The sequence below is a fragment of the Pseudomonas umsongensis genome (assembly GCF_002236105.1).
GTDB classification, from domain to species: Bacteria; Pseudomonadota; Gammaproteobacteria; order Pseudomonadales; family Pseudomonadaceae; genus Aquipseudomonas; species Aquipseudomonas umsongensis.
Window position 1 is genome coordinate 1,205,992 of record NZ_NIWU01000001.1, and the last position, 115,343, is coordinate 1,321,334.

Annotated in this window: 99 protein-coding genes and 2 pseudogenes (2 of these 101 only partly in view); 58 read left to right on the forward strand and 43 right to left on the reverse strand. The window is 59.6% G+C overall.

The features are described 5' to 3' along the window. The 3 genes from PSUM_RS05340 to PSUM_RS05350 all read left to right on the forward strand — a co-directional run. On the forward strand, positions 1 to 324 hold the end of the coding sequence (locus PSUM_RS05340; protein ID WP_033044554.1) for an SDR family oxidoreductase. It extends 534 nt beyond the left edge of the window; the window shows 324 of its 858 coding nt (coding positions 535–858); its start codon lies off the left edge, out of view; the stop codon is at positions 322 to 324. Between the two features lie 127 nt (positions 325 to 451). Beyond that, positions 452 to 1,801 carry a cation:proton antiporter gene (locus PSUM_RS05345; RefSeq protein ID WP_083349148.1) on the forward strand — a complete coding sequence of 450 codons (1,350 nt, stop codon included), beginning with the start codon at positions 452 to 454 and terminating at the stop codon, positions 1,799 to 1,801. Between the two features lie 205 nt (positions 1,802 to 2,006). Next, complete coding sequence (locus PSUM_RS05350; RefSeq protein ID WP_020800112.1) at positions 2,007 to 2,483, forward strand: PA2171 family ribosome-binding persister protein; 477 nt, start codon at positions 2,007 to 2,009, stop codon at positions 2,481 to 2,483. Positions 2,484 to 2,630: 147 nt separating this feature from the next. Here PSUM_RS05350 and PSUM_RS05360 read toward each other — a convergent pair whose 3' ends face one another. Genes PSUM_RS05360 through PSUM_RS05370 form a run of 3 tightly spaced genes read right to left on the reverse strand, consistent with a single transcriptional unit; the run spans position 2,631 to position 8,507 of the window. Further along, positions 2,631 to 4,538, reverse strand: coding sequence for a hybrid sensor histidine kinase/response regulator (locus PSUM_RS05360; RefSeq protein ID WP_033043597.1), 1,908 nt, complete (start codon positions 4,536 to 4,538; stop codon positions 2,631 to 2,633). A gap of 7 nt (positions 4,539 to 4,545) precedes the next feature. Beyond that, positions 4,546 to 6,858, reverse strand: a complete 2,313-nt coding sequence (locus PSUM_RS05365; protein WP_033043598.1) for an ATP-dependent DNA helicase — start codon at positions 6,856 to 6,858, stop codon at positions 4,546 to 4,548. Continuing rightward, positions 6,855 to 8,507 (reverse strand): VRR-NUC domain-containing protein, encoded by a 1,653-nt coding sequence (locus tag PSUM_RS05370; RefSeq protein ID WP_033043599.1) that lies wholly within the window; start codon positions 8,505 to 8,507, stop codon positions 6,855 to 6,857. Before PSUM_RS05370 ends, PSUM_RS05365 begins: the two co-directional genes overlap by 4 nt. Positions 8,508 to 8,717: 210 nt before the next feature. Here PSUM_RS05370 and PSUM_RS05375 point away from each other — a divergent pair, with 210 nt between their 5' ends. Together PSUM_RS05375 and PSUM_RS05380 are read left to right on the forward strand one after the other, a co-directional pair. Continuing rightward, positions 8,718 to 8,942: a YgdI/YgdR family lipoprotein gene (locus tag PSUM_RS05375; protein WP_020800116.1), complete on the forward strand. Its 225-nt coding sequence runs from the start codon at positions 8,718 to 8,720 to the stop codon at positions 8,940 to 8,942. A gap of 96 nt (positions 8,943 to 9,038) precedes the next feature. Beyond that, positions 9,039 to 9,698 (forward strand): MliC family protein, encoded by a 660-nt coding sequence (locus tag PSUM_RS05380; protein WP_020800117.1) that lies wholly within the window; start codon positions 9,039 to 9,041, stop codon positions 9,696 to 9,698. A gap of 26 nt (positions 9,699 to 9,724) precedes the next feature. Here PSUM_RS05380 and PSUM_RS05385 read toward each other — a convergent pair whose 3' ends face one another. Both PSUM_RS05385 and PSUM_RS05390 read right to left on the reverse strand, forming a co-directional pair. Next, positions 9,725 to 11,131, reverse strand: coding sequence for an NAD(P)/FAD-dependent oxidoreductase (locus tag PSUM_RS05385; protein WP_033043600.1), 1,407 nt, complete (start codon positions 11,129 to 11,131; stop codon positions 9,725 to 9,727). Between the two features lie 50 nt (positions 11,132 to 11,181). After that, positions 11,182 to 11,997 carry an AraC family transcriptional regulator gene (locus PSUM_RS05390; protein ID WP_020800119.1) on the reverse strand — a complete coding sequence of 272 codons (816 nt, stop codon included), beginning with the start codon at positions 11,995 to 11,997 and terminating at the stop codon, positions 11,182 to 11,184. A gap of 260 nt (positions 11,998 to 12,257) precedes the next feature. Here PSUM_RS05390 and PSUM_RS05395 point away from each other — a divergent pair, with 260 nt between their 5' ends. Then, positions 12,258 to 12,530, forward strand: coding sequence for a DUF1652 domain-containing protein (locus tag PSUM_RS05395; RefSeq protein WP_033043601.1), 273 nt, complete (start codon positions 12,258 to 12,260; stop codon positions 12,528 to 12,530). Between the two features lie 1,295 nt (positions 12,531 to 13,825). Here PSUM_RS05395 and PSUM_RS05405 read toward each other — a convergent pair. After that, the gene (locus PSUM_RS05405) at positions 13,826 to 16,300 is read right to left on the reverse strand and encodes a UvrD-helicase domain-containing protein (RefSeq protein WP_083349149.1); all 2,475 of its coding nucleotides are present in this window, start codon (positions 16,298 to 16,300) and stop codon (positions 13,826 to 13,828) included. Positions 16,301 to 16,577: 277 nt separating this feature from the next. Between PSUM_RS05405 and PSUM_RS05410 the strand changes: the two genes are divergently transcribed. After that, a complete protein-coding gene (locus tag PSUM_RS05410; protein WP_020797104.1) occupies positions 16,578 to 17,273 on the forward strand; it encodes a pirin family protein in 696 nt (231 codons plus the stop codon). A 176-nt stretch (positions 17,274 to 17,449) separates the two neighbouring features. Here PSUM_RS05410 and pgm read toward each other — a convergent pair whose 3' ends face one another. The 4 genes from pgm to PSUM_RS05430 all read right to left on the reverse strand — a co-directional run bounded on the left by pgm (position 17,450) and on the right by PSUM_RS05430 (position 23,758). Further along, entirely contained in the window at positions 17,450 to 19,096 is a 1,647-nt protein-coding gene (gene pgm, locus PSUM_RS05415; RefSeq protein ID WP_033043563.1) for a phosphoglucomutase (alpha-D-glucose-1,6-bisphosphate-dependent), read from the reverse strand. A 121-nt stretch (positions 19,097 to 19,217) separates the two neighbouring features. After that, entirely contained in the window at positions 19,218 to 20,618 is a 1,401-nt protein-coding gene (locus PSUM_RS05420) for an aminotransferase-like domain-containing protein (protein ID WP_020797106.1), read from the reverse strand. Positions 20,619 to 20,685: 67 nt separating this feature from the next. Next, positions 20,686 to 22,167, reverse strand: coding sequence for a hypothetical protein (locus tag PSUM_RS05425; RefSeq protein ID WP_033043565.1), 1,482 nt, complete (start codon positions 22,165 to 22,167; stop codon positions 20,686 to 20,688). A gap of 568 nt (positions 22,168 to 22,735) precedes the next feature. Beyond that, positions 22,736 to 23,758, reverse strand: coding sequence for a zinc-dependent alcohol dehydrogenase family protein (locus PSUM_RS05430; RefSeq protein ID WP_020797108.1), 1,023 nt, complete (start codon positions 23,756 to 23,758; stop codon positions 22,736 to 22,738). A gap of 269 nt (positions 23,759 to 24,027) precedes the next feature. Here PSUM_RS05430 and PSUM_RS05435 point away from each other — a divergent pair, with 269 nt between their 5' ends. The 4 genes from PSUM_RS05435 to PSUM_RS05450 all read left to right on the forward strand — a co-directional run bounded on the left by PSUM_RS05435 (position 24,028) and on the right by PSUM_RS05450 (position 31,162). Then, positions 24,028 to 24,945 carry a LysR family transcriptional regulator gene (locus tag PSUM_RS05435; protein WP_020797109.1) on the forward strand — a complete coding sequence of 306 codons (918 nt, stop codon included), beginning with the start codon at positions 24,028 to 24,030 and terminating at the stop codon, positions 24,943 to 24,945. 311 nt (positions 24,946 to 25,256) lie between these two features. Beyond that, complete coding sequence (gene mexE / locus PSUM_RS05440; RefSeq protein ID WP_020797110.1) at positions 25,257 to 26,510, forward strand: multidrug efflux RND transporter periplasmic adaptor subunit MexE; 1,254 nt, start codon at positions 25,257 to 25,259, stop codon at positions 26,508 to 26,510. Between the two features lie 15 nt (positions 26,511 to 26,525). Next, a complete protein-coding gene (locus tag PSUM_RS05445) occupies positions 26,526 to 29,702 on the forward strand; it encodes an efflux RND transporter permease subunit (protein WP_020797111.1) in 3,177 nt (1,058 codons plus the stop codon). Further along, complete coding sequence (locus PSUM_RS05450) at positions 29,702 to 31,162, forward strand: efflux transporter outer membrane subunit (RefSeq protein WP_083349150.1); 1,461 nt, start codon at positions 29,702 to 29,704, stop codon at positions 31,160 to 31,162. Before PSUM_RS05445 ends, PSUM_RS05450 begins: the two co-directional genes overlap by 1 nt. A 218-nt stretch (positions 31,163 to 31,380) precedes the next feature. On the opposite strand, the gene PSUM_RS05455 is transcribed toward PSUM_RS05450, so the two are convergent. Genes PSUM_RS05455 through PSUM_RS05465 form a run of 3 tightly spaced genes read right to left on the reverse strand, consistent with a single transcriptional unit; the run spans position 31,381 to position 34,676 of the window. Beyond that, positions 31,381 to 32,346: an HlyD family secretion protein gene (locus tag PSUM_RS05455; RefSeq protein WP_083349151.1), complete on the reverse strand. Its 966-nt coding sequence runs from the start codon at positions 32,344 to 32,346 to the stop codon at positions 31,381 to 31,383. Positions 32,347 to 32,350: 4 nt separating this feature from the next. Then, complete coding sequence (locus tag PSUM_RS05460) at positions 32,351 to 32,551, reverse strand: DUF1656 domain-containing protein (protein WP_008061285.1); 201 nt, start codon at positions 32,549 to 32,551, stop codon at positions 32,351 to 32,353. Next, entirely contained in the window at positions 32,541 to 34,676 is a 2,136-nt protein-coding gene (locus PSUM_RS05465; protein ID WP_083349152.1) for an FUSC family protein, read from the reverse strand. The genes PSUM_RS05460 and PSUM_RS05465 overlap by 11 nt, the downstream gene beginning before the upstream one ends. 147 nt (positions 34,677 to 34,823) lie before the next feature. Between PSUM_RS05465 and PSUM_RS05470 the strand changes: the two genes are divergently transcribed. The 3 genes from PSUM_RS05470 to PSUM_RS05480 all read left to right on the forward strand — a co-directional run bounded on the left by PSUM_RS05470 (position 34,824) and on the right by PSUM_RS05480 (position 39,274). After that, positions 34,824 to 35,879, forward strand: a complete 1,056-nt coding sequence (locus PSUM_RS05470) for a tetratricopeptide repeat protein (protein WP_083349153.1) — start codon at positions 34,824 to 34,826, stop codon at positions 35,877 to 35,879. Between the two features lie 225 nt (positions 35,880 to 36,104). Continuing rightward, positions 36,105 to 37,607, forward strand: a complete 1,503-nt coding sequence (locus tag PSUM_RS05475) for an ATPase domain-containing protein (RefSeq protein ID WP_083349154.1) — start codon at positions 36,105 to 36,107, stop codon at positions 37,605 to 37,607. Continuing rightward, entirely contained in the window at positions 37,604 to 39,274 is a 1,671-nt protein-coding gene (locus tag PSUM_RS05480; protein WP_020797117.1) for an ATP-binding protein, read from the forward strand. Before PSUM_RS05475 ends, PSUM_RS05480 begins: the two co-directional genes overlap by 4 nt. Before the next feature lie 119 nt (positions 39,275 to 39,393). Here PSUM_RS05480 and PSUM_RS05485 read toward each other — a convergent pair whose 3' ends face one another. The 5 genes from PSUM_RS05485 to PSUM_RS05505 form a co-directional block, all read right to left on the reverse strand. Continuing rightward, positions 39,394 to 39,771, reverse strand: coding sequence for a response regulator (locus tag PSUM_RS05485; RefSeq protein WP_020797118.1), 378 nt, complete (start codon positions 39,769 to 39,771; stop codon positions 39,394 to 39,396). A gap of 77 nt (positions 39,772 to 39,848) precedes the next feature. Beyond that, positions 39,849 to 41,030: a hybrid sensor histidine kinase/response regulator gene (locus PSUM_RS05490; protein ID WP_083349155.1), complete on the reverse strand. Its 1,182-nt coding sequence runs from the start codon at positions 41,028 to 41,030 to the stop codon at positions 39,849 to 39,851. Continuing rightward, positions 41,024 to 41,617 (reverse strand): chemotaxis protein CheB, encoded by a 594-nt coding sequence (locus tag PSUM_RS05495; protein WP_083349156.1) that lies wholly within the window; start codon positions 41,615 to 41,617, stop codon positions 41,024 to 41,026. Before PSUM_RS05495 ends, PSUM_RS05490 begins: the two co-directional genes overlap by 7 nt. Continuing rightward, positions 41,614 to 42,447 carry a CheR family methyltransferase gene (locus PSUM_RS05500; RefSeq protein WP_083349157.1) on the reverse strand — a complete coding sequence of 278 codons (834 nt, stop codon included), beginning with the start codon at positions 42,445 to 42,447 and terminating at the stop codon, positions 41,614 to 41,616. Before PSUM_RS05500 ends, PSUM_RS05495 begins: the two co-directional genes overlap by 4 nt. Then, complete coding sequence (locus PSUM_RS05505) at positions 42,448 to 45,936, reverse strand: response regulator (RefSeq protein ID WP_083349158.1); 3,489 nt, start codon at positions 45,934 to 45,936, stop codon at positions 42,448 to 42,450. Positions 45,937 to 46,199: 263 nt separating this feature from the next. Here PSUM_RS05505 and PSUM_RS05510 point away from each other — a divergent pair, with 263 nt between their 5' ends. The 5 genes and pseudogenes from PSUM_RS05510 to PSUM_RS05525 all read left to right on the forward strand — a co-directional run bounded on the left by PSUM_RS05510 (position 46,200) and on the right by PSUM_RS05525 (position 49,353). Further along, positions 46,200 to 46,565 carry a response regulator gene (locus PSUM_RS05510; RefSeq protein ID WP_033043335.1) on the forward strand — a complete coding sequence of 122 codons (366 nt, stop codon included), beginning with the start codon at positions 46,200 to 46,202 and terminating at the stop codon, positions 46,563 to 46,565. Between the two features lie 72 nt (positions 46,566 to 46,637). Then, entirely contained in the window at positions 46,638 to 47,945 is a 1,308-nt protein-coding gene (locus PSUM_RS05515) for a glycosyltransferase (protein ID WP_083349159.1), read from the forward strand. After that, a pseudogene (locus PSUM_RS30995) lies at positions 47,942 to 48,064 on the forward strand (AraC family transcriptional regulator); the annotation flags it as partial. The gene PSUM_RS05515 and the pseudogene PSUM_RS30995, both read left to right, overlap by 4 nt. Beyond that, positions 48,060 to 48,329, forward strand: a pseudogene (locus PSUM_RS05520) (xylulokinase); the annotation flags it as partial. The pseudogenes PSUM_RS30995 and PSUM_RS05520, both read left to right, overlap by 5 nt. A gap of 85 nt (positions 48,330 to 48,414) precedes the next feature. Further along, positions 48,415 to 49,353: a carbohydrate kinase family protein gene (locus tag PSUM_RS05525; protein ID WP_083349160.1), complete on the forward strand. Its 939-nt coding sequence runs from the start codon at positions 48,415 to 48,417 to the stop codon at positions 49,351 to 49,353. Positions 49,354 to 49,446: 93 nt separating this feature from the next. Here the strand turns inward: PSUM_RS05525 and PSUM_RS05530 are convergent, their stop codons facing one another. Further along, positions 49,447 to 50,748, reverse strand: coding sequence for an OprD family porin (locus PSUM_RS05530; RefSeq protein WP_020797129.1), 1,302 nt, complete (start codon positions 50,746 to 50,748; stop codon positions 49,447 to 49,449). A gap of 358 nt (positions 50,749 to 51,106) precedes the next feature. Here PSUM_RS05530 and PSUM_RS05535 point away from each other — a divergent pair, with 358 nt between their 5' ends. Beyond that, the gene (locus PSUM_RS05535; protein WP_020797130.1) at positions 51,107 to 51,379 is read left to right on the forward strand and encodes a DUF2790 domain-containing protein; all 273 of its coding nucleotides are present in this window, start codon (positions 51,107 to 51,109) and stop codon (positions 51,377 to 51,379) included. 99 nt (positions 51,380 to 51,478) lie between these two features. On the opposite strand, the gene PSUM_RS05540 is transcribed toward PSUM_RS05535, so the two are convergent. Further along, positions 51,479 to 51,751: a DUF1652 domain-containing protein gene (locus PSUM_RS05540; RefSeq protein ID WP_020797131.1), complete on the reverse strand. Its 273-nt coding sequence runs from the start codon at positions 51,749 to 51,751 to the stop codon at positions 51,479 to 51,481. Between the two features lie 302 nt (positions 51,752 to 52,053). Here PSUM_RS05540 and eco point away from each other — a divergent pair, with 302 nt between their 5' ends. Beyond that, positions 52,054 to 52,536, forward strand: coding sequence for a serine protease inhibitor ecotin (eco, locus tag PSUM_RS05545; protein ID WP_083349161.1), 483 nt, complete (start codon positions 52,054 to 52,056; stop codon positions 52,534 to 52,536). 60 nt (positions 52,537 to 52,596) lie between these two features. Here eco and PSUM_RS05550 read toward each other — a convergent pair whose 3' ends face one another. Both PSUM_RS05550 and PSUM_RS05555 read right to left on the reverse strand, forming a co-directional pair. After that, complete coding sequence (locus PSUM_RS05550; protein WP_083349162.1) at positions 52,597 to 53,748, reverse strand: PQQ-dependent sugar dehydrogenase; 1,152 nt, start codon at positions 53,746 to 53,748, stop codon at positions 52,597 to 52,599. A gap of 51 nt (positions 53,749 to 53,799) precedes the next feature. Continuing rightward, complete coding sequence (locus PSUM_RS05555) at positions 53,800 to 54,144, reverse strand: hypothetical protein (protein ID WP_033044477.1); 345 nt, start codon at positions 54,142 to 54,144, stop codon at positions 53,800 to 53,802. Positions 54,145 to 54,336: 192 nt separating this feature from the next. Between PSUM_RS05555 and ku the strand changes: the two genes are divergently transcribed. Next, entirely contained in the window at positions 54,337 to 55,197 is an 861-nt protein-coding gene (ku, locus tag PSUM_RS05560; protein WP_083349163.1) for a non-homologous end joining protein Ku, read from the forward strand. 117 nt (positions 55,198 to 55,314) lie between these two features. Here ku and lpxO read toward each other — a convergent pair whose 3' ends face one another. Further along, the gene (gene lpxO / locus PSUM_RS05565) at positions 55,315 to 56,214 is read right to left on the reverse strand and encodes a lipid A hydroxylase LpxO (RefSeq protein ID WP_033044479.1); all 900 of its coding nucleotides are present in this window, start codon (positions 56,212 to 56,214) and stop codon (positions 55,315 to 55,317) included. A 490-nt stretch (positions 56,215 to 56,704) separates the two neighbouring features. Here lpxO and PSUM_RS05570 point away from each other — a divergent pair, with 490 nt between their 5' ends. The 3 genes from PSUM_RS05570 (at position 56,705) to PSUM_RS05580 (ending at position 60,379) form a co-directional block, all read left to right on the forward strand. After that, positions 56,705 to 58,291, forward strand: a complete 1,587-nt coding sequence (locus PSUM_RS05570) for an ABC-F family ATPase (RefSeq protein WP_033044478.1) — start codon at positions 56,705 to 56,707, stop codon at positions 58,289 to 58,291. A gap of 291 nt (positions 58,292 to 58,582) precedes the next feature. Then, the gene (locus tag PSUM_RS05575) at positions 58,583 to 59,779 is read left to right on the forward strand and encodes an MFS transporter (protein WP_083349164.1); all 1,197 of its coding nucleotides are present in this window, start codon (positions 58,583 to 58,585) and stop codon (positions 59,777 to 59,779) included. Positions 59,780 to 59,938: 159 nt separating this feature from the next. Further along, a complete protein-coding gene (locus PSUM_RS05580; RefSeq protein WP_080725356.1) occupies positions 59,939 to 60,379 on the forward strand; it encodes a tail fiber domain-containing protein in 441 nt (146 codons plus the stop codon). 27 nt (positions 60,380 to 60,406) lie between these two features. Here the strand turns inward: PSUM_RS05580 and PSUM_RS05585 are convergent, their stop codons facing one another. Both PSUM_RS05585 and PSUM_RS05590 read right to left on the reverse strand, forming a co-directional pair. Then, the gene (locus tag PSUM_RS05585) at positions 60,407 to 61,444 is read right to left on the reverse strand and encodes an alpha/beta hydrolase family protein (protein ID WP_020797140.1); all 1,038 of its coding nucleotides are present in this window, start codon (positions 61,442 to 61,444) and stop codon (positions 60,407 to 60,409) included. Between the two features lie 183 nt (positions 61,445 to 61,627). Then, positions 61,628 to 62,239 carry an FMN-dependent NADH-azoreductase gene (locus PSUM_RS05590; RefSeq protein ID WP_083349165.1) on the reverse strand — a complete coding sequence of 204 codons (612 nt, stop codon included), beginning with the start codon at positions 62,237 to 62,239 and terminating at the stop codon, positions 61,628 to 61,630. A gap of 132 nt (positions 62,240 to 62,371) precedes the next feature. Between PSUM_RS05590 and PSUM_RS05595 the strand changes: the two genes are divergently transcribed. Then, positions 62,372 to 63,280, forward strand: a complete 909-nt coding sequence (locus PSUM_RS05595) for a LysR substrate-binding domain-containing protein (RefSeq protein ID WP_083349166.1) — start codon at positions 62,372 to 62,374, stop codon at positions 63,278 to 63,280. Beyond that, positions 63,277 to 63,636 (forward strand): MmcQ/YjbR family DNA-binding protein, encoded by a 360-nt coding sequence (locus PSUM_RS05600; protein ID WP_083349167.1) that lies wholly within the window; start codon positions 63,277 to 63,279, stop codon positions 63,634 to 63,636. Before PSUM_RS05595 ends, PSUM_RS05600 begins: the two co-directional genes overlap by 4 nt. A gap of 11 nt (positions 63,637 to 63,647) precedes the next feature. Here PSUM_RS05600 and PSUM_RS05605 read toward each other — a convergent pair whose 3' ends face one another. After that, complete coding sequence (locus tag PSUM_RS05605; RefSeq protein ID WP_020797144.1) at positions 63,648 to 64,058, reverse strand: DUF1294 domain-containing protein; 411 nt, start codon at positions 64,056 to 64,058, stop codon at positions 63,648 to 63,650. Then, entirely contained in the window at positions 64,055 to 64,885 is an 831-nt protein-coding gene (locus PSUM_RS05610) for an undecaprenyl-diphosphate phosphatase (RefSeq protein ID WP_033043490.1), read from the reverse strand. Before PSUM_RS05610 ends, PSUM_RS05605 begins: the two co-directional genes overlap by 4 nt. Before the next feature lie 285 nt (positions 64,886 to 65,170). Between PSUM_RS05610 and pnuC the strand changes: the two genes are divergently transcribed. The 8 genes from pnuC to PSUM_RS05650 all read left to right on the forward strand — a co-directional run bounded on the left by pnuC (position 65,171) and on the right by PSUM_RS05650 (position 72,024). Further along, positions 65,171 to 65,734 carry a nicotinamide riboside transporter PnuC gene (pnuC, locus tag PSUM_RS05615; RefSeq protein WP_020797146.1) on the forward strand — a complete coding sequence of 188 codons (564 nt, stop codon included), beginning with the start codon at positions 65,171 to 65,173 and terminating at the stop codon, positions 65,732 to 65,734. After that, positions 65,731 to 66,255 (forward strand): AAA family ATPase, encoded by a 525-nt coding sequence (locus PSUM_RS05620; protein ID WP_083349168.1) that lies wholly within the window; start codon positions 65,731 to 65,733, stop codon positions 66,253 to 66,255. The genes pnuC and PSUM_RS05620 overlap by 4 nt, the downstream gene beginning before the upstream one ends. A 393-nt stretch (positions 66,256 to 66,648) precedes the next feature. Further along, positions 66,649 to 67,026, forward strand: coding sequence for a hypothetical protein (locus PSUM_RS05625; RefSeq protein ID WP_020797148.1), 378 nt, complete (start codon positions 66,649 to 66,651; stop codon positions 67,024 to 67,026). 1 nt (position 67,027) lies between these two features. After that, the gene (locus PSUM_RS05630; RefSeq protein ID WP_020797149.1) at positions 67,028 to 67,606 is read left to right on the forward strand and encodes a hypothetical protein; all 579 of its coding nucleotides are present in this window, start codon (positions 67,028 to 67,030) and stop codon (positions 67,604 to 67,606) included. Between the two features lie 51 nt (positions 67,607 to 67,657). Then, positions 67,658 to 69,175, forward strand: a complete 1,518-nt coding sequence (locus tag PSUM_RS05635; protein ID WP_020797150.1) for a hypothetical protein — start codon at positions 67,658 to 67,660, stop codon at positions 69,173 to 69,175. A 61-nt stretch (positions 69,176 to 69,236) separates the two neighbouring features. Then, positions 69,237 to 69,917 (forward strand): C39 family peptidase, encoded by a 681-nt coding sequence (locus PSUM_RS05640; protein ID WP_020797151.1) that lies wholly within the window; start codon positions 69,237 to 69,239, stop codon positions 69,915 to 69,917. Positions 69,918 to 69,950: 33 nt separating this feature from the next. Then, positions 69,951 to 70,697, forward strand: coding sequence for a hypothetical protein (locus PSUM_RS05645; RefSeq protein ID WP_083349169.1), 747 nt, complete (start codon positions 69,951 to 69,953; stop codon positions 70,695 to 70,697). Positions 70,698 to 70,743: 46 nt separating this feature from the next. Beyond that, positions 70,744 to 72,024, forward strand: a complete 1,281-nt coding sequence (locus tag PSUM_RS05650; RefSeq protein WP_083349170.1) for a coiled-coil domain-containing protein — start codon at positions 70,744 to 70,746, stop codon at positions 72,022 to 72,024. 160 nt (positions 72,025 to 72,184) lie between these two features. On the opposite strand, the gene PSUM_RS05655 is transcribed toward PSUM_RS05650, so the two are convergent. Next, positions 72,185 to 73,510 (reverse strand): sigma-54 dependent transcriptional regulator, encoded by a 1,326-nt coding sequence (locus PSUM_RS05655; RefSeq protein WP_020797154.1) that lies wholly within the window; start codon positions 73,508 to 73,510, stop codon positions 72,185 to 72,187. A gap of 343 nt (positions 73,511 to 73,853) precedes the next feature. Here PSUM_RS05655 and PSUM_RS05660 point away from each other — a divergent pair, with 343 nt between their 5' ends. The 3 genes from PSUM_RS05660 to nhaB all read left to right on the forward strand — a co-directional run bounded on the left by PSUM_RS05660 (position 73,854) and on the right by nhaB (position 77,274). Continuing rightward, positions 73,854 to 74,120 (forward strand): hypothetical protein, encoded by a 267-nt coding sequence (locus tag PSUM_RS05660; protein WP_033041741.1) that lies wholly within the window; start codon positions 73,854 to 73,856, stop codon positions 74,118 to 74,120. Between the two features lie 283 nt (positions 74,121 to 74,403). Further along, the gene (locus tag PSUM_RS05665) at positions 74,404 to 75,693 is read left to right on the forward strand and encodes a hypothetical protein (protein ID WP_083349171.1); all 1,290 of its coding nucleotides are present in this window, start codon (positions 74,404 to 74,406) and stop codon (positions 75,691 to 75,693) included. 78 nt (positions 75,694 to 75,771) lie between these two features. Continuing rightward, positions 75,772 to 77,274 (forward strand): sodium/proton antiporter NhaB, encoded by a 1,503-nt coding sequence (nhaB, locus tag PSUM_RS05670; protein WP_083349172.1) that lies wholly within the window; start codon positions 75,772 to 75,774, stop codon positions 77,272 to 77,274. Between the two features lie 115 nt (positions 77,275 to 77,389). Here nhaB and PSUM_RS05675 read toward each other — a convergent pair whose 3' ends face one another. The 3 genes from PSUM_RS05675 to gnd are packed head-to-tail and all read right to left on the reverse strand — an operon-like array spanning position 77,390 to position 80,708. Next, positions 77,390 to 78,211, reverse strand: a complete 822-nt coding sequence (locus PSUM_RS05675) for a Cof-type HAD-IIB family hydrolase (protein ID WP_083349173.1) — start codon at positions 78,209 to 78,211, stop codon at positions 77,390 to 77,392. Then, positions 78,208 to 79,731, reverse strand: a complete 1,524-nt coding sequence (gene zwf / locus PSUM_RS05680; RefSeq protein ID WP_020797159.1) for a glucose-6-phosphate dehydrogenase — start codon at positions 79,729 to 79,731, stop codon at positions 78,208 to 78,210. Before zwf ends, PSUM_RS05675 begins: the two co-directional genes overlap by 4 nt. Next, on the reverse strand, positions 79,728 to 80,708 hold the full coding sequence (gene gnd, locus PSUM_RS05685; protein ID WP_020797160.1) for a phosphogluconate dehydrogenase (NAD(+)-dependent, decarboxylating): 981 nt from the start codon (positions 80,706 to 80,708) through the stop codon (positions 79,728 to 79,730). The genes zwf and gnd overlap by 4 nt, the downstream gene beginning before the upstream one ends. Positions 80,709 to 80,981: 273 nt before the next feature. On the opposite strand from gnd, the gene PSUM_RS31785 reads away from it, so the two are divergent. The 4 genes from PSUM_RS31785 to PSUM_RS05700 all read left to right on the forward strand — a co-directional run bounded on the left by PSUM_RS31785 (position 80,982) and on the right by PSUM_RS05700 (position 85,903). Then, positions 80,982 to 81,158, forward strand: a complete 177-nt coding sequence (locus PSUM_RS31785; RefSeq protein ID WP_020797161.1) for a DUF6026 family protein — start codon at positions 80,982 to 80,984, stop codon at positions 81,156 to 81,158. Positions 81,159 to 81,355: 197 nt separating this feature from the next. After that, the gene (locus tag PSUM_RS05690; protein ID WP_033044627.1) at positions 81,356 to 83,101 is read left to right on the forward strand and encodes a phosphoethanolamine transferase CptA; all 1,746 of its coding nucleotides are present in this window, start codon (positions 81,356 to 81,358) and stop codon (positions 83,099 to 83,101) included. Between the two features lie 236 nt (positions 83,102 to 83,337). After that, on the forward strand, positions 83,338 to 85,578 hold the full coding sequence (locus PSUM_RS05695; protein ID WP_020797164.1) for a TonB-dependent siderophore receptor: 2,241 nt from the start codon (positions 83,338 to 83,340) through the stop codon (positions 85,576 to 85,578). Positions 85,579 to 85,687: 109 nt separating this feature from the next. Then, positions 85,688 to 85,903: a hypothetical protein gene (locus PSUM_RS05700; RefSeq protein WP_020797165.1), complete on the forward strand. Its 216-nt coding sequence runs from the start codon at positions 85,688 to 85,690 to the stop codon at positions 85,901 to 85,903. A 132-nt stretch (positions 85,904 to 86,035) separates the two neighbouring features. Here PSUM_RS05700 and PSUM_RS05705 read toward each other — a convergent pair whose 3' ends face one another. The 3 genes from PSUM_RS05705 to zapE form a co-directional block, all read right to left on the reverse strand. Continuing rightward, entirely contained in the window at positions 86,036 to 86,527 is a 492-nt protein-coding gene (locus tag PSUM_RS05705; RefSeq protein WP_020797166.1) for a GNAT family N-acetyltransferase, read from the reverse strand. Positions 86,528 to 86,665: 138 nt separating this feature from the next. Continuing rightward, positions 86,666 to 87,247: a DinB family protein gene (locus PSUM_RS05710; RefSeq protein ID WP_020797167.1), complete on the reverse strand. Its 582-nt coding sequence runs from the start codon at positions 87,245 to 87,247 to the stop codon at positions 86,666 to 86,668. A gap of 18 nt (positions 87,248 to 87,265) precedes the next feature. Next, positions 87,266 to 88,384, reverse strand: a complete 1,119-nt coding sequence (gene zapE, locus PSUM_RS05715; RefSeq protein ID WP_033042471.1) for a cell division protein ZapE — start codon at positions 88,382 to 88,384, stop codon at positions 87,266 to 87,268. 168 nt (positions 88,385 to 88,552) lie between these two features. Here zapE and PSUM_RS05720 point away from each other — a divergent pair, with 168 nt between their 5' ends. Continuing rightward, positions 88,553 to 89,605: an aldo/keto reductase gene (locus PSUM_RS05720; protein WP_083349174.1), complete on the forward strand. Its 1,053-nt coding sequence runs from the start codon at positions 88,553 to 88,555 to the stop codon at positions 89,603 to 89,605. Between the two features lie 24 nt (positions 89,606 to 89,629). On the opposite strand, the gene speB is transcribed toward PSUM_RS05720, so the two are convergent. Together speB and PSUM_RS05730 are read right to left on the reverse strand one after the other, a co-directional pair. Further along, complete coding sequence (gene speB / locus PSUM_RS05725) at positions 89,630 to 90,589, reverse strand: agmatinase (protein WP_083349175.1); 960 nt, start codon at positions 90,587 to 90,589, stop codon at positions 89,630 to 89,632. A gap of 13 nt (positions 90,590 to 90,602) precedes the next feature. After that, positions 90,603 to 91,694: a polyamine ABC transporter substrate-binding protein gene (locus tag PSUM_RS05730; protein ID WP_083349176.1), complete on the reverse strand. Its 1,092-nt coding sequence runs from the start codon at positions 91,692 to 91,694 to the stop codon at positions 90,603 to 90,605. A gap of 101 nt (positions 91,695 to 91,795) precedes the next feature. On the opposite strand from PSUM_RS05730, the gene PSUM_RS05735 reads away from it, so the two are divergent. Together PSUM_RS05735 and PSUM_RS05740 are read left to right on the forward strand one after the other, a co-directional pair. Beyond that, entirely contained in the window at positions 91,796 to 92,689 is an 894-nt protein-coding gene (locus PSUM_RS05735) for a LysR family transcriptional regulator (protein ID WP_042955335.1), read from the forward strand. Between the two features lie 189 nt (positions 92,690 to 92,878). Then, on the forward strand, positions 92,879 to 94,306 hold the full coding sequence (locus PSUM_RS05740; RefSeq protein ID WP_083349177.1) for a nucleobase:cation symporter-2 family protein: 1,428 nt from the start codon (positions 92,879 to 92,881) through the stop codon (positions 94,304 to 94,306). Here the strand turns inward: PSUM_RS05740 and PSUM_RS05745 are convergent. Then, on the reverse strand, positions 94,296 to 95,219 hold the full coding sequence (locus PSUM_RS05745; protein ID WP_083349178.1) for a carbon-nitrogen hydrolase family protein: 924 nt from the start codon (positions 95,217 to 95,219) through the stop codon (positions 94,296 to 94,298). The genes PSUM_RS05740 and PSUM_RS05745 overlap by 11 nt on opposite strands. Before the next feature lie 84 nt (positions 95,220 to 95,303). Between PSUM_RS05745 and PSUM_RS05750 the strand changes: the two genes are divergently transcribed. After that, positions 95,304 to 96,212, forward strand: a complete 909-nt coding sequence (locus tag PSUM_RS05750) for a LysR family transcriptional regulator (protein WP_083349179.1) — start codon at positions 95,304 to 95,306, stop codon at positions 96,210 to 96,212. A gap of 120 nt (positions 96,213 to 96,332) precedes the next feature. Here the strand turns inward: PSUM_RS05750 and PSUM_RS05755 are convergent, their stop codons facing one another. Then, positions 96,333 to 96,584 (reverse strand): hypothetical protein, encoded by a 252-nt coding sequence (locus PSUM_RS05755; protein WP_083349180.1) that lies wholly within the window; start codon positions 96,582 to 96,584, stop codon positions 96,333 to 96,335. 164 nt (positions 96,585 to 96,748) lie between these two features. Between PSUM_RS05755 and PSUM_RS05760 the strand changes: the two genes are divergently transcribed. Continuing rightward, positions 96,749 to 97,066 (forward strand): ElaB/YgaM/YqjD family protein, encoded by a 318-nt coding sequence (locus PSUM_RS05760; protein ID WP_020797178.1) that lies wholly within the window; start codon positions 96,749 to 96,751, stop codon positions 97,064 to 97,066. Positions 97,067 to 97,150: 84 nt separating this feature from the next. Here PSUM_RS05760 and PSUM_RS05765 read toward each other — a convergent pair whose 3' ends face one another. Further along, entirely contained in the window at positions 97,151 to 98,191 is a 1,041-nt protein-coding gene (locus PSUM_RS05765) for an Ldh family oxidoreductase (RefSeq protein WP_083349181.1), read from the reverse strand. A gap of 183 nt (positions 98,192 to 98,374) precedes the next feature. On the opposite strand from PSUM_RS05765, the gene PSUM_RS05770 reads away from it, so the two are divergent. Together PSUM_RS05770 and PSUM_RS05775 are read left to right on the forward strand one after the other, a co-directional pair. Next, positions 98,375 to 103,225: a dermonecrotic toxin domain-containing protein gene (locus tag PSUM_RS05770; protein WP_083349182.1), complete on the forward strand. Its 4,851-nt coding sequence runs from the start codon at positions 98,375 to 98,377 to the stop codon at positions 103,223 to 103,225. 96 nt (positions 103,226 to 103,321) lie between these two features. Next, the gene (locus tag PSUM_RS05775) at positions 103,322 to 104,320 is read left to right on the forward strand and encodes a FecR family protein (protein WP_083349183.1); all 999 of its coding nucleotides are present in this window, start codon (positions 103,322 to 103,324) and stop codon (positions 104,318 to 104,320) included. Between the two features lie 54 nt (positions 104,321 to 104,374). Here PSUM_RS05775 and pvdQ read toward each other — a convergent pair whose 3' ends face one another. Continuing rightward, on the reverse strand, positions 104,375 to 106,711 hold the full coding sequence (gene pvdQ / locus PSUM_RS05780; RefSeq protein ID WP_083349184.1) for a bifunctional acylase PvdQ: 2,337 nt from the start codon (positions 106,709 to 106,711) through the stop codon (positions 104,375 to 104,377). Positions 106,712 to 106,966: 255 nt separating this feature from the next. On the opposite strand from pvdQ, the gene PSUM_RS05785 reads away from it, so the two are divergent. After that, complete coding sequence (locus tag PSUM_RS05785; protein WP_020797183.1) at positions 106,967 to 107,338, forward strand: hypothetical protein; 372 nt, start codon at positions 106,967 to 106,969, stop codon at positions 107,336 to 107,338. Between the two features lie 23 nt (positions 107,339 to 107,361). Here PSUM_RS05785 and PSUM_RS05790 read toward each other — a convergent pair whose 3' ends face one another. Then, a complete protein-coding gene (locus PSUM_RS05790; RefSeq protein ID WP_020797184.1) occupies positions 107,362 to 107,550 on the reverse strand; it encodes a hypothetical protein in 189 nt (62 codons plus the stop codon). Between the two features lie 380 nt (positions 107,551 to 107,930). On the opposite strand from PSUM_RS05790, the gene PSUM_RS05800 reads away from it, so the two are divergent. The 7 genes from PSUM_RS05800 (at position 107,931) to PSUM_RS05830 (ending at position 112,866) form a co-directional block, all read left to right on the forward strand. Further along, positions 107,931 to 108,377: a DUF411 domain-containing protein gene (locus PSUM_RS05800; RefSeq protein WP_083349185.1), complete on the forward strand. Its 447-nt coding sequence runs from the start codon at positions 107,931 to 107,933 to the stop codon at positions 108,375 to 108,377. Then, entirely contained in the window at positions 108,377 to 108,811 is a 435-nt protein-coding gene (locus PSUM_RS05805) for a YqaA family protein (RefSeq protein WP_033040427.1), read from the forward strand. Before PSUM_RS05800 ends, PSUM_RS05805 begins: the two co-directional genes overlap by 1 nt. A gap of 83 nt (positions 108,812 to 108,894) precedes the next feature. After that, positions 108,895 to 109,917, forward strand: coding sequence for an alpha/beta fold hydrolase (locus PSUM_RS05810; RefSeq protein ID WP_083349186.1), 1,023 nt, complete (start codon positions 108,895 to 108,897; stop codon positions 109,915 to 109,917). 13 nt (positions 109,918 to 109,930) lie between these two features. Beyond that, positions 109,931 to 110,884, forward strand: a complete 954-nt coding sequence (locus PSUM_RS05815) for a D-2-hydroxyacid dehydrogenase family protein (protein ID WP_033040422.1) — start codon at positions 109,931 to 109,933, stop codon at positions 110,882 to 110,884. Positions 110,885 to 111,022: 138 nt separating this feature from the next. Beyond that, positions 111,023 to 111,556 (forward strand): tetratricopeptide repeat protein, encoded by a 534-nt coding sequence (locus PSUM_RS05820; protein ID WP_020797189.1) that lies wholly within the window; start codon positions 111,023 to 111,025, stop codon positions 111,554 to 111,556. Positions 111,557 to 111,622: 66 nt separating this feature from the next. Continuing rightward, complete coding sequence (locus PSUM_RS05825; RefSeq protein ID WP_020797190.1) at positions 111,623 to 112,108, forward strand: sigma-70 family RNA polymerase sigma factor; 486 nt, start codon at positions 111,623 to 111,625, stop codon at positions 112,106 to 112,108. Further along, positions 112,105 to 112,866 carry an anti-sigma factor family protein gene (locus PSUM_RS05830; protein WP_083349187.1) on the forward strand — a complete coding sequence of 254 codons (762 nt, stop codon included), beginning with the start codon at positions 112,105 to 112,107 and terminating at the stop codon, positions 112,864 to 112,866. The genes PSUM_RS05825 and PSUM_RS05830 overlap by 4 nt, the downstream gene beginning before the upstream one ends. A gap of 104 nt (positions 112,867 to 112,970) precedes the next feature. Here PSUM_RS05830 and PSUM_RS05835 read toward each other — a convergent pair whose 3' ends face one another. Then, complete coding sequence (locus tag PSUM_RS05835) at positions 112,971 to 114,269, reverse strand: ATP-binding protein (RefSeq protein WP_083349188.1); 1,299 nt, start codon at positions 114,267 to 114,269, stop codon at positions 112,971 to 112,973. A 4-nt stretch (positions 114,270 to 114,273) separates the two neighbouring features. Next, the gene (locus PSUM_RS05840; protein ID WP_020797194.1) at positions 114,274 to 114,975 is read right to left on the reverse strand and encodes a response regulator; all 702 of its coding nucleotides are present in this window, start codon (positions 114,973 to 114,975) and stop codon (positions 114,274 to 114,276) included. Between the two features lie 264 nt (positions 114,976 to 115,239). Between PSUM_RS05840 and PSUM_RS05845 the strand changes: the two genes are divergently transcribed. Then, positions 115,240 to 115,343 carry the 5' end (the start) of an efflux RND transporter periplasmic adaptor subunit gene (locus PSUM_RS05845; RefSeq protein ID WP_020797195.1) on the forward strand. The gene runs 1,054 nt beyond the window's last position, so 104 of the gene's 1,158 nt are visible here — the first part of the coding sequence; it begins with the start codon at positions 115,240 to 115,242; its stop codon lies beyond the right edge, outside the window.

Here is a 115,343-nt window from a genome sequence, read left to right on the forward strand (position 1 = left end):
GTCAACTCCGACATGCCCAACCCCACCCTGCTGGCGTATGCCACGACCAAGGGCGCGATCGCCAACTTCACCGCCGGCCTGGCGCAAATGCTCGGACCGAAGAATATCCGGGTCAACAGCGTGGCGCCGGGACCGATCTGGACGCCGCTGATCGTCTCGACCATGCCAGAGGAAACGGTACAGAACTTCGGCGCCAACACCCCGCTTGGCCGTCCGGGCCAGCCGGTGGAAGTGGCGCCGATCTATGTGCTACTGGCCTCGGACGAAGGCAGCTACATCACCGGCCAGCGTTTTGGGGTGACCGGGGGCAAGCCGATCCTGTGATAACGCGATGCCCCTGAAAAATGGAACCGGGCCACTGTTTCAATGCTCAACAGTTCACGGGCCCTGGGTGACGGGCCTTTCCATATCTGGAGGTCGTCATGTCCGCACCTTTCGTCAAACACGGGCCATGAGTTTCATTGCCTGGGTTGCGGTGCTGGGTGCCGTGCTGCTGACGCTGGCACTGACCTCGTCCTATCTGCGCTGGATGCCGGTGACCACCTCGGCCGTGTGCCTGGCGTTGGGGGTGGTCATCGGGCCGGCGGGGCTGGGCTGGCTGAGGCTGGACATCAAGGACGCGGCGTTCTGGATGGAGCACCTGACGGAAGTCGCGGTGCTCTTTTCGTTGTTCGTCTGTGGCCTCAAGCTGCGCCTGCCCCTGAGGGACCGAAGGTGGCGTGTAGCTTTCGGGCTGGCCGGGCCAGTCATGGTCCTGACCATTATCGGTGTTTGCCTGTTGCTGCATTATGCCTTCGCCTTGCCATGGGGACCGTCGCTGCTGATCGGCGCGATCCTGGCGCCCACCGACCCGGTACTGGCCTCGCTGGTACAGGTCAACGATGCCAAGGACGTCGACGCGGTGCGCTTCGGCCTGTCCGGTGAGGCCGGCCTCAACGATGGCATTGCATTTCCCTTCGTGATCCTGGGCTTGCTGTTTATCGAGCAAGGCAGCGGCGCATCCACCGCCTGGCTCGATGACTGGGCGCTCAAGCGCCTGCTATGGGCGGTGCCTGCGGGCTTGCTGGTCGGCTATTGCATGGGGCGCGTGATCGGGCGCCTCACATTGTCCATGCGCATCAGAAATGCAGACAGCACTCTGTCCCCCAACGACTACCTGACCTTTGCCCTTATCGCCCTGGCGTACGTCGCGGCAGAGTCGGTCCATGGCTACGGTTTCCTGTCGGTGTTCGCGGCGGGCCTGGGGTTGCGTCGGGCCGAGGTCAAGTCGATGGGGCACTCCCAGACGCCCGCCGAGCATCTGGTGCAGCCGGTGGTCGGTCATCAGAACGTCGAGCCCGATGCCGCCGTGCATGGCGATGTGGCGAACCTGGAGGAAGCGCAGGTGGCGGCCGGGATCATGATCGGCGACATGCTGTCCTTTGGCAGCCTGGTCGAACGGGCCATGGAGGTGTTCCTGGTGACGTTGCTCGGGGTCGTGCTGGTGGGTCACTGGGACTGGCGCGCGCTGGCGGTTGCGTTGGTACTGTTCTGCGTGATCCGGCCGCTGATTGTCGCGCTGGTGCCTTGGGGAACGTTGCTTGACGGCAAGCAACGGCTGTTGATCGGCTGGTTCGGGATTCGCGGCATCGGTAGTTTTTACTACCTGTTCTACGCCTTGAATCACAACCTCGCACCGACGATGGCCACCTTGTGCACCGACCTCACGCTCTCGGTGGTCGCACTGAGCATTCTGATTCACGGCATCAGCACCCAGCCGCTTCTCGCCCACTATGAGCGGCAAAAGCCCCCATCTGCTTGATCGCTCACGGCTGTGGCGAAGTGCATGAGCCAAATCCCGGCTTCATGCAGCCTGCATGACCCCTAATGGCCATTAGCGCTTGTAACCCATTGAATTTCAGGCGTTTACCTGAGACATCAAAAAGCGGCACGACAAATGCTCCACAACGATGAGTGTCCTGCGGAATTAACCGTGCGAGCTGCCCTCAATCTGGAGAAACCCGACCATGAATGCCATAGACCTGTTGAAAGCCGACCATGAACGCGTAAAAGGCATCCTCAGCCAACTGAGTGAGTCCACCGAGCGCGGCCTGAAAAAACGCGCCGATCTGCTTGCAAAGCTGGAAATGGAAATTTCGATTCATACCCGTCTTGAAGAAGACGTCCTGTACCCGGCGTACAAGGAAGCCGGTGGCAAGGAGCAGGACATCATGTATTACGAAGCCAAGGAAGAACACCGTACGGTGGATTCCCTGGTGCTGCCGGACCTGAAAGTCACCGACCCATCCACGCCCGAGTTCGCCGGTCGCGTCAAGGTGGTCAAGGAACTGCTCGAACACCACATTGAAGAGGAAGAGACCACGATGTTTCCCCAAGCCAGGAAGCTGCTGGGTAAAGCGACGCTGGATGAACTGGGGGCAAAAATGGAGACCCTCAAGGCCCGCCTGAAAAAGGAACTCGACGCCTCGCATATGGCGGCCTGAGATCCAGGTGCACAATAACGACGGCGAGTGAAAAACCTGTAGGAGCGAGCATGCACGCGATGAACTTGAGAGCTCCGAGGGGTGTCAGGTGACCAGCGTCATCGTTGACGACCATCGCGACGGTGCGACGATTCGACATGCTCGCTCCTACATGGCTGAGGCGATAATTTCCACCAGGTTCAACTGGGTAAACGGCTTGGACAAGCGCGGCAACCTGGCTGCAAACCCTTCCAGGCGCTCGGCATATCCAGTGGCCAGGATGATCGGCATGTCGGGGTTGCGCTCGCGGATGGCTTGCGCCAATTGCGCGCCACTCATCTGAGGCATCGCCATATCGGTAATGACGAGATCGATGCCCATATTGTTTTCGAACACCTCCAGTCCCTGAGCGCCCGACGTTGCGGTGATCACCTGGTGACCGAGGTCTTCCAGCAACAGGCAAGTGCTGGTCAACACCAGGCTGTCGTCGTCCACCACCAGGATGCACAAGCGAGGGACTTCCGGCGTTGCCGGCTCCTCGGCAAGGGGGGCCGCTATCGAGTCTTCCGAGGCCACGGGCAACCACAGTTCTGCAGTCGTGCCCTGGTTTTTCTGACTCTTGAGAATGAATCGACCGCCCAGTTGTTCGATGAAGCCATGGACCATCGACAGCCCCAGTCCAGTCCCCTTGCCCAGCCCTTTGGTGGTGAAGAACGGATCCATTGCCGAGGCCAGCGTTGCTTCATCCATCCCGTCGCCGGTGTCGGTGATGCTCAGGCACACATAACGCCCCGCCCGTAACGGATCAGAGATAGTTTCAACGCGGGCGCTGATGACGATTTTTCCGCCGTCGGGCATAGCATCGCGGGCGTTGGTGGCCAGGTTCAGCATCGCCAATTCGAGCTGGTTGATATCGGCCAGGACCGGCTCGATCCGCTCTGGAAAACGGGTTTCCAGTGCCACCGACGGTCCCAGGGAACTGCGCAGCAGTCCGCTGATGCCCTGCACCAGGGCGGGAAGTTCCACAGGTTCGGATTTGAGCTCTTGCTTCCTGGCAAAAGCCAGCATGCGCTGGGTCAAGGACACGCCGCGCAATGCACCCTGGGTGGCGTTGTCGAGCAACCGGACGATTTTCGGGTCGTCCGCCAGGCGTTTGCGCACGATTTCCAGATTGCCAAGAATGACTGTGAGCAGATTATTGAAGTCGTGGGCAATCCCCCCACTAAGCTGGCCGATGGCTTGCATCTTTTGCGCCTGGAACAGCGCTTCGCGGGTTTGTTCAAGTGCCTGCTGCGCCTGGGTCGCTTCGGTGATGTCGCGGGTGATCTTGGCAAAGCCTAGCAACGTACCGGTGTCTCCCCAGATCGGGTCAACCACGACGTGAGCCAGGAACCTTGTGCCGTCCTTGCGCACTCGCCATCCCTTGTTCTCGAAGCGCCCCTCACGCGTGGCAATCTCCAATGCCCGGCCGGGTAAGCCGCTCGCCTTGTCTTCAGGGGTGTAGAACATCGAAAAGTGCTGGCCAATAACTTCTTCGGGCAAATAGCCCTTGATCCGTTGGGCTCCCAGGTTCCAGTTGGTCACGCGACCATCCGGGGCCAGCATGTAGATGGCGTAGTCCGTGACGCTTTGCACCAGTAAGCGAAACTGTTGCTCGCTTTGCTTGAGGGTCTCTTCGGCCATCTTGCGGTCGGTCAGGTCACGGGTAATCTTGGCAAATCCCAGCAGCGTGCCCGACGGGTCGTAAATCGGATCGATCACCACGTGGGACCAGAAATGCGTGCCGTCCTTGCGCACACGCCAGCCTTCACCTTCGAATCGGCCCTCGCGAATGGCCGTGTCCAGCGCCCGCTGAGGCAAGCCGGCACGACGATCTTCATCGGTGTAGAAGCGCGAAAAATGCTGGCCGAGAATCTCGGCTTCCTCATAGCCCTTGAACCGCCGGGCCCCTGCGTTCCAGCTGGTAATGATGCCATCGGGGTCAATCATGTAGATCGCGTAGTCAACCACCGCATCGATCAGCAGGCGCAAGCGCCTGTCCTCAATGACCCTGGCCTGGATTCGATCTTCGCTCATTGATCCCTCACATCGGGTGCTGTAACTCAGCAGTATGCGATAAACCGTCCATTTGAACAGCCGCCGAAGCAATTGACCACCAGCGCGGCAGCAGTTGCCTGACCTTGTTGTCGCCAAACCGGTCATCGATCAACATCACCACGCCTCGGTCCTGCTGTGTACGAATCACTCTGCCAGCGGCCTGCACCACTTTTTGCACGCCGGGATACAGGTAGGTGTAGTCGTAGCCCGCACCGAACATGGCCGCCATGCGCTGCTTGAGTTGCTCGTTGACCGGGTTGAGCTGCGCCAACCCCAGGGTGGCGATGAACGCGCCAATCAAGCGTGCACCCGGCAAATCGATGCCTTCGCCAAACGCCCCGCCCAACACCGCAAAGCCCACGCCCTGGCCTTCGGCGGTGAACCGGTCGAGGAACGCCTGGCGTTGCGCCTCCGCCATGCCCCGTGACTGTGACCATAGATTGATCCCGGGATAACGCTCGGCGAGCAACTGCGCCACTTGCTGCAGGTAATCGAAACTGCTGAAGAACGCCAGGTAATTGCCGGGGCGCCGCATGAACTGCCGGGCGATCAGTTCGACGATCGGCGCCAGGGATGCCTGGCGATGAACGAAACGCGTGGAGATCTGGTTGATGATCTGTACATGTAGCTGATCGGCATGAAAAGGCGACTCGACGTCGATGCACACGGTATTCGCCGGCGTACCCAGCAAGTCGGCGTAATAGTGGCGAGGGCTGAGGGTCGCCGAGAACAGGGCGGTGCTGCGGGCAGCGCTCAGGCGCGGCCCGATGAAGCCCGCGGGCACCACGTTGCGCAGACACAGTTGCGAGAGGTTGCGCTTGCGGTCGAGGTCGCGTTTGCTGATGTCGAACAGGTACTGCTGGTCAAAAAGTTCGGCCACCCGACAGAACTGCAGTACCTCGAAGTAAAAGCTTTGCAATGCACTGTCCAGTCCCTGCGGATGATCGTTAAGGTAATCGCCGATGCTGGCGCTGCACGACGACAAGGCCTGGAGCAGTTTTTCCGGTGGCTTGTCATAGGCCTGATAAGCAGCAGACTGCTGGTTATGCAAGGCGTTCCATTCGCGGTTGACTCGCTGCAGGCTTTTTTTCAACACCTCGGGAGCGGTTTTCCGAACGCCGTCGAGGGTCGATTGGTCGAGGCTCGCGCTGTACATCTGACGACCACGTTCCACCAGGTTGTGGGCTTCGTCGACCAGTACCGCGACTTTCCAGTTGTTGGCCTGGGCCAGGCCGAACAGCAGCGCACTGAAATCGAAGTAATAGTTGTAATCGGCAACGACCACATCGGCCCAGCGCGCCATTTCCTGGCTCAGGTAATACGGGCACACCTCATGCTCCAAAGCGACCTGGCGCAATGCGCTCTGGTTCAACAGGCCAAGCTCGCTGGCGGCCTGGCGTGCCGCCGGCAATCGATCGTAGAAGCCCTGGGCCAACGGACAGGATTCACCGTGACAGGCCTTGTCCGGGTGTTCACAGGCCTTGTCCCGGGCGATCATCTCCAGAATTCGCAAAGGCGGTGCATCGCTGCAGTCGAGGATCACCTGCGCGGCGTCCAGGGCCAGCTTGCGTCCCGGGGTTTTCGCCGTGAGAAAGTACAGCTTGTCCAGTTGCTGCGGCGCCAGGGCCTTGAGCAGCGGGAACAGGGTGCCGATGGTCTTGCCAATCCCCGTGGGTGCCTGGGCCATCAGGCAACACCCGGTGCTGACCGCCTTGAACACCGATTCGGCGAGGTGACGCTGCCCGGGGCGAAACTCGGCATGGGGAAACGCCAGCTGTCGTGCCGCAAGGTCACGCCTTTGGCGATGGGCCGTTTCCTGTTCGGCCCAGTGCAGGAACAGGCCGCAATGGTGTTCGAAGAACTGCCCGAGCTCGGCGGCGCTGAACGCCTCGAGCAGACAAGTTTCCCTTTCGCTGACGATATCGAAATACACCAGCGCCAGGTTGATCTGCGCCAGGTTGAGTTTGCGGCACATCAGCCAGCCATAGACCTTGGCCTGTGCCCAATGCAGTTGCCGGTGGTTGGCCGGTTGCTTGCTCAAGTCACCACGGTAGGTCTTGACCTCTTCGAGGCAATTTTGCGAGGGATCATAGCCATCCGCCCTGCCCTTGACCGTCAGGCCCTGATACGCACCTTCGAGGGCGACTTCACTCTGGTAGTCGTCACTGCGCCGTGACGCTACCGTACGGTGCCCGACGATGCCTTCCAGGGCGGTCGGCGAGGGAGTGAAGCGCAAGTCGAGGTCCCCGACCTTGGCGGTGAACTCACATAACGCACGCACCGCGATGCTGTAGCTCAAGCGCCTTGCTCCGCCCATTGCACATAACACACGGCAATCGGCATCCGGTGCTCATGACAGAACTCCAGCCAGCGCAGCTGGTTATCCTGCAGGCGATCCCCGGGCCCCTTGACTTCGATCATGCGGTAGGTTTTTTCCTGCGGCCAGAACTGGATCAGGTCGGGCATGCCCGCCCGATTGGCCTTGATGTCCAGTAACAACCGGTTGAACCAGTGCTTGAGGTGTTCGGCGGGCAAGCAGTCCAGCGCCTGCTCCAGCAACGGCTCGCTGAGTGCGCCCCAGAACACGAATGGCGACTGCACGCCCCACTTTTGGGCATAGCGCAGGCGGATGGTCTCAAGGTATCGACCGTCGTCGAGTTCATCGAGGCAGGCCTGGAACAACTCGGCCCGGCGGCTGTGGAAGTCTTCGCTCAGCAGGTCCACCGGACCGCGTTGGAACGGATGGAAAAACGCCCCCGGCAGCGGGGCGAATATCGCCGGCCAGCACAGCAACCCGAACAGCGAGTTGACCAAGCTGTTTTCGACGTAATGAACCGGCGCCGAGTCTTCGCCCAGGTGCGCCTGCACGTAGTCCTCCACTGACAACATCGGGTCGGTCCTGATCAGTTGCAGCTCCAGGCGTTCCATCTGTCGTGGGGCCGGACGCTTGACCGCCGGCCCGCCCAGCTTGCGACGCAACCTGGGCAGGACACGCAGCAGGTGTTGCTGTTCCGCGGCGTTTTGCGGTGCTTGTTCGGCCTGGCACGCCAGGTCAAGGGCCAGTGGGTACTCACCGCAGCGTTCCAGCACACGGATCATGCGCAAGCGCGCGCCGGGATACACGCAGTCCCGGTACAGGGTCAACGCGGCGCAGAAATCACCGGCGCGCTCGCACGCCTGGCCCATCTGGAATAAGAGCTTATCACGACGTCTCTGCAGCCAGGGATTGCCCAGTGCCAGGCCGTTGATCTGGGCGACAATCGCGGCCACCGGCTCACCGGCTTCGAAAAGCTGCTGGCACTGGTAAAGGAACAGGCAGGCATCGACGTCCTCGCGGCTGCGCAAGCCTCGGGAATCGGCGCAAAACTCTACTTTTTCATAGGTGAAGACCCCAAGGTCCGCCAAGACGAATTCAGACCAATCCTGGTAAAGATTGCCAAAAAACATCAAGCGCAGGCGATCGCACAGGCCCATGATGGTCAGGCTGAACAAGCGGTCACCCAGCGCCGGACACCAATCCTTAAAGGATTGCTCGTGAGGAAACTGCTCGCACAGAGCCGGTAGCCAGTCGGTCTTTTTACCCTTGGGTTGAGTAATGGCACTGCCCAGGCATTGAAGAATTTCCGCCTTGAGCAACACTTCAAATAACGCCTCGACCGACAACGGCTGGTGCTCGTCGAGCCAGCCCAATTCGAGCAACGGCCGGGCTGCGCTGGCGATATCGCCGATCTCGACGTAATGCAATTTGCTGGCGCGAAAATGCATGCCTTTGCGCATGACCAGCCTGACCAGTAGCGCCCGGGCCTCGCGGGGCAAACCATTGAAGTCATGAATAAAGCGGTGCTCTTCGACGCTCAACACGTCGGCATAACGTTGCTCAAGCCAATCAAGCACTTGCATGAAGTTGTTGAGGTAGTAGAACGGGTCGTCGAGAGGATTTGCAGTCACGGGAAAGGAGCCACGATTAACAAGCACTGGTTATGCATACAGATACCAGCAACGCCCTACCCCATGCAAATGGAAAAGGATAAGCGGAGGCGCTTTAAGGGATTTTTGCCTTGGGCATAGAACTTTCTGCTGTTGCATCGCACCAACCGCCAAGGAACGGCATTCGCTTGCGACAGCCACACTGGTTTTTTTTAACAATGAGAGGTGATTATGAACATCAAGACTCTGGCGTTTCCCATGGCGGTAGCGGCCTTCATCGCCCTGGCCGGCTGCTCGACGCCCACGGTGGTCACCCTGCAGAACGGCACCCAGTATCTGACCAAGGACATGCCAAAAACCAAGACCAAGGACGGTTTCTTCGAGTTCGAGGATATTTCCGGAGCCAAGGTCAAAGTCAAGGCCGATGACGTGGCCACGATTCGCCAGGAAGACTGAGCCCGCGAATCGTGTTGCCTGCGCCCCCTGTGTGGCAGGTTTCGAGCACTGCCTTACACTGCGTTAGACCCAGTGCGACCGAATGATGGTGTCGAAATGAAAATGGTCACGCCACTTCTGACTCCCCTCCTCGCGGTCGCCGCTTGGTTTTCAATGAGTCTTTGTGCAAATGCCGCGACACCTGCTCGATCCTTCAATACCAGCTTCGACTGCGCCGCGGCCCGGGGGGCCGTTGAAAAGCTTATCTGTCGCGACGCTCGACTGGCGCAGATGGATATCGAGCTGACGCGCCTGTATCGCCTGGCGCTCACCGATGAGCATTCGGTGCCGCGACCCGACAAAGTCGAGATCGACCAGCGCTTCTGGCTGCTCGCCCGCGATCAATGCGCGACCGAAGCCGATCCCAAGGCATGCACGGTGAGCCACTATGCCGAGCGTGCGCACCAACTGCGCCAAGGCTCGGCCATTGCCAGGACCAAGGACCCCAGCAGGCTCACTGAAGGCCCGCAGGCCTTTCGCTGCACCGGGCTTGGCGCGCTGGTGGCCGCCACGTTCTTCACTGTCGAACCGGCAGTGGTTTACCTGAAATGGGCCAATACCTCGACCACGCTGGAACAGGTGCCGAGTTCGTCCGGAGCCCTGTACCAGGGCAAGGACAACAGGGGCAGCCAAAGCTTCTGGCAAAACGGCAACGATGCCCTGTTGCGGATGCCGGGCGCAGGTGAAATGAGGTGCACGGTTGAACCTGTCAGTTGATCACGGATCATCGAAGGCAACACTGTTCAGTGCATCAAGCCTTCCATGAACCCCGCGACCCCGCTGGCGAGCCTGCGCCGCCATGGCGCGCTGGTCGGGTTGGCCAGGGTCTGGTCTTCGTGGACGAAGCTGCGAATGATCGCGTTGTAGCCGAGCCAGCGCCAAGGTTCGGGCTCCCAGGCCTTGAGCGCGTGCAGTCCGCCCAGGGCAATTACCCACGGTTGGCGAACCCGCTCGGTGTCGCGTTGCAGGATCAGGTCGGCAAGGGTCCTGCCACCCAGGTTGCTGGCACCGACCCCCTCCCCGCCATAACCGCCGGACAGGGCAATACCGCTGGCCTGGTCACAGAGCATATGGGGCTTGAAGTGCCGTGACATGCCCAGGTTGCCGCCCCAGCCATGGGTGATCTGCACATTGCGAAGCTGTGGAAACAGTTCGCCGAACAGATAGCGCCGCAACTCGATTTCGCTACGCGTCAGGTCAAAGTCATGGCGCAGCTTGCCGGCAAACTGATAGCCCCCGCGCGCGCCAAAGATCAGTCGGTTATCTGCCGTCCGTTGGCCATAGGTCACCTGGCGACTGTTTTCGCTGAAGGCCTGGCCATGACTCAGCCCAATCTCGTCCCAGGTGGCGGCCGACAGCGGTTCGGTAGCCACGATCAGGCTTTGCACCGGCAACTGATAACGTCCCAAGGGCGGCAAGGTCACCGAATAGCCTTCGACAGCCGGTACCACCCAGCGGCTGCGCACCGTCGCCTGGGCAGTGCGAAGGCTGCCGGACTGCCAATGATTCACCGGGCTGTTCTCGTAGATCCGCACGCCCATGCGCTCGACCGCGCGTGCCAGTCCCCGGACCAGCTTGGCCGGATGGAGGGTCGCGACATGTGGCGCATAAATAGCGCCATAAGGCTTGGCCAGGCAAATTTGCTGCGCCATCTGCTCCGGGCTCAGCCAGCGGTAGTCGTTTTCGTTGAGACCCTGGCCGTACAGTTTGTCCAGGTACTGGCGCAGTGTGGCCTCCTGCTCGGGGTAGCGAGCGGCACAATAGAGGGCGCCGCCTTTACGATAATCGCAATCGATGCCTTCACGTTCGATGACGCGTTTCACCTCATCAGGGATGTCGTGGAGCAAATCGTAAGAGGCACGACGTTGCTCGGGTGACAACGAAGCGAGCAGCCGGTCTTCGCCCAGCAGATTGCCCATCAACCACCCGCCGTTACGCCCCGAGGCACCGAAACCGGCTGTTTGCGCTTCTATGATGACAATATTCAGGCCAGGAGCCTGTCGCTTCAGGTAGTAGGCGGTCCAGAGCCCGGTGTACCCCGCGCCGATAATCGCGACATCGACATCCAGATCCTGTTCCAGCGCCGCACGCGCCAGCAAAGGCTCGTCGAGTTGGTCCATCCACAAACTGATAGTGCGCCACGCCGGCATTCAAGACTCCGCCACTCAGACTTCGATGGCGTTGATCCTAGTGCACGGGCTCAGGCGCTGTCTTGCGCGCGTGCACGCAAGGACATTTGCCTGACGTAGGCCTTGGGCGACAGGCCGGTGTGCTGGCGGAAACAGCTATAGAACGCCGACAGTGAATTGAACCCGGCGGCAAACGCCAAGGCGTCGATACGCACCGCGGGCATGGCACTGTCCAGCGCATTGAGCAGGTGCTGCAGGCGGGCCTGGTTGACGTAGCGATAGAAGCTCTGCCCCAGCACCTGGTTAAGAAGATAGGAAATCTGGTTGCGACTGTAGCCACACTCCTGTGCCACCCTTTGCAGGTCGAGCCGCGGGTCGAGATAAGGCTGCTGGCGTTGAAAGTACTGCTGCAGGTTGTCGGCCATGAAGCTCAACTGCCGCACCGACAGTCCCAGTCGACTGACCGCCGGGCGCTGGCTGCCGGTGTTTTCGCCGCAGGGCTGTTCATGGACCAGCGAAGCATATTCGTTGACCCGCCAGATCAGCCCGTCCTTCACGGTGATTGCTTCACTGGCGCGAAACGACACCAGCCCCTCACCACCACGCAAAGTGATGCGGTACTGGATGAAAGCAGTGTTGCCGTCCAAGCGGATGCGGTCCGAGTGCTCCAGCGCCTCATCCGGCTCACGGGGCATGCTGCTTTGCACATAGTCACGCAACTGGGCCAGCCCCATCACCCGGTTCTGGAAGAAATCACTGTATCGGACATCGGGGTGATACAACGCCATGACCCCGTCCAGATCGCGGTGTTTCCAGCGCAAGTGGTAAAGCATGACCGTCTCGCCCGTGGCCTGGGTTTGCAGCGGGCCATCATCCTCGGCGTACATGAAAGGTCTCGTCAAAAAGTGCGGAGCTTGCCCAAATTGGCCCGCGCCTTCAATTGCAAATGCGGGCGGGCCATTGCGCAAACGATCACGCACGTGACCTGCATCAAAAAAAGCGCAGCAATTGCCAAACGACCTGAAAAATACACATTTTTTTCACATGCAGCTGCTACTTTTAAAGTCTGTCAATGGTTGAGCCAATGAAGGCTCCTCCCACCTAACCTGAGCTAATGGAAGCGCTCGATGAAGAAGGCGGGCAACACATGAATAAAGGGTTCAGCAAGGTCACTTTTCCAAACGCCTGCCAGCTGATGCGCTGGCATTTCCATCCCATGGGTTTCGAGGCCAGCATGGACGCCCCGGGCAGCATGATCGCCCGTTTGTTTGATCGAGCCAGTGGCGAGACCATGATCGCCATCGCCGGTATCCCCTGCTCGACGGTGATGAACGCCGCCGACGTCGAACGAATAATCGAAGCCGTGGAGGATGAGCTCGAAGCGTTCATTCCTCCGGTGGCCCTCAGGAGTTATGCCTGACGGCCGGACTTCCATCCAAAAGCCCACGATATTGTGGGCTTTGTGTTTTTTACGGGATCAAGGATGTAGAGGGGACGCGTACACCTTGTAGCCAGCGGTGTGGCGATCCGACTTGCCGGCTGTACCTGATTGATCGTTCCCACGCTCTGCGTGGGAATGCATCCTGTGATGCTCCGCGTCACCATTGCGCACGGCTCATGTCATGCGTCGTCAGTGGAACGCGGAGCGTCCCTGGCGGCATTCCCACGCAGAGCATGGGAACGATCAATCGTCGGAACGCCGCCCGGAGCATGCTCGCTCCTACAGGGGATCGAGGTACACCCGTCGAAGTCAGGTCGGCTTTAAGGCCGCCTCGCTTTTGTTTTTGATCTGGGCGCCCCGTTAACCACGATGGCCGAACGCAGGCATTGCGCAGTGGGGAAACCGGCAGGACGCCGGTTTAGCCGCGCTGGGCCAGGGACGGCCCATCGCGGCGACCCACGGAGCAATGCCGGAGAGAGGGCATGCCGAGCCTAAGCGAGGCACCAAGTGGTGGGGCACAGCCTTTTGCTTCCTTTTTGGCGTTTGAAAAAGGGAGTCGCTGTAAAAGCGAAACCATAAGCCGCCGTTACCGCAGCAATGGATATGTACGCAGGCAACCAATTTCACACAGGGCTTCCTGTGACGCCCCGCATCACCGTCGCGCACGACTCAATTAATGCGTCGTCGGCGGAACGCAGAGCGTCCCTGGCGGCATTCCCACGCAGAGCATGGGAACGATCAATCGTCGGAACGCCGCCCGGAGCATGCTCGCTCCTACAGGGGATCGAGGTGCACCTGCAAAAGTCAGGTCGGCTTTAAGGCCGCCTCGCTTTTGTTTTTGATCTGGGCGCCCCACGGAGCAATGCCGGAGAGAGGGCATGCCGAGCCACAGCGAGGCACCGAGTGGTGGGGCAAAGCCTTTTGCTTCCTTTTTGCTGGGCCGGCACTCCGGCGTTTGAAAAAGGGAGTCGCCGTAAGGGCGAAACCATAGGAGGCCGTTACCGCGGCAATGGATATGCACGCAGGCAACCAGTTTCACACAGGGGCTTCCTGTGACGCCCCCGCATCAACGTTGCGCACGGCTCAATTAATACGTTGTCAGTGGAACGCGGAGCGTCCCTGGCGGCATTCCCACGCAGAGCATGGGAACGATCAGAACGCGGACAGATCTGCAATCACGTCCCTATAAGGCCGTCTCGCTTTGGCGTATTTGATCGTATGTAGAGAGGTAAATGTATACCTTGTAAGAGCCGCACCGCAGGCTCCTACATGGGTCATGCCGGCGTTTTGGCCCGCCGATGATCGGCGAAAAACGCCTTGCCCTTGCCGATCCGGTCCGACGCCTTGGGCATGTTCACCGCCTGGGTGTCCTGCGCATCGACATACCAATAGCAATGACTTACCGCCCGGGTAATGCCCACGTATGCAAGGCGCAGAATCTCGTCTTTCTGGGCATTGTCATAAGGCTCAGTGTCGCCAGCCTTGCCCAGGCCCGCCATACGGTACACCTGGTTTTTGTAGGGCGAACGGGTCAGGTGCTGGCAATCGCCGAGCAGGAATACCGCGTCAGCCTGTAGGCCCTTGGCGCTGTGATAGGTCAGTTGCTTGAGGCGTCGTGCTTCAAACGGCAAGCTAGAATCAACATTAAGTACAGGCTTAATATGTTGTTCTATCAATGACTTATCGCTACTTTTTCGATAAAGCATCAAGATTGAATCGCCTTTCCGATAGTGCTCCATCAAGCGCTCGGCCATCCCCTGATCGTCCCGGTCCAGCACATTGACCGGCAGCAAGGCCTTTGGCTCGCCACTGGCCTTGGCCTTCTTGCCCGCGATCGCAGGCGCGGCACGCACGATGTACTCGGCGGCGTCAATGATGTGCTGGTGGCTGCGATAATTGTCGCTGAGCATCACCTTGGTGGTGCTTGGCGACGAGAACGTCTTGTTGAACTCCATGAAATAGGTCGGCGAACTGCCACGCCAGCCGTAAATCGACTGCCAGTCATCGCCTACGCACAGCAATGAAGAATGCTGGGCGCCGCGCCCGACGTGCATCGCCGGCCCGCGACTGCGGATTTCGGCCAGGCTGGCACGGATCCACGAGACAATTTGCGGTGAAACGTCCTGGAACTCGTCGATCATCAAGTGCGACAGCGGCCGCAAGAGCTCGTCACTGAGCAGCTTGAGGTTTTCCGGGGAGTGTTCGCTAAACAGCGCGAACATGCGGTTGTAAGTCATGACCGGCGGTTTCTGGTCGAGCAAATGGTCTTCCAGGGCGCGCCAGTACAGACTCAAGGCCTCGAAGAAAAAGCGGTCCGGGTCATCCTTGGCAAAGCTCATCTGGCCCACAGCCGTCGGCACATCCAGGCCGAGGTTTTCAATGAACCCGGCGGCAGCGACAAAACAGTCCAGCAATGGCGCGGACGCCAGCTCTCCCTTGACCTTGTAATCGAAGCCAGGCCCGGCGCTGGCATCCCCCCCAAGGGACGCCAGCACACGCTTTGATGACTCGTAATTATCAAGCCATATCAATGGATTACGACAGAAAGCTTGAAACAACGTGCGCTTTACCGCGGTTTCCGCACGCAACGTAAGCTTGGCATTTGGCCGGGTCAGTTGCGGATTTTCACCAGGGTCGAATCCCAGCACCACCCAAGCGTCCAGCGAGGCAATGTAACCGTGGCAGTGAAAGGTGCTGCCATTGATATCGAAAGCCTGGCGCTTGGGCTCTATGCCTTTGATCGGCCAGGCGCCAGCGCGAAACCACAAGTCTTCCACCAGGTCGCAGAGCTCTTCATCGCGTTTGGCCGCCAGTTCGGTGACGGCCATACGCTTCTGTACATCGGGGTGGTCGCGCTCCAGCTCCTTGAGTTGCAAAGCGTGGCGGGACAATGGCTTGATCAGCTCGCGAAAACGCTCATCGCGAGTGTGCAACGCGTGATAACAGGCATTGAGTTGCTGACGCTGGGCGTCATTGATGCGTAGATCGAAGGGGTTGCTGTCCACTTCGTCATCCGCGCCTTGCGCTCGGTGACTGAGGTTTTCGAAGGCTTGCAGCCGCTCGAAGCCCGGCAGGCTGCGAACCATCGGCAATATGCGCGAATGGAAGGTGCGCACCAGGTCACGCGCCTCGCGCACACCCAGTGCATGCCCCCAGAGCGCAAACAGCTCAATTAGTTTATTGATGAAGTCCTTGCGCGACTCACGAGTGAACGTCACCACGGTCATCGAGCTCAGTTCGAACCCCAGGTAGTGACTGAGCAGCAGGATACGCAGAACCAGCGTCGTCGACTTGCCCGCTCCCGCACCGGCAATCACCGACGTCGATGGCGTATCACTGAAGATCATTTTCCACTGCGCAGCGCTGGGCTGGGCGTGTGCCGGCAGCAACCGGGCGACGTCGGCTTTCATGCGTTTCTTCAGTTCGGCGGTCAATGGCAGGCGCCAATCGTCGAAAAGATGGACATCGATATTGGGTGGCCGGTGCTCGGTGCAGCGTGAGTCGCGAATCAGCAAGACTTGCCGGCCCTCTTCCAGGCCCTCGAGCTTGCCTTCTTTGTATCCGTAGTCCACCCCGGCGCTATGACCGCTACGAAAACCGTCTGCCTGACCGTGCAACCAAGACGCGCGGTGTTGTGCGCGCAGGCGCGTCAGGCCATGACCAAAAAAGCGCGCGGCCAGGCGCTTGAGCAATGGCATCTCGGCCAGCGGGCGAAGTTCAGGCGGAAGATCGGGGGTGTGTTGCGGCACGCGGACGGACTCCAGGGTGTGAGGCTGTTGAGGGCTATGGTGTCTGTATTTGCTTTTTAGTTCTAGTGAAATGCTTATGACTCATCGACTTATGGGCGATATTGAAGGCTGGATGAGACGCTTTCGAGCGCACTTCCTATCTAATTTATCGATTATTATGCGGCATTTTTTACGCTTTTTATCGATTGTTGCCTGATGGATGATGCCGGTCATCAACAACCGGTCTCGATTCGTGGCCAGGCCTTGCGCCCCATGACGAACCTTTCAGGAGACGATCATGCTTGAACTCAGACCTTTCAACTCGCTTGGCGGCGCTCACCATGGCTGGTTGGATGCTCATCACCACTTTTCGTTCGCCGAATACCATGACCCCAAGCGCATGAACTGGGGCAACTTGCGGGTATGGAACGATGACGTGATTGCCCCGGGCACCGGTTTCCCGCAGCACCCGCACCGGGACATGGAAATCATCACCTATGTCCGTGAAGGCGCAATTACTCACCAGGACAACCTGGGCAACAAGGGTCGCACTGAAGCGGGTGACGTTCAGGTGATGAGCGCCGGCACCGGCATTGCCCACAGCGAATACAACCTGGAAGCTACGCCGACCAAGATCTTTCAGATCTGGATCATTCCCAATGAATCCGGCCTGGCACCTTCCTGGGGCGCAAAGCCATTTCCCAAGGGCCAGCGCGAAGGTTTCGTTACCCTGGCCAGCGGTAAGCCCGGGGACGATCAAAGCCTGCGAATCCGCGCCGATGCGCGCCTGGTGGCGGCAAACCTGAAGGCCGGCGAAACCGCTGAGTATCGCCTGGAGAACGGTCGTCGCGCGTACCTGGTGCCGGCCACGGGTGTCATTGAAGTCAATGGCTTGCGTGCACAAGCTCGAGACGGTGTTGCGGTTGCCCAAGAGCAGGTGTTGCGGGTGACGGCTATCGAGGACAGTGAGATCGTGTTGGTGGATCTGGCTTGATTCAGTAAATGCACCGACGAAAAAAGGGGCGACCATTATTGATCGCCCCTTTTTGCTTGAAACATATCGCTGTCCACGCTGCTGTCTTGACGAGCAAGTCGGATCGCCGCACCGCTCGCTCCTACAGGTTCTACGCAATCCTGTGGGAGCGAGCCTGCTCGCGAAGACGGCATCAATCATTTCGCAGATATAGCGCCATCTACAAGGGTCTGTGCCTCAGCGACCAACTGCTTGAGGTGGTCGTCGCTGACGAAGCTTTCCGCGTAGATCTTGTAGATATCCTCGGTCCCCGACGGACGCGCCGCGAACCAGCCATTTTCGGTCATGACCTTAAGGCCGCCAATGGCCTGGTCGTTACCCGGTGCATGGCTGAGAATGTTCTGGATCGGCTCACCCGCCAGTGTTGTCGAGGTGACCTGATCCGGTGACAGCTTGCTCAACAGGGCCTTTTGTTCCGGGTTGGCCTTGGCATCCACCCGTACCGAGAACGGCTCGCCCAGTTCATCGGTCAGCGCGCGGTAGGCCTGACTTGGGTCGCGACCGGTACGTGCAGTCATTTCAGCCGCCAGCAAGGCCGGGATCAGACCGTCCTTGTCCGTGCACCAGACGCTGCCGTCCTTGCGCAGGAACGAAGCCCCCGCGCTTTCTTCGCCACCAAAACCCAGGGAGCCGTCGAACAGGCCATCGGCAAACCACTTGAAGCCCACAGGCACTTCGTACAGGCGGCGTCCCAGGCGCTTGGCCACGCGGTCGATCAAGCCGCTGCTGACCACGGTTTTACCCACCGCGGCATCGGCTCGCCAGTGCGGGCGGTTCTGGAACAGATAATCGATCGACACGGCCAGGTAGTTGTTCGGCGCCAGCAGGCCGCCAGAGGGAGTCACGATGCCATGGCGGTCGTGATCCGGGTCGCAGGCGAAGGCCACGTCGAAGCGCTCTTTCAGGCCGATCAGCCCCTGCATCGCGTGGCTGGACGATGGGTCCATGCGAATCTGGCCATCCCAGTCGACGGTCATGAAACGGAAAGTCGAGTCGACCTGCCGGTTCACCACGTCCAGGTCCAGGCGATAATGCTCGGCAATCGCCGACCAGTAGCGCACGCCCGCACCACCCAGGGGGTCAACACCCAAGCGTAGCTTGGCATCACGAATGGCGTCGAAATCGATCACGTTGATCAGGTCGGCGACATAGGTGTTGAGGTAGTCGTGGCGATGGGTGGTGCTGGCCTTCAGCGCCTGCTCGTAGCTGATGCGCTTGACCCCGGCGAGCTTGTTCGCCAACAGTTCGTTGGCCTTGGCTTCGATCCACTTGGTGATGTGGGTATCGGCCGGGCCGCCATTGGTCGGGTTGTATTTGTAGCCCCCGCTTTGCGGCGGGTTGTGGGACGGGGTGATGACGATGCCATCCGCCAGGCCAGAGGTACGGCCGCGGTTGTAGCACAGGATCGCATGGGAAACCGCTGGGGTCGGCGTGTATTCGTCACCCTCGGCGATCATCACCGTCACGCCATTGGCCGCCAGCACTTCCAGGGCGCTGGCACCCGCCGGCGTGGACAATGCGTGGGTGTCGATGCCGACGAACAAAGGGCCATTGATGCCCTGGGCCTCGCGATACAGGCAAATGGCCTGGCTGATTGCCAGGACGTGCCATTCGTTGAAACTCAAGTCGAACGAGCTGCCTCGGTGCCCGGACGTACCGAAGGCCACCCGCTGGGTCGAAATGGCGGCGTCGGGTTGGCCGGTGTAATAGGCCGTGACCAGTCGCGGGATGTCTACCAACAATTCTGCCGGTGCCGGTTTGCCCGCAAAAGGACTGAGTGTCATGCAATACCTCTGGAATAGAGTTCAGGAGTAGAAGCGGAGTTTACTGGCAGTTTGACCATAGCGCGATGCAGTTTATCCAGCGCTCGAGGGAATCGTTCCATTGGCATCATTTTGCAAAGGGTCAATCAACGGCTTCAAGGCGCAAGGCGTCCCCCAGCAAGCCCAGCGCGGCGGCCAGTTCCTGGTCGCTGCCAACGCCATGGCTCAAGCGCAAGTGTTGCCCATGCAGCCCTTGCAGACTGAACAACTCGCCGGGCGCAACGACCACCTGCTGCCTGAGCAACCGCTGGAACACCCGGCTCATATCGACCTGGCGCAACGAGCGCAGCCAGATCGTCGCCCCGCCCTGGGGCTCGACGAACTGCAACGCGTCGCCCAGGCGCTCCTGGAGCATCCGGGCCATTTGCTCCTTGCCGTCCTTGAGGCGTCGGCGCAGTACCTGCAGGTGTTGATCGATGCGTCCGTTGCTGTACAAGCGGGCGATGGCTTTCTGGCGAATCGGCGACAAGCGAAAGGCGCGCAACAGGAATTGCCGTTGCAGCTCGCTGCTCATATGGCGCGAGAGCAGGTAGCCATAAGGGGCTTCCGGGCCGATGATCTTTTCGAACGTGGAAAACACCATCAAGCGCTCCGGGGCCAACAGATCGCGAAACCGCCGCTGATCGGGCTCAAACCCGAGTTCTCCATAACAATCGTTTTCCAGTACCCAACTGCCATACCGCTCCAGCAAGTTCGCGATCACCTGCCGGTTCTCATCGGGTGCCCTGCTGCCTCGGGGCATGTTCAGCCCGGACGACACCATCACCAGGCGTACCGGCTCGGCTTCCAGCAGGTCCCGAAGGCACTTGTCGTCCAGGCTACCGTCGCCCAGCAACGGCCATTCGATCACCTTCACACCGGCCGCCTGGAACAAGCGCAGTATCGCCCAGTCACAGGGCGACTCGACGACCACCGCGGCATCCTTGAGATCCAACACGACGATGAGGATTTCCAGCACGCCGCGCAGGTCAGCGCCAATGTAGACATCATCGGCATGCCAGCAGCGCACCGCAGAGGTGGTATAGCGCGCCGCCAATGCGGTACGCAGTTCCAGCTCGCCACAGGGCTGCGCAGACGGCTGTGGCTGGCGCGGGTATTGGCGCAGCAGTTCCCTTTCCAGCAGCAACAAGGGGCTGTCGAGCGGTTGCAGCAAGGCCGGCTCATCCGCGCTCAGGACCAGCATGGCGGGCAGGCGGGCGTTGACATACACACTCTCGAGCAAGTCGCTGCCATCGTAGAGCGTGCTGGTAGGGGCAACCGGCAACGCGTAGTAACCGGACTTGGCCACCGAATACACCCGCCCCTCCTTTTCCAGTAGCGCATAGGCATACTGGATGGTCGAGATCGAAACGCTCAGGCGCCCGGCCAGTTCACGCAAGGATGGTAGTCGTACCCGGCTGTCGCTGACGAGCTCGCTGATCAGGCAGGTCAAGTATCGGTAGACCGACTGATAGGCGAAATCGGTTTCACGTTGTCCTTTCATGGCAGGGGATCGCTTGCGTGGGGGTAGCGGTCACGCTCACTCGAAGAGGCCGGCAACATGCGCATGTTCAACGCCCTGCCGACCGTTCACCGGTCATCGACGCCTCGTCGCTTGCCTGCTCGGGTTCCGAGACAGGGCTGTGGGGCGGGCTCATCGACGTGGCCTCCTGCACCAACGGTTCCATGCGATACAACTTGCCGACCAGGCTGACAGGCAGGCCGCTGACATCGACTATCCACTGCAGGATCTGCTCCGCCACTGGATGCCCCTGCATGGCCCGATGCAACTCGGGCAAGGCCACGAGCATGCCCGGGTGACATTGGCGCAGGAAGCGCTCCAGTGACGCACCTTGCCCGATAAAAGGCGCAAACAGCAGGCACACCCATTGTGCCTCGTTCAGGCCAAGGCTCTGATAAGCCTCGTCGGCGATCAGTGCGCGCTGGCCGGCCAGCTTGTAGGGGTTGCCATATGCGCCGTCTGCCCGTTCACATAAGCGTTCCGATAGCTGGTTACGCCGCATCATCACCAAGGCGCGCTGCAGGTAGTGTGTAACACCTGCCAAGTACGTGCTGCCCTGGACGAAGCAGGATTGCAAACCCCGCAAGTGCGCCGAGACCGCCACACTGACATATTGATTTTCACCAAGATGAGCTGCCAGCTCATCGGGCTGATACCCGAGAAACTCGGTCAGTATCGGCCAACGCTCTTCAAGCTGGCTGACCAGCACGTCGTGGATATCGATGTAGGTCGTGCGGCGACAGGCCTCAAACTGTTCTGCCGGACGCCAGGCCTCCTGGCCGTAGCCTTCATAAAAGGCCTGATAACAGTCGCTGCCGAACTCATCAAGCAACATGAACAACCCGCCGTAATCCGCCGCCTCATGACGGTTCGACGATGCCAGACCAGCCTTGGCGGCCGCGCGCTTGAGCCCTTCGATGAACCGCTTCTGCTGGCGCGGTGAGTCGCCACTGACCAAGGCATCGACGCCATTGTTCCAGCGGGCGATCTGACCATGGAACTCGCCAGTGGCCAGGAAACTGTCGTCCCACAGCTCAAGCGGTCCGTCCACGACGCCACGATGGCCGATCAGTAGCAGGTTCATGCGGTTGGATTCACGTGCGGCGCGCGAGACCGGCGCGCGGTGATCGAACGCCAGCACTTCCCTGTTATCAACCATCAGCACATCGACCCGGGGATCGTCGTAGATGAACAAGGCGTTGTAGCTTCGATGGATGTTATCCAGTGCCAGCTGGCTCATGCCATTGAGCCGCAGGGTCGCCAAGCGCAGCTTGAATGTCGTGGGCGCGCGGGTGGCGATTGTCAACTGTGCGGCTCGCAGCAGTGCCAGGGTGTAGCAACTGTCCCGCGATCCGCACTGGACCACCAATACCTTGTAATTACCTATTCGATCCATTCCTCCGGCAGCCACGGCCAGGCGCTGGATCAACAACTGCAAAGCCGTGCGCTCGGCTCGTGAAAAAAAACTCAACAAGCGTTGCAGCACTTGTTGATAGACATTATTCATCGCCTGATCATGTATATGGCTCATTTCTATTTACCTGATATTCAAAAGTTCGACACAACGCAAACAACTTCACGCATAGCGCAAGGAATGCCCGAAGAGAGATTAATTACTGAACTTTATTACCAAATGCTAACAATAAAGTTTTTTGTCATCATTTGAAATAATTGATCACTGCAAGCCTGATAGGCCCGCAAGGACTGGCGCACAGTAGCTTGGCAGGGGTTTGTTGCGATTGCCTTCGGGATCCTAGGAAATTTCCGACAGCGTCCCACAGACATTTAATACAAAAAATGAGGAAAGTAGCTTCTCGTAATAATGTGCCGACCACGCAGAAAATCACTAGTTGTCGAACATGCGTCAACGACGCGCACTGAAAAGTGTCGGCAAGATACCTGGCCATGACTCATTCCTTGAGATGAAAGTAATCATGCAATTATCAGTACTTGGATGTTGATTAGAAGCTACAGATCGAGAGCAAAAACCGGTTCAGTTGCTGAACCGATCCACCTACAGGCCGGTGGAACGTCTCATGTGGGGAGGCAAAGCGCTAAAAACGCAAGAGTCCGTGCAGGCACGGACTCTTTTGCAGGGGTCAAGCAGGTTCGACTTGCAGCGCAACCCTTTCGCGGCATGGGCATTCGTCCATGTAGCGGTGCGCTTCGACAAACTCGGCGAATGGGAAAACCCGGGTCTTGAGCGGCAGCAACACGCGATCGGCGGTCAGTTGGTTAATGTCACGCAAGGCACGTTGCAGCGCGACCTGGTCCTGGATGATGCCCAGTTCCGGCTTGCCGGTGAAATTGCCGATGCAGTGCACGAAGAACTGAATGTTCTTCTGGAACGCCGCACACGCCGGGAATGGTGTCTGGTTACCGCCCTGCAGGCCGTACAGCACCAGGCTGCCGCGGGGTGCCAGGACATCACCGAGCAACGACATCTGCGGGCCACCCAAACCATCGAACACCACATCCACACCGCGGTTGTCGGTGATCTTGTTGATGCGCATCAACAGGTCTTCTTCCTCGGTGACGATGACTTTCTCGGCACCCAACGACAGCAGGTATTCACGCTCCTCCGCAGTTTTGGTCGCGGCGATCACTCGTACGCCCAAGGCTTTGCCCAGTTGCACGAACGAAGGGCCGGCGCAGTGGCTGGCGTCGGTGACCAGGGCGAATTGCCCCGGTTTGACCCGCGCCAGGTCGACATAGCCAAAATAGGCAATCAACAGCGGCGTGTAATGCACGCTGGCTTCAATCGGGCTGAGCACGTCCGGGTAACGCGTTACCGACGAACGCGGCAGAACGATCAGTTCGCCGTAGACCGGATAATCGTTGGGGCTTTGGGCCGGGAAACTGGCAACCTTGTCACCGACCTCCAGGTCATCGACACCCTCACCGACGGCTGTGACGACACCGGCCATTTCCTGGCCGATACCGGCAGGCAGACGGGCGTGGGATGACGCCAGGTTTTGGCGCCAGAGGGTGTCATACCAGCTGATGCCAATGGCTTCGACGCGCACCTGCACTTCGCCCGGAGCAGGCAGAGCCGCCGCATGCTCTTCGCATTTGAGCACCTCGGCTGGACCAAACTTGTGAAAACGGATCGTGCGGGACATCGCAAACCTCGCCAATTGAACCTCTAATGCCTTGAACTCTAGCTGGGCTTTTAACCCAACACTATCAGTGGCTATTAATAGTCGACATGCCTGTCATTGATTCCGCAGCTGCAGCAACCTCGTCAAATGTCGTAGGAAACCAGAGCAGCTGATGTGGGAAAATTGAATTACTCGGTGCAGAGTACCAGCCTTTCCCCGTAATATTCCTGCTGGCCATTGTTCCCATATGGCCGCTCACGTCAAGTTTGCTGACTCTGCCAGGACTCAAGATGAATCGTAATGACCTGCGTCGTGTCGACCTGAACCTGTTGATCGTGTTCGAAACCCTGATGCACGAACGCAGTGTGACCCGCGCCGCGGAGAAGCTGTTCCTCGGCCAGCCCGCCATCAGTGCGGCGCTCTCGCGCTTGCGCGGGCTGTTCGACGACCCGTTGTTCGTGCGCACCGGCCGCAGCATGGAGCCGTCCGCACGCGCGGTCGAGATCTTCGCCCTACTCTCCCCGGCTCTGGATTCGATTTCCACCGCCGTCAGCCGTGCCGCCGAATTCGACCCCGCCACCAGCACCGCAGTATTTCGCATCGGGCTGTCGGACGACGTCGAATTCGCCCTGCTGCCCATGCTGCTCAAGCGCCTGCGCGCCGAATCGCCGGGGATCGTGCTGGTGGTGCGACGGGTCAACTACATATTGATGCCCAATTTGCTGGCCTCCGGAGAAATCTCCATTGGCGTCAGCTACACCACTGACCTGCCAGCCAATGCCAAGCGCAAAGTATTGCGCCGCAGCTCGCCAAAACTGCTGCGCGCCGACACCGTGCCCGGGCCCTTGAGCCTGGACGACTTCTGCGCGCGACCCCATGCACTGGTGTCGTTCGCCGGTGACCTGAGCGGCTTTATCGATGAAGAACTGGAAAAGCTCGGGCGCAAACGTCATGTGGTGCTGGCAGTGCCGCAATTCAACGGGCTGGGCACACTGTTGAGCGGCACCGACATCGTGGCCACCGTGCCTGACTATACGGCCGATGCACTGACGGCAGCCGGTGGTGTACGGGCGGAAGATCCGCCGTTGCCGGTGCGTAGTTTTGAATTGCACATGGCGTGGCGTGGTTCCCAGGACAATGATCCGGGGGAGCGTTGGTTGAGATCGCGGATACAGATGTTTTTTGGAGATCCGGATAGTCTGGCCTGATCCGATTGATTTATCGAGGCTGATAGACTCTTCGCGAGCAGGCTCGCTCCCACGGCATTGCTTAAATCTAATGTGGGAGCGAGCCTGCTCGCGAATGGCCGCGACTCGATCCAAAGCAGACCATTGCCAATCTGGAAACACACAATTGCCATCAACCGGGTTGATCACCGCCTGACGCAAGGCGCAGGCTAGAGAGCTACCCGGGCTCTCCTATCATTCCGAATGATAGTTACCTTCGCCCCATTCGATTCGTGCGATACAACCCTGCCGAGCATCATTCGCCAATCTTAAATACATTGGCGGATGCATCCATGGAACAGTCACTCAAACATTTGCGCTTGCCGTTGGCCGTGTTGGCCGTTGTGGTGATGAGCGCTTGCGGCAAGACGCCAGAGACTGCCGCTACCCCTTCCGCGGCCAAGGTCAGCGTGGCCAAGGTGCTTGAGCAACCGGTCAACGAATGGGACGAATTCACCGGGCGCCTTGAGGCGCCGGAAACCGTAGAGATTCGTCCACGGGTATCGGGCCAGATCGATGAAGTGACGTTCACTGAAGGCGCCCTGGTCAAGAAAGGCGACCTGCTGTTCCAGATCGATCCGCGTCCGTTCCAGGCCGAGGTCCGTCGCCTCGAGGCCTTGGTGGCCCAGGCCCGCGCCAACGCCACCCGCAGCGAAAACGAAGCCCAGCGTGGCGAACGCCTGCGCACCAGCAATGCGATTTCCGCCGAGCTGGCCGATTCGCGCACCAGTGCTGCCCAAGAGGCTCGTGCCGCGGTCGGCGCCCTGCAAGCGCAGCTTGATCTGGCCAAATTGAACCTGAGTTTCACCCGCGTCACCGCCCCTATCAGCGGTCGCGTCAGCCGTGCGCAAATCACCGCCGGCAACCTGGTGACGGCGGACACCACCCCGCTGACCAGCGTGGTTTCCACCGACAAGGTCTACGCCTACTTCGATGCCGACGAGCGCGTGTTCCTCAAGTACACGCAGCTCGCCCGCCAGGGCAAACGCGGCGCCACCACCCCGGTGTACATGGGCCTGTCCAATGAAGACGGCAATCCGCACCTGGGCCAGATGAACTTCGTCGACAACCAGGTCAACCCGAAAACCGGCACCATCCGTGGTCGCGCCGTATTCGACAACAGCGACGGCAGTTACACCCCTGGCCTTTACGCTCGCCTGAAACTGGTGGGCAGCGGCACCTACAACGCCATGTTGATCAACGATGAGGCGGTGGGCACGGACCTGGGCAAGAAGTTTGTGCTGGTGATGGATGCTGACAACAACACGGCTTATCGCGCCGTGGAGCTGGGGCCCAAAATCGAAGGCTTGCGCATCGTGCGTAACGGCCTGAACACGGGCGACACCATCATCGTCAAGGGCTTGCAGCGGGTACGCCCGGGTTCGCCGGTCACCCCTGAAGTGATCCCGATGGCCAGCGAGCAAACCCTCGCTGCCCTGGCCCAACAACGACAAGCGCTGGAAGCCAGCAACCTGCCCCAAGTCGCCCCTGCCAGGGTTGCGCCGGGTGCGGTTGTGAAAGTGGCTGCTGCGACCCCACGCGGTTAAGGGATAACGACTCCGATGAATTTTTCCCAATTTTTCATTTCACGGCCGATCTTCGCCGCGGTGCTGTCGCTGCTAATCCTGATCGCCGGTGCCATCTCGCTGTTCCAGCTGCCGATCAGCGAATACCCGGAAGTGGTGCCACCGACCGTTGTGGTCCGTGCCAACTTCCCGGGTGCAAACCCCAAAGTCATCGGTGAAACCGTGGCCGCTCCCCTGGAGCAAGCGATCACCGGCGTCGAGAACATGCTGTACATGTCCTCGCAGTCGACTGCCGACGGCAAGATCACCCTGACTATCACCTTCGCCCTGGGCACGGACCTGGACAACGCCCAGGTGCAGGTGCAGAACCGCGTGACCCGCACCGAGCCGAAACTTCCCGAGGAAGTGACGCGCATCGGTATTACCGTGGACAAGGCATCGCCCGACCTGACGATGGTCGTGCACTTGACCTCGCCGGACAAACGCTACGACATGCTGTATCTGTCCAACTACGCGATCCTCAATATCAAGGATGAGCTGGCGCGCCTGGGCGGTGTCGGTGATGTGCAGCTGTTCGGTATGGGCGACTATTCGCTGCGCGTGTGGCTCGATCCGAACAAGACCGCTTCGCGCAACCTGACCGCCACCGACGTGGTAACCGCCATCCGTGAACAGAACCGCCAGGTGGCTGCCGGTGCCTTGGGTGCGCCGCCTGCGCCGAATGCGCAAAGCTTCCAGTTGTCGGTCAACACTCAGGGCCGCTTGGTCAATGAGGAAGAGTTCGAGAACATCATCATTCGCTCCGGCGACGATGGTGAAATCACTCGCCTCAAAGACATCGCTCGGGTTGAACTGGGCTCCAGCCAATACGCCCTGCGTTCGCTGCTGAACAACCAGCCGGCGGTGGCGATCCCGATCTTCCAGCGCCCGGGCTCCAATGCTATCGAGATCTCCAACGAAGTTCGGGCGAAAATGGCCGAGCTGAAGAAGAACTTCCCGGAAGGCATGGATTTCAGCATCGTCTATGACCCGACGATCTTCGTGCGCGGCTCCATCGAGGCGGTGGTCCACACCCTGTTCGAAGCGCTGATCCTCGTGGTGCTGGTGGTGATCCTGTTCCTGCAGACCTGGCGCGCCTCGATCATTCCGCTGGTGGCGGTGCCGGTCTCGCTGATCGGTACCTTTGCCGTGATGCATCTATTCGGCTTCTCGTTGAACGCGTTGTCGCTGTTTGGCCTGGTGTTGGCGATTGGTATCGTGGTGGACGATGCGATCGTGGTGGTGGAAAACGTCGAGCGTAATATCGAGCTCGGGCTGACCCCGGTCGAAGCCACCAAGCGCGCCATGCGTGAAGTGACCGGCCCCATCATTGCCACGGCGCTGGTGCTGTGTGCGGTGTTTGTTCCGGCAGCGTTCATCTCGGGCTTGACCGGCCAGTTCTACAAGCAGTTCGCCCTGACCATCGCGATTTCGACGGTGATCTCGGCCTTCAACTCCCTGACCCTGTCGCCAGCCCTGGCCGCTGTGTTGCTCAAGGGTCATGACGCGCCGAAAGACCGTTTCTCCAAGGTCCTGGACAAGCTGTTCGGTGGCTGGTTGTTCCGTCCGTTCAACCGTTTCTTTGAAAAAGCCAGCCATGGTTATGTCGGCACCGTTGCCCGCGTGATCCGTTCAAGCGGCATCGCCCTGCTGCTGTACGCCGGCCTGATGGTGCTGACGTTCTTCGGTTTTTCCAGTACCCCGACCGGTTTCGTACCCGGCCAGGACAAGCAGTACCTGGTGGCGTTCGCGCAATTGCCGGATGCGGCGAGCCTGGACCGCACCGAAGACGTGATCAAGCGCATGTCCGACCTGGCCCTGAAACAGCCTGGCGTGGAAAGCGCGGTGGCCTTCCCTGGCCTGTCGATCAACGGTTTCACCAACAGCCCGAACGCCGGCATCGTGTTCGTGACCCTCAAGCCGTTCGACGAGCGCAAAGACCCGAGCATGTCCGCCGGTGCGATTGCCGGTGCCTTGAACGGGCAGTTCGCCGGGATCCAGGAAGCCTACATGGCGATCTTCCCGCCGCCACCGGTACAAGGCCTGGGCACCATCGGCGGTTTCCGCCTGCAGATCGAAGACCGGGGCAACCTGGGCTACGAAGAGCTGTACAAGGAAACCATGAACATCATCGCCAAGAGCCACAACGTTCCGGAACTGGCCGGGTTGTTCACCAGCTACACGGTGAACGTGCCTCAGGTCGATGCCGCCATCGACCGGGAGAAAGCCAAGACCCACGGCGTGGCCGTCAGCGACATCTTCGACACCCTGCAGATCTACCTGGGTTCGCTGTATGCCAACGACTTCAACCGCTTTGGTCGCACCTATCAGGTCAACGTTCAGGCAGAACAACAGTTCCGCCTCGAATCCGACCAGATCGGCCAACTCAAGGTGCGCAACAACAGGGGCGAGATGATCCCGCTGGCGACCTTCATCAAGGTCAGTGACACCTCGGGCCCCGATCGTGTGATGCACTACAACGGCTTCATCACCGCTGAAATCAACGGTGCCGCAGCCCCCGGCTACAGCTCCGGCCAGGCGGAAAAAGCCATCGAGAAACTGCTCAAGGAAGAACTGCCCAACGGCATGACCTACGAATGGACTGACTTGACCTACCAGCAGATCCTGTCCGGCAACACCGCACTGTTCGTGTTCCCGCTCTGCGTGCTGCTGGCGTTCCTGGTGCTGGCGGCCCAATACGAAAGCTGGAGCCTGCCACTGGCGGTGATCCTGATCGTCCCGATGACCCTGCTGTCAGCCATTACCGGTGTGATTGCTTCGGGAGGCGACAACAACATCTTCACCCAGATCGGCTTGATCGTACTGGTGGGACTGGCCTGTAAGAACGCGATCCTGATCGTCGAGTTTGCCAAGGATAAACAGCTCGAAGGCATGAACCCGCTGGCGGCGGTACTGGAAGCGTGCCGCCTGCGTCTGCGGCCAATCCTGATGACCTCCTTTGCATTCATCATGGGTGTGGTACCCCTGGTGTTCTCCAGCGGTGCCGGTGCCGAGATGCGTCACGCCATGGGTGTAGCGGTGTTCTCCGGGATGCTCGGGGTGACCTTCTTCGGCCTGCTGCTGACGCCGGTGTTCTACGTATTGATTCGCAACTTTGTCGAGCGTGGTCAAGCGCGCAAAGCCGCCCGTGCCCTGAAGCTGGAGTCGCATTGATGAGTTTGAAAGCTTTCCTGCCAAGCCTGCTGGTACTGGCGCTGAGCGCCTGTGCCGTCGGCCCGGACTATAAAACCCAAGCCCTTGAACCGGCCAACATCACCACGGCCACGCAGGGCGCAGCCGGCCAGAAGAACTTCGACCGTTCGCGGTTCGAAGGCATCTGGTGGCAGCAGTTCGAAGACCCGACCCTCAACCAGTTGGTGAGCGAGTCCCTCAAGGGCAACCGTGACCTGCGTGTCGCCTTCGCTCGCTGGAAAGCGGCCCGGGCGATCCGCGATGACGTCAGCAATGACGCCATGCCGACGATCACCAGCCGGGTCAGCAGTGACTTGGGCAAAGGGCAGATTCCTGGCGAGACCACCGACCGTGTCAACAGCGAACGCTATGACCTGGGGCTGGACATGGCCTGGGAGATCGACCTGTTCGGCCGCATCCAGCGCAACCTGGAGTCGGCGGATGCCGAGCAACAGGCACTCGAGGCTGATTTGTACCAGCTGCAAGTGACCATGATCGCCGAACTGGTGGATGCCTATGGTCAGCTGCGCGGTGCACAACTGCGGGAAAAAATTGCCCTGGCCAACCTGAACAACCAACAGGAGTCGCGCAAGATCACCATCAGCCTGCGGGATGCCGGCGTCGGCGACCAGCTTGATGTGGAACGTGCCGATGCGCGCCTGGCTTCGGTCGAAGCCAGCGTGCCGCAGTTGCAGGCCGAGCAGGTGCGACAGAAAAACCGTATCGCCACCCTGCTGGGCCAGCGCCCGGACAAGTTGACCGTGGACCTGGGCCCGAAAGACTTGCCAGCGATTGCCAAGGCCTTGCCGATCGGTGATCCCGCCGAGTTGTTGCAACGCCGTCCGGACATCCTCAGCGCCGAGCGCAAACTGGCGTCGGCCACGGCGCGCATTGGCGTGGCGAAAGCCGACTTGTTTCCACGGGTGAGCCTCAGCGGCTTCCTCGGCTGGACCGCCGGACGTGGCTCGCAGATCGGTTCCTCGGCGGCCAACGCCTGGGCACTGGGCCCGAGCATCACCTGGGCGGCGTTTGACCTGGGCAGTGTAAAGGCCCGCATACGCGGCGCCGACGCCGATGCCGAAGGCGCCCTGGCGACTTACGAGCAGCAAGTGTTGCTGGCCCTGGAAGAGTCGGAAAACGCCTTTAGCGACTACGGCAAACGCCAGCAGCGACTGATTTCGCTGATTCGCCAGAGCGAATCGAGCCGTTCAGCCGCCGACCTCGCCGAAATCCGCTACCGCGAGGGCACCGCCGACTTCCTCGTGCTGCTCGATGCCCAGCGTGAACGCCTGGCGGCCGAAGACACCCAGGCCCAGGCCGAAGTCGACCTGTACCGCGGCATCGTGGCGATCTACAAGGCCCTCGGTGGCGGCTGGCAACCAGAGACGGTTGTAGGAGCGAGCATGCTCGCGAAAAACCCGAGGGCGCCGTTGGGCACCTGATTTAACGCATTGTCGTCGGAACGCCGCCCCGAGCAATACAGAGCTCCTTTGGTTGGCCGCAACCAACCAATTTTTTGCCCCGCGCCCCATTCGGTCGCGGGGCTTTTTTTACCCATCCAGCAGACAACACCCCACTGTAGGAGCTGCCGAAGGCTGCGATCTTTTGATCTTGCTTTTCAAAATCAAAAGATCGCAGCCTTCGGCAGCTCCTACAGGGGTCAGCGGTGATCTTGGGCGTTGTGGTTCTCCCGAACCGTCACGGTAGCCGTTGTACCGGCGCGCAATTTGTCTCTACGGGCATAGTCTTCGTCGATTTTGATCCGCACCGGCACCCGCTGCGCCAACTTGACCCAGGTGTAGCTGGGGTTGATGTTCGCCAGCAAGCGGCCGCCCGGCAGGTTTTCCCGGTCGGCAATGGCAAAGGCGATGCTTTGCACAGTGCCACCGAAACGTTCGCCGCTCATCAGCTCGATGTCGACCCGATCACCCTCTCCGATTCGCGGCAGTTTGGTTTCTTCGAAATAGCCGCTGACGTAAAACGAATCGCTGTCCACCAGGGCCACAAGCGGACCGCCAGCGGTGGCGTAGTCGCCCTGGCGGGTCAAAAGGTTGGTGACGTAGCCGCTGATCGGCGATACGACACGGGTGCGTTCCAGGTCGTGTTCGGCCTCGGCCAGTGCGGCGATCGCCAGTTGCACATTGGCCTGGGCAAACCCCAGGTTGGCCTGGTTGCGCAGCAAATCGGCCTGGGCCACCGAGACATCGGTGCTGGATTTTTCCCACTCTTCGCCAGAAATCGCCGAGCGCTCCTTGAGGGTCCGCCGGCGCCGCTCCTCGCTCTGGCGCTGCTTGAGCAGGGCCTGGCTGGCGACGATGGTTGCCTCGGACTGCCCCAGCGAGGCCTTCGCCACTTCCACCGAACGCTTGGCGTGCTCGACCGCCAGGGCGTAGCGTGAAGGATCTATTTCCAGCAGCAACTGGTCCTTCTGCACATGTTGGTTATCCTGCACGCTGAGGCTGACGATGCGTCCCGCGACATCGGCGGACAAGGTCACCACATCGGCACGCACTCGTGCGTCGCGGGTCCAGGGTGCGCGGGTGTAGTGCTCCCAGGCAAACCAGCCGAGCACGAAAGCCAGCACCACTACCGAGACCGTGGTGAGATGGGCAAGGATCTTCTTCACGGCATCAGGCTCCCATCACCAGGATCAACGTCGCGCACACGCAGACGTACAACGCGCCTTCGAACAAGGCTTCATGCCAGACGAACTGCAACACCCCGAGACGCCGCAGGATCCAGTCCAGCACCAGGAAAACCGGTACCCCCAGCAGCAACGCCTGGGCGATCGGTGGCAGGTAGACGCCGCCTATTTCCAGATCAATGGGCAAGCTCGGGTACTCCCTGCAAGGTGGCGGGTTCGAAGTGGCGACGGTGGCGTTCCAGGAACGACACCACGATCAACAACGCCACGCGCATGCGAAACACCGACCAGAGGTGTTCATGAACACTGGAATGCAGCGCGTCCAGGTCATCGCCCAAGGCGTGCAGGCTGTCGAGCACGTGGTCCACTCCAATGTCGGGCCGACCGGCCACCAGCCTCCCGGTTTCGCGCACCGTGGCGAATAATCGACGTTGCAACCCCGGGCTGAGCAATGCGTTGTTCTGCCCCTGTTGCCGCAGTTGGTTCAAGGCGATGCCCAGCGCCATGCAACCCAGGCTGACATCGAACAGGTCACGCGATGGCTTGTCCTCGATGGCGGGCAACAGTCCCAGCATCATGGTCAGGCGGTCGACCATACGACTCTCGAAGGCGAACTGGTTTTCATCGGTGGCGGGGGTTTTCAGCAAGGCGTAGACCTGCTCGCAGTTCTCCTTAAACAAGCGGCGAATCCGCAGCACAGGCCTGAAGGGGAAGATCAGGGCATAGACACTCAACGCCAGTGTCGCGGCGCACACATAAGCGCCCGCAAACTCGAACCACTGGATGGCGCTGTTTTGGCCTGTGCCGGTGTTTTGCGGGCCCAACAACAGGCACGTCATCAACCCCAGGCCAATCCCCGTGCCCGTCGTGGCCGGGCTGGACAACCCCACGGCGACCGCGTACAGCAAGGGCGCCAGCAGCAGCGCCAGGAGCTCGAAACTGCTGATCATCGGGACCAGCGCGAACTGCAGCACCGCCGACAGCACCAATGCCATCGCCAGCCCCCGGGCATAGCTCTGGGCAGCCAGCAGTGGCCGGGGAAACGTCGCCATCAGCGAACACAGAATCCCCACCACGACCATCCCGCCCCGCGCGCCGTCCCATCCCGTTTCGATCCAGATCAGCCCGGCCACCATCAGTGCGCAATAAGCGCGGATGGCATTCATCGTCGCCAGGGTGAAGTCCAGGTGCAGAGGGTTGGCCTGGCCACGAAAAACGCTACTGGCCTTGCGCCCGCTCTGGATCACATCGCTCAACTCCAAAATCATTTCAAGCTGCTGCAGCATGCGCGCCTGTTCCCAGCGTAAGGACCAGGACAGCGAGCGCAAGGTGGCCTTCAAGGGCTCGATCAATTGCTCCGAGCGGTACGCCAGTGCATCGAAACGCTGTTGCAACGCAGCAAACTGGCGCCGCTGCTCACCAGGTATCGCGCGCCCCTGCCGGGCCAGTTCGTCGAGCAAGACCAATTCTTCGGCGAGCAGTTGCTGTATTTCCCCGGGGAGCTCACCTTCCCAGCGTTCGAGCAACAGTTCGCGCTGGTGGCGCAAGGCGGTGAGTCTTGCCGTCAGCAGCACCAGTTGGTTGCCAAGCAATTGCACCAGGTCGTCGGCGCTGCGCAAGCGCGGCGCATCGTAATAGAGGTGCCGGCGCACACCCTCCAACGCGCTGATCTGCCCCAGCAACTGCATTTGCCGACGGTGGAAGTCTTCCTCGCTTTCCTCGGTACGAATAACGGCGCTGGCATGGGTTGCCAGCAGCTTGATCACCTGGTCGATCCTGTCGAAATACTCCTTGGCCACGGCTTCCGGGCGCGCGGTCAGCAGGCTCACGATGCAGACGCAGGCCACTGCCAGCAACGTCTCGGTCACGCGGGTCACGGCCAGCAGGAAGGTCCCGTCCTGATCGGGAACCGCCAACAGCCCCACGACCACCGCCGTGTAGCCGCTGAGGACAAACGCCTGGGAACTGGTATAGCGCAACAAGGTGCCACCGGCGGTGCACAACGCCAGCCACAGCGACAAGGTCATGATGAAAGGCAGCGGCGCCTGGGGGAATAGCGCCATGATTACCACGGCCACTGCCGCTCCCAGGGTGGTTCCGATGACCTGACCGAAACTGCGGGCCAGCACCATGCCGGCCAGGGGCTGGCTGATGATGACCACGGCCATGATCGACCACTTGGGCTGTTCGAGGTCGAATACGAACGCCAGATAGAGAGTCAACAGCCCGGCAGCGATGGTTCTCAAGGCGAACAGCAGCACCCCGCGCCCAGGGTTGAGCATCGCCTTGAAGTATTGCAGCAGCGCTTGCATGGGAATGCCTGTCCAATCCACTCCAGCAAGCGTAGTCATAGCCGCGAGGTCTGGACAGGTTTGAGTATCGCAGTCAGGGTTTGACTCCAGGCGCCGCCTGACCGAAGCTGACAGCTTTGCCAAAGCCTGTCAGCTTCCGGATTCTGCATGACCCAGTCCCGCCGCTATTTGCTCATCAGCCTCTGTGTCCTGTTTGCCATCGGCCTTGCCTGGATGTTCCTGCGCAGCAGCACCCCGGTAGTACCCGAAACCATCAAGCGCGGCTACAGCGAAGCACTGACGGCAGCCCGAAACGGCCAGCCGGGGGCCGCGCGGGTGCTCTACCAGCAACTGGCCCGCCCTGACATATCACCCAAGCGGCGCGTCTGGCTGCTGGCCGAACTGCCCAACTACCCCAGCTCCGTGGCGCTGAAACTGGCGGATGCAGACTTGCAGCATGAGGCGCCCGAGGTGCGTATCGCGGCGATCAAAAGCATCAGCGGGCTGGTGCCCAGCGGCCAGCGCAGCCTACTGCTGGGGCCCTTGCTCGATGACGGCGAACAGAGCGTGCGCCTGGCCGCCGTCAATGCGTTGCTGGGCCTGTCACCCGATGATCTTGGCCTGTATTTCGGCGCTCTGGAGCAGGCTGTCGACGCCTGGCAGGTGGTTCTGAAAGACGCCCCTGAAAGTGCCGACAATCAGTATCAGCTGGCGCGCCTGTACTTGCACAACGCGCAACTGAAAGAGGCACAACAGGCGCTCGAACACACCTTGCGTCTGGACCCGGGCAATCTGCCGGCGCTGGTGATGCAGATTGAGATACTGGACAAACAGGGCCAGAGCGACGCAGCCCGGCAACTGTTGGCCAAACAACTCAAGGCCCAGCCCGACTCGGCCTATCTGCAACATGCGCTGGGGCTCTGGTTGCTGCATCACGGCCAAAGCGAGTTCGCCCTGCTCGGATTGTCCAAGGCCGTGGAGCTTGAGCCGAACAACAAGGACTACCGCTACGACCTGGCCACCACGCTGCATGGCGAGCAGGAGCTGGAAGCGGCGCAGAAACAGCTGCAGGAAATCGTCCAGCGCCACCCGAACGATCGCCGCGCACGGGTGTTGCTGATCAACTACTGGAAAGAAAGCGGGCAATTGCAGAACGTGCAGATATTGCTGGCGCAGCTGGAACAGATGAACCCGGATGATCCGGCCCTGCAGCAGGGGCTATAAAACAGATTACCGGCGTAGGAGCCTTGCGGGCGAACCAGGCGCTGCGGTGTGTCTGTCGTACCGCGCTATCGTTCTTCGCGGGCAAGCCTCGCTCCTACGGTGCGAGTGCACACCCAACGCCTCTCAAAAAAGTTGAACGCTCCTCGCGGCCTAAGGTCAAGTGAACAGGCAGCTCGCCATCATCGGTCTGCTGCCTCGCTTCCCCTAGTCATGAGAGGGCATTTTTTGTCTACATCCAACGAGTTGATCAGCGTTAAAGCCGCCACAGGGATTCATGGTCTCGATGACATCCTCGATGGCGGACTGTCCAGGGGCCACGTGTTCTTGCTTGAGGGCGAACCCGGAACCGGCAAGACCACGGTCGCCTTGCACTTCTTGTTGGCCGGCGCCCAAGCCGGCGAACGCTCGTTGTACATCACCCTGTCCGAAACCGAACGCGAATTGCGCCAGGGTGCGCGCTCCCATGGCTGGGAGCTGGACGATAACGTCCATATCTTCGAACTGACACCCCCCGAAAGCCTGCTGACCGCCGAGCACCAGCAATCGCTGTTGTACTCTTCGGACCTGGAATTGGGTGAGGCCACCAAACAGATTTTTGAAGTCGTCGAACGCGTCAGGCCGACCCGCGTCGTGCTCGACAGCCTCTCCGAGATTCGCCTGCTGGCGCAAAGCTCGCTGCGATACCGTCGACAAATCCTCGCTATCAAGCATTATTTCGTGCGCTACGAGGCCACGGTGCTGCTGCTCGACGACCTGACCACCGAATCCCTGGACAAGACCGTGCACAGCGTGGCCCACGGAGTGGTTCGGCTGGAGGAGCTGACGCCCAACTATGGCGCCGAGCGCCGGCGCGTTCGCGTGGTGAAATACCGTGGCCAGAAATACCGCGGCGGTTATCATGATTTCACCATCATGGGTAACGGCGTGCACGTGTTCCCACGCCTGGTGGCCGCGGAGCACCGGGGTGACTACCAGCGACAGCAGTTGACCAGCGGCATCCGCGAAATGGACGCGCTGCTCGGTGGTGGCGTCGAGACGGGCTCAAGCACGCTGATTCTCGGCCCGGCCGGCACCGGAAAATCCTTGATATCGATGATTTTCGCCGCCGCCGCCGTGGCCCGGGGCGAAAAGGCGGCTCTGTTCATCTTCGATGAAGAGCTTGGCTTGCTGTTCGCTCGCATGAAGAAAATCGGCATCGACTTGAGTGCATTGCAAGCCACCGGCAACTTGCTGATCGAGCAAGTGGACGCCGCTGAACTCTCCCCCGGCGAATTTTCCCACCGGGTTCGTCGTTGCGTCGATGAAGGCGATATCAAGACCGTGGTAATCGACAGCATCAACGGCTATCAAGCGGCGATGCCGGAAGAGAACGCCCTGGTGCTGCACATGCACGAATTACTGCTGTACCTCAACCGCAAAGGCGCGGCGACGTTCATGACAGTCGCCCAGCATGGCCTGGTTGGTGACATGCAGGCCCCGGTAGACATCACGTACCTGGCCGATACGGTCATTCTGCTGCGCTACTTCGAAGCCCTGGGCAAGGTGCGGCGAGCCATTTCCATCATCAAGAAACGCACAGGCAGTCATGAATCGACCATCCGCGAATACAAAATCAGCGCCAACGGCATGACCATCGGGGAACCGCTGGAGACCTTCCAGGGCGTTTTGCGCGGAGTTCCGACCTATTTGGGTGCCAGCAATCCCCTGCTCGGGGATGAAGTCCCGTGACGGTCAATGAAGCGACGTCCGAGCGTGCGATCATTCTTGCCCCCTTGGGGCGGGACAGTCAGATCGCCTTGATGCTGCTCAATGAAGCGGGCTTCGGCGGAGTCGTCAGTACTGATCTGCCAGGGCTTTGCCTCGAAGTGGAGCAAGGGGCCGGCTTGTTGCTCATGTCTTCCGAAGCCTTGCTGCGCAGCGATCTCGAACCCCTGTTGAGCCTGATCGAGCAGCAACCGGCGTGGTCTGATTTGCCGATCGTATTGCTGACTCACCATGGTGGCCCGGAACATAATCCGGCGTCACGCTTTGGCCCCCTCCTGGGCAATGTCACGTTCCTCGAACGACCCTTCCACCCCGAAACATTGATCAGCCTGGTCGCCGCCGCCTTGCGCGGCCGAAGGCGACAGTATGAAGCCAGGGATCGGCTGGTGGACTTGAGCATGAGCGAACTGCGCCTGCAAAACACCCTCGAGACCCTGGAACAACAGGTTGAAGAGCGCACCGCACAACTGCGCCACAATGAAGAAGCACTGCGCCAGTCGCAAAAAATGGAGGCGGTCGGCCAACTCACCGGTGGCATTGCCCATGACTTCAACAACATGCTGACCGGCATCATCGGCAGTTTGGAGTTATTGCGCCGGCGACTGGCCCGGGGGCGCACAGAGGATCTGGACAGCCTGATCGACCTTGGCGTGACGTCGGCCAATCGTGCGGCGAGCCTGACTCATCGTCTGCTGGCGTTTTCCCGTCGCCAGTCGCTCGACTCCAAGCCCGTGGAGATGAATAACCTGGTGGTCTCCATGGGCGAACTGTTGCAACGCAGCATCAATGAAAGCATTCACTTGGACATGCAACTGAGCGATCAGCTATGGGTCGCCGAAGCCGACCCCAATCAACTGGAAAGCGCCCTGCTCAACCTGGTCATCAATGCCCGCGACGCCATGCCCGATGGTGGAAAACTGCTGGTGCAGACCTCGAACCGCCACCTGGATGCCGATTTCACCAAGCCCTACGGTAATCTCGCGCCAGGCGACTATGTGGTACTGAGCGTCACCGACAATGGCTGCGGTATGCCGCAAAGCACCATCAACCGGGCCTTCGACCCGTTCTTCACCACCAAGCCCATCGGCCAGGGCACCGGCCTGGGTTTGTCGATGATCTATGGTTTCAGCAAGCAATCGGGTGGGCATGTCGCCATTCAGAGTGAAGTCGGCGCAGGCACCACGGTGAACTTGTATCTACCGCGTTTTGGGGGTGACCTGCCCCAGGACAACCCGGTCAACATCGAACACGCCCCCTACGCGAAAAATGGCGAGACCGTTTTGATCGTCGAGGACGATCCGGCGGTGCGACTGCTGGTCAGCAACGTGCTGGGAGATCTGGGGTATGCCTTTGTCGAGGCCAGCGATGCCGACAGTGCGATGCCGATCCTCGACTCGGCCCAACGCATCGACCTGCTGATCAGCGACGTCGGACTGCCCGGCATGAATGGTCGTCAACTGGCGGAAATCGGCCGGCAACTGCGGCCGGACCTGAGGGTCTTGTTCATTACCGGCTATGCCGAACATGCGGCGGTGCGCGGCGGGTTCCTCGATCCGGGCATGCAGATGATCACCAAGCCTTTTACCTTCGATCTGTTGACGGCGAAGGTGCAGGAGATGATTCGTGTCTGAACGCGCCGATGCGCAAGCGTCGAACACAACCATCCCCTGTCGGAGCTGCCGCAGGCTGCGATCTTTTGATCTTTAAAAGCAAGATCAAAAGATCGCAGCCTGCGGCAGCTCCTACCCGATCAGGACAGCATGTCCTGCATCAGTTCCTGCAACGTGTCCAGATCGAATGGTTTCTCAAGAATCGGTGCCTTGCGAGTAATCGGGCTATCAGTCTCGCGAATTTCCTGGGCGTAGCCGCTGATGAAAATCACCTTGAGCTCAGGCCGTAGCTTCACCGCGGGCTCGGCGATCTGCACGCCAGAAATCCCGCCGGGCAGGCGAAAATCGGTGATCATCATGTCCAAGTGTGGCTTGCTGGCGAGGATCTCGAAGGCCTGCTCGCCGTTTTCGGCTTGCAGCACCCGGTAGCCCTCTCCCGACAGATAGGCCGACAGCACCATCAGGATTGAGGGATCGTCCTCGACGACGAGGACTACATCTTGTGCATCTTCACTCATGGGAAGCCTTTGTTCGGTCAATAGCTGCTGATACGACCCCGAGGTCGATCAGAGGTTGCGTTTATCGCGCGGTTTTCCTACAGCGGCAGACAAACGCGAAACAGGGCGCCTTCGCCAATCCGGCTTTCGACGGTAATGGTACCGCCATGGGCGGCAACTATCTGTTCGGAAATAAACAACCCCAAGCCCAGCCCGGTGGCGACATGGTTGGCCGAGACGCGCTCGAATTGCTGGAAAATCCGTTGCTGGTTCTCCTCGCTGATGCCGATTCCAAAATCACGGACTTCCACCCGTGCTTCACCGTTCTCACTGTACACCTTCAGGTTGATCGGGCTCTTGGTGCCATAACGCAGGGCGTTGGTCAGCAGGTTGGAAATCACCTGTTCAATGCGAAACTCATCCCAATCGCCCATCACCGATTGCTCGGCGTCCAGGCTGACCGACGTTTCCGCGGCCTCGATCTGCGGGGCAAAATTGTGCAACAAACCGCGAACCAGCGCCGCCAGATCAAAGTGTGTCGGGCGGATCGACAACTTGCCGGTACGAATACGCGACACATCGAGCATGTCTTCGATCAGCCGGATCAGGCTTTTGATCTGCCGTTCATCGCGATCGACCATAGCGTGCATCTTGTCGAGGGTGAAGGCAGCAGCGTTGTCCCGGGCCAGGTGCATCTTGCGCAACTGGGTTTCTAGAATCAGTCCATTGAGCGGCGTGCGCACTTCATGGGCAACGATGGACATGAAGTCATCGCGCATGCGCACCGCCTGCTCCAGCTCAAGCTGGGTACTGCGCAACTGCATGAGCAACGCTTCCTGCTCCCGACGGCTCTGTTCCAGCGCTTCGACCTGTTGTTTCATGGCCTTGCTCTGGCGGTAGAGGTCGACGAAGACATTGACCTTGCTCTTGACCGCCTGGATATCCAGGGGCTTGTGCAGGAAATCGACGGCGCCGCTTTCGTAGCCCTTGAACGCGTAGTTCAGCTCGCGACCGGCGGCACTGACGAACACGATCGGGATGTTCCTGGTCTTTTCCGTGCCACGCATCAACTCGGCCAGCTCGAAGCCATTCATGCCGGGCATCTGCACGTCGAGGATGGCCATGGCGAATTCGTGTTGCAGCAACAGCGACAAGGCTTCGTCGGCCGACAAAGCCTTGTAGACGATGCGATCTTCACGCTTGATCAGCGCTTCAAGTGCCAATAGGTTTTCTGGCAGATCGTCGACGATCAGCAGTTTGGCCTGGATATTACTTAGCATGCGATTCGTTCCAGCTCGACAAGCAAACGGCCGATGCCGCGTATGGGGAGTATGTGATCGGGCTGCAGGATATTCAGCGCCGCTTGGGGCATGGTCGCGACCTGGGCCTCGCCCGGGTCCTGGACGATGGTCAGCCCGCCATGCTGCTTGACCTGGGACATACCCTTGGCGCCATCCTGGTTGGCGCCGGTCAGCAATACCGCGGCCAGCTTCGCGCCGTAGGCATCGGCAGCCGATTCGAACAGGAAGTCGATGGCCGGCCGCGAATAATGCACCCGGTCTTCCAGGCTCAGGGAAAAGCTGCGGTCCCGCTCCACCGACAAGTGATACCCGGGCGTGGCGAAATACAGGGTACCGGCTTCAACCGGGGTCTTGTCCGTGGCCTCCAGGACCGGCAGCGAGACACGCCTGGCGAAGACGTCCACCAGGTGACTACGGCGCTCGCCCGGCAGGTGCAGGACCACGATGATCGGCAATGCGAAACCTTGTCGCAGCGGACCCAGGATACTGAGCAGCGCCTCAACTCCGCCAGCCGACGCACCGATCACAATCGCTTCTATTGAAGGTAAGCCCGTTGCGCTGTTCATGATTTGCGATAGATCCGTTCTTGTTTGACCAACGGCTCGAACTGGTTGCCGAAGGCTGAAAAATCTGGCGTTTCCTTGCTGCCCAGAGCGAGGAAACCGCGGTGGCAAAGTGACTCATGAAACAAGCCGAAAGCGCGATCCTGTAATCTTTTATTGAAGTAAATCAATACATTACGACATGAAATTAACTGAGTTTCTGAAAATACGCTGTCCGTCGCCAGGCTATGATCGGCGAAGGTCACGTTTTCGCACAGCGACTTGTCGAAAATCGCGAACCCATACGCCGCCGTGTAATAGTCGGCGAAGGAGCACTTGCCGCCGGCCTGCTGGTAGTTGGAAGTGTAGGCGCGGACATTCTCCATGGAGAAAATCCCTTGCTTGGCTTTGTCCAGCGAACGCGGATTGATGTCAGTGGCATAGATGATCGTGCGCTCGAGCAGGCCCTCTTCGCGCAACAGGATGGCCATCGAATAGACTTCTTCACCGGTGCTGCACCCGGCGATCCAGATCTTCAGCGAAGGGTAGGTCTTGAGCAACGGCACCACTTCGCGGCGGATGGCCAGGAAGTGCGAAGGGTCGCGAAACATTTCACTGACCGGAATCGTCAGCAGTTGCAGCAACTGCATGAACGCCGTCGGGTCGTGCAGGACCTTTTCCTGCAATGCCGAAATGGTATTGCACTCGAACTGGCTCAAGGCGTGCGTCACCCGGCGCTTGATCGAGGCGCCGGAGTAATCGCGAAAATCGTAGCTGTACTTGAGGTAGATCGCCTCGATCAACAAGCGCAATTCGATTTCGCTGCTGCGCTCCCCTGAATGATTGCTCTGCACTTAAATGCGTTCCATCTTCGGTAACCACACACGAATCAGCGAGAACAGGCGATCGAGGTCGATGGGCTTGGCCAGGTAATCGTTGGCGCCGGCCTGCAGGCAGCGCTCCTGATCGTCTTTCATGGCCTTGGCCGTCACCGCGATGATCGGCAGTTTGCGCCAGCGCGCCTCCTTGCGAATCAAGGTGGTGGCGGCGAAACCATCCATTTCCGGCATCATCACGTCCATGAGCACCAGGTCGATGTCTTCGAATTCATTCAATCGCTCAATCGCTTCACGCCCGTTGCGGCCGATGACCACGACGGCGCCCTTTTGCTCCAACGCACTGGTGAGGGCGAAAATGTTGCGCACATCGTCGTCCACCAGCAACACCTTGCGCCCCTCGAACACCTTGTCACGGCTGCGGGCGGTCTTGAGCATCTTCTGCCGGTCGTGGGACAACCGTGATTCGACTTTGTGCAGAAAAAGTGTCACTTCGTCCAGCAGGCGCTCGGGAGAGCGCGCGCCCTTGATGATGATCGAGCGCGAATACCGGCGCAGCTCAGCCTCTTCGTCCCGGGTCAGGTTGCGCCCGGTATAGACAATCACCGGCGGGAACGAGCAGATGTTCTCGCTGGACATGCGCTTGAGCAGGTCGTTGCCGAGCATGTCCGGCAGCTTGAGGTCGATGATCATGCAATCGAACACGGTGTTCCGCAGCAGTGCCAGGGCATCCTGCGCCAGGCCGACGGCGGTGATTTCGATGTCATCGTCGCCGATCAGCCGGGAAATGCTATCGCGCTGCAAGTCGTCGTCCTCGACCAGCAACACACGCTTGACCTTCTGGGTCAGCTTGGCCTCCAGGCGCGCGAACACGTCCTTGAGCTCTTCGCGGGTGGTCGGCTTGACCGCATAACCGATGGCTCCCATGTGCATCGCCGCTTCGACCCGGTCTTCGACCGAAATCACATGCACGGGAATATGCCGGGTCTCTGCGTGTTCCTTCAGGCGTTGCAGCACCGTCAGCCCGGAATGATCCGGCAGGCGCATGTCCAGCAGGATGGCGTCCGGAATGTATTGCCTGGCCAGGTCGTAGCCCTCGTCGGCGCCATGGGCCACCAGGCACTGGTAACCCAGTTCATGGGCGAGGTCATAAAGGATGTGCGCAAAATTCGGCTCGTCCTCCACCACCAGGATACAACGCACGGTGAAGGGTGCCTTGAGGCGGTCATCGGCGAACCGCGCGATCTCCTGGACCACCGCCGGCGCAACCGCAATGGGCGCAACCGGGGTTGGAGCGTGGGTTGGCATGGCAGGCATCCGCTCAACGGGCTCGTCGCCAGGTTCCACGTATTGCTGCGGCAGGATCAGGCTGAACTGGCTACCCTGCCCCGGCGTGCTGGAGACATTGATCGAGCCGCCGAGCAGCGCGGCCAGGTCACGGGAAATCGACAGGCCCAGGCCGGTCCCGCCATAACGACGATTGGTAGTGCCATCGGCCTGGCGAAAGGCCTCGAAAATGCTTTCCTGTTGATCGGCGGCAATACCGATCCCCGAATCGCTGACGACAAAGGCAATGCCTTGGTTCGACGCCGCGCTCACGGTCAGGGATACCCGACCTTTCTCGGTGAACTTGACGGCATTGGAGAGCAGATTCTTGATGATCTGCTCCACGCGCTGGCGGTCGGTGTACATCATGGTTGGCGCACCGTCCTGCAACTCGACCTGGAAATCCAGTTGCTTGTGCGCAGCCAGCGGCTGGAACATCCCGCGCAAGCCGTCCACCAAGCGCGCAACGCTGGTGTTTTCCGGGCGTATCTCCAGTTTGCCGGCTTCGACCTTGGAAATATCGAGAATATCGTTGATCAGGTTGAGCAAGTCGTTGCCCGCCGAATAGATCGACTCGGCGAACTTGACCTGCTCGGCACTCAGGTTTTCCTGAGGGTTTTCCGCCAACAGCTTGGCCAGGATCAGCGAGCTGTTCAACGGCGTGCGCAACTCGTGGGACATGTTGGCGAGGAATTCGGACTTGTATTTGCTCGAACGCTGCAGTTCTTCGGCGCGCTCTTCGAGCTGGGCCTGGGCCTGGTTGAGCTCGGTATTCTTGAGGTCCATGGCGTCACGTTGCTCGGCCAACACCTGCGCCTGTTCGGCAAGTTGTTCGTTGGTCTGTTCGAGCTCGACCTGCTGGGTTTCCAGATGCGCCTGGGATTCCTTGAGAATCCGCGACTGCTCTTCCAGCTCTTCATTGGCGGTCTTGAGCTCTTCCTGCTGAACCTGCAACTCTTCGTTGAGTTGCTGGGTTTCAGCCAGCACTTCCTGCAAACGCTGGCGATAACGCGCCGCCTCGATGGAGGTGCCGATGTTACCGGCAATGAGCTCCAGCAAATCGATGTCACGGTCGGTCAACGGGCGCAGGAAGCCCAGCTCAATGACGCCGTTGACCCGCTCGTCGTCGCTGGTCGGGACCACCAGTACGCTGCGCGGCAAACCTTCGCCGAGCCCGGAACTGACCTTGAAGTAGTCGCTGGGCACATCGTCCAGGCGAATCAGGTGGGCCTGTTGCGCCACCTGGCCGACAATGCCTTCGTCACTGTAGATTTGCTGCTCACGCGCCTCCTGCTCGCGGGAAAACCCATAGGACGCCACGCGGCGCAGGCCGCCGTGTTCTTCGCGCACATAAATGGCCGCCACGGCACTGCCCAGGTACTGCGCGCAGAACTGCAGGATGTTGCGCCCCAACAGATTGAGCGACAGTTGCCCCAGCACTTGTTCGGCCAGTTGGGTCTGGCCATTGCGCAGCCAGGCCTGTTGCTCCAGCCGCTGGGCGCTGGCCTGTTGCGCCGCCAGGGTCGCTGCGTAGCTTTGCGACAGATTGAGCAGATCGCGACGGCCGATGTAGGCCAGCAACCCGCTGATACCGGCAATGAACAAGAGATAAAGGGTGATGCTCCAGATCGTGGTACGGCGCACTTCCTCGTTACGCGTGGCGCGCAACTGCTGCTCCATGTCGATCACGTCTTCGTACTGCTTGCGGATTTCATCGGTCAGGCGCTTGCCTTTGCCGGCCTTGACCGCGCCACGATAGTCACCGTTGCTTCGCTGCAGATCGATCATCGATTGCGCGTAACCGGCCCACTCCTGCTGCAACGACTCCAGCCTGTGCAAGCGGTCGGTCTGGACCGGATTGTCCGCGGTCAGTTCGAGCAAGGTGCTGAGCACCACCTCGATGCGTGGCTTGGCCGTTTCGTAGGGTTCAAGGAATTTATCGTCGCTGGTGAGCAGGTAGCCGCGCATGCCGGTTTCCAGGTCGACCGTTAGCTTGACCGCCTCATTGGCGTTATTGATCACCCGATCGGTGTGCTCGACCCACTGGATCGTCGACAGCAGATAAGTGATCAACGACACGAAAAAAACCGCACTGATGGCGCCGACGCCCAGCGGTAGACTGATGTTGCGGCTAAGGAGCTTGCGGAATCGCTGCTGATCAACCGAAGACTCAGTGGTCATAGTTAAGCCTTGTTGAACGGGTGAAAACCAAGGAGTTTGCCCCAAAACTGACGCACTGATCGAATTTTCTCGCAGTATTGGCCGCAAAATGCACTTTCAACTGCTGTTGCGCCAACGCAGCGGTTATCCTTTGCCCTAATGCGGGCCGCCCCTTCTTTTTATAGCCTATCGGGAACTTGTCGGGACCCCTCACTTACTCATGCAAGAGAGCCGGCGATTCTGATCGGCCGAAAAAGCCATCCACCCTTTCCGAGAACCCCATCATGACCGCCAACACCCCCACCCTCCTGGTCGTCGAAGACGATGCCATCGTGCGCATGTTGATCGTCGACGTGCTGGAGGAGCTGGAGTACAAGGTCCTTGAGGCCGATAGCAGCGAGCAGGCGCTGGCGATTCTCAAGAATGAGAACCAGCACATCAACCTGATGATGACTGACGTGGGCTTACCCGTCATGGACGGCCAGGAGCTGGCCAGCCAGGCCCGGTTGCTGCGCCCTGGACTGCCCATCCTGTTCGCCAGCGGTTATGCCGAGAACATCGATGTACCCGAAGGCATGCATCTCATTGGTAAACCGTTTTCCATCGATCAGTTGCGGGACAAGGTCAAGGGTATCCTCGATAATGCCTGACTTCGGCCGCCGCTTTATCGCCGGCCTCCGTTACCTCTCCAGCGCCATGCTCGTTTCAAGGAATTCCGGTTCATGAGTCAGCCCCACGCAACCAAAGTCCTGGTTATTGGTTACGTCTGGCCCGAGCCCCGCTCTTCGGCGGCTGGCGGGCATATGATGCAAATCCTCGAAAGCTTCCTGCAGCAAGGCTGGCACGTCACATTCAGCAGCCCGGCCGGCAGCGGCGAACATCGGGCCGACCTGACGGCGCTGGGTATCCGTGAAATACCGATCGAGCTGAACAACAGCAGTTTCGACACCTTCATCAGCGAACTGGCCCCGGACATCGTCTTGTTCGATCGTTTCATGATGGAGGAACAGTTTGGCTGGCGCGTCGAGAAACACTGCCCCGAAGCACTGCGGGTTCTCGAGACCTCCGACCTGCAAAGCCTTCGCGATGCGCGCCAGCAACGACTCAAGAACCGCTTGAAGGCAAGCGAAGACGGCAATGATTTCAGCGAGCTCTTCGCGCCGGCATTGCGTGAAGAATTTGAGCTCATGGCCGAGACCGATCTGGCCCAGCGGGAGATCGCAGCGATTTATCGTTGCGACTTGAGCCTGATGATTTCCGAAGTCGAGATCGAGTTGCTGGTCGAACACTTCAAGCTGCCGCGCAGCCTGTTGCATGGGTGCCCGCTGATGGTGGACCTGCCCACCCATGCGCCGGTGCCGTTCGAGGACCGGGCGCACTTTATTCACATCGGCAATTTTCGCCATGCCCCCAACTGGGATGCGGTGCTCTGGCTCAAGACCACTATCTGGCCGATGATTCGCCAGCAATTACCCGCCGCTCAACTGCACATCTACGGCGCCTACACACCGCCCAAGGCGACCGCGCTGCATAACGCGGCGCAGGGCTTTCATGTGATGAACTGGGCTGAGGACGCCTTGCAGGTGATGTCGGCGGCACGGGTGTGCATGGCACCGTTGCGCTTTGGCGCGGGGATCAAAGGCAAGATTGTCGACGCAATGCTCTGTGGCACACCGAATGTCACCACGCCCATCGGCGCGGAGGGCATGCACGCAGCTGAGCCATGGCCGGGGGCGATCACCCGCACTGCCAGGTCCTTTGCCGATAGTGCCGTGCAGCTCTACCAGGACAAGACGCAATGGCTCAAGGCCCAGGCCCAGGGCCTGGAATTGCTGGCGAGCCGTTATCAGCCACGCATTCATGGGCCGGCGCTGATTGCACGGCTCGAGCACTGCCGCCAACACCTGGCTTCGATCAGGAGAGACAACTTCACCGGCAGCATGCTGCGTCATCATCAACACAAGAGCACGCAATACATGGCGCAATGGATTGAAGCCAAGAACCGCCATAAAGAAGACGCTCCGACATGAGCCGAACGCCCCGTGTCACCGACCCTTCCTACGAATTGATGGACGACCATAACGGGTTGTCCATCATCTATCGCCAGCACGGCTTCCCCTGCCCTTTGGTGCGCGGGCATTTCCACCGGTCGTCGTTGCACTGAGTATGGCGATGCCTCGGGCACGGGTTACTTCAACCTGCGTACTCGCCAATGGGATTTGCAGCTGCTGCGCGACATCGACCCCAGCGGGCGTCTGCAGGCCGCGTTGCCGGCCGGCGGTTGGTTGCCATTGATTTGCACCATGAACCTGACCAACGCCACGGAGTCGATTCGAGCACTGTTCGATCTGGATATCGAGCGTTTCAACGCGCTTGTTGCCCAGGCCCCCATCGGCGCCGAAGGCGTGTGCATGCCGATCGCGCAAAACGTGGCGGCCTCGCAGCTGGCCTATGAACGCTATCGACAATATGTCGCAACCCTATAAAGAGCGAACAACTATGTATCTGGTGTGTGGCGAAGCGCTGTTCGATTTCTTCAGTGAAAACGACGCCAGCGGCCTGGCTTCAAAAGTGAATTTCAAGGCCATCGCCGGTGGCTCGCCGTTCAATGTCGCGGTGGGTTTGCGCCGCCTGGGCGTGGAGGCTGCGTTGTTCGCCGGGTTGTCCACCGACTACCTTGGCCGGCGCTTGCTCCAGGTGCTGGAGGAGGAAGGCGTACGCACGGACTACCTGGTGGATTTTGCTGCACCGACCACCCTGGCGATGGTGGCGCTCGGGGCCAATGGCTCGCCCCACTACAGCTTTCGCGGCGAAGGCTGCGCGGATCGACAACTCAAACCCGAGCATCTGCCGGCGTTGGGGTCGCAAGTGCGCGGCCTGCACATCGGCTCGTTTTCCCTGGTGGTGCAACCGATTGCCGACACGCTGCTGGAGCTGGTGCGCCGGGAAAGCGGCAAGCGCTTGATCAGCCTTGATCCGAACGTGCGGCTTAATCCGCAGCCAAACATCGAGCTGTGGCGTTCGCGGATTGCGACCCTCGTCGAGCATGCCGACCTGATCAAGGTCAGCGATGAGGACCTGGGTTTGCTGTACCCCGGGCAGGACCCGGCGCAGGTTATAGAGGGCTGGCTGCAACACCGCTGTCAACTGGTATTCCTGACCCGTGGCGGCGAAGGTGCGAGCGTATTCAGTCGAAGCCATGGTTCGTGGTCGGTGCCGGCCTGCACGGTGACCATCGCCGACACCGTGGGCGCTGGCGATACCTTCCAGGCGGCGTTGATTACCTGGCTGACCGAGCAGGGGCTGGATTCGGTCGAAGGCGTTCGCCAATTGAGTCGCCAGCAGATCGATGAGATGGCGAGGTTTGCGGTGCAGGCGGCGGCGCTGACGTGCAGCAGGACCGGGCCGGATTTGCCGTATCGGCATCAGTTGACCTGACGCACCTCCCCTGTAGGAGCTGTCGAGTGCAACGAGGCTGCGATCTTTTGATTTTTAAAAGCAAGATCAAAAGATCGCAGCCTGCGGCAGCTCCTACAGGATCGAAAAGTTGTAGCTGACGATCAGCCGCGTCTCATCCACATCCCGGGCATATTGCTCGTAGTTGGTGCGGTAGGTCGCATTGCGCAATCGCAGGCTGACATCCTTGAACGTCCCGCCCTGCACCACATACTTGAGCTCGCTGTCACGCTCCCACTCTTTGCCTTCCTGATCGCTGCCGGGCACCTTGATGTGGTCACCGTTCACATAGCGGGTCAGGAAGGTCAGGCCGTTGATGCCGATGGCCTTGAAGTCGTAATCGTATCGCAGCTGCCACGAACGTTCCTGCGCTGCGGCGAAGTCGTTGACCTGCACGTAGTTGACCAGATACGGATTGCTACCATCGAGGTACGGCATCGAGTTGTCGCCATTCATGCGCTGCCAGCCCGCGCTGAACGTATGGCCGCCGTTGGCATAAGCGAGCATCGTGCTCAGCGCGCGGTTGTCAATGGAACCGGCGCGGGCAGCACCGCTGTCGGCACTCTTGAGCAAGCGCAGATCGGCCTTAAGCACACCGCCACCCAGGGGTTGACTGGCCAGCAGGCCGAGGAAGTGCTGACGGTAGATGTCTTCCAGTTCAGCGTAGTGATACTGGGCTGTCAGCCGCTCGTTGATCCGGTAATCGAAGCCGTACATGTCGAAATGGTTGGCCGTGATGTTGCAGGCATAACGCTTGTTCTTGCAGTGCAGGCGGATGTCCTGGGAGTCGGTGGAGTCCCGGGCGGTATACTTGTCCAGGCGCGCGGCCATGAAATTCAGATCCTGCACTTCCCTGGACGTGAGCATCGCACCGTTGAACATGGTTGGCAGCAAGCGACCGTCGTTGTACTTGAGCAGCGGCACATCCGGCAGCAGCGCGCCGTACTTCAGCACGGTTTGCGAAACGCGCACCTTGGCGGTCAGGCCCAGCTTGGTGTATTCATCCGCCGAACCACGCGGGTTACTGCCGCTGGACGGCAGCAAGCCACTGTTGCTGCTGTCTGGGCTGGAATCGAGCTTGAATCCCGCCATGCCCAATGCATCGACACCGAACCCGAGCGTGCCCTCGGTGTACCCCGATTGCAGATTCAGAATGAACCCCTGGGCTGACTCTTCGCGCTTGGACGCGCCCTGTTTGTTGGAGGTATGCCCGTCACGAAAATCCCGGTTGAAATACACCGTACGTGATTCGATTTTCGCTGTGGTGTCATCGATAAAACCGCTCGCTTGAACCGGCCCGGTAAAACCGGCGCACAGGACCAGGGCGCCGAAGCCGAATGACTGGCGAGCGCGGATGAACGTAAAAGGGGGACGCATTAAAAAAAAGCTCCAACAATGCAGCGATTGCGCCAGGACGCAATCAGCCAGAAATAGCCTTCGCCCCGGACCAGTAGAGGATCGGGCTGAAGTGAACACGCGGGGGTGAACGGCAATGATGGCAGAAGGCTTTTTCATGCTGCAGACGACTTTAGTCTCAATAGTGATCCGGTTTGATGGAAAAATGCCGCCGAACGGTAGTGGCAGTACGACAGGTGGCGTTCAGCGAAGTTAACCAATGCTTAATCGCGCAGTCCAACACTCTACTGGACCGCACGCCCTCAGAGCCCTCTGACGCCCAGTGCGGCAGGTTCGACGACACGTCGAGCTAACTTGCGACTGCACTGGAGATTGCCTCATGAACTCGCGCGCCCTGCTCGTTTCAATCGCCCTTTTCTGTGCCTCATCGACCGGCATTGCACAGGCCAACGACACCACGTCCACACAAAACGTGCCTTCCTACCACTACGGCATGCCGTTGCACGTGGGCAAAGTGATTGCGCTGAACGAACCCACCACCCTGGATTGCGAAGTGATCACAGCGACGATGAAATACATCGACTCACAGTCGGGTCAACCTGCAGAAATCGCCTACCGAAAACTGTCTGACGCCTGCAGTTATCAAAACTGAAGGGAAAGGACCAAAATAGTTGCTCGCAGTTAAAAACAGACGCGCCGGATCTGGGGTTTTCCCGCCCCGGCGCGAATCGGTAGAGCATGAAATGCCGGCTTAAAACGCTTTACGCAGCCCCTGATTATGCCCGGGTTCTGTGTAATGCTTTTGAAGATCGGTACGCAGGACAGCTATCAGCTCGTTGATTTCCCGACAGCCATTGAGTTGATGGGCATCGATTCCGGTTTTTACCAGATCGAGCTGATCGGTCTCCCCATCGGCATACACTTTTACAGTCATGGACATGTCCGGCGACAGCGTGCATTGACAGCGTCTCGGTAGAAAACTGCTTTCAATGATGTTGCGAAGTTCCAAGGCAGAAAGAAACATGGCGACCTTCTCCGTTGTGAGACTGCCAATTAATCATCGACACTGACTCATATGGAATCCCGGTCAGCTTGAGAACAGCTACAGCATAAAACATGCCTTGAATCTCGCTGTGCAGCTCATCGGTAATTCAAGGGGTTATTGTAAGGACTCGTGATTACGGTCATGCAAATTGCAAAAAAGGTTGATGAAGGCCCTGCAAATTGCATGTTCAGGCAAGGGATTTGCATTGGCCGCTGCCGGCGTCGAGAATGGCGCCCGGCCGATCAAGAATCGGCTCACCTACACATACGCAAGGAGGCATCATGGGTTCATCGACCATCAGCACCACCATCGGGCTGATCGCCGTCACGCTGTCGAGCATCGCCCATGGGGCAAAGCTCGAAGATGTTGCACCCTTTCCGAAACCTGAAAAGGGTTTCAGTCGTCAGGTCATCCACCTCGCCCCGCAAACCCGTGAAGACGACTTTCAGGTCCAGATCCTTGCTGGCAAGATCTTGGAAGTCGACTGCAATCGCCAACGCCTGGGTGGCATTCTCGACGAGAAGAACCTCGAAGGTTGGGGGTATCCGTTCTACCGCCTGGAAAAAGTCATCGGCCCGATGAGCACGCTGATGGCCTGCCCGGATGGCAAGCGCCAGCAGGATTTCGTGCTGGTGGTCGGTGACGGTTTCATGCTGCGCTACAACAGCAAACTGCCGATCGTGCTCTATGTGCCCAAGGACATCGAGGTTCGCTACCGGGTCTGGTCGGCCTCGAGCAAGGTTGAGAAGGCTGTCGAGGAATAACTGCCATTTTGAGCCCGGTCTACCCGATCGCTCCCAAACGTGAGAACGATCGGGTAAGCGTTATTTCAACCCTATCTTGTACAACGCTCCGTCCTCTTCATCGGTCAGCACATACAAATACCCATCCGGCCCCTGCCGCACATCGCGGATGCGCTTGTCGAGTTCGCCCAGCAAGCGTTCTTCGTGAATCACCTTGTCGCCGTCGAACTGCAGGCGAATCAATTCCCGGGTCACCAGCGCGCCAATGAACGCGTTGTGCTGCCAGTCCTTGAAGCGGTCGCCGTCGTAGAATGCCAAGCCGCTCAGCCCGGGGGACTTTTCCCAGACATGATTTGGCCCACGAGTACCTTCGGCGGTTTTACCTTTGGCTTCCGGGATCGGCTGGCCCGAGTAATCGATGCCGTGGGTGGCCAGCGGCCAACCGTAATTCTTGCCGCGCTCGATGATATTGACCTCATCACCGCCCAGGGGACCGTGTTCGTTTTCCCAGAGCGTGCCGGTCCAAGGGTTGAGCGCCGCGCCTTGTGGATTACGAACGCCGTAGGCCCATATTTCCGGGCGCACGTCGGCCTGTCCGACAAAGGGGTTGTCTCCAGGCACCTGGCCGTCGGGATAGATCCTTACGACCTTGCCCTGCAACTTGTCGAGGTCCTGGGCGGTGGGCCGGTCGTTGTTTTCCCCCAGCGTAATGAACAGGAAGCCGTCCCGGTCGAAAACCAGCCGCGAGCCAAAATGGTTGCCCACCGAGAGCTTGGGCTCCTGACGGAAAATTACCCGGAAATCCTTCAGGGTCGTCAGGTCTTCGGACAACCGTGCGCGGCCAACCGCAGTACCCGCCTTGCCACCCTGGCCGCCGCCTTCGGCATAGGACAGGTAAATCATCCGGTCTTGCCTGAAGTCAGGCGACAGCGCCACATCCAGCAAGCCGCCCTGCCCCTTGGCCCAGACCTTGGGCACGCCGTTGAGCGGTGCTGACAACTTGCCGTCGGCCGTCACCACACGCAGGTTGCCCGGTCGCTCGGTGACCAGCATGCCCTGCCGGTCCGGCAGAAAAGCCAGCGCCCAGGGGTGTACAAGTCCCGAGGCGATCAGCGTCACCTCAAGGGTGCCCTGCTCGCTTTGCATGTCCTGGGTGGTTGCTGCCAGAACAGGCGCGCTGGCGGCTAACAAGGTGCTGGCAAAAAAAGTGCTCAGGAGGCTACTACGCAACATGCACGATTCCTTTTGTCATGGGATGGGCCAACAGGACGCCAGCCCGGTCCTTCAAGGGCTACGGGGCGGTGGATTGGGGATGAACTTCGGGGCGCTGCTGGGGGCCGAGCGATCCTGCGGGTAACGATTGCCGATGCCACCGTTGTCAAGGGTGGGCGGTCGTGGCACGGGTACGGTGTTCGGCCCGCGGATGGCCGGGGCACTGGGCTGTGTGCCTTGCATGCTGTTTGGGTTGGCCCGGCGGATCGGACTGTTGTAGGGATTGTTGTGGGTGCTGCCCGGCAGGTTTTGCGCCAACTGTATCGGAGCGCCGGGCGAAGCGGTGCCGGCCTGGGCCATGTGACCGAGTACGCCGCTCAATGCCAGCACGATAAGGCCAGGTACGTATCGGTTCATTGGCGAGCCTCGCGAAGGATGCGTGAATAGATTCGTCCATAGCACGCTACGCCTGGGATCGGGATTTGTTAACCCAAACTTCCCGGCAAGATGTAACACGACGTCGACGCACAGCCCCACACGGCCTGCAGGCCGCTGAAACTTTTGCACGAGGCCCAAGGTCACCTGAACATCACTTTCGGAAAGACGACCATGGCACGGGCAATCTGGAAAGGCGCGATCAGTTTCGGGCTGGTGCATATCCCTGTGGCGCTGGTCTCGGCGACGTCCTCCCACGGGGTGGATTTCGACTGGCTCGACAGTCGCAGCATGGACCCGGTGGGCTACAAACGCGTCAATAAAGTCACCGGCAAGGAAGTCACCAAAGAGCACATCGTCAAAGGCGTGCAATACGAAAAAGGTCGATATGTGGTGCTCAGCGAGGAGGAGATTCGCTCGGCGCATCCACTCTCGACCCAGACTATCGACATCTTTGCCTTTGTCGACAGCAAGCAAATCCCGCTGCAGAACATCGACACGCCCTACTACCTGGCACCGGATAAACGGGGCGGCAAGGTCTATGCCCTGTTGCGTGAAACCTTGACCAAAACCAATAAAGTCGCGCTGGCCCGCGTGGTGCTGCATACCCGCCAATACCTGGCGGCCTTGATGCCGCTGGAATCGGCCATGGTCCTCGTGAAGCTGCGCTGGCCGGCGGAAGTGCGCAGTCTGGACGAGTTGGCATTAGGACCGGATGTGACCAAGGCCGAGTTGGGCAAGGGCGAACTCGACATGGCCAAGCGCCTGGTAGAGGACATGAGCGTCGAATGGTCGCCGGAGGATTACCGGGACGAATTCGAAGACAAGATCATGGCCCTGGTGGACAAGAAAGCCCATGAAGGCAAAATCGAGGATGTTGAAACAGCCACTGGCGAGGAGGAGCGCAAGACCGCGGATGTCATTGACTTGACTGAGTTGCTCAAGCGTAGCCTGGGGGGCAAGGGCGGGAGCAAGGAGACGGCCAAGCCCAAATCGCCGACAAAACCGGCGGCGCGGAAAAAAGTCAGCAAGTGAGGGGTTGAACGTTCCGGCCTCATCGCTGGCAAGCCAGCTCCTACAAAGATAGGCGGTGGCCACAAAACCTGTGGGAGCGGGCTCGCCGGCGATGACGTCAGTTTTGACAAACGAAAATCAAACCAGGACAAAAATCGCCAGCAACCCACCAAAGAAGGCCCACTTCTGCAGGTAATAAAGCTTGCGATTACGCTTTTTCAAGGCTTTGCCATTCAAGCGGATCTTGTAAATCTTGCCGAACAGGCGGTTGATGCCTCCGGTCTTGTCGCCCGCCTCATTCGGCGCACCGGCAGCCGCCATCACATTGCGGCTGAACCAGCGGTTGAATGCGGCCACCCAGCGGTACTTCATCGGGCGCTCCACATCGCAAAACAGAATGATGCGGTTCTGCTCGGTGGTGTTGTGTGCGTAATGAATGAACGTCTCGTCGAACATCACCGCTTCACCGTCGCGCCAATGATAGTTTTCGCCGTCGACGTTGATGTAGCAGCCCGAATCGTTAGGTGTCTCCAGGCCCAGGTGATAGCGGTAGGAGCCGGCATACGGATCACGATGGCGAACCAGTTTCGAACCCGGCGGCAATTCGGCGAACATCGCCGCCTTGATCGAGCCGATGCTCTGTACCAATTCGGTGGTGCGCGGGCAAAGCTTCATGGCCGATGGGTGGCTATCGCCGTACCACTTGAGGTAGAAGCGCTTCCAGCCGGTCTTGAAGAAGGAGTTGAAGCCGACGTCATCGTAATCATTGGAGCGCTTGATCTCCCCCGCCTTCAGCAGGTTCTGGCCTTCGGCGCGAATCTCCTCCCAATGCGTCTGCAGTGGCGCGAGGTCGGGAAAGTCCGCCGGGTTGAGAAACGGCTTGTTAGGGATCTTCGAGAACAGATAAAGCAAGCAATTGATCGGCGCCAGGAACGTCGAGTGGTCGCTCAGCTGACGGCCCAGTTTGTGGCGTACACGGCCACGCAGATGGACATACGCGATGGATATAACGTAGACAGCGGCAATGATGAGTTTCACGAAAATCGTCACACGTCAGAGGTGAGCAAACTGCGCTCCCTGGCAACCAATAGCCTGCGGAGCCTGAGTAGTGCCTGAAAACCAGACAACGGGCCCGGTGGCCCGTCCTTGAGCCGACGCCAACGTTTGGCATCAGTGAAAGATGGCATTTTAGCGATCGTCCGTAACCAATTGTTAGCCTTGAGATGTGAAAATCTGTCCGTTGATACCGTCAATGCGTCGGTGCGGCCTTATTGCCCTATCGTTTATATGGCCAGACCAGTACAATCGCCGCCAAACTTTACGCGCCCCCCTTGGTTGATGACGGGAAATCCCGGCCTCAGCGCACTTCGACTCGGGCCAAGCGCTCCCAATGCTGCTGTCCACTTATTGCCAGATGGATCTTGCGCTGCTGACCGGGATGTACGTCCCATGGTCGAACAGCGTTAACGGGTACTGAATCGGTACTGCCGCAACCCTAGCTACTCTGAATGCTTCGCAGGAAAAACCTTTGATTTCTACAGCTAACATCACGATGCAGTTCGGCGCCAAGCCGTTGTTCGAAAACGTTTCGGTCAAATTCAACGGCGGCAACCGCTATGGCCTGATCGGGGCCAATGGTTGCGGCAAGTCGACGTTCATGAAGATCCTGGGCGGTGACCTCGAGCCGTCCGGCGGCCAGGTCATGCTGGAGCCGAACGTGCGCCTGGGTAAATTGCGCCAGGACCAGTTCGCCTACGAAGAATTCACCGTGATCGACACCGTGATCATGGGTCACGAAGAGCTGTGGAAGGTCAAGGCCGAGCGCGATCGCATCTACTCGCTGCCGGAAATGAGCGAGGAAGACGGCATGGCCGTGGCCGAGTTGGAAACCGAATTCGCCGAAATGGACGGCTACACCGCCGAATCCCGTGCTGGTGAACTGCTGCTGGGCCTGGGAATTCCGCTGGAACAGCATTTCGGCCCGATGTCCGAAGTGGCTCCAGGGTGGAAACTTCGGGTGTTGCTGGCCCAGGCCCTGTTCTCCGATCCGGAAGTGCTGTTGCTCGATGAACCGACCAACCACCTGGACATCAACACCATTCGCTGGCTGGAATCCATCCTCACGGTGCGAAACAGCACCATGATCATCATTTCCCACGACCGTCACTTCCTCAACAGCGTCTGCACCCACATGGCCGACCTGGACTACGGTGAGCTGCGCCTGTTCCCGGGTAACTACGACGAGTACATGACCGCGGCGACCCAGTCCCGCGAGCAGTTGCTGTCGGACAACGCCAAGAAAAAAGCCCAGATTGCCGAACTGCAAACCTTCGTCAGCCGCTTCTCGGCGAACGCCTCGAAAGCCAAGCAGGCCACTTCCCGTGCCAAGCAGATCGACAAGATCCAACTGGCCGAGGTCAAGCCCTCGAGCCGCGTGAGCCCGTTCATCCGGTTCGAGCAGACCAAGAAGCTGCACCGCCAGGCCGTGACCATCGAGCAGATGTCCAAGGGCTTCGATGGCAAGACCCTGTTCAAGAACTTCAGCTTCACCGTCGAAGCTGGCGAGCGCGTGGCGATCATCGGCCCGAACGGCATCGGCAAGACCACCCTGCTGCGTACCTTGATGGGCGAACTGACCCCGGATGCCGGCTCCGTGAAATGGACCGAAAGCGCAGAGCTGGGCTACTACGCCCAGGACCACGCCCACGACTTCGAAGACGATGTCAGCCTGTTCGACTGGATGGGCCAGTGGACCCAGGGCGAGCAGATCATTCGTGGCACCCTGGGCCGGATGCTGTTCTCCAACGACGAGATCCTCAAGTCGGTCAAGGTCATCTCCGGTGGTGAGCAAGGTCGCATGCTGTTTGGCAAGCTGATCCTGCAAAAGCCGAACGTGCTGGTGATGGACGAACCAACCAACCACTTGGACATGGAATCCATCGAGGCGCTGAACCTGGCACTGGAAAACTACCCGGGCACGCTGATCTTCGTCAGCCACGACCGTGAGTTCGTGTCCTCCCTGGCAACCCGCATCATCGAGTTGAGCCCTAACGGCGTGACCGACTTCAGCGGCACCTATGACGATTACCTGCGTAGCCAGGGCGTGGTGTTCTAAGAGCAGCCTGTAGGAGCGAGCATGCTCGCGATGGACGTTAACGATAACGCGTGAAATCTGGATGAATGCGTTATCCGAACGTTTTAGATCATTCCCACGCTCTGCGTGGGAATGCAGCCCGGGACGCTCCGCGTCCCAATCCAGAGCCGAACGCGGAGCGTCCGTTGAGGCATTCCCACGCAGCGCGTGGGAACGATCAAATCTCAAGCCTAATTAGTTAGCCTGCTTTCTTTTATCTCGCCGCCACGCCATCATGCAGTTCTCCTGCCGCCGCCCGCGAACGAGCCCTTCATGTCTGCGCAAGAACAGCCACCGCAAAGCTCCATGGCGATCACCCTGCAGATCGTTTCCATCGTTTTCTATACCTTTGTCGCCTTCCTCTGCATTGGCCTGCCCATTGCGGTGTTGCCAGGATACGTCCATGAACAGCTCGGGTTCAGTGCCGTCGTCGCAGGGCTGACCATTGGCTCGCAATACCTGGCTACCCTGCTCAGCCGGCCCATGGCCGGGCGCATGTCGGACAATGTCGGTACCAAGCGCGCGATCGTTTATGGCCTGTTGGGGATTGTCCTGAGTGGCGGGCTGACTTTGTTGTCGGTGTTGCTGCAAAGCGCTCCTTTAATCAGCTTGCTGGTCCTGATCGCCGGACGCCTTTTGCTGGGCATCGCCCAAGGGCTGATCGGGGTCGGTACCATCAGTTGGTGCATGGGACAGGTGGGTGCCGAACACACCGCGCGCTCGATCTCCTGGAACGGTATTGCCTCCTACGGGGCGATTGCCATCGGGGCGCCGCTGGGGGTGGTGATGGTCGGTCAACTGGGGTTTGCCAGCCTGGGTATCGCCCTGTCGGTGCTGGCCCTGGCGGCGCTGCTGCTGATTCGCAACAAGCCGTCGGTGCCGGTCGTGCGCGGTGAGCGCCTACCCTTTTGGGCGGTGTTCGGGCGCATTGCACCGTTTGGCGCAAGCCTCAGCCTGGCTTCGATCGGCTACGGCACCCTCACCACCTTTATTACCCTTTATTACATCAATCGAGGCTGGAGCGGTGCGGCGTATTGCCTGACGGTATTCGGGGTATGTTTCATCCTGGCCCGGTTGCTGTTCATTTCCAGCATTAGCCGATTTGGCGGCTTCCCGTCGGCCATCGCCTGTATGACCATCGAGACCATCGGCCTGGCGCTGCTGTGGCTGGCGCCTTCGACTGGCTATGCCTTGATCGGTGCCGGCCTGACCGGGTTCGGCTTGTCGCTGGTGTATCCGGCACTGGGCGTCGAGGCAATCAAGCAGGTGCCTAACGCGAGTCGCGGCGCGGGCTTGAGTGCTTACGCGGTGTTTTTCGACCTGGCCCTGGCGATTGCCGGCCCGCTGATGGGGGCGGTGGCGTTGAACCTGGGGTATCCGTGGATCTTCTTGTGCGCGGCGATGCTGTCCGTCACCGGACTTTGTCTTACTTTGTTGCTTTCACGTCGGGTCACAAGTCCTGTTAGTTAAATAAATACACCATTACAACCCTATAAGCATTTGCAAATACATTAGCACGCAATATCACGCATCAATTAATGCAGAGTGCCATCGTTGTTATAATCATCAACTTTGACAAAATCACGGATGACACACCTACATTAAATTCTTACTCGGAAAGAATAGAAGATGCGAACAGCTCTAACCGTGTTTACTCCAATACTGGCGTTCTTACTGGCCCCCACTGCAAATGCCGAAAGTTCGGTTCAACAGCAAATCTGCCACAATGGCGTCTGCTATGATGTTGGCGGCCCGCCAGACTCTGGTGGCATTGGCGGCGATTGCTGCCCATTCAGCGATGAACGCCTGAAACAAAATGTCCAGCGCCTGGAAAACCCGACGGAGAACCTGCTTAAACTCCGTGGCGTGACATTCAACTGGAAACACAACGACCAGCCTGATGTCGGCCTGATCGCGCAAGATGTACAGAAGGTCTACCCACAGTTGGTACGCACTGAAGGCGATCACCTGCAAGTGGACTATCAAAAACTTGTAGCACCATTAATTGAATCGGTTCGCGAACTCAATGCCAGAGTGCAAACCCTGGAAACAGCCCTGGCTAACAAGTAACGAATTATAAAAGCGCCTGGTCGTCATTCATTGATCGGCAGTCTGCATCCCGGCTCGCGTCGCTCTGCCCAGTGTGCGAGAAAAAAAGCGTCCGGCTTCGGAGATCAGGTTGCGGTGAATATCGACGCGATCGACACCGTCGGCATCGGTGCACAAGGCTGGCGTGACAACGATCTGCTCGTCATTGCACGGAGCCATGAATACGAAGTGCCCGGCCCCGGCCAGCAGCTTGAAATCGGGGGCGACGGGCAGTTTGCGCGCCAGGGCGGCGGCGTTCTTGTCGGGGTACACCAGCTTGTCGCCATCGCCGCTGTAAAGCAGCACCGGAACATGCACATCGGCCAGGGTATGACGACCGAACTTCAGGCTCAGTGGCGCCATCAGCAGCAATGCATGGACGCGCGGGTCGGCTACCGGTTGCAAATCATCGCGGTCGACAATCAGTTCACCCTGGGTATTGCAGGCATCACGGTCGTCCGGGCGCTCCTGGCAGTAGCGGCGCAGACGATCCAGATCCGGAGTCGCGCCCGACAGTATCAATGCCGTCTCGCCGCCTGCCGAATAGCCAATGACGCCAACCTGCTCGGCATTGACATAAGGCGCGAGCATGGGATCGCCCAGGGTCGCGGTGATGGCTTCGGAAATCTGGATCGGCCGTCCGTACAAATTGCTCAAGGTGCCGAGGCGGCTGTGGTCTTTGGAGTTATCGCCGGGATGAATAACAGCCACCACCACAAAACCCTTGCGTGCCAGCGACGTGGCCAGGTCATGCAGGGCCAATGGCGTGCCGGTGTTGCCATGGGACAGCATCAGCATTGGAAACCGGCCCATGGCGACTTTGGTGTCTTCGCCGGCTTCGACGGTGTAGCCCTCAAGCCGGCTGGAGTGTTCCTTCGCGCTCGAAGGGTAGAACGCAATGGCCCGCATCGGTTGCAGATCGAGCGGATCGAGAAAGCTCATTTCATGAAAACCGACGCTCCAGTGAGGATGCGGCGCAGGTGCGGCGTGCACTGAATTCAGGCTGGCGAGCAGACAGATCAGTAAAGCTGCACAAAGACGCACCATGGGATGCCCCACCTTGCTACGGAACGGAGACGTTAAGCCTCGACTGCATGACTCGGGCCACAATTTTGCAAGCGCAATTAGCAATACTGAGAAACAAAAAACTCCGCATCTGCCACTTGCGTGAACAGAATACAGAGTTTTTTGGGGATTGCCTGCAGCGACAGCGGGGTCTTTATCCAAACCTTATGCGGCGGCGAACAGCTGCTCGCTGATTTGTGCCTGGGCATCACTCATCGCTTTGCCGCGCACTTCGTCACCGTAAGCCAGGCCGTGGGCACGGACGAATTCGATGTCGGTAATGCCGATGAAACCAAACAGCACCTTCAAGTAGTCTTCGTGGGCAACACCGGTTGCCTGGCCGGCGTGCAGGCCACCGGAAGTCGAAACGACCACCACTTTCTTGCCACCGCACAGGCCTTCAGGGCCGGCGTCGGTGTAGCGGAATGTCTGGCCGGCGACGGCAATGCGGTCGATCCAGGCCTTCAATTGGGTCGGGATGGTGAAGTTATACATCGGCGCTGCAATCACCACGGCATCCGCGGCGAGGAACTCGGCCAGGGTAGACGCGCTCAGTTCGGCTTCGTGCTGTTGGGCCGCGTTGCGCAGTTCAGCCGTGGTACCCGCTGCAACCAGTGTGGTCGAGGAAAAATGGCTGATGGCGTCGGCTGCCAGATCGCGGTAGGTCACAACGGCGGACGGCTCGGCGGCTTGCCAGGCTTTGACGACTTCGCTGCTCAGCTGACGGGAAGCCGAGTTGTCACCAAGAATGCTCGAATCGATATGCAGCAGTTTCATGTGGGATCTCCAGGTGAGGATCGCCGTCAGGGGCGATCTGATGGAAACAATCCTACAGATCAAACCAATAACTGATTAGACTGCAACAATACGATAGTTTGTCTCACTGGTAGAACGATCGAGAAAACGCCCATGCAAGACCTTAATGATCTCTATTACTTCGCCAAAGTCGTCGAGGCTGGCGGCTTCGCGGCCGCCGGACGTTTGCTGGGGATTCCCAAGTCGCGATTGTCCAGGCGCATCGCCGAGCTGGAAGAGCGCCTGGGTGCACGTTTACTGCAACGCACCACAAGGCAACTGAAACTCACTGCCGTAGGCGAACGTTATCTGCGCCACTGCCAGGCGATGCTACTGGAAGCGGAAATGGCTGACGAAGCCGTGGCCAGTATGTCCAGCGAACCCCGTGGGCGCTTGCGAGTCTCTTCCCCGGTCGGCCTGGCTCACGAAATGCTGCCGGGGGTAATCAGCAACTTCCTCGAGAAGTATCCGCAAGTGCAGCTGGAGGTGATGCTGGTCAATCGACGCGTCGACCTGGTGACCGAAGGCGTGGACGTTGCATTACGCGTGCGCGAACCGGGTGATGAAGACCCGCTGTTGGTGACTCGCCGCCTGCGCCAGGCGCAGATGCTGATGGTCGCCAGCCCCGCCTTTCTCGAGGGGCTTGAGATCAATCATCCCGACGACCTGAAAAACCTGCCGGTACTTGGCGCCCTCGAACCCGATCGCCTGGTGCACATTGGCCTGGTCGATCGCCAGGGCAAAAAATACGACCTGGCCCTAGAAGCGCGGCTGGGCATCGACGACTTCATCGTGCGCAAGACCTGCACACTGGCTGGCCAGGGCTTCACGACGCTGCCGATGATGTATTGCGAGCAGGAGCTGGCAAATGGCTCACTGGTACAGTTACTGCCCGAGTGGTCGCTGCCCGGGGGTTGGTTGCAGGCGGTCTACCCTCATCGACGCGGCGTGATGCCGGCCGTGCGCGCCTGGCTTGACCATCTGATCGAAACATTCAATGCCTGTGGAGATCGCTTGATATGAAGGCAGGACGCATGAGCGAGGCCGACGTAGCGGCTTTTTGCCTGGCTTTGCCGGGTGCCCGTGAAGATTACAAATGGGGTGGCGTGCGGGTATTTTCGATTGCCGGCAACAAGATGTTTGCCTTGCAGAACCTGCGCGGCGAGTCACTGGCTTTCAAGGTCGACAAGGACCTGTTTCTGGGGCACTGCGACCGTCCCGGCATTCACCCGGCGCCTTATCTGGCCCGGGCACAATGGATTATCATGACCACGCCCTACCCGCTCGGCGCCGAGGAATTGCAAGGCTTGCTGAAGCGTTCTCATCAACTGGTGGTGAGCAAGTTGCCCAAGCGCACGCAGGTCGGCCTCTTGCTCTAGCAGCGCCTCGATCAGAACAGTGAGAACAGCTGCGCCTCGAGGAACAGCTGGTCGATCCAGAACACCTGGTGCAGCAGCACGATGATCCAGAACACCAGTTGAAAGGACACCTTGCGCGTCTTGTGCCGAAACACTTGCTGCGCGAGCAAGGCGCCCGGCCAGCCGCCAGCGAATTCCAGCGCATGCAGGACGTTTTCCGGCGTACGCCAGTGATCAACGCGCGCTTTGCGCTTGTCGCTCCAGTACAGCAGGAACGCCAGCACGCTGACGATACCGTAGGCCGCCAGGGGAATCAGTGAACCCCCTTGCAGCCACCACGACATCGAACCGAACAGCGGCAGCGCGCACACCATCGCAAACACCAGCAGCTTCAGGCGCAGGTGGCGGATGTTTGCCCCGTTGCGCGCGCTGACACCATTCATGGCTTGGCCGCGGTCCAGTCAACCCAACCGAATTGCCAGGTGGCCAGGATGAGCAAGCCGAAAGCAATGCGGTACCAGGCGAACACCGCATAACTGTGGCTGGCGATGAACATGAGCAAGCCTCGCACCGCGATCATCGCGAAAATGAACGCCGTGATGAAGCCAATCGCAAACACCGGGAAATCCGCAGGCACGAACAGGTCGCGATACTTGTACCCCGAGTACACCGCAGCCCCCACCATGGTCGGCATGGCCAGGAAGAAGGAAAACTCGGTAGCGGTCTTGCGCGACAGGCCGAACAACAAGCCGCCGATGATCGTCGAGCCTGAGCGCGAGGTGCCCGGAATCATCGCCAGGCACTGGGCCAGGCCGACTTTAAGGGCGTCTTTCCAGGTCATGTCATCGACGCTTTCTGCATGTACTTCGTGCTGGCGCTTTTCAGCCCACAACATGACGATGCCGCCCACGACCAATGCCGTGGCTACCGTGATCGGGTTGAACAGGTAGTGGTGAATCAAGTCGGCGAAAATCACCCCCAATACCACCGCCGGAAAGAAGGCAATCAGCAGGTTGGCGGTAAAGCGCCGGGCATTGGGCTGCGTCGGCAGGCCCACTACCACATCGAAAATCTTGCGACGAAACTGCCAGACTACCGCCAGGATGGCGCCGAGCTGGATAATGATGTTGAACGCCATGGCACGCTCACCACCGAAGTTGAGCAAGTCGGCGACAATAATCTGGTGCCCGGTACTGGAAATGGGCAAGAACTCCGTCAGCCCTTCTACAATGCCAAGAATCAAAGCCTGAAAGGCCGTCCAAAGATCCATCAATCCCCCAAAAGGCAATGCGTCGACGCATGCCCCGTTAATTTATTCAAAGCCGTTTACTGTAAATCAGCGTCGTTGAGTCCCGCGCGCACAAGCCTACGCAAAAATCTCCAGAGTTTCGTGAAAAATCAGTTTGATTTCAGGTTTTTGCGTGCGGGACGAAATCCTAGCAGACAAGTACGCCTAATGCTGTCGTGTTGCAGGCTCCGATAGAGACGCTGCATCAAGCCTCCTCGCGGTAATCCGGTTACAATTCGCCCCCTCTTCGATTTTCCAGGGAAACTTATGTCCGGGCTTGAACTGTTTGCCGCTACCCTCGGCGTCATCGCCGTCTGGTTGACGGTCAAGCAGAACCCTTGGTGCTGGCCGATCGGCCTGGTCATGGTGCTGATCTACAGCTGGATCTTTTTTGAGGTGAAGCTGTATTCGGACATGTTGCTGCAAGTGATATATGCCGCGCTGCAGATTTATGGCTGGTGGCAATGGACGCGCGCAGGCCAGGCGCATCTTGGACGCGAGGTCAGCCGGCTGGATGGGCAGGCGGTGGCTTCGGGGCTGGCCCTGGGCGCGCTCGGCAGCCTGTTGCTGGGCGCCGCCATGGCGCACTGGACCGATGCCGCACAACCCTGGCTAGATGCCGCCCTCACGGCTTTCAGCCTGGTGGCGCAATGGTGGATGGCGCAAAAACGCCTGCAATGCTGGCCGTTGTGGATCGTCCTGGACTGCGTCTTCGTCGGCTTGTTCCTCTATAAGGGGATGTACCTGACGGCTGCCCTGTATGGGTTGTTCGCCCTGTTGGCTATTCAAGGCTGGCGGACATGGCGCAGCGACCCGGTGCTATGCCCATGAAGGTGCTGGTGCTGGCAGGACCGGAATCGAGTGGCAAAAGCTGGCTTTCGAGCGAGATTTACGCCAATTTCGGCGGCATATTGGTCGGCGAGTATGTTCGGTATTTCATCGAGAATGAAGCCCGGCTAACCTGCTTCGAAGACATTACGCCCATAGCACTTGGCCAGCTTACTTGGGAAGATCAGGCACGGGCGAAACAGCCGTCACTGTTGATTCTCGATACGCACCTGTTAAGCAATGTACTTTGGAGTCGAACGTTGTTCGGCGCCTGCCCGTCGTGGATCGAACGGGCTTTGAAGAAACGCCATTACGACCTTCACCTGCTGCTGAGCCCTGATACGGTGGCCTGGCATGACGACGGACAGCGTTGCCAGCCGCAACTGGAAGAACGCCAGGCATTTTTCCAGGCCAGCCGCCAGTGGTTTGAGCTGCATCGCCAGCCTTACGAGGTACTGCAAGGTGACTGGCAACAACGCAAGGACATGGCTTTCGAGGCTGTGACACGCTTGCTACGCACCTGACAGGGCGGCCCCGCCCTGTCAGAAAATGTCCATTGCTGAAACACCTCGCCCCGCGCAAACCCTCAAGCTAGAGCGGCTCAAGCATTTTCTCAAGAAAATGTTAAGCCGCTGATACAACGCCCCCTAATCGCCCTTAGCAAGCAATGCCGCCAGCATGGACGGCACTTTCGCGCGCCTTTGTCTCAGTGACGTTACAAAGTGTTTTTCTCCACCTCAACAGTTAAAGCCAAGCCACTGTTATTGAAGACAAATCAAAAACCGGCACACCTTCTGCTCTCTTCCCCTGCAACGCTGATAAGGGCCAGCGTTCCACTTACAGAAGGAATTGCCGCCGTGGGGAAACTCCAGAACAAAATCCATAGCCTCCTGCTGGTCGGATGCACACTGAGCTCAATGGCCTGCCTGTCTGCACAAGCGGACAACGGCATTATCATCATCAAGCGTGATGTCCAGGTGCGCAACGCGACGACTGCGCCGCTCGTTCCCGACCCTAACCCCACGACCGTCAATGCCAACCCGTCCAAACAGGTCCTCGCTCAAACCAACGAGTTGAGTGACGGTGACTTTGCCGGCGTTGCCAGTGGTGCAGGCATCTCCCGACTGGTGACGCAAAACACCAACAACCTGGGCGGCAATATCAGCACCCAGACCCAACTTTCCAACCTCCCCGCCGGGCGTTCGGGCAATTCCGGCAGCGGCATTGCCAACATGGTCAATTCAAACGTCCAGCAGGGCCTGGGCGCTCTGAGAATCATAACGGGAGACCGTTAAGATGAATCGTACGCTGCTGATGATCGCCATGTTTTGCAGTGCATCGACCTTCGCCCAATCCCCCGTCCCCGTCATCAATAACGCCGACATCGACGGTTCGGGCGCGCAGTATCAAGGCAACTTCGCGGTCAACCAGGCGGCCGGCGACCTGCAGCAACAGGCTAATGCCCGGGCCATCGCCGCGGGTCATAACGCCAGCGCGACCACAGAGATTCGCCAACGGTTACGCACCATTGTCGACCCCAACATGGATGCCCGATCCAGCATTCAAGGCGACTCCTTCAGCCATGGCAATGGCGCGTTGGGCGTCAACCAGAGCGCGGGCGCCAGCAACCAGCAAGCCAATGCGCTGCGGATCAGCACCAGCGCACAGCCGCAAAGTATCGATGACAGCGTCCTCATGCAACAGAACGTGACGCTGCTCTCCAACTCCGATCCAACTGACTCCGCACCAGGCTATCGCCAGGTCACCACCAGTGACCAGGCTTTCACCGGTAGCCGTGGGCTCATTCAGTTGAATCAGAGCGCCGGGGTGGGAAACCGAATGGCCAACACCCTCAGCGTACGGGTCGTGGACTGACCCAAACAGGTAATAACAACACTTAACCTAAAATAAGTACGGAGAATCACCATGAAACCTTCGATGGCATTAAAGCCTCTGGTTTTCGCAATTGCTGCGGTCATGGCTGTTGCTGTACAAGCTGGGCAAAACGATCGGCGTGGTAACCATCATCACAACGGAGGCCACCACACCCCTCCTGCAAAAATGATCCCTATCAGTGCGACTGCCAATGCTCACGACAGACAGAGCAGCACCAACAATCGCATCTGGAATGAAGGGGTAGAAAACTCGGCCGAGATGAGCAGTTCGGCCCAAGGCGCAAGTGGCAACGTCGGCGTCAACGTGGCGGCAGGTAACGGCAACCAGCAAGACAACGCCGCCGCCATCGCCAACGCAGCCTCCGACAACGCCGCGATCGACAACAGCTTCGTGTTCGGCACGGCCACTGCCTCCGCCGACGTGCGGCAAACCAGCAACCGTAACGTCGTCCACAACTTCGGCGTAACCAACTCTGCCGTGATGAGTGGATCCGCCGATGGCAGCAGCGGTAACGTGGGTGTCAACATTGCTGGCGGCGACCTGAACCAGCAGAAAAACACCATGGCAATTGCCAACACCAATGCCCCACTGGGTAGCGCAAGAGCCACCGCCTCCGCCAACCAGGACGGTCCTGGCTTGATCGTGAATAACACCGCTGACCGGACCTATCGCGTGGATACCATTACGGTTACCAAAACCGCAAGCGGTAGTGCCTCTCGCGAGAAATCCTTCGAGGCTAGCGGCAGTCAAAGCGCTTCGTCGAGCTGGGCCGCTGCCGGTTCCAAAAACTCTAGCTCCAGCGGTTCCTTCAGCCTGGATGCAAGCGGTTCCAAAAGCAGCAATGCAAGCGGATCCAACAGCAGCAGCGCAAGCGGTTCCTTCAGCCTGGATGCAAGCGGTTCCAACAGCAGCGCTGCAAGTGGTTCCAATAGCAGCAGTGCAAGCGGTTCATCGAGTGCTTCTTTGAATGCTTCCCTGGACGCTTCCCTGGACGCTGCGGCGGCGTCTTCCCACTCCACTACCGTCAACAATGGCTGGGGCGATCGCACCCGCAGCAGAGAGTCCGATGCATCGCTTACCGCTTCGCTTAGCGCTTCGCTTGACGTGTCGGTAGACAAATCATACGACAAATCGCGCGAATCCTCGTTCGACAGGTCTCGCGAATCCTCGTTCGACAAGTCTCTCGATGTCTCGTACGACAAATCCCGTGAATCCTCGTACGACAAATCGCGCGATTCCTCGTTCGAAAAATCGTTCGACACTTCGTTCGAGAAAGCCAACGCGTCGTCGTATGACAAATCGGGCAGCAAGTCGTCCGAATCCGAGTACGCAAAAGCGAAAAGCTGGAGCGAAAGCAGCTCTTATGATTTGAGCAACACCTACTCTTATCAAGTGCTGACTCCAACCGGCTGGGCCAACCCTGTAACCAACACTGCAACCCTGAGCGGTTCGGTGAACGGCGGCAGCGGCAACCTGGGCGTCAACGTGGCTGCTGGTGTGGGCAACCAACAAAGCAACTCGTTGGCCATCTCCAACCAATCGTTCTAATGCTGTCAGTCGAGGCCCCCTTCCGGGGGCCTTTTCAACCCAACCAGAAGGCGTCCCCACCATGCGTATTATCGCCTTGGCAATCTTGCTCTGCGTGTCCAGTGTGATCGAGGCTGCACAACTGCCGCTGTCTGTCCTGCCAGGCGGTGCGGTGGTGTACAAGCCGATCCAGAGCATTCGCGAGCGCAAATTTGCCGACCTGGTGCAGCAGAAAACCGATTTCAGTTGCGGCGCCGCTGCGCTGGCGACCATCTTGCGCCAGGCCTACTGGCTTGACGTAGACGAAGAACAGATCATCGAAGGCATGCTGTCTCACTCCGACCAGGATCTGGTCCGCGTCCAGGGCTTCTCCATGCTCGACATGAAGCGCTACGTGGAAAGTCTCGGGATGCGGGCGCGTGGCTATCGTGTATCACCTGAATCTTTGAAGGAGATCAGGATTCCGGTGGTGGTACTCATGGACATCCGTGGCTACAAACACTTTGTGGTCATGCAAAGAGTCCATAACGACTGGGTCTATATCGGCGATCCGGTACTCGGGCATAAACGCTACAAAGTCGATGACTTTATCAAAGGCTGGAACGGCATCATCTTTGCCGTCATCGGCCAAGGCTACGACAAAAATAATGCATTGCTCGACCCGCCCCTGCCGCTGACTGCCAAGAACCGCGTAAATACCTTCAGCCCGGTGCAGGACGCAGAGTTGATGGATTTCGGCTTCATACAAAGCGACTTCTTCTAATAACAAGCGAGCATGATGCTCCGGGAGTATCCAATGAAGACTCCAATCTGGCTGGCCGTCGCTTGCCTGGCCGCCAGCCTGCCGATCCATGCAGAAATATTGAAACCCATTGAGTTGAGCGACCAGGAACTGGCAAGCCTGCGCGGGCGTTATGTCTTGCCGGGACGGATCATCAGTTTCGGTATTGCCATGACCAGTACCTGGCAAAACGCCAACGGAGAAGTGATCGGGGCAACGTCCTCGATGCAAATTCAACAGTCGACCATCAAGCCACAATTCTATGTGTCGTTGATCGACGAAAAAGGCACTGGCTCAGCGCGTACCCAAAGCACCGGCACTGGCACGGTCACCGGCGGTGGCGGCCTCAACAGCACTGAAGGCGTCACTCAAGTCGTGCGGGCTGCCGGCGACAACAACAGTGCCTACAACAACGTCGATATCAACGTTACCAAGGCCAACCAGGCGCCAGCCACGCCACAGCAGGGCCAGGCACTTGCCGCGGGCTCAACTTTGGTTGGCTCCAATGGCGCGGGAACGCTGAGCGTTTCCTCGAGCGGTACTGGGGTGCAACTGAACATCATCGCCAACAACAACCAGGGCAGTACCATGCAACGCCTGGCCCAGGGTGGATTGATGCAGAACACGACGTTGCTCGGCAATAGCAACCAAGTCAGGAACCTCACATCGTTGAATGTCGTGCTGCGTGACAACATGGCGACAGCCGGCTCACTGAACGGCAACCTGGACCAGCTCAAAGGTCTTCGCACTCAAGGATTCTGATCTACGCTCAGTCTCATCATTTGTAGTCAGAAGGGACGGCTAACCCATGCACCGATCGTTAACGTTCAGAGTTATCGTTTGTCTGAGTAGCCTGGCACCGGCCCCATTGCTATACGCAGCACCGGACCCCCAGGTAGAAGCACTAAAACAAGAACTCATGGAGTTGAAACAGCGTTACGAAGCACAACAGAACGCGCTGATGGTCCTTGAACAGCGCGTTCGACAAGTTGAAGAAGCTCCTGCGACACCTGCGCCCAAACGCCTGACCAAGTCCCCCGCGGAATCGCCCAAGAGTGGCCAGACGTTGGCTGCCGGCGCGCCCGGAACCACTGGCAGCTCCTACGGGCAGTCGCTCAAGGATGACTCGGAACCGGCACAAAGCGTATCCAACCTGTACGACGAAGCCAGCGGGTTCTTCGGCGGCGGCAAGTTCAGCGTCGAAACCGGCCTGACCTACACGCACTACGATACCCGTGCGCTGACGCTCAATGGCTTCCTGGCACTGGACTCGATTTTCCTCGGCAACATCAACCTGGACCGCATCAAGGCCGACAACTGGACACTGGACCTGACCGCCCGCTACAACGTAGCGCAACGCTGGCAGTTCGACATTAACGTCCCCGTGATCTATCGCGAGTCTACGTACTCCTCCGGTGGCGCCGGCGGCGCCGCCAACGGGGTTTCAGACGAAACCGTTACCCGCGACCCGGCCATCGGCGATGTGAACGTTGGCGTGGCCTACAAATTCCTCGACGAGTCGGCCAACCTGCCCGACGCGGTGGCGACACTGCGCATCAAGGCGCCAACCGGGGAAGACCCTTACGGTATCAAGCTGATCGAGGTCCCGGGCAACGATAACCTCGCGGTACCCGAAGACTTGCCGACCGGCAATGGTGTCTGGTCGATCACCCCGGGGATCTCGCTGGTCAAGACCTTCGACCCGGCCGTGCTGTTCGGCAGCTTGGCCTACACCTACAACATGGAGGACTCTTTCAGCGACATCAGCCCTCAGGTCAATTCCAAGGTGCCCGGGGACGTGAAACTGGGCGATTCCTGGCAGATCGGCGCCGGCATTGCCTTCGCCTTGAACGAGAAGATGAGTATGTCGTTCTCCTTCACCGATCAGTTCGCACGCAAGAGCAAGATCAAGCCGGACGGCGGCGATTGGCAATCGATCTCCAACAGCGACTACAACTCGGCCAACTTCAACATCGGCATGACCTTGGCCGCCACCGACAACCTTACGATCGTTCCCAACCTGGCCATCGGCCTGACCGACGACTCGCCGGACTTTTCCTTCAGCCTGAAATTCCCGTACTACTTCTGACCCACGACAAAGCCCCGTTGCGACTTCAATCGCAACGGGGCTTTTTCTTTCTGTAAGAGCGAGCATGCTCGCGATGGTCCTCAACGATTACGCGGGAAGCCTGGCACCCCGTGGTGTCCTGTGGTCCATCGCGAGCGGGCTCGCTCCTACAGTATCGGGTTCAGCGAATTTGATGCTTGTGCAACAACCGGTAGAAGGTCGGCCTGGATATCCCCAGCACCTTGGCGGCAATGCTCAGGTTGTCGCTGTGGCGGTTTAGTACATCACACAAGGCCTGGCGCTCTGCCCGGTGTTTGTAGTCTTCCAGCGTGCCCATCGGCGCGGCAACGGTGTGATGGCTGATCAGCCCGAGGTCACGCGCTTCGATCTGCCGGCCCTCGGCCAGCACCAACCCGCGCCGAACCCGGTTGGCCAGCTCGCGCACATTGCCCGGCCAGTCATGTTTGCCCATGGCTATCAGTGCGTCTTCGCTGAAGCTGCGGGGACGGCGGCCAGTTTCATGGCTGTAGAAATGGGAAAAATGGTTGGCCAGCATAGACAGGTCGCCATTGCGCTCACGCAGGGGCGCGGTCGCGACTTGCAACACGTTCAAACGATAATACAAGTCTTCGCGAAAGCCTTTTTTTTCAATCGCCGCTTCAAGATCGACATGGGTTGCCGCCAGTACCCGCACATCCACCGGAATCGGCTGACTGCCGCCCACCCGCTCGATGTGTTTTTCCTGGAGGAACCGCAACAGGCTCGCCTGCAGTTCCAGGGGCAGATCACCGATCTCGTCGAGAAACAGCGTGCCGCCGTTGGCCGCTTCGATCCGCCCGACCTTACGTTGATGGGCACCCGTAAAGGCGCCCTTCTCGTGGCCAAACAGCTCGGACTGGATCAGGTGCTCGGGAATAGCCCCGCAATTGATAGCGACAAAGGGCTTGCTGTGGCGCAGGGATTGTCGATGCAGCGTACGCGCCACCAATTCTTTACCAGTACCGCTTTCGCCACGAATCAACACCGGCGATTCGGTGGGCGCCAGCTTGCTCAGTAACTTGCGCAATTCGCGTATGGGCTTGCTGTCGCCCAGCAGTTCGTGCTCAGGCTGATCGATATGAACCGTGCCCTGTCCGCGCAGCCGCGCCATGCCAAAGGCCCGACCCAATGTGACCTGGACCCTGGAGACATCGAACGGCAAGGTATGAAAATCGAAAAACCACTCGCAGACAAAGTCCCCGACATTCTGTAGCCGCAGGACATCCTGATTGAGTACGGCGATCCACTCGGTACCGCTTCGGCTGATCACCTCTTTGACGGTATCCGGATGCTCAAGGTGAAAGGGCTGTAATCGTAACAAGCCCACGTCACAACTTCGATCGGCGGCGTTGTCCAGCGAACAGCTATCAACGTCCCATCCCACGGAGCGTAATCCCGGCAGCAAACGATGGCAGTCGTCGCAGGGATCCACCACTAATAAACGACGTAACGCAGGCGCTTCGTTCATGTGATTTCCTTGACGCCAAATTTTAGGATTTTTTATTAAAAACAGTCATTTGGCGGACCTGGCTGTAACGTTAGCAAGAATTTGACGGGCGCTTGTACCGTTTGACTATAGGGCTTCTAGATAAAGAGTTATAAGAAGCGGGATTTTCCAGCCATCTGACGAAAGTTTTCTTTCATTACGCTTTCAACGCGAGGCTGTATCCTTGGGATGCGAAAGAAAGTTGAAATTTCTTTTGCTTGAGTGTGACCTGAACCCCGGTTGCGGGCATCAGTACAAGTAACCAGCCGAACGGTAAGCCCAACCGACGGCAATTGACTTGACTGGGCCTATAGAGAGACGACCTATGAACGCCCCACTCCGTGTCAACGAAGCTCTTTTGATTGCCGACCGCGCATTTAAACCGTTCAAATGCGTGGCCTGGGCCCCACAAGACGGTAATGGCGAACTGACCCTCACCGTGATCGACCGCACCAATAACAATATTGGACGCAAGCAGATCCCGAGCAGCGCCTATACCGATCCAGCGCAGCTTGAGTGCTTGCTGCAACAGGCCCGCGCCGAGCTGAGCGAAGAAGGCTACACGTTGCAATCATGGTCGATGCCGCAATAACTGTATGGCGGATTACGCCAGGTAATCCGCATCCCTGGCTGGAATTATTTGGCTGTTTTTTCACGCCAAGCGCACTCAAGACGCTTTCTTACTTGAACTTCGACGCGTCCTTAATTCTTTGCTGGCTTGCCATTGGTTCGAAAAGACACTGTTGTGGCACACAACGACCCTCCGTCTGTTAGTTATGACAGTTGTGCATTTAATCATTCAGGGATTGAATATTCTCTAGAAAGTCGCCACCGCCCAACTTCTGGATAAGGACGACTCGCAAGGAGATGCGTGCATGTCAATCCAGTCTGTTTTGGCTTTCCCGGCAATTGTCCGTGATGCTGGAAAGCTAGACACTACCTTCGCTGCCAAAGGCACCGCCCAGGTGTATTTCTTCGGCAGCACTTCAAGCTTGGCAAACGACATCGCAATTGATTCACAGGGCCGGCTATTGGTGGCGGCTAAGGTCACCCTGCCTGGTGGCAGCCGCTTTGGCCTGGCACGTTTGCTCAGGGACGGTTCAGCGGACCTGGCTTTTGGCAAACAAGGCAGTGTCATCGGGCAATTCGAGCCGGGTTTCGAGGCCATGGCGGGAAAGGTAAACGTGCTGCCCAATGGGCACATCTTGATCGTCGGCCTGCAATACGAAAGCGAACACTGCACACTCCCCGCGCTGGCGCTGTTTGACTCGCTGGGTCAACCGGTCAAGCGTTTTGGCGACAATGGCCGTCGCGTCGTGCGGCTGCCAGGCAACTTCTCCCAGGGCATGCGCGACGTCTGGCTACCCCCGGGCGTACCAGGCGCCGAGGCCTGCGGCGTCGACGTGCAGGACGACGGTCGCATACTGTTGGTGACCAATCATCACTTCGAACTCGCCGATCATGCCGCCATGTTGATACGGCTGACCGCAGAGGGCGCGCTGGACAACAGCTTCAATGGCCGCGGCTTTGTGATGGTCAGGCACCTGCTGATGAATACCTGGCTCAGCAGTGTGACGGTGCAAGGCGACGGCCGCATCCTGGTGGGTGGCTCGATCAATTTCCCGGAAGAAGGCCTGGTGGCCCGCTATCATGCCGATGGCAGCCTGGACAGCAGTTTTGCCCTGGATGGCTTCATGAGTTTCCTGGCATGCGGACACAGTGCCCAGGTCAGCCAAATCGTCCAGCAGGCCAACGGCGACGTGCAATGTTTTGGCAGCAGCCGCGACCCCATGCGCTGCATGGCCATGAAAATGCATGCCAATGGACGCCCGGATCATCATTGCAATGGCGGCCAGGCGCAATTACTGGAAATCGGTCGCAGCGGTTGCCAATGGACTGCCGCGCAAATGCAGCCGGACGGCAGCGTGTTGACCGCGGGCGCCACCATTGGCGGCGTCGAGGCCGACTTTGTATTGGGCCGATACCTGCCGGGCGGGCAGCTCGATGGCGACTTTGGCGACGGCAGCGGATTTGTACGCACCCGACTGGGCCGCAGCCTTGACACAGCCACTTCAATCGCGGTGCAGAATGATGGCAACATCCTCGTCGGCGGCTATTCGCTGGACGGTACCTATCGGGCGATCGTCGCACGCTACTTGGGCTAACTCGATAGACTTTTCCTACGCTTGATCTTCTGTTCGGCTTACGGCAAGTTGCGCGCTTCTTAACTCAAGGAGTAGCCGATGTCCGGCTCGATGGCCCAGGCGTTCGCGCACAATTTTCTCGGCAACTCACCGCGCTGGTACAAGGCCTGCATTGTCGGTTTCCTGCTTCTCAACGCCGTGACGTTATGGACCGCAGGCCCGGTGGTGGCTGGATGGTTGCTGGTGCTGGAGTTCATTTTTACGCTGGCCATGGCCCTCAAATGTTATCCGCTGATGCCCGGCGGCCTACTGTTGGTCGAAGCGCTGTTGTTGAAAATGACCACGCCCCAGGCACTCTATGACGAGTTGCTGCACAACTTCCCGGTGATCCTGCTGCTGATGTTCATGGTCGCCGGTATCTACTTCATGAAAGACCTGCTGCTGTTCCTGTTCTCGCGCCTGCTGCTAGGGGTACGCAGCAAGGCCCTGCTGGCGCTGATGTTCTGCTTTTTGTCGGCGTTCCTGTCGGCGTTTCTCGATGCCCTGACCGTAACCGCGGTGATCATCAGTGCCGCCGTCGGGTTTTACTCGGTGTACCACCGCGTCGCCTCGGGCAGCGATCCGCGCCAGGACAGCGAGTACAGCGATGACCAGCACCTGCCCACCCTGCATCACGCCGACCTCGAGCAATTCCGCGCGTTTTTGCGCAGCCTGCTGATGCACGGCGCCGTGGGCACTGCGCTCGGTGGTGTGTGCACGCTGGTGGGCGAACCGCAGAACCTGCTGATTGGCCATGAAATGGGCTGGCACTTCGCCGAATTTTTCCTGCAGATCGCGCCGGTGTCCTTGCCTGTGCTGGTCGCGGGCCTGGTCACCTGTGTCCTGCTGGAAAAGCTGCGCTGGTTTGGTTATGGCACGTTGCTGCCGGACAACGTTCGTACCGTGCTGGCCAACTACGCCGCCCAGGACAATGCCGAGCGCACTTCCCGCCAGCGTGCTGCGTTGCTCGTGCAAGGTGCGGCGGCCTTGATCCTGATTGCCGGGCTGGCCTTTCATGTGGCGGAAGTGGGCCTGATCGGGTTGATGGTGATCGTGCTGATCACCGCATTCACCGGCATCACCGACGAGCACCGCCTGGGCAACGCATTCAAGGACGCCATGCCCTTCACCGCATTGCTGGTGGTGTTTTTCGCCGTGGTGGCGGTAATCCACGATCAACAGTTGTTCACGCCATTGATCCATTGGGTGCTGGCCCTGCCCGCCGACCAACAACCCGGCATGCTGTACATCGCCAACGGCTTGCTCTCGGCCATCAGCGACAATGTGTTCGTGGCCACCATCTACATCACCGAGGTAAAACAGGCCTTCCTCTCCGGGCACATGAGCCGCGAACATTTCGAGACGTTGGCGATTGCGATCAATACCGGAACCAACCTGCCCAGCGTGGCGACGCCCAATGGCCAGGCGGCGTTCCTGTTCCTGCTGACCTCGGCGATTGCACCGCTGATTCGCCTGTCGTATGGACGGATGGTGTGGATGGCGTTGCCATATACCGTGGTGATGGGGATTCTGGGTTGGTATGCCGTGAGTTTCTGGTTGTAACACTTAACAAATGTGGGAGCGGGCTTGCTCGCGAAGGGGCCGTGCCAGGCAACATTATTGTTGAATGACACACCGCCTTCGCGAGCAAGCCCGCTCCCACATTTGGATTGTGTGGCTATCGAGGGAGGATGTAGCGCTCGATGGCCTGGGCCGCCCCGTCCTCGGTGTTGGCCCCCGTTACCACATCGGCCTGACGTTTGACTTCGTCCTGCGCCTGGCCCATGGCGATCGACAACCCGGCCACATGAAACATCGCCGGGTCATTGCCGCCATCGCCCATGGCCGCTGTCTGCTCCAGCGGCACACCGAGAAACTCGGCCAGCGTCGCCAACGCCTGCCCCTTGTTGGCCTGCATCGCAGTTACGTCGAGATACACCGGTTGTGAACGCGAGACTTGGGCCTGGCCTTCAACTTTCGCCAGCAACCGGGCCTCCAGCTCAACCAGCAACTGCGTGTTGTTACTGGCGGCGACGATCTTGTCGATGCGGGCCAGGTACGGTTCGTAGCTTTCGACCACCACTGGCGGATATCCCAGCCCGTGTTGTTCGCGCGGCACCAAGGGGCCGGTCGCGTCTTTCACCAGCCAGTCGCCGCAACTGAACACCCAGACTTCGATCTCCGGTTGATCGGCGAACAGCGCCAGGGTCATCAATGCCGCCGCGGCCGGTAAATAATGCGCGACGAGCAAACTGCCATCGGGATGAACGACGGTGCCGCCGTTGAAGGCTGCCGTGGGCAGGTCAACGCCCAAGGCCTCGATCGTTTGCAACATGGCCCTGGGTGGACGCCCCGTGGCCAGGCTGAACGACACTCCGGCTTCACGCAACGAACGGACCGCGTCGATGGTGCGTTGGCTGAGGCTGTGATCGGGCAACAATAACGTGCCGTCCATGTCACTGAGCAGCAAGCGGATGGGTTGTTGCGACTCGTCACTCATCCGAGGCCGTGCCAGACGCGACCATCGCGAGCCAGCAGTTCTTCGGCGGCTTGCGGTCCGTTTTCGCCTGCAGCGTAGCCCTGCACGCTGGCATCCTGCTGCCAGGCGTCCAGGAAAGGCTGCACCGCACGCCAGCCGTTCTCGATGTTGTCGGCACGCTGGAACAGGGTCTGATCGCCGGTGAGGCAATCGTAGATCAAGGTTTCGTAGCCGGTGGACGGCTGCATTTCGAAGAAATCCTTGTAGGCAAACCCCAGTTCGATGTTGTCCATCTTCAGGGTCTGGCCGGGGCGCTTGGCCAGCAGGTCGAACCACATGCCTTCGTTGGGTTGAATCTGGATGCGCAGGTAGGTGGGTGCCAGCTCATCGACTTCGGTATCGCGGAACTGCGCATAAGGCGCAGGTTTGAAGCAGATGACGATCTCGGTGTCGCGCACGCTCATGCGCTTGCCGGTTCGTAGGTAGAAAGGCACGCCGACCCAGCGCCAGTTATCGATCATGACTTTCAGGGCGACATAGGTTTCGGTGTTGCTGTCGGGCGCTACCTTGTCTTCCTGGCGATAACCGCGCAGTCGCTGACCATCGACTTCGCCAGCGGTGTACTGGCCGCGCACCGAATTGGCCCGGGCCTCTTCCACCGACCAGGGACGAATCGCGCCGACCACCTTGGCTTTCTCGCCGCGAACCGCATCGGCGCCAAACGCGGCCGGTGGCTCCATGGCCACCATCGCCAACAACTGGAACAGGTGATTGGGCACCATGTCCCGCAGGGCGCCAGTGTTTTCGTAGAAACTGCCACGGGTTTCGACGCCGACGGTTTCGGCGGCGGTGATTTGCACGTGGTCGATGTAATGGTTGTTCCAGAACGCTTCGAACAGGCTGTTGGAGAACCGGCTGACCAGGATGTTCTGCACGGTCTCCTTGCCCAGGTAATGATCGATACGGTAGATCTGCTTTTCCGTCATGACCTTGAGCAGGCAGGCGTTCAGGGCCTCGGCGGTCTGCAGGTCGGAACCGAAAGGCTTTTCGATCACCACTCTGCGAAACACCTCGGGGCTTTCCTGCAGCAAGCCGGACGCGCCGAGACGGCGCACCACTTCACTGAAAAAGCGTGGCGCGGTGGCCAGGTAGAACACCGCGTTGCCAGTGCCGCTGGCGGCGATTTTTGCCGCCAGCGCTTGATAAGTGCCGTCGTCCAGGAAATCGCCCTGGACGTAGCTGATGCCTTTGGCGAGGTTGGCCCACACAGCCGGGTCAAGGGCCTGATCGCCCTTGCCGATTTTGCCGGCCACCTCATTGCGAATGAAGTCCTCGAGCTTTTGCGCGAAGCCTTCATCGCTGATGGCGTTATGGTCAACGCCGACGATCCGCAAGCCATCCCCGAGTAAACCGTCGCGCTTGAGGTTGTACAGCGCCGGCATCAGCAGGCGCTTGACCAGATCACCGTGGGCGCCGAACAGGAACAGCGTGGTGGGTGGCGCGGGTTCAGTCTTGGATTTCCTGCGGATCCCATGGGTCATTTTTTCGCGGTCTCCACGTGGCCGCCGAAGCCGAAGCGCTGGGCCGAGAGAATCTTGTCGCCAAAAGTGCCCTGGCCACGGGAGCGGTAGCGGGCGAACAGCGAGTTCGACAGCACCGGTACAGGCACGGCCTGCTCCATGGCGGCCTCGATGGTCCATTGACCTTCGCCGCTGTCAGCCACGGAACCCGAGAAGCCGTCGAGTTTCGGATCGCTGGCCAGCGCGTCGGCCGTCAAGTCCAGCAGCCAGGACGACACCACGCTGCCCCGACGCCAGACTTCGGCGATGTCGGCGACGTTCAGGTCAAAACGCTGGTCTTCCGGCAGCTTGGTGCTGGACTTGGTCTTGAGGATGTCGAAACCTTCGGCGAAGGCCTGCATCATGCCGTATTCGATGCCGTTGTGGATCATCTTGACGAAATGCCCGGCACCGGCGGGACCGGCGTGGATGTAACCGCGCTCGGCGCGATCGTCATCGGATTTGCGGTCCTTGGTGCGCGGGATATCACCCATGCCTGGCGCGAGGCTGTCGAACAGCGGATCAAGACGCTTAACGGTCTGCGTATCGCCGCCGATCATCATGCAATAGCCGCGCTCCAGGCCCCAGACACCGCCGGAGGTGCCGACGTCGATATAGTGCAGGCCTTTTTCCGAAAGGGTCTTGGCCCGGCGGATGTCGTCCTTATAGAAGGTGTTGCCGCCGTCGATGATGGTATCGCCGGCTTCGAGCAAGGTGCTCAGGGTGTCGATGGTGTCTTCGGTCGGTGCGCCTGCCGGCAACATGACCCACACCGCTCGTGGTTTGGCCAGGCCAGCGACCAGGGCCGGCAAATCGGCGACGCCGGTGGCGCCTTCGCTGCTCAAGGTATCGACGAAGGCGGTATTGCGGTCGTACACAACGGTGGTATGTCCGTTGAGCATCAGGCGCCGCGCAATATTGCCGCCCATGCGGCCCAGTCCAATAATCCCGAGTTGCATGTGCTGATGCTCCCTACTACAAATAAAAGTGTGTCAAAGGTTATAGCCCAACGCGACTCATGAGGTTAGTCCAGAGCGTTGGCATGAAGTTTCCGGGCATTGTGCCCGATCCTGATGGATAACGTCGGGAATCGTGCCGAAGACACAACGACCATGAAAAATAAAAAAGTTCCCTTCAGGGGCAAAAGAAATCAAAATTGGCGCCGATAGTAGATGAGCCACCGATTTCGGCGGCCAACCTACAGTTGAGACACGCCATTTGCGAGGTGAGCAATGGGCACAGTACACACCGCACTGCCAGCACAAACCCTTTACGTCACTATCCGTCGCGATGAATTGCGTCAGTTGAAAGACGAGCGTGACCAGTTGAAACAGGAGCTGGCGCAATTGCGCTTGCTGATTCAGGGCCAACAGCCCTTGCCATTGCCCCAGCGGGCACCGCACGCCTGATCTCCTCGCCTTTGTCGGAAGTAGTACTGCACTGCTTCCGGCGCGCCGTATCCCCTTTTGCCTGCGATCACTCACGAAATTTTCACATTCGCCTGTTGATACTCCGGCGCATTGTGCGCCGCCTGGACTGTGCGCGGCCGCCGTTTTCGGCGCTTGCGTGGCCTGGCGGTACGAGTGACTACTGGCTGGAGCGTTGAATGACTTGGTTTAAACGCAGCGATTCGTCTGCGGAAGGTTTCGATTGGGCAGGGTTCCTCTGGCTGTTCCTGTTCTTCTGGTATTTTTCCGGCATCACCCAGCTGTTGATCCAGCTGACCGGCACCTCCGGTTTCACCGGGTTTCGCCAGGCGTTCGTGATGAGTGCCATCTGGTTGGCGCCGATGCTGTTGTTCCCGAGGCAAACCCGAGTGATGGCCGCGGTCATCGGCGTGGTGCTGTGGGCGTGCTCGATGGCCAGCCTCGGTTACTTCTTCATTTATCAGCAGGAATTCTCCCAAAGCGTCATCTTCATCATGTTCGAGTCGAACGTGTCCGAAGCTGGCGAATACATGACCCAGTATTTTGCCTGGTGGATGGTTCCGGCCTTCCTCGCGCACACCGCGGTCGGCTATTTCCTGTGGACACGCCTGCGCCCGGTGTACCTGCCTCGCGCCAAGGCCCTGGCGGTGGCCACCGCCATACTGGTCGGCGTGGTCGGTTATCCGCTGGTCAAACAAACCCTGCGTACCGGCAGCTTCGCCGAGGGCTTCGAGAAATTCGAAACACGCATCGAGCCGGCTGTGCCGTGGCAGATGGCCGTGGCCTATCACCGCTACCTCGATACCCTGGCCAACATGCAGCAGATGCTGCACAGCGCGAGCAAGGCCGCACCACTGCACAACTTCAAGGATTCGACGGCCAACCAGCCCGCCACCCTCGTGTTGGTGATCGGCGAATCCACCAACCGACAGCGCATGAGCCTGTACGGCTATCCTCGGCAAACCACCCCGGAACTGGACAAGCTCAAGGACCAACTGGCGGTCTTCGATAACGTCATCACGCCGCGCCCCTACACCATCGAGGCATTGCAACAGGTTCTGACTTTCGCCGACGAAGAAAACCCTGAGCTGTACCTGTCCACGCCTTCATTGGTCGCCATGATGAAACAGGCTGGCTACAAGACGTTCTGGATCACCAACCAGCAGACCATGACCAAGCGCAACACCATGCTCACGACCTTTTCCGAGCAGGCTGACGAACAGGTGTACCTGAACAACAATCGCAACCAGAATGCCGCCCAGTACGATGGCGATGTGATCGAGCCGTTCAACAAGGCCCTGGCCGACGCGGCACCGCGCAAGCTGATCGTGGTGCATTTGCTTGGCACGCACATGAGCTATCAGTACCGCTACCCTGCGACCTTCGACAAGTTCAAGGATCGCAACGGTGTTCCGGCCGGCGTAAGGGACGATCAACTGCCCACCTATAACAGCTACGACAACGCCGTGCTGTACAACGACTTCGTGGTGTCGAGCCTGATCAAGGACTTCGCCAAGTCTGATCCGAATGGCTTCCTGTTCTACCTCTCCGACCACGGCGAAGACGTGTTCGACTCCCCTGGCCATGGCACCCTCGGGCGCAACGAGAGCAAGCCGACGGCGCCGATGTATACCATCCCGTTCATGGCCTGGGCCTCGCCAAAGTGGCGCGAAACCCACGACTGGAACTTTGCCGGCGACCTGGGGCGCCCGTACAGCAGTTCGCACCTGATCCATACCTGGGCAGACCTGGCGGGGTTGAGTTTCGATGAACTCGATCGCAGCAAGAGCGTGGTCAGCGACAGCTTCAAGGCGCGCCCATTGCTGATCGGCAACCCTTATGAGCGGCAACAGCGGCCCTTGATCGATTTCAGCCTGATCAAGCCAAAAGCTGCGCCAGTCTTGCCTGAAGTCGTGCAAAAGTAGTCCTTTCAACACCATTCAAACCTGTGGGAGCGAGCCTGCTCGCGATGACGTCGGCACAGTCAACATTGATGTTGATTGATCCATCGCCATCGCGAGCAGGCTCGCTCCCACAGTTGTTTCGTGTTGTAGGAAGCAACGTCATAATAATAATTATTCTCGTTTACCCCTAAATCCCTCCCCCCTCCTTCGTCTTTGCATAAACGGAATTTTCCCTCGACGACAAGGAGTCGGCCGCGATGTTCGCGCCTATCACCCGTTCCATGACTTTTACCCTTGGCCTGTGCGGCGCCGCACTGAGCCCGGATCTACTGGCTGAATCCGAGACCGAGCCCGCCCCGCTGGCGTCCACCCTCATGCTCGGTGCCACCAACGTCACCGCCCAGAACCTGGGCAGCACTACTGAAAACACCGAGTCGTACACCACCGGTGCCATGAGCACGGCCACCCGCCTGAACCTGTCGATCAAGGACACGCCGCAATCGGTTTCCGTGGTCACGCGCCAGCAAATGGACGATTTCAAACTCGGTAGCCTGTCCGAAGCCATGAGCCAGACCACAGGCGTGGTGGTCCAGCACAACGACTCGGACCGTGTCAGCTATTCCTCGCGTGGCTACACGATCAACAATTTCCAGGTCGATGGCATGCTGAATACCTTCAGCTACATGAAGTCCGATTCCGACACCATCATCTACGACCGCATCGAAGTGGTACGCGGTGCAACGGGCTTGACCACCGGCGCAGGCGACCCTTCGGCCACCATCAACATGGTGCGCAAGCGACCGACTTCGCAGTGGGAGGCCAAGACCGGCGTCAGTGGCGGCAGCTATGACGACTACTACAGCTACCTGGACGTCGGCGGTCCGCTGGCTTTCGACGGGCGACTGCGCGGTCGTGGAGTGGTGGCCTATCGCGACAGCGATTCGTACCGGGACAAATACCAGCAGCAACGGGAAGTCGGCTACGGGGTGCTCGAGGCCGACCTGACCGACGACACCCTGCTGGCGGTGGGTTACGACTATCAGGACAAGCACGTGCAAGGTACGTCCTGGGGCACGGTGCCGTACTGGAACGCTGACGGCAGCAAGGCCAACCTTGGGCGCTCGACCAACATGGCCACGTCCTGGAGTTCCTGGCCGCTCAAGGACAAGACTGCGTTCGCCAACCTCGATCACCAGCTCGGTGGCGGGTGGCAACTCAAGGCCGCCTACACCCACCGTGAAAGTGACACCGACGGCAAGATCTACTATGCCGGTGGCGGCTTTCCCGAGGCGGACCGCAGCGGCATGGTCGCCAACGTCAGTCACATGATCGGCACGCAAAAAATGAAAGCCTATGACTTCAACGTGTCCGGCCCCTACACACTGCTGGGACGCTACCACGAAATGATGGTCGGCTATGGCGAGGCCGAACGCAGCGAAGAAAGTCCTTTCACGCAAGACGGCCCACGGGCCGCGGATTACGAAAACGTCCCCGACTGGAAGTACATGGGCAACATCGGCAAGTTTCCCGACACCGTCACCGGCCTTTCCGGGGCTAAAGACAACACTCGGCAAAAGGCCGGCTACCTGGCCACGCGCCTGAGCCTCACCGATGAACTGCACGCGGTACTCGGCAGCCGCTACGGCAGCTGGAAGGCCTCAAGCACCACCAACGCCTATGACGCCAACCTGCAACTGACCAGCGTCGACCACAGCAGCCAACAGCACAATGATATGTGGACGCCGTACGCCGGGTTGCTCTACGACCTCACCCCGCAGTACACCGCATACGTCAGCTACACCGATATTTTCAAACCACAGTCCAACCGCGACAGCAATCGCAAGTACCTTGAACCTGTGGTCGGCAGTAACTATGAACTGGGTCTCAAGGGCAGCCTGCTCGAAGAGCGATTGAACCTCGCCACCGCGTTGTTCTGGAGCAAGCAGGACAACGTCGCGGAACTTGACGATTCCGTTCCGCCGGACCCGGTCACCGGCGAAGAGTTCTTCAAGTCCGGCGGCAAGGGCAACAAAGTCCAGGGTTTTGAAGCCGAGGCGTCAGGCGAAGTCATGCAGGGCTGGAACATGACCGCCGGTTACACCTACACCCACTCGGTCAACGGTGAAAAGGAACGTAACAACACCAACCAACCGTTGAACATGCTGCGCTTCTCCACGGCTTATCACTTGCCCGGCGAGTGGCAGCCGTTGACCGTGGGTGCTGCAGTGAACTGGCAGAGCGACGTGTATCGCAACGCCAGTCGCCCGGTCGGGCGCGGCGCCGATGGCAGCCTGGTCACCGCGCGCACGGACATCCGCCAGCAGGCCTACACCGTGGTCAACCTGATGTCGCGCTACGCATTCGAGCGGCACCTGTCAGCCTCGTTGAACGTCAACAACCTGTTCGACAAGAAGTACTACGATAACGTCGGGTTCTATAACGGTGTGTATTGGGGCGATCCGCGCACGGTGACCCTGAGCCTGGACTGGACACTCTAGAGGCGATGTTAATTCCCATTTAACGGAATCGGCGGATAATGAGCGTTCGACTTTGATTCATTGACTCATGGACGAAAGGCATCCGACATCTGTAAGTGGGAGGCACACCATGAAAAGATCCACGTTGATCCTCGCAGTCCTGATGACGTTAGGCTCCGCCAGCGCCTTTGCCGAAGGCGGCGCCGAACGCATGCGCTACTACTACGAGACCTTGCACTACAACCAGCAGGTGGCGCTGGGCAACATCACGCCAGGCCAGGCGAAGGAACTGCGAGTGCCGGACGATCAAACCGCGCAAATGACCGAGTCCTATAGGCCGAAATGATCGACTTCTGCCTGTCTGTCTTTCTGTAGGAGCGAGCATGCTCGCGATGGTGGTCAACGATGACGCGGGGCACCAGATACCCCTCGTTGTCCTTGAGTCCATCGCGAGCATGCTCGCTCCTACACAGGGGGATTAAAGCGGCTTGATCCAGAACATCATGCGCCCGTGCGCCGGATCGAACTCTCCCGGGGCAAAGCCGAACCTGGTGTAGGACGCCTGCGCCGGCCCATTGCCTTCCAGCACCTCAAGGGTGATCTTGCAGCAGCCGCGCTGGCGAGCGATGTCCTCGACCTTGTGCAGCATCCGCTGGCTCAGACCCAAGCCGCGAAACTTCGGCACCACCGCCACGTCGTGCACGTTGACCAATGGCCGACAGGCAAAGGTCGAAAACCCTTCAAAGCAATTGATCAACCCGGCCGGTTCGCCGCCCACGAAGGCCAGCACGCTGAACGCATGGGGGCGCTTGGCCAATTCAGCCGGCAGATGCTCCAGCACTGTGGCAGGAAGAGAATGACCACCCCCCATTGGATCTTCGGCGTAACTGTTCAATACCAGGCAGATCGCCTCGGCATGTACCGGATTGGTATAGCTGGCTTGAAGCACAAGAATTTCTGCGGAATCCATTTCCATCCTCGATCACATGAAGTAGTACCGGTGCGTAATTGGCATCGGAGTGCGACCCTATCCTGAGCGTCATGTGTGTTGCAAGATCAAAAGGCCGCAGCCTTCGGCAGCGCCTGCAGAGGCTGCGATCTTTTGATTTCAATGCCCCCAGATCAACGCTTCGGTCCATCCCAGCTCGGCAAAATCCTCAGCCCGCAGGTGCGACTCGCCGGCACAGAAAAACTCGTCCAGCTGCGGCGGCTTCACCGAAGTCCCACTGAGCATCGCGTGCACCTGCCCGCGATGATGAATCTGATGCTCGAAAAGATGCGACAGCAGGCGCAGGCGGCTGTCGTATTGCGGTGTATCCCGGGCAATGGTCACGATCTTGCCGAGGTCGACGTCGCGCATTTGTTCGCAGTAGGCGATCAATCGCCGGTCGACCTGCGCCTGTTCGCGCTTGAGGTCGACGGCCTGGGTAAACGGCTCGTCGTCCTTGAAGAACACGTAGCAATCAGGATGAGGGTCGTCACCGCGCAACTCGCGCTCAAGGGCATCCACGTAAAACCAGTCGCAGGTCAGGATGTGGTTGAGGGTTGCGATGATACTGGGAAAGAAGCTGACCCGGGGGGCCGCCAACGCCTCCTGGCTCAACTGACACCAGGCCTTGGCCAACCGGTGATTGGCCCAGGCATTCTGATAGGCCATGGTCAACAAATGGTGTGACAGAGGTTGATTCATGTTCACGCCTCCTGGAATTCACGCCTCGGCAAAACGTTGCAGCTGCATTTCCTGCAGGCGACTGAGGGTGCGGCGGAACGGAAATTCCAGGTAGCCCTCAGTGTAAAGCGCGTCCATGGGCACCTGGGCTTCGAGGTACAGCGGCACTTTACGGTCGTAACACTCGTCCACCAGCGCGATGAAACGCCGTACGCCATCATCGTGCACCGACAACTGCGGCAATTCCCGGTCGCCTGCCACCACGCGCTCGACCCCGTCCTCAGTGCCCCGGGCAATGCGCCCGGCGCGCTTTTGCGCGCTGAGGTTGGGCACGTCACCTAGAAGAATAGCGCTGAAGGTGTCGCACAGGGTCATGAAATCCATCGCGGCAAAGGGCTGCTCGCAGAGGTCGGCATAACGGCACCAAAGCACGCTCTGGCTGGCCTGAACCACTTCCAGCGAACGGTAGCCGACCTTGATCGGCGCGCTGGAAACCGCTTGGCCCAGGGTCAGTACCTTGAATACGTCTGCCAGTGCACTGGGCTGACCGGGCGCCGCCACCCAGTAACGTTGCAAGCCCTGCCCCGGATGCAGGCGATGGTCTTCGCCGCCGTCCACCGCGATCACTTGCATGTGCTGCTTGATCGCGGCGATGGCCGGCGTGAAGCGATCGCGGTTGAAACCGTCGGCGTACAACTGGTCCGGTGGCAGGTTGGAGGTGCAGACCACCACCACGCCCTGTTCAAACATCACCTGGAACAGGCGCCCGAGGATGATCGCGTCGCCGATGTCATTGACGAACAATTCGTCAAAGCACAGTACCCGCACTTCTTCGCTGAGTTCGCGGGCCAAGGCCTTCAATGGGTCGGCGGTACCGGTCAGCTGGAATGAACGCTGGTGCACCCAACCCATGAAATGGTGGAAATGCTGACGCCGGGCCGGCACCCGCAGGTTCTGGTAGAACTGGTCCATCAACCAGGTCTTGCCACGCCCGACCGGACCCCAGAGGTACACGCCCATCATCGGCCTGCGGCCTTCATGAAGCGCTTCATGGCACTTTTGCAGAGCCCAGACGGCATGTTCCTGGGCTTCGTCCTGGACGAAACCCTTCTGTTCGATCGCGTGCTGCCAGGCACTGAGGGGAGAGTCGACATTCATGCGCGGCAGTATGCCACCCGTCGACAGCGTCATCTGTGAAATCTCACGCCGTTTGTGTGCTTTTCGCTAAAGGAAAATACGCCTTGACGGAAAATATGATTGGCATCATATTTAATAGATGACACATAACATATAAATTATTCGAACGGCCCCTCAGGAGTCTCCCCCATGCATTACAAAGTTTTCGGCCGTAAAACCGGCTTGCGGGTTTCCGAACTGGCGTTGGGTGCCGGCAACTTTGGCACCGGCTGGGGTCATGGTGCCGAGCGCGAAGAAGCCAAGCGGATCTTTGATGGTTACCTCGCCGCGGGCGGTAATTTCATCGACACCGCCAACGGCTACCAAGCGGGCCAGTCGGAAGCCATGCTCAGCGAATTCATTGCAGTCGAACGCAACCATCTGGTCATCGCCAGTAAATACACGCTGGGCACGACGCCGGACGCCGGCATTTCCCACACCGGTAATAACCGCAAGAATATGGTTCGCGCCGTTGAAGAGAGCTTGAAGCAGCTGAAAACCGATCACCTGGACCTGTTCTGGGCACACATGAGCGACGGCGTGACGCCGATGGAAGAGATCCTGCGCGGTTTCGACGACCTGGTGCGCGCCGGCAAGATCCATTACGCCGGGCTGTCGAACTTTCCGGCGTGGCGCATCGCCCGCGCCGACCTGTTGGCCGAAGTGCGCGGTTTTGCGCCGATTGCTGCGATCCAGGTCGAGTACAGCCTGGCCGAACGCAGCGCCGAACGCGAACAACTGCCCATGGCTGAAGCCCTGGGCCTGGCCGCGACCCTGTGGTCACCGCTGGGAGGAGGTTTTCTCACCGGCAAATACCGCACTGGCGATGGCGACAACCGCGCCAGCAAACTGGGGATGTTGGTTCACGCCGAGAAAAGCGCCCGCGAGACCGCCCTGCTCGATACCCTGCTGGCCGTCGCCACGGAGCTGGGCGCGAGCCCCACCCACGTGGCCATTGCCTGGTTGCGCGAACAAGCCAGGCGCTCGACCACCACGCTGATTCCGATCCTGGGCTCGCGCACCCGTGAACAACTGGATGCAACCCTGGGGGCGTTGAACGTAGAACTGGACGAAGAGCATCTGGCGCGGCTCGACGGGGTCAGTGATGTGCCCAAGGGCGTGCCGCACGAATCCATAGCCGGGTCGTTCGCGCGGTTCAGCGGGGGTGTAACCCTGGATCTACCGAAAATTCCGGTGGCCTGACACCGCCCCCTGTAGGAGCGTGTGTTACAGATCGAGCTTATGTTTCGCCGCATACAGGCACAGCATCTCCATCGCCAGCGTCGCCGCCGCCAATGAAGTGATGTCCGCATTGTCGTAGGCCGGCGCCACCTCCACCACATCCATGCCCACCAGGTTGATCCCGCGCAAGCCGCCGAGGATTTCCAGCGCCTGCACGGTACTCAAGCCACCACACACCGGGGTGCCGGTGCCCGGTGCGAACGCCGGGTCGAGACAATCGATGTCGAACGTCAGGTACACCGGGTTGTCGCCGACCCTTGCACGAATGGCCTCGACGATCGCATCGACGCCACGCCGGTGCACCTGCCGCGCGTCCAGCACCGCAAAGCCCTGGTGATCATCGTTGGTGGTGCGTAAACCGATCTGCACCGAACGTGACGGATCGACCAGTCCTTCCTTGGCCGCATGCCAGAACATGGTGCCGTGGTCGATGCGCTTGCCCTCTTCGTCCGGCCAGGTATCGCTGTGAGCGTCGAAGTGAATCAGCGACAGCGCACCATGCTTGCGCGCATGGGCCTTGAGCAGCGGATAGGTGATGAAATGGTCGCCGCCGAAGGTCAGCATGGCACTGCCCGCATCGAGGATGTGCTCGGCATGGGCTTCGATACGTTCGGGAGTCGACTGCGGCGAACCGTAGTCGAAGTCGCAGTCACCGAAGTCGACCACCGCCAGATGATCGAATGGGTCGAAGGTCCACGGCCAGTGGCGCTCCCAGGCGATCCCGGTGGACGCGGCACGGATTCCCCGGGGTCCGAAGCGGGCGCCGGGGCGGTTGCTGGTCGCGGTGTCGAACGGCACGCCGCTGACCGCGACGTCGACGCCGCGCAAGTCGCGGCTGTAGCGTCGACGCATGAAACTTGTGATGCCGGCATAGGTGCTTTCGGCGGCGGTTCCATAAAGGCTGTCACGGGTGATGGCCTGGTCGTTCTGCAGGGGGACGTCCATTGAAGGTTCCTTGTTATTGGCGGCTACGGAAAGTGGTCCACACGCGGGTACGCTGGCGCATGTCCTTGAGGTTCATGCTGCGGTCGGCGTACAGGCGCTGACGGATGTCGGCGGGTGGAAATATGTCCGGGTCGCTGCGCACCGCCTCGTCGACCAGCGGCGTCGCGGCCTGGTTGGCGGTGGCGAAGAACAGTGTGTTGGTAAGCGCGGCGACGGACTCGGGGCGCAACATGAATTCGATGAATTGGCGCGCGGCTTCCGGGTGTGGCGCATCCTTGGGGATCGCCAGGTTGTCCTGCCAAACCAGGGTGCCTTCCTTGGGAATCCGATAGGCGATTTCATAGGGCTTGTTGGCTTTGCGCGCCTGATCGGCAGCCATGCTGGCATCACCGTTGTAAGCCAGGGCCAGGCAGACGCTGCCGTTGGCCAGGTCGTTGATCTGCCGGCCGCTTGCGACATACAGCACCGAAGGCTGTAGTTGATGCAGCAGCGCTTGCGCCGCGTCGAGATCTTTCTTGTCGGTGCTGTAGGGGTCCTTGCCCAGGTAATGCAATGCCAGGCCGATCACTTCCTGCGGCGAGTCGATGATCGCAATGCCGCAGTCCTTGAGCTTGCTGGCGTACTCGGGTTTGAACAGCAGGTCCAGGCTGTTGAGCGGCACGTTCGGCAGGCGTTTGTGCAGCGCCTCGATATTCATCCCCAACCCCAGGGTGCCCCAAGTGTAGGGCACGCCATATTGATTGCCGGGATCAACCGCAGCGAGTTTCTCCAGCAAGTCCGGATCAAGATTGGCGTAGCCCTTCAAGCCTTCGTGGGCGATGGCTTGCAACGCACCGGCCGCCAGGCCACGGGCCAGGACACTGGACGACGGCACCACCACGTCATAGCCACTGCCGCCGGTGAGCAATTTGGTTTCCAGCACTTCCGGCGCGTCAAACGTGTCGTAGCGCACGTGAATACCGGTTTCCTGTTCAAAGCGCTGCAGGGTTTCGGGCGCGACGTAATCGGCCCAACTGTACAGATTGACGACTTTGTCCTCGGCCTGAGCCGCGGTGGCCATGGCAAGGAACAGCGCGGGAACACACAGCTTGAATAGGCAATTCATGACCAACACCTGACCGGGGGAAGTGGATGCAGGATGCGCCGTCGATTACATTGGTAAAATATAAAGATTGTTAACCTGACATTATCCCGGAGTAATGCTTGATGCTCGGTCAACTGCATGACCTGGACCTTCAATTGCTGCGCCTGTTTGTCAGCGTCGTCGAGTGCGGTGGCTTCAGCGCAGCCCAGGGTGAACTGGGCCTGAGCCAGTCGAGCATCAGCCAGCAAATGGCCCGGCTGGAGACCCGTCTCGGCTATCGCTTGTGCAGCCGTGGCAAGGGTGGCTTTCGGATCACGCCCAAAGGCGAACAATTGCTTAGTGCGACGCGCAGCCTGTTCCAGTCCATCGAGGCGTTTCGTCACCAGTCCAACGGCGTGGCCGGGCGCTTGATCGGCGAGGTGCGCCTGGGCTTGTCCGAAGCGCTCGACCAATCGGTGCTGCAGCGGGTGGCCGAAGCGATCCGGCGCTTTCGCGAGCGTGACGAATCGGTGCGCATCGAGTTGATGAGCGCCATGCCCGGCGACATGGAGCGCTTGCTGTTGCAGCAGCGGCTGGACCTGGCCATCGGCTATTTCTCGCAGATCCAGAGCGCGTTTGACTACCGCGAGCTGTTTACCGAAACCCAGCACCTGTATTGCGCCGTTGGCCATCCCTTGTTCACCGACGAGGCGCCGGATGACCAGGCGCTCCAGGCATGCGACCGGGTCGATCACCCCTACCGCTTCCTGCGCAGCGACGAACCCTTTCAAGGCAAGGTCTGCTCGGCGCGCTCGGAGCAGGTCGAAGGCACCCTCGCCTTTATCCTGTCTGGCAAGCATGTGGGATATCTGCCCAGTCATTTCGCCCGCAGTTGGGAGGACAAGGGTTTGCTGCGGCCAGTACGTCGCGACGACTTGAGTTTCGAGGTGGCGTTTCACCTTGCTCGCCATCGCGCGCAGGTACCGGGGGATGCGCAGAAGGCGTTTGAAGAGGACCTGCTCGCGGCGTTTGCCTGAACACTCTGTGCCTTGGGTATGTATCCGTGGCGAGGGGATAAATCCCCTCGCCACAGATAAATCCACCCACCACAGATGAATGCCCTCACTACGGGATTGGGACAATCCCGAGTTTCTGTTTCAAAGTCTTTCTGGCATCCTGCGCCTCCATTTTCTGACCCGGCCCCGCCTCCCGGCACATAAACCACCATGACTTCCCCTGAAAAAACCCCGCGCCACAGTGACCTGCTCTACGGCCTCGACGACCGCCCGCACCTCACCGCCACGGTGTTCGCCGCGCTGCAGCACGTGCTCGCCAGCTTCGTCGGGATCATTACCCCGACACTGATCATGGGCAGTGCCCTGGGCTTGCAGAGCGAAATCCCCTACCTGATCAGCATGGCGCTGTTCGTCTCGGGCCTGGGCACTTTCGTCCAGGCCCGGCGCTTCGGTCCGGTGGGCTCGGGCCTGTTGTGCCTGCAAGGCACCAGTTTCTCGTTCATCAGCGTCATCCTCAGTGCCGGTTTCATGGTCAAGGCCCGGGGCGGCGGCACCGATGAAATCCTTTCGACGATCTTCGGCGTGTGCTTCTTCGCCGCCTTCATCGAAGTGGTGTTGAGCCAGTTCATTGGCAAGCTGCGGATGCTGATCACCCCGGTCGTGACCGGCACCATCATCACCCTGATGGGCCTGTCGTTGATCAAGGTCGCCATGACCGACATCGCTGGCGGCTTCGGCGCCCCCGACCTCGGCGCGGCCAGTCACCTGGGCCTGGCAGCCCTGGTGCTCGGCACCATCGTGATATTGAACCGGGTGGACGTGCCGTTCCTGCGCCTGGGTGCGATTGTCATCGGCCTGACCCTCGGCTACGCCGTCGCCTGGATGCTGGGCCACGTCGATTTCGCCAGCTTGCCGGCCGTGCCGCTGATGAGCGTGCCGGTACCGTTCAAGTATGGCTTTGCCTTCGACTGGGTGGCGTTCGTCCCGGTGGCGGTAATTTTCCTGGTGTCGCCGCTGGAAGCGGCCGGTGACCTGACCGCCAACTCGATGATTTCCCGTCAACCGGTCAAAGGCCCGGTCTACATTCGCCGAATCAAATCCGGGCTGCTCGCCGACGGCCTCAACTCAGCCATGGCCGCGGTGTTCAACAGCATGCCGATGGTGACCTTCGCGCAGAACAACGGGGTGATCCAGCTGACCGGCGTGGCCAGCCGCTACGTGGCGTTTTTCATTGCCGGCCTGTTGGTGCTGCTGGGGCTGTTCCCGATGATCGGCGCCGTGCTGCAGCTGATGCCCAAGCCGGTGCTCGGCGGTGCTGAACTGGTGATGTTCGGCACCGTCGCCGTGGCCGGGATCAAGATCCTCGCCGAAGCCGGATTGCATCGACGCAACATGCTGATCGTGGCGATTTCCATCGGCATGGGCCTGGGTGTGGCGGCCGTGCCGGAAGTGTTGCGCGAGCTACCCAAGGCGCTGCATAACATCTTCGAATCGCCGATTACCGTCGGCGCGTTGTGCGCTATCGTGCTGAACATCTTCCTGCCGGAGGAATTCATCGAGCTGGAAGAAGACGATTTCGATCCGGAAGCCTCGATCCTCCAGGTCATGGAAAACCCGGAGGTGCCGGTCAAGTGTTGAACCTGACGCCGGGTTTGGCACGCTCATCCACGGTCAACTCGAACACGTCGGGGCGCGCGTAATGACCGACGACGTCGTAGTCGTAACGCGCGCGGATCAGGTCGTCGGTGTCGATTTGGGCGGTGAGTAATCCGCGCCCTCCCCGCAGCGGCCCGGCGAGTATGTCCCCCATCGGCCCGACGATCACGCTGCCACCGGCAATCAACGGACGGTCCTCCGGCCAATGGGGGATCTCCACGCCCAGGGCCTGCGGTGAGTCCTGGACCTGACAGGCGCTGACCACGAAGCAACGCCCTTCATGGGCGATGTGGCGCATGCTCACCTGCCACATCTCCCGCTCGTCCACCGTGGGTGCGCACCACACCTCCACGCCTTTGGCGTACATCGCGGTGCGCAACAGCGGCATCATGTTTTCCCAGCACACCACCGCGCCGATCCGCCCTGCCTGGCTGTCGATCACCGGTAAGGTCGAGCCATCACCCTTGCCCCAGATCAGCCGTTCGGTGCCCGTGGGCATCAGCTTTCGGTGTTTGGCGACCAGTCCAGCCTGCGGATCGAAATACAGCGCGGTGCAGTACAAGGTGCTGCCAGCGCGCTCGATCACACCAATGACCAGATTGGCCCCGGTGCGCGCCGACAGCCCCGCCAGCGCTTCGGTTTCCGCGCCAGGCACATCGATGGCGTTGGCGAAATATCGGGCAAATGCTTCCCGGCCTTCCGGCAGTCGGTAACCCAGTTGCGTGCCGAACCCCTCGCCCTTCGGGTAACCACCCAGCAACGCTTCGGGCATGACCACCAACGCCGCACCGGCTTCAAGGATGGCATTTTCGTACGAGAGAATCTGCTCCAGGGTCTCGGCCTTGCCGCCGGGTAGAGCGCCGATTTGCAGTGCTGCAACGATTGACTTGGGCATTGCCGTAACTCCATTCGAATCGGGTGTTGCTCATTCTCAGGCGCTACCGGATCATGAATAAAGCCCTGTTCACTGCTGAATGATATGAACCTGATGAATATCGCCACCGTCGACCTCAACTTGCTCAAAGTTTTCGAAGCCTTGCACGAAGAGTCCAGCGCCAGCCGCGCGGCGTTGCGCCTGGGCGTCACGCAGTCGGCGGTAAGCGCGGCATTGCGCCGGCTGCGCGAGCTGTATGGCGATCAGTTGTTTGTGCGCACCGGCCGCGGCCTGGCGCCGACGCTCAAGGCTAATCAGTTGAAACCGGTGGTCAGCGACGCGCTGAACAAATGCCGGCAAAGCCTGGCGATGGTCGACCCGGCGGCCCATCACTACGAAGGGCGCTCGGTCACAGTGGGCATGTCGGATGATTTCGAAATCGCCTACGGTCGCCGTTTGATCGAGGAAATCGCCCGTTGCGCGCCGAAACTGAGGCTGATCTTCCGCCAGACCCACAGTCAGATCGTCGCCCACGCCTTGATGGAACGCAGCATCGATCTGGCAATCACGGCCGGCGGGTTTGCCGAGCGGTTGCTCAGTCGCCAGGTATTGGGTGAAGGCGATTACCTGTGCCTGGTCGACCCGATGAGTCTTGCCGCGGGACAGCAAACCATCGAGCTTGAAGAGTTCGTCACCCGTGAACATATCCTGGTGTCATCGGGTGGCTTTATCGGGATCACTGACGAAGGATTGGCCGCACTGGGCCTTAGCCGCCGGGTGTGCGCTTCGACCACGCATTTCGCCGCGTTGCCATATCTGCTCAAGGGCAGCCAGGCGGTGGCGACCATTCCGGCCCATGCCGCCCGAAGCATCGCCACGCTCAGCGGCCTGGCACTACTGCCCTGCCCCCTGGCGTTGCCGCGCTACCCGATCGAAATGGGTTGGCGCACCAGCACCCAGCTCGATCCCGTAGTCGTGAAGGTGCGTGAAGCGATTGCCGCCAGCTTCCTGTAGGAGCGAGCACGCTCGCGAAAAACGTCCGGACAGCGTGGTCTCCCAGAAAGCCCTCGTTATCGTTGACGTCCATCGCGAGCGTGCTCGCTCCTACAGTAGATCGGGTACAGCCGCGAGAAATTATTTGGCCGCCATCAGCCGATTGACTTCACTGCGCACCATGTTCGAAAACTCCGGTGGCGACATGCTATCCAGCTCGGCGCGCACCCACTCGGCCCATTTGCCCTTGCGCTTGGCGCGCTCACCGAACAGACGTGCGGCTTCGCCCTTGGCCTTGCCCAGGTTGTTTTGCCAGAGTTCGAACAGACGGGATTTCTCGTCTTCCAGCGCTGCGCGCTCGGCAAGGGGTTTGTCGGCCAGATTGAAACTCATGGGAAATTACCTGCTGCGTAAATAGGCTACATCTTACACTGTAGGAAGAAATGTCCTGCGCTGGATTTTTCAACAGGATGGCGTCCGCACGCAATGTCACTGCAACTTTTTCTATCGCGGCGGACTCCATTGTTCACTGTCCATTACCTGCAAGGAGTCACCCAATGGCCCGCAAAACCGCCGCACAAGCTGCCGAAGACCAGATCAAGGACCAGGCTTTCAGCGAACTTCAGTCGCTGATCGAAGAGTCGGAAAAACTGCTCAAGAGCAGTGCGTCACTGGTCGGTGAAGAAGCAGACACGCTTCGTGGACAAATCTCCCAGAAACTCCAACAGGCACGGGACTCCGTTACCAGCGTCCGCGCTCGGACCCTGCCGGCGGTCGAAGCCACGCAAACCTACATAGGTGGGCACCCATGGCAGACCGTGGCCATTTCCGCCGGGTTTGGGTTGGTCGTGGGCTTGTTGTTGGGGCGACGGTAAGCACTACCGGCAAACAACCTCAAAATGAAATGCATTCCTTGTGGGAGCGGGCTTGCTCGCTCCCACAAGTCCACATTTCAATATCTAGTCGCCGGCCAATTCCCGCAAATTCGCCAGCGTATCCGCATCGAGCTGGATGCCGCCCGCACTGGACTTGGCGCGCTGATGATGACGCCGATCACCCGGTAACCGCTTGAGCCCCACACCGTGCATCTGCCGCACCAACTCCTGGCTGCGCTCGGCAAAGCTCTGCCCGGCCGCCTTGGCCGGATCGATAACGATCAACAGTTGGCCGGTCCACGGAGTCTTGGCCCCCGGGTGGTTCTTCCAGTCGAACTCGAACGAGAAGTTGCCGCCGGTCAACGCCGCCGCCAAGAGCTCCACCATCATCGACAGCGCCGAACCTTTATGGCCACCAAACGGCAGCAACGCGCCTCCCTCCAGAATTGCCTGCGGGTCCTGGGTCGGCTGGCCAAGGCTGTCGACGCCCATGCCCTGCGGCAAACGTTCGCCCTTGCGCGCGGCGATCTGCACATCGCCATGGGCAATGGCGCTGGTAGCCAGGTCGAAGACAATTGGCTCACCGTCTGCCCGTGGGGCGGCGAAGGCAATCGGGTTGGTGCCGAACAGTGGGCGATCGGCGCCGTGTGGCACCACGCAGGTCATGCTGTTGACCACGCTCAACGCCACCAGCCCTTCATAGGCGAACGGCTCGACGTCCGGCCACAACGCCGCGAAGTGATGGGAGTTACGAATCGCCAACACCGCAATGCCGGCACTGCGAGCCTTTTCCACCAGCAAGGCGCGTGCGGCGGCGAGCGCCGGTTGGGCGAAACCATTGCCGGCATCCACCCGGACAAAACCCGAGGCCACGTCCTCGACCACAGGCACGGCCTGGCCATTGACCCAGCCGCTCTTGAGCGTGGACACATAACCGGGCATGCGGAACACGCCATGACTGTGGGCACCATCGCGCTCGGCACCGGCGCAGTTGAGGGCCAGTGTCCTGGCAACCTCGTTGGAGGTGCCGTGCCGAACGAAAATGCGTTCGAGCAACAGGACGACAGAATCGAAATCCAGGGTTGAGTTGGCCGAACTGACTGCCATTTCAGGCGAAGCGGTCATCTGAAGCTCCAGTTTTATTGTTAGAGGCGGGCGACATGTCGATTAAGCGCTTTCTTACCGGCGTCCTGTCAAGTCTCTCGCGCAAGCAATATGTACCGCACCCAACCTGATCCCGCTCCCTATTGTCGCCCCTCGATTCAACGACCTGCGCCGAACAGTGTCGCAGTCCAACGAGGAAGCATCATGACAATACCTGCATTGCCGTATTTTTTTGACGAGGCTGAGCGCGCGTCCAGTGCCAGGCAACCCGGCGAGCGGGAAAATGCGCTGGGCTTTACCCTGGACGATCTGAGTTGGCTGAAGACGGTTTACCTGCCGACCCAGGCAGCCCGCAAAAGCCATGTAAAACCGATGCAGGTCTTCAATCTGCTGTTGTCTTTGACCGACAAGGCCGACATCCCGTTGGCCGGCAGCTTTGCCATGAGCCGACCCGGCAATGGCGAGGTCACGCTCTACACACCGTGGAAAGGCTTGATCAAATTCGCGGACATGATCGACCTCAAAAGCAAACTTGAAGAGTGGTTGGCGCAGGCCACTGGACAACGTGAACTGTTGCGTTTCCTCTCCATCGAACAACGCATGGCCGCCGTCGCAGCACGCGATATTTCCACCCGCGAAATCGACGGTGCCGTGTTTGAAGATCAGGAACTCACGCTCAAGCAACAGCAGGAACACAACCTGAAGGCGATGATCGACGAATTGGTCAAGATGCCCACCTTGCAATCAATGCTGGACGACACCCTCAAGCACTCGCTGTACAAGTCGTTCCCCAAACTCGACCAGCGCCTGACGCAGCTGAAAAGCTTTGTCGGTACAGGTTCTGCGTTTGATGACGGCAAATCGACTCATACGGTTGCCTCGATGCCATTGAGCAGCGCGCTGCTGGTTTTTTACCTGACGAACCAGTGGCCAAGGGGCGACTCCCGGGTGTTTGCACACCCCGAGCACGTCATCAGCAGCGATGCCGACAACCAGGCCTGGGAAAGCGCAATAAAAGAAATCGCGCAGAGTCTCACCCCGCACCTGCACAGCCTGCTTGCGACGTTCTGGAACACGCCCATGGCCAATGGCTTGTCGCGACAGGCGTTTTTCGCCGAGAGCTTGCGTGACACTTTTCACGCGAGACTGTTACACCAGCGTCAGCAGGGCACTTTGACCACAGAGCAATACCAGCGACTGATGAATGTCAGCCTCGCCCCCGCCTCGATTGACCCTCTTCGCATAGAAAAAGTACGGGTCACCGCCCCCTTCAAACATTTTGCGGAGCTTGCCTCGACCTTGATGATTGGCGGCGCCAACTCGTTGGGTTTCCTGTACAGCCCGTCCCGAGGCATCGAGGCCTCAAGCGACCTGCCCGCGGTGAAAAAAATCGTCCTGCAGATGCTCGAAAGCGAGGGGCATGAAGACACGTTGCTCAATTTCATGTCATTGGACGAACGCAGCACCTTTCTGGGTCTGCAACCGAACGAACGGCTGATCATCGGTGAGCCCATCGTCGGCTCGGTGTTTACTCGCTTGATGCATGACATCGTGGATAAACAACGGCAAAACCTCAGCCATGCGTTGAGCCGTTACCGTGAAAGCGAAGGCATGCTGGACCCTCACGCCTTGCTCGACAACGCCCTGGACGTCCGGGGATTGATCGATCACCACTTGCTGCTGGCTGAAGCCCAGGGACGCTGGAGCACACGGCCGGACCGCGGCATTAACGCGCGACCGGCCACCGTGCGCGCCGAGTCGGCCAAACAGGAGCTGTCGCTGCTGAATTCGGTCGAACAGGCGCTCGATCAACTTCTTGAAAAACACCCGGCCATTCCCACGGCGACCCGCACGTTCACCGATGCGCGAAGCCTGGTCAACCTGTCGCTGGCGAGTTTGCAATCGAGTTTTACCCATACCCTGTCAACGGCCCTGCGCAGTGAACTGAAGCTGCGCACCGTCTCGCGCACTCTGGGTGCGTCAGAACAGGCGATCATCAAAACCGTGCTCGATACGCCCATACACTGGCAGCGAGCAGCATTGAACGGGTTTTTACCGGAAGTCTTTGCCCTGGCGTTGAACGCTGGCGCCACTGCGACCCCGCTGAAACTGGCCGGTTGTTTTGTCTTGACTGAACGGGGTGGCCTGGATCCGGTGCACTCGGGCAAAGCCATTCTGTGGACGCCAGCACTGGGATTTGAAGCCTTCAAGGCACTGACGCCGCTAAAGGACGAGCTCGAACGGCGCCTGGAAAACGAAAATCATCGTTTTATGCTCCTGGAAAACCTCGGCCGCAGCGAGCGGTCGCCGGGCAAAGTCTACACGCTGGCGCCGCTGCAACGGATTCATGGGCATTTCCTCGACCATGTGCAAAAGCCCTTTGTTGATCTGGACCAAGCCTTCGTCACCCGTGCACTGACCACCCCACTCTCCCCCGCGCCGCTGGCCAATCTGTTGAATCTGGTAGCCCTGCGTGAGCCGATGACCGGCCTCGGTCGCGCGACTGACATCGCCCAGTCCCTGACCACCCAGCAAAAACTGCCGGCCTGGCTGGCCAAGGCGTCGATCAATGAGCTGATCCTGCATGGCGAACTGCTTGAGCAATACCTGAAAAACGTAAAGGACGACCAGGATTACCTCACCGGCATCCGCTCATTGCAGCGCACTGCCCACCATGAACTGGAAAAACAACTCAAGGCAGACAACTTCAACATCGACCCCGACAAGGTCCAGGTCGAGATCAGCGCGAGTGCCAGGACTGCGTCCAGCAGCCAGACCCTGACCGATTTTGCGTTGGCTCACCTCAAGGACCTGGACACCGTCCACCTCAAACTGACGTCCCTGGACACCACGGCCATTGCGCAAGGCTTCGACGAACGCTACATCAAAGACCTGATACGCAATCTGAAACCGGGTGAGCATCAGCGGAAAATACTCAGCGCAGCCCTCGCCGATACAGAGGCAAACAGGGTTCGCCGGCAGCGTTTCTACACGCAACTGCCCTGGCAACTGATGCACCACGCCCATGAAGAAAAACTGCAGGAGCGCTTGAGCGAAACCGGTTTTGACCTTGTCCGCCAAGTCATGGACATGCCGGACGCCATCGCCCGAGCCGCCGTCGAAGGTGCCCACGCCATCATTCGGCCGTTGGAGTTCCTCGGTGTCAGTAGCGGCCAAACCGTAAAGGTGCCAGGCATCTACCTGATCGGTTCATCGGCAGACAGCACAGCGCCGCAGGTGCTGTTGGCCCCTCACAGTCCTCGGCACGGGATGAAGGAATACGCAAGCGAAGCCCAGTTGTTGGCCGAACTGAAGACTCGCGGCCCACTGCTCGATTGGATACTCATGAACCTGGAGAACCCCGAGCGGATCTTGCTGGAGACGCGGATGGCAACGTCCAGCAACCGGGCGACAAGAGCCGCGCCGGTGGCCTCTGGCAATACCAGAGCCGAAGTCACGCTGGCATCCAACCCCATCAAGGGGCACCTGTTCGGTCAATTGTTCCATGACAATGCCGCGTTGTTGGGCCGATTGCTCGGTTGTCAGTCCGATGACAGAAAGCAGGGTGAATGGGCAACCATCAAGCACGTTCTGGGTGAAGACCTGCACGAGGCCTACTCGTTTTTCATGGGCAAGCTGGCCTACCCTGTCACGGTGTACTACAGCTACCGTGACATCAAGCAATCCGCTGAAGACCTGCAAACGCATAAATGGTCGGCGGCCATCAAGGCGTTCATCAGCGGCATTGCTCAACTCGCGTCGTTGCGCCAATCGCTGGACATTCCCGCAGCGCCGACTTCCAGGCCGACCGTTGCGCTGCAAGAAAAACCTGAAGCCGCCTGTAAATGGCAGGACATCAAGGTCACCGCCCCCGAACGCACTGGCCTGAAGCGCCATGAACGTCTGCACGTCGACCTGGCTACGCTCAAGCCCGACTCAACACCCGGGCTCTACGCGCACCCGACGACCCGGCAACTTTACGCGCCGGTGGAAGGCAAGGTATTCGCGGTGGCCAAACGCGGCACCCGCTGGCGCATCGCCGACACACAGGCGCTCGGCCCTTATCTACGGCAAAACGAAGCGAAACAATGGGTGCTCGACCGGGCTGTACCCACACCGCAATTTGGCCTCATCCGCCGACTGGATGCGCTGGCAGCGGCCTGGGACGGCATGAACATCGACGCCCATGGAATGGCGCAAATACGACGCCTTTTCCCGCTCAAGGCCCGGCAAATCGACGAAGCGCTGGACCTGGCAACGAGTTATGCCTGGAACAGTGTTCAAAACCTGCAGTTGCTGAAGAACGCCAACGACACGACCACCCCCGTGCACCAACTCATCAAGCGTTTCCTCGACGTGCCAGAAGTACTGCCCGCACATGTGGAAAAGCTGGAAAAAGTCGTGGGCGACATGTTCGCCGCCTTGTTGGACCCTTCCCTCAGAAAGGCCAAGTCCGATCGTTTTGTCGTCGGCAGGGTAATCGAAGGCGCCGAGAATACATTCGGTTTTGTCGTCCCGAAGGACATAAAAAAGAAAATCTATCTGGGAGAAAAGTTCTTTGACACCGGTTACGAGCACTACCGCCAACACCTTACCGACAAGACCTTCCCGATCAGTACGCATGCACGGGCGACGACTCTCCTGCATGAACTTTCACACATCGTTTGTCAGTCCGAGGACATTTCCTACATGGACCCTGGTAGACCTTTTGCCGATCTGATCGGCACTGCCAGCGGGACCGCCAGCCAGCTTAAAAATGCGCTGACCAGTGTTCAGGACACCGCGTTGTCGATCAAGACACCCTACACACAACTGTTCATGACCCAGGATCCCGACACCGGCGAATGGGAAGACCCGGGAAGTACTACTTTGGAAGATACCGGTCGGGTAAAAGCGCATATTCTGGCGTTGACGGGCGCGCAAAACCTGAGCGGTGCCCGTGAGATCTTCAAAAAAAACTCACTGACTCGCCTGGCGGTACAACTTGGCAATGCTGACAGCGTGGCCTGGTTAATCAGTCAGCTTGGGCGGGAGCTACACACCCACGCGCCTTGATTCAGAAAATAAACCGTCGTTTGATGGGTAAATGCCATGACGGCTGTTCTCGCAAGCTGCCCTCAAGGTTAGAATGCGGGAAATCAGGATGAGTCAATGACCGACACCCCTCACTCGCAAGCCCAGTTTGACGCCATCACCGAAGCCGCCGCGCATTGGTGCATGCGCCTGCATGAACCTGACTGCACCGTTGAAGAGCGGCAGGCATTCGAGCAGTGGCTGGATGTTCATCCACTGCATCTGGTCGAGTACGAGGCCATGCTGGAAATCTGGGAAGTTGCAGGCGATCTTCCGCGACCAGACTCCAGCATTGCGCCAATGGTGCGCCGCACCCGGACGTCCTGGCGCACTGTCGGCATGGCGGCGGTTTGTGCATTGGCGTTGCCTTTGGCGGCGTACAGCGGATGGAACCTGGGGTGGCTGCCCAATTCGTATCAACACTTCGAGGCGACCGACAGTGTGCGTCAGGTCACCTTGAACGACGGCAGCCAGGTCGAACTGAACCTGGGCAGCGAGTTGACCTACAGCAATTACAAGGATCGACGCCAGGTCACCCTGGGAAAAGGCGAAGCGTTCTTCAGCGTCAGCCACGACACGTCGCACCCATTCGTCGTCAAGGCGTCCGAAGGCCGAATCCGGGTCACCGGGACAAAATTCAACGTCTGGATGTATGAAGACCAGGTGAAGGTAAACCTGGTCGAAGGCTCGGTACTGGTCAGCAGCAACGATGACCTGTCGGGGGATGGCTTGAGGCTCGGCCCTTCGATGCAAGCGAGCTATCGCCACGGCGACCACGTTCCGCGGATCAGCCAGACCTACGACAACGACAACTCGCTGGCCTGGCGCAACGGCAAACTGGTGCTCGACGACCTGGCGCTCAGCGATGCCCTGCCATTGATCAACCGCTACCTTGAAAACCCCTTGATGGTCGCCGACAACAGCACCGGCGCGATCCGCATCGGCGGCATCTACAACATCAAGGAGCTTGATACCCTGGTGACGTCCCTGCCCAAGGTGCTGCCGGTCTACCTGACCCGCAACAAGGACGGCAACCCGGTCCTCAACTCCATTCCGCAGCAAGCCCCGAAAAGCTGAAGGCCGCAGCCCTCGCGGCTGCGGCCTTCACGCTTCGATCAATCCGTCTTCAGCTTACTGGGTGACCACCCTGGCGTCCTGTTCACGGATGGTCTGGGCCTGATAGTCCGGGTCCGCCAGGATCTGTTGCTCGGTGAACGGCAACACACTGAGCTGCTTCTTCGAAAAAGCCAGCGTCTGGTCCCGCGAGTATTTCGAGGCTGGATCGCTCGACAGCGAAAATGCCAGCAGCCCCTTGGCCTGCGGGCCCTTTTCATCGAACGTCACCACTTGCAGGTAGCTGGTGCCGCTGACCACTTCGCGTTTGCCGTCGGTCCTGGGCACGCTCTGGATGGCGTTGTAGACGCCCAACGTACCCGGCCCGCCATGGATCGGCGTTTGCTCCCCACCGCTGCTGACCACTTGGACATCGCCCCAGCGGGCATCTTTCCTGAGCCCTGACGCCTGGACCTGCTCTACCGATGCCAGCATCGCTTGACGCAACGCCTGCGCCACCTGTGGACGATCAACCGCCACGCCTCTCGGCGTGTGTTGCGGGTCCAGCGGATCGAACGCCACGCGCCAGGCATCGGGCACCTGATCCAGCGCCTCCATGACATTCTGGAAATGCACGAAGCCCATGCCGCTGTCGAGGTTGGCCTTGCGATCCCAGGCCTTGAGGCTGGCACACAGCGGCGCCAGCGCCTGCGCATCGGCCCCCAGGTCGGCCGCGCAGAATTGCAACAGGTCCGGCATCACTTGCGCCGCCTGATACACCTGGTCATCCAGCACCATCTGTTGCAGATCCGCCGCCGCGATCGGCCCGGACTGGGCCAGTGAACCCAAGCGATCCAGGGCGAACCGCGCGCGCAGCCCCAAGGGTTGGCCGTCCTGGCTGATCAATGGCGAGAACCCGGTGAGCGGCTGCGCCGGGTTGGCCAGCCAAGCCGAATCATTGGAATGCTGCACGAAGTCCTTGCGCAGCAATTGCGGCAATTGGCTTGCGGCATAAATGCCTTTTTGTGCGGCGTGCGGGTCGATGTCCCAGGCGCAGGCGCTGTTTGAACCGTCGAGGATGATCATCTGCAAGCCGATTCGTGGATCACTGCACTGCGCGAGTTTTTCGATGCTCACGTTCGGCACCACCGACAGGTTCATGTACAGCGTCTGGCCCTGATCGTCCGCCGCCAGGGTGTTGACCCACGGGATGCCCTGGATTTCATGGACCGAAGCCTGGAACTCCTTGAGGCTGCCGGCACGGTTCATGGCGTACCACTGCTGCAACACCCGGCCATTGTCCAGGTTGGCATCGCGCAAGCTATAGGCGAATTGATTATCCCAATCCAGCTTGCCCGGCCATTGCACAATCGGGCCAAATTGCGAGCTGTACACCACGTGGGACACCGCTTTGACCGTGCCATCCGGCTGTTTGAGGTCAACCGTCAGCGTCTGTTTGTGCATTGGCAGCGATTGGCCATCGAGCAGGTAACGGGACGGATCCTTGGGATCGAGCTGCAGTCGATACAGCGTGAAGTGTTTGGACGAATCCACCGTGTGGGTCCAGGCCAGGTGCTGGTTGAAGCCGATATTGATCAACGGCAATCCAGGCAATGCGGCGCCCATGACGTCCAGTTTGCCAGGGATGGTCAGGTGCATCTGGTAGAAACGCATCCCGCCGACCCACGGAAAATGCGGGTTGGCCAGCAACATGCCGCGTCCGTTGAAGGAACGCTCGCTGCCCACCGCCACCGCGTTGCTGCCGCGATCGAGGGCAAAGCGCTGCAAGCGTAAAGCGGCCACCTGGAAAGAAGCCTGCTCATGGCCAGTTGCGGCGACCGCGGCCGGCGGCGTCGCACCCGCCAGGGCTTCGGCGAACTGCCCGACGCCGCCCTCGACCAGCAAGCGCCGGGTCAGCTTGACCAGATCCATCGCGGTGATGTCCCGCACCCAATCGCCCTGGCACTGCGGCGGCAGGCCCCGCGCCCGACGCTCGTCCAGGGAACGGTTGTAACCGGCCACATAACCTTCCATCAGCTGCCGCACTTCGAGGGGTTGCGCCTGCCAGAAAGCATCGACCGCCTGCGGGGTGTTCAACCAGGTGAAAAACAGATCGCTGACGCGGTTTTCACGCCCTTCGACGGTGGACGGGTCCGGACCGAAGAACCGTGAACGTTGACCGTTCACCGTGGCGATCTCGTTGGCCAGCAAACACAGGTTATCCTGAGCGTAGGCATAGCCGATGCCGTAACCGAGCCCCCGCTCGTTTTCGGCTCGAATATGCGGCACACCGAAACTGGTGCGGCGGATATCGGCACTCGCCTGCCCAGGCAGGTTGTGTGCGTTCGCCGCAAGGCTCAGCCCGAGAAATACACCCGCCAGGCTTATCCTGGCTAACTGGCTGGAAATAATCACACTCGCTCCTGATCGAAAAACGATGGTCACAGTTCTGCGTACAGACTGCGCATCCTGTTAGGGACGAAGCAAACGACGAAAATTTAGGAGACTGGATGGCGGTCGCGGACCGCATTTCAACGCCACCTTACACAGTGGTCACATCATGACGACGAAATTTCTACATTTAAGTCTTCATGATTTGGGTCGCTCATGCGTCTGTAAGGCAAGAGCGCCCAATTTTTCCCGATCAGGCTCTGAAAAGGAGTTTTTGCAATGTACAACTCGCAACTGCCAACGGACGGTAGCAAAGCGCCAAAGGGCACTTCCATTGGGGTCGGTGTTTTCGACCAGCGTACCGAGCGCCACGGCAACGAGCGCATCCGCATCCTGCTCAAGAGCTTTGGCCTGCGAACCAGTCTGATTCGCCTGAAAGTCATCGACGCCTTGCTGTCGGCCGCCGAGAACGACCGCAGCCTGGGCGTGCGCGGCGTGCACACGCAGTTGCTGGAACTGGATATTCCCTTATCGTTCCTGAGTGTGCGCGAAGTGTTGAAACGCCTGTGCAGCGAAGGCGTGATTGTCCTCAATGCGGACAAGAGCTACAGCCTCCACCCACGCGCCGTCGCCCTGCTGCACCACGACTGATCGAGCCAGGCCCGGCGCGTCGCTCAGGGCTTGACCTTGCGGCGCATCATGCCGTTGACGACCACCACGACCACCGCCACGCCAATGGCGATGTACTGGAACAGTTTTTCACTGATGACACCGGTGTTCTGCAAATACGAAAGGCCAAACATGATTCCCAGTACCACGAGGGAGATCAGAATCGAGTATTTCAAACGTTGCGATTGAGTCATTGGTAATTCCTGAAGCTGAAAATATGTATCCGCTGTGTATCCATCAAACGGGGGCTTATGTTACAGCCGATGAAGATTTTTAGCTTTATCGCGGCGAAGGCGGCCTGACAGCCGCCCCATGTGTGATCGTACCCATGCTCTGCGTGGGAGTTCCTCCAGGGACGCTCGGCGTTCCGCTGACGACGCATGACGTGAGCCGTGTGCAACGGGTGCGGCCGCCAACCTGACAAACTTGTCATCTTCCCCTCATCCGCCTGACAACTTTGATCTACGATAATAAGGCCAAGCAACTCGGTAGCACTTCGAAACACACTCGCAGCGCCTACCCGCAAAAAACCCTCAAAATATGATTTTCGCCCGCAACCCGAGACCCTTCCCTCATGCGAACTCATTTACGTCTGGCTGCCTTGGGCGCCCTGTTGATTTCCTCCCCGGCCCAAGCCGCCGACCTGATCCCGATCGAGGTCCATCGTGATGCCAATTGCGGTTGCTGCAAGAAATGGATCAGCCATCTCGAAGCCAATGGCTTCAAGGTAGAAGACCACGTCGAAAGCAACATGAGCGAGTTCAAGCAACAACACGGCGTACCACCGCGCCTGGCCTCGTGCCACACCGGCTTGATCAACGGCAAATTCGTAGAAGGCCATGTGCCAGCCGATCAAGTACTGGCCCTGAGCAAACGCGATGACCTGTTGGGTGTTGCCGCCCCTGGCATGCCCATGGGCTCGCCGGGCATGGAAATGGACGGCATGAGCGATGCCTATCAGGTGATCGGCCTGAAAAAGGACGGTACGGATGTGGTGGTGGCGGACTACCCCGCCCATTGATTTTCACTGCCTGCTTCGGCTTGTTCCTGGCGGCATTCGGTGCCGCGACTTTACTGCCGCTGCAGTCCGAAGCAGTGCTGGTCGGGCTGATACTCAGCGATCGGTACTGGCTGTGGTTGCTGCTGGCTGTCGCCACGCTGGGCAACGTCCTCGGTTCAGTGGTGAACTGGTGGCTGGGGCGCGCCATCGAGCGCTTTCGGGACCGGCGCTGGTTCCCGGTCAGCGCCAGGCACCTGGAAAACGCCCGTCGTCACTATCAACGTTACGGCCACTGGTCGTTACTGCTCAGTTGGCTGCCGGTGATCGGAGACCCACTGACCCTGGTGGCCGGCGTCATGCGCGAGCCGCTGGGGCGTTTCCTGTTGATCGTGACCCTGGCCAAGGGCGCCCGTTATGGCGCAGTGGCGTTGGCCACCCTGGGGTGGATGAGTTGAACCAAGTGCCGCGGCGATTGCCTGTTTAATGTCGCCCTAATCGTGCCGATCCAGCATCGGCGGATTTTCAACGGAGTTCATCCATGCCCCTTACCCGCTCATGCTGGCTGCCCGGCCTGCTGCTGACCGCCGCCATGCCCGCCATCGCTGCCGAGGGCCCGGTCTACGGACCGGAGCTGCAAGGCTTCGAATACCCCTACACCCTCAAGCATTTTGCGTTCGAGTCCCAGGGCAAATCCCTGCAAATGGGCTACATGGACGTGGCAGCCCATGGCAAGGCCAACGGCCGCAGCGTGGTGCTGATGCACGGCAAGAACTTCTGCGGCGCCACCTGGGAAACCTCGATCAAGGCCCTGAGCGACGCCGGCTACCGGGTCATTGCCCCGGATCAGATCGGCTTCTGCACGTCCAGCAAACCGGACAATTATCAGTACACCTTCCAGCAACTGGCGAGCAACACCCAGCAACTGCTCAAGGCCCTCGGCATCCAGAAAGCCAGCTTGCTCGGACATTCCACCGGCGGCATGCTCGCCACCCGCTATGCGCTGCAATATCCCGAACAGGTCGACCAGCTTGCGATGGTGAACCCGATCGGCCTGGAAGACTGGAAAGCCCTCGGCGTGCCTTATCGCACGGTCGATCAATGGTATGAGCGCGAACTGAAGGTGACAGCCGAAGGCATCCACGACTACCAGCGCAACACCTATTATGATGGCCGCTGGAAGCCCGAATTCGACCGCTGGGTAGACATGTACGCCGGCATGGCCAAGGGCCCTGGAAAAAACCAGGTCGCCTGGAACTCGGCTTTGATCTACGACATGATTTTCACCCAACCGGTCTACTACGAGTTCAAGGACCTGAAGGTGCCGACCTTGCTGCTGATCGGCACCGCCGACACCACGGCGATCAACAAGGACATCGCGCCCCCCGAGGTCAAGGCGAAAATCGGTCATTACGACTTGCTCGGCAAGCAGGTGGCGAAACTGATTCCCCAATCGACCCTGGTCGAATTCCCCGGCATGGGGCACGCGCCGCAGATGGAAGAGCCGGCGCAATTTCACAAGGCCTTGCTTGGCTGGCTGGACAAAACCAACCCCGTTCCTTGATGAGGTAAGGCTGATGGCGGTACAGATTGCAGTGATCGATGATTGGCAGGATGTGGCCCGCGACGTGGTGGACTGGTCGGCGCTGGAGACCATCGGCCAGGTCGCGTTCATCCACGACTACCCCGCTGACAACCCGACCCTGGCCGCGCGCCTGGGCGAGTTTGAAGTGATCTGCGTGATGCGCGAGCGCACGCGCTTCGACGAAGACCTGCTGCGCCGCTTACCCAATCTCAAGCTGCTGGTGACCGGTGGCATGCGCAATGCCGCCCTCGACCTCAAGGCCGCTGCTGCGCTCGGCATTCAGGTCTGTGGCACCGACAGCTATAAACATGCCGCGCCGGAGCTGACCTGGGCACTGATCATGGCCGCAACCCGCAACCTGGTGGTCGAAGCCAACGCCTTGCGCGCCGGAAAGTGGCAGCAAGGCCTCGGTGGCGATCTGCATGGCAAGACCCTGGCGATCCTGGGCCTGGGCAGCATTGGCCAACGGGTCGCCCGCTTCGGCCAGGCGTTCGGCATGCGGGTCATCGCCTGGAGTGAAAACCTCAACGCCGAACGCGCCGCCGAGTTCGACGTAACCTACGTCAGCAAGCAGCAATTGTTCGAGCAGGCCGACGTGTTGTCGGTGCACCTGGTGCTCAGTGAGCGCAGCCGTGGCATGGTGGACGCGCAGGCGTTGGCATGGATGAAGCCCACGGCGCTACTGGTCAACACCGCGCGCGGGCCGATTGTCGATGAAGCGGCGCTGATCAAGGCCCTGCAGAAACAACGCCTGGGTGGCGCGGCGCTGGACGTGTTCGAGCAAGAGCCCCTGCCCGCGCATCATCCGTTCAGAACCCTGGACAACGTGCTGGCAACGCCCCACGTCGGGTACGTCAGCCAGCAAAATTACCATCTATTCTTTGCGCAGATGATTGAGGACATCCAGGCTTGGGCGGCGGGAAAACCGATGCGTCTACTGAGTTGACAGCGCCCGGTAACCTGGAGCTTTTGTTGCAGAAAATCGCCAAAAAAAACGAATAAATGTTCAGGCCGAGGTGTTTATGTTTCGCATGAAGGGTCATCAGCCCTTCTCAACGTTTTCGGCCCGTTCGGAGCATTGCCCATGAATCGCCGTCTCTCGATTGTTACTGCATCGCTGGTGCTTGCCGTCGCGCTGTCCAGTTCCCTGGCATGGGCCAACGGCGAGGAAGATACCCCTGCCAAACCGCAGTGCCCTCGAGGGCAGGTGTTCGACAGCAAGGCACAAAGGTGCGTCAAGCAGACCAGCATGCTCTTGCCGGATGCCGACCGCACCGACTACGCCTATCAGCTGGCCAAGGACGGGCGTTACGAAGAAGCCTTGGCCCTGCTCGATACGCTCAAGCAACCCAACACTGCCAAGGCCTTGAACTATCGGGGCTACGCCACGCGTAAACTGGGACGTACCGATGAAGGCATCGGTTATTACCTGCAGTCGGTCAAGCTTGATCCGCAATATGCGCTGGTTCGCGAGTACCTTGGCGAAGCCTATGTGATCAAGGGCCGGCTGGACCTCGCCCGGGAACAGTTGCAGCAGATCAAATCGATCTGCGGCAACACCACCTGCGAGCAATACCAGGACCTCGCCGAAGCCATCAACGCGTCATCGAAAACCTGACAACCCGATTGGAGGGAGGTCGCTATCGCCAGCGATCAGGACATTAGGGCAGAACTGGGACAGCACTTGGCGCGTCTGTGGCGTTACGGCTTGCTGTTGTCCCGACAACGGCATGTCGCCGAGGACCTGGTGCAGGCCACCTGCGTGCGGGCGCTCGAACGCGGCGGGCAATTTGAATCGGGCACGCGCATGGACCGTTGGCTGATGAGCATTCTGCATTCGATCTGGGTCAATGAAGTGCGAGCCCGCCGAGTGCACCAGGGCCAGGGCGTGGTGGATGCCGATCAAGCCCTGTCGTTCGATGGCGAACAAGCGGCACATACCCATGTTCGCGCCGCGCAGGTGATCCGGCGCGTAGAGGCGTTGCCCGAGGCCCAGCGCGAAACGGTGTTTCTGGCCTACGTCGAAGGCTTGTCCTACCGCGAGGTGGCCGATGTCCTGCAAGTCCCCATCGGCACCGTGATGAGCCGACTGGCCGCCGCCCGGCTGAAACTCGCCGAGTATCCGCCCCTGCACACGGTGCCGAACCCTTCCACCGGAGAACGTCGATGAACGCGAAACTGTCGGATGAGCAACTGGTGGCCTACCTGGACAACCAGCTCGATGCCGAACAACGCAGCCGCATCGATGCCGCCCTCGCCGAAGACCCGATGCTCGGCCTGCGCCTGCAATGGCTAGACCGCAGCAGCATGCCGTTCAAGTCAGCTTACGACGAAGTGACTCGACAAGCCCCGGTCGAGCGCCTCCAAGCCATGCTCGATACCCAGCCCGTCCCGACACGCCCTGCACTGAGTCGGCGCTGGTTCCTCGCGGCCGCCGCCGGATTGCTGGCGGGCGGTGTGCTGGCGGATCGTTTGTTCCTCGGTTGGCAAACCAGCCAGCAGACCCACAACTGGCGCGGGCTGGTCGCCGACTACATGGTGCTCTACGTACCGGAAACCCTCGACCATTTGCCCAGTGACGAAGCGACACAACTGGCGCAGCTACGCACCATCGACGCACGATTGGGCCTTAATCTGCTGCCGGCAAAACTGGCGTTGCCACGCGCCCAATTCAAGCGCGCGCAAATCCTTGAATACGACGGCGTGGCTATCGCCCAGATCACCTACCTCGACCCGGTCCATGGGCCGATGGCGCTGTGCGTCACGCGCTCCAACAGTGGCAGCCGGCATTTTGCCAAAGAGCGACGGCACGGGATGAACATCGTGTATTGGTCGGATATGGAGCACGCGTGGATGCTGATCGGGCGTAATTCGCCGGTGGATCTTGAGGAGATGGCCACGCAATTACGCACTCGGATCCGCGCCTGAGCCTTGTAGGAGCTGCCGCAGGCTGCGATCTTTTGATCTTGATATTGGAAGAAGCAAGATCAAAAGATCGCAGCCTGCGGCAGCTCCTACCGGGTGATGATGGATCAGGGCGCTGTCGGCAACCACAGCCGAAACCGTGCCCCACCCAACGGCGACGCTTGCACCGTCAACGTTCCACCCTGGGCTTCCAATGCCCGACGGCTGATTGCCAGCCCCAGGCCAAACCCGCCGGTGGCCCGATCCCGGCTGCGATCGAGTCGATAGAACGGTTCGAATATCCGCTCGCGCTCGTCATCCGGGATACCGATCCCGTCGTCGTCCACCCAGATCTCACAGCCTTTGGGGCACACCTGTACGCCTACCTGAATGCGCCTTTCGCAGTAGCGCATGGCGTTGCGCAACAGGTTTTGCAGGGCGCGGGCGGTCAGGCGTGGGTCGAGGCTAAAGCGTTCGAGCTGGCCGTGCAGCAACACGTCGATGACGATATCCGGCGATTGTTCTTCGTCGACGCTGCCCAGGATGCTGTCGATGAATTCATCCAGCGACACTTCGATAGGCTCCGGTAAACGCGCGGGGTTTTGCAGGCGGCTGTACGACAGCAATTCCAGCACCAGTTCGTCGAGCTCACGGATGTGATTGACCAACCCCTGCAAGCGCTCGCGGCTGGTGGCGGGCAAATCATCGGAAAGGGCCAGGGCCAGGCCAAAATCCAGGCGGGTCAATGGCGTGCGCAACTCGTGGGATACGGCGTTGAGCAGGTCCCGCTGCTGATTCAGCAGGTTTTCGATGTCGCCAGCCATCGTGTCGAAAACGTTGGCAAGACTGCCGATGTTGGAACTGGCGGCAATCTGCGTACGCTCGCTCAAGTGCCCCTTGCCGAAGCGTTCCGCCGCGCCCTTGAGCCGTTCCAGGTCACGCCAGTGCGGGCGCAGCCACAGCAACAGACAGGCGAGCATGGTCGCGCCGATCAGCACGTTGATGCTCCAGTACAACAGGCTGACGTCCATCGGGTCTGGCGGCACGACCATTTGCACCACGGTGCGCTCGTTCAGCGGTGCCACCGCCAGGGTGCGCCAGCCCCAGTCGCCAACGCGCACGACGTTTTCGCCGCGCTGCAAACGCTGCTGTTCTTCGCTCGACAAGCTGGCATCGTCAATGGCGCTGAGCACGATATGCAGCGGTTCGAATTCCTTGTCCATTTGCGCGGCCAAGGCTGGCCATTGTTCGCTCGGGACGGCCTTGAACTGCCTGACCATGAGGGTTTGCAAACCACGCGAGTAGTCCAGGTTGTAGGTGATGAAGCGCTCGTGGAAGACCTTGATCACCAGGTCCGGCACGAGGTAGATCGCGGTGCTGAACGAAACGATGGTCACCAGGTACAGGCGAAAGAGGATTCTGAACATCGTCTCAGCATTCCCACTCGGATCGACTGAACAGGTAACCCTTGCCCCACACGGTCTTGATCTTGCGAGCCTCGCCGGCATTGTCGTCGAACTTGCGCCGCAGCTTGGAGATGGCCACGTCCACCGAGCGGTCGGTGCCGTTGAACTCGATGCCACGCAGGCGTTGCAGGATCTGGTCGCGGCTCAACACTTCGCCAGCATGTCGGGCCAGCACCACCAGCAAGTTGTACTCGCCGCTGGACATTTCCACCGGTTGCCCGCGCCAGGTCACCGTGCGCTCGGACAGATCGATGCACAGGTTGCCCATGAGGATCCGGTCATTGGCCGCCAATGGCTCGGCAAGGCTGCTGCGCCGTAGCAAGGTGCGCACACGGGCCAGCAGCACCCGGGGTTCGCAGGGTTTGGTGACGTAGTCGTCGGCGCCCATTTCCAGGCCCAGCACCTGATCGTGGCTGTCGTCGCGGGCGGTGAGCATGAGGATCGGCAAGCTCGCTGAATCGGCGCGTAGCAGGCGGCAGACTTGCAAGCCATCGAGACCGGGCAGCATCAAGTCGAGGATCACCAGGTCCGGCGGTGTGAGCCGTGCGCGTTCGCGCACCTGATCGCCTCGACCGATTACGTTGACGGAGTAACCGTTGCGTTCCAGGTAGCTGGCGATCAGCTCGGCGAGTGCGGTGTCGTCTTCGACCAGGAGGATGTTGGGCATGGGTGTTTCCAGAAATGCTGTGGTGCCGGTCAGGCCGCTTTCGCGAGCAGGCTCGCTCCCACAGGGAATGCATTTCAACTGTGGGAGCGAGCCTGCTCGCGAAGACGATCTGACAGGCGCAATAAAATTCATGGCCTGAAGGATATACGCCCTCACACACACCTGAGCAAAACCCTTACACAATTTCACACAGCACCAACAAAGCTTCACCGCTACCATCGCCGTCGCCCAGTAGGATGCTGGGGGTCACTATTGGGGTCATCCATGTCAAAGAAACTGCTTGCCGGGCTCAGCCTGATCGCACTGGCGTTGACGCTGAGCGCGTGCGACAAGTCTTCGATCGCCGAAGAACAGCCGCCATTGGCCAG

Coding starts and splice junctions, on each gene's coding strand:
- PSUM_RS05580 (WP_080725356.1), top strand. CDS start 59,939: ATGCGAACAGCTCTAACCGTGTTTACTCCAATACTGGCGTTCTTACTG.
- PSUM_RS05655 (WP_020797154.1), bottom strand. CDS start 73,510: ATGAACGAAGCGCCTGCGTTACGTCGTTTATTAGTGGTGGATCCCTGC.
- PSUM_RS05420 (WP_020797106.1), bottom strand. CDS start 20,618: ATGAAAGGACAACGTGAAACCGATTTCGCCTATCAGTCGGTCTACCGA.
- PSUM_RS05510 (WP_033043335.1), top strand. CDS start 46,200: ATGACCGCCAACACCCCCACCCTCCTGGTCGTCGAAGACGATGCCATC.
- PSUM_RS05425 (WP_033043565.1), bottom strand. CDS start 22,167: ATGAGCCATATACATGATCAGGCGATGAATAATGTCTATCAACAAGTG.
- PSUM_RS05515 (WP_083349159.1), top strand. CDS start 46,638: ATGAGTCAGCCCCACGCAACCAAAGTCCTGGTTATTGGTTACGTCTGG.
- PSUM_RS05360 (WP_033043597.1), bottom strand. CDS start 4,538: ATGAGCGAAGATCGAATCCAGGCCAGGGTCATTGAGGACAGGCGCTTG.
- eco (WP_083349161.1), top strand. CDS start 52,054: ATGGGTTCATCGACCATCAGCACCACCATCGGGCTGATCGCCGTCACG.
- pgm (WP_033043563.1), bottom strand. CDS start 19,096: ATGACACTCAGTCCTTTTGCGGGCAAACCGGCACCGGCAGAATTGTTG.
- PSUM_RS05665 (WP_083349171.1), top strand. CDS start 74,404: ATGTCAATCCAGTCTGTTTTGGCTTTCCCGGCAATTGTCCGTGATGCT.
- PSUM_RS05750 (WP_083349179.1), top strand. CDS start 95,304: ATGAACCTGATGAATATCGCCACCGTCGACCTCAACTTGCTCAAAGTT.
- PSUM_RS05470 (WP_083349153.1), top strand. CDS start 34,824: ATGACCCAGTCCCGCCGCTATTTGCTCATCAGCCTCTGTGTCCTGTTT.
- PSUM_RS05345 (WP_083349148.1), top strand. CDS start 452: ATGAGTTTCATTGCCTGGGTTGCGGTGCTGGGTGCCGTGCTGCTGACG.
- PSUM_RS05495 (WP_083349156.1), bottom strand. CDS start 41,617: ATGAACAGCGCAACGGGCTTACCTTCAATAGAAGCGATTGTGATCGGT.
- PSUM_RS05505 (WP_083349158.1), bottom strand. CDS start 45,936: ATGACCACTGAGTCTTCGGTTGATCAGCAGCGATTCCGCAAGCTCCTT.
- PSUM_RS05645 (WP_083349169.1), top strand. CDS start 69,951: ATGAAGACTCCAATCTGGCTGGCCGTCGCTTGCCTGGCCGCCAGCCTG.
- PSUM_RS05635 (WP_020797150.1), top strand. CDS start 67,658: ATGAAACCTTCGATGGCATTAAAGCCTCTGGTTTTCGCAATTGCTGCG.
- PSUM_RS05385 (WP_033043600.1), bottom strand. CDS start 11,131: ATGCCGGCGTGGCGCACTATCAGTTTGTGGATGGACCAACTCGACGAG.
- PSUM_RS05705 (WP_020797166.1), bottom strand. CDS start 86,527: ATGGATTCCGCAGAAATTCTTGTGCTTCAAGCCAGCTATACCAATCCG.
- PSUM_RS05745 (WP_083349178.1), bottom strand. CDS start 95,219: ATGCCCAAGTCAATCGTTGCAGCACTGCAAATCGGCGCTCTACCCGGC.
- gnd (WP_020797160.1), bottom strand. CDS start 80,708: ATGCAACTCGGGATTATTGGACTGGGCCGCATGGGCGGCAATATTGCG.
- PSUM_RS05575 (WP_083349164.1), top strand. CDS start 58,583: ATGTCTGCGCAAGAACAGCCACCGCAAAGCTCCATGGCGATCACCCTG.
- PSUM_RS05650 (WP_083349170.1), top strand. CDS start 70,744: ATGCACCGATCGTTAACGTTCAGAGTTATCGTTTGTCTGAGTAGCCTG.
- PSUM_RS05595 (WP_083349166.1), top strand. CDS start 62,372: ATGCAAGACCTTAATGATCTCTATTACTTCGCCAAAGTCGTCGAGGCT.
- PSUM_RS05435 (WP_020797109.1), top strand. CDS start 24,028: ATGAATCGTAATGACCTGCGTCGTGTCGACCTGAACCTGTTGATCGTG.
- PSUM_RS05395 (WP_033043601.1), top strand. CDS start 12,258: ATGAATAAAGGGTTCAGCAAGGTCACTTTTCCAAACGCCTGCCAGCTG.
- zapE (WP_033042471.1), bottom strand. CDS start 88,384: ATGAATGTCGACTCTCCCCTCAGTGCCTGGCAGCACGCGATCGAACAG.
- PSUM_RS05445 (WP_020797111.1), top strand. CDS start 26,526: ATGAATTTTTCCCAATTTTTCATTTCACGGCCGATCTTCGCCGCGGTG.
- PSUM_RS05815 (WP_033040422.1), top strand. CDS start 109,931: ATGGCGGTACAGATTGCAGTGATCGATGATTGGCAGGATGTGGCCCGC.
- PSUM_RS05640 (WP_020797151.1), top strand. CDS start 69,237: ATGCGTATTATCGCCTTGGCAATCTTGCTCTGCGTGTCCAGTGTGATC.
- PSUM_RS05675 (WP_083349173.1), bottom strand. CDS start 78,211: ATGAGTGACGAGTCGCAACAACCCATCCGCTTGCTGCTCAGTGACATG.
- PSUM_RS05735 (WP_042955335.1), top strand. CDS start 91,796: ATGCTCGGTCAACTGCATGACCTGGACCTTCAATTGCTGCGCCTGTTT.
- PSUM_RS05605 (WP_020797144.1), bottom strand. CDS start 64,058: ATGAATGGTGTCAGCGCGCGCAACGGGGCAAACATCCGCCACCTGCGC.
- PSUM_RS05710 (WP_020797167.1), bottom strand. CDS start 87,247: ATGAATCAACCTCTGTCACACCATTTGTTGACCATGGCCTATCAGAAT.
- PSUM_RS05695 (WP_020797164.1), top strand. CDS start 83,338: ATGTTCGCGCCTATCACCCGTTCCATGACTTTTACCCTTGGCCTGTGC.
- PSUM_RS05390 (WP_020800119.1), bottom strand. CDS start 11,997: ATGTACGCCGAGGATGATGGCCCGCTGCAAACCCAGGCCACGGGCGAG.
- PSUM_RS05380 (WP_020800117.1), top strand. CDS start 9,039: ATGAAAATGGTCACGCCACTTCTGACTCCCCTCCTCGCGGTCGCCGCT.
- PSUM_RS05840 (WP_020797194.1), bottom strand. CDS start 114,975: ATGCCCAACATCCTCCTGGTCGAAGACGACACCGCACTCGCCGAGCTG.
- PSUM_RS05720 (WP_083349174.1), top strand. CDS start 88,553: ATGCATTACAAAGTTTTCGGCCGTAAAACCGGCTTGCGGGTTTCCGAA.
- PSUM_RS05350 (WP_020800112.1), top strand. CDS start 2,007: ATGAATGCCATAGACCTGTTGAAAGCCGACCATGAACGCGTAAAAGGC.
- PSUM_RS05430 (WP_020797108.1), bottom strand. CDS start 23,758: ATGTCCCGCACGATCCGTTTTCACAAGTTTGGTCCAGCCGAGGTGCTC.
- PSUM_RS05775 (WP_083349183.1), top strand. CDS start 103,322: ATGACCGACACCCCTCACTCGCAAGCCCAGTTTGACGCCATCACCGAA.
- PSUM_RS05625 (WP_020797148.1), top strand. CDS start 66,649: ATGGCCTGCCTGTCTGCACAAGCGGACAACGGCATTATCATCATCAAG.
- speB (WP_083349175.1), bottom strand. CDS start 90,589: ATGGACGTCCCCCTGCAGAACGACCAGGCCATCACCCGTGACAGCCTT.
- nhaB (WP_083349172.1), top strand. CDS start 75,772: ATGTCCGGCTCGATGGCCCAGGCGTTCGCGCACAATTTTCTCGGCAAC.
- PSUM_RS05790 (WP_020797184.1), bottom strand. CDS start 107,550: ATGACTCAATCGCAACGTTTGAAATACTCGATTCTGATCTCCCTCGTG.
- PSUM_RS05810 (WP_083349186.1), top strand. CDS start 108,895: ATGCCCCTTACCCGCTCATGCTGGCTGCCCGGCCTGCTGCTGACCGCC.
- PSUM_RS05540 (WP_020797131.1), bottom strand. CDS start 51,751: ATGTTTCTTTCTGCCTTGGAACTTCGCAACATCATTGAAAGCAGTTTT.
- PSUM_RS05800 (WP_083349185.1), top strand. CDS start 107,931: ATGCGAACTCATTTACGTCTGGCTGCCTTGGGCGCCCTGTTGATTTCC.
- mexE (WP_020797110.1), top strand. CDS start 25,257: ATGGAACAGTCACTCAAACATTTGCGCTTGCCGTTGGCCGTGTTGGCC.
- PSUM_RS05770 (WP_083349182.1), top strand. CDS start 98,375: ATGACAATACCTGCATTGCCGTATTTTTTTGACGAGGCTGAGCGCGCG.
- PSUM_RS05700 (WP_020797165.1), top strand. CDS start 85,688: ATGAAAAGATCCACGTTGATCCTCGCAGTCCTGATGACGTTAGGCTCC.
- PSUM_RS05630 (WP_020797149.1), top strand. CDS start 67,028: ATGAATCGTACGCTGCTGATGATCGCCATGTTTTGCAGTGCATCGACC.
- PSUM_RS05465 (WP_083349152.1), bottom strand. CDS start 34,676: ATGCAAGCGCTGCTGCAATACTTCAAGGCGATGCTCAACCCTGGGCGC.
- PSUM_RS05760 (WP_020797178.1), top strand. CDS start 96,749: ATGGCCCGCAAAACCGCCGCACAAGCTGCCGAAGACCAGATCAAGGAC.
- PSUM_RS05535 (WP_020797130.1), top strand. CDS start 51,107: ATGAACTCGCGCGCCCTGCTCGTTTCAATCGCCCTTTTCTGTGCCTCA.
- PSUM_RS05490 (WP_083349155.1), bottom strand. CDS start 41,030: ATGCTAAGTAATATCCAGGCCAAACTGCTGATCGTCGACGATCTGCCA.
- PSUM_RS05660 (WP_033041741.1), top strand. CDS start 73,854: ATGAACGCCCCACTCCGTGTCAACGAAGCTCTTTTGATTGCCGACCGC.
- PSUM_RS05690 (WP_033044627.1), top strand. CDS start 81,356: ATGACTTGGTTTAAACGCAGCGATTCGTCTGCGGAAGGTTTCGATTGG.
- PSUM_RS05740 (WP_083349177.1), top strand. CDS start 92,879: ATGACTTCCCCTGAAAAAACCCCGCGCCACAGTGACCTGCTCTACGGC.
- PSUM_RS05755 (WP_083349180.1), bottom strand. CDS start 96,584: ATGAGTTTCAATCTGGCCGACAAACCCCTTGCCGAGCGCGCAGCGCTG.
- PSUM_RS05830 (WP_083349187.1), top strand. CDS start 112,105: ATGAACGCGAAACTGTCGGATGAGCAACTGGTGGCCTACCTGGACAAC.
- PSUM_RS05730 (WP_083349176.1), bottom strand. CDS start 91,694: ATGAATTGCCTATTCAAGCTGTGTGTTCCCGCGCTGTTCCTTGCCATG.
- PSUM_RS05530 (WP_020797129.1), bottom strand. CDS start 50,748: ATGCGTCCCCCTTTTACGTTCATCCGCGCTCGCCAGTCATTCGGCTTC.
- ku (WP_083349163.1), top strand. CDS start 54,337: ATGGCACGGGCAATCTGGAAAGGCGCGATCAGTTTCGGGCTGGTGCAT.
- PSUM_RS05450 (WP_083349150.1), top strand. CDS start 29,702: ATGAGTTTGAAAGCTTTCCTGCCAAGCCTGCTGGTACTGGCGCTGAGC.
- PSUM_RS05485 (WP_020797118.1), bottom strand. CDS start 39,771: ATGAGTGAAGATGCACAAGATGTAGTCCTCGTCGTCGAGGACGATCCC.
- PSUM_RS05550 (WP_083349162.1), bottom strand. CDS start 53,748: ATGTTGCGTAGTAGCCTCCTGAGCACTTTTTTTGCCAGCACCTTGTTA.
- PSUM_RS05765 (WP_083349181.1), bottom strand. CDS start 98,191: ATGACCGCTTCGCCTGAAATGGCAGTCAGTTCGGCCAACTCAACCCTG.
- PSUM_RS05590 (WP_083349165.1), bottom strand. CDS start 62,239: ATGAAACTGCTGCATATCGATTCGAGCATTCTTGGTGACAACTCGGCT.
- PSUM_RS05410 (WP_020797104.1), top strand. CDS start 16,578: ATGCTTGAACTCAGACCTTTCAACTCGCTTGGCGGCGCTCACCATGGC.
- pnuC (WP_020797146.1), top strand. CDS start 65,171: ATGTCCGGGCTTGAACTGTTTGCCGCTACCCTCGGCGTCATCGCCGTC.
- PSUM_RS05785 (WP_020797183.1), top strand. CDS start 106,967: ATGTACAACTCGCAACTGCCAACGGACGGTAGCAAAGCGCCAAAGGGC.
- PSUM_RS05620 (WP_083349168.1), top strand. CDS start 65,731: ATGAAGGTGCTGGTGCTGGCAGGACCGGAATCGAGTGGCAAAAGCTGG.
- PSUM_RS05375 (WP_020800116.1), top strand. CDS start 8,718: ATGAACATCAAGACTCTGGCGTTTCCCATGGCGGTAGCGGCCTTCATC.
- PSUM_RS05585 (WP_020797140.1), bottom strand. CDS start 61,444: ATGGTGCGTCTTTGTGCAGCTTTACTGATCTGTCTGCTCGCCAGCCTG.
- PSUM_RS05555 (WP_033044477.1), bottom strand. CDS start 54,144: ATGAACCGATACGTACCTGGCCTTATCGTGCTGGCATTGAGCGGCGTA.
- PSUM_RS05525 (WP_083349160.1), top strand. CDS start 48,415: ATGTATCTGGTGTGTGGCGAAGCGCTGTTCGATTTCTTCAGTGAAAAC.
- PSUM_RS05610 (WP_033043490.1), bottom strand. CDS start 64,885: ATGGATCTTTGGACGGCCTTTCAGGCTTTGATTCTTGGCATTGTAGAA.
- PSUM_RS05835 (WP_083349188.1), bottom strand. CDS start 114,269: ATGTTCAGAATCCTCTTTCGCCTGTACCTGGTGACCATCGTTTCGTTC.
- PSUM_RS05600 (WP_083349167.1), top strand. CDS start 63,277: ATGAAGGCAGGACGCATGAGCGAGGCCGACGTAGCGGCTTTTTGCCTG.
- PSUM_RS05820 (WP_020797189.1), top strand. CDS start 111,023: ATGAATCGCCGTCTCTCGATTGTTACTGCATCGCTGGTGCTTGCCGTC.
- PSUM_RS31785 (WP_020797161.1), top strand. CDS start 80,982: ATGGGCACAGTACACACCGCACTGCCAGCACAAACCCTTTACGTCACT.
- zwf (WP_020797159.1), bottom strand. CDS start 79,731: ATGACCCATGGGATCCGCAGGAAATCCAAGACTGAACCCGCGCCACCC.